This window comes from Nocardioides sp. CER19, from assembly GCF_029846275.1.
GTDB lineage: Bacteria > Actinomycetota > Actinomycetes > Propionibacteriales > Nocardioidaceae > Nocardioides.
The window spans coordinates 451,651-566,993 of the sequence record NZ_JARVWS010000003.1 but is presented as its reverse complement, the minus strand read 5'-3'; the positions used below and the strand labels follow the sequence as shown (position 1 = coordinate 566,993).

97 protein-coding genes, 1 tRNA gene, 1 other RNA gene and 4 riboswitches are annotated in these 115,343 nt (G+C 72.5%); of the genes, 53 read left to right on the top strand and 46 right to left on the bottom strand.

All coding sequences use genetic code 11. The annotated features are described in order from the left end of the window. Positions 1–298 precede the first annotated feature (298 nt). Positions 299–997, bottom strand: a complete 699-nt coding sequence (locus QDS12_RS18180; RefSeq protein WP_279881595.1) for a TetR family transcriptional regulator — start codon at positions 995–997, stop codon at positions 299–301. A 133-nt stretch (positions 998–1,130) separates the two neighbouring features. Between QDS12_RS18180 and QDS12_RS18175 the strand changes: the two genes are divergently transcribed. Together QDS12_RS18175 and QDS12_RS18170 are read left to right on the top strand one after the other, a co-directional pair. Then, on the top strand, positions 1,131–3,440 hold the full coding sequence (locus tag QDS12_RS18175; RefSeq protein WP_279881592.1) for a DUF2156 domain-containing protein: 2,310 nt from the start codon (positions 1,131–1,133) through the stop codon (positions 3,438–3,440). A gap of 10 nt (positions 3,441–3,450) precedes the next feature. Beyond that, positions 3,451–4,764 carry a cation:proton antiporter gene (locus tag QDS12_RS18170; RefSeq protein ID WP_279881589.1) on the top strand — a complete coding sequence of 438 codons (1,314 nt, stop codon included), beginning with the start codon at positions 3,451–3,453 and terminating at the stop codon, positions 4,762–4,764. Between the two features lie 633 nt (positions 4,765–5,397). Here QDS12_RS18170 and rnpB read toward each other — a convergent pair. Continuing rightward, positions 5,398–5,785, bottom strand: an RNA gene (gene rnpB / locus QDS12_RS18165) — RNase P RNA component class A. Between the two features lie 117 nt (positions 5,786–5,902). On the opposite strand from rnpB, the gene QDS12_RS18160 reads away from it, so the two are divergent. Continuing rightward, positions 5,903–6,331 carry a tetratricopeptide repeat protein gene (locus QDS12_RS18160; protein ID WP_279881586.1) on the top strand — a complete coding sequence of 143 codons (429 nt, stop codon included), beginning with the start codon at positions 5,903–5,905 and terminating at the stop codon, positions 6,329–6,331. 9 nt (positions 6,332–6,340) lie between these two features. Next, positions 6,341–6,538, top strand: a complete 198-nt coding sequence (locus QDS12_RS18155; protein WP_279881583.1) for a hypothetical protein — start codon at positions 6,341–6,343, stop codon at positions 6,536–6,538. On the opposite strand, the gene QDS12_RS18150 is transcribed toward QDS12_RS18155, so the two are convergent. From QDS12_RS18150 to panB, 7 genes are all read right to left on the bottom strand, one after another. Continuing rightward, a complete protein-coding gene (locus QDS12_RS18150) occupies positions 6,539–7,672 on the bottom strand; it encodes a PQQ-dependent sugar dehydrogenase (protein WP_279881580.1) in 1,134 nt (377 codons plus the stop codon). Between the two features lie 367 nt (positions 7,673–8,039). After that, positions 8,040–8,657: a response regulator transcription factor gene (locus QDS12_RS18145; protein WP_279881577.1), complete on the bottom strand. Its 618-nt coding sequence runs from the start codon at positions 8,655–8,657 to the stop codon at positions 8,040–8,042. Next, entirely contained in the window at positions 8,654–9,748 is a 1,095-nt protein-coding gene (locus QDS12_RS18140; protein ID WP_279881575.1) for a histidine kinase, read from the bottom strand. Before QDS12_RS18140 ends, QDS12_RS18145 begins: the two co-directional genes overlap by 4 nt. A 14-nt stretch (positions 9,749–9,762) precedes the next feature. Then, positions 9,763–10,548 (bottom strand): ABC transporter permease, encoded by a 786-nt coding sequence (locus QDS12_RS18135; protein ID WP_279881573.1) that lies wholly within the window; start codon positions 10,546–10,548, stop codon positions 9,763–9,765. Further along, on the bottom strand, positions 10,545–11,432 hold the full coding sequence (locus tag QDS12_RS18130) for an ABC transporter ATP-binding protein (RefSeq protein ID WP_279881572.1): 888 nt from the start codon (positions 11,430–11,432) through the stop codon (positions 10,545–10,547). Before QDS12_RS18130 ends, QDS12_RS18135 begins: the two co-directional genes overlap by 4 nt. Before the next feature lie 74 nt (positions 11,433–11,506). Further along, a complete protein-coding gene (locus QDS12_RS18125) occupies positions 11,507–12,631 on the bottom strand; it encodes a PQQ-dependent sugar dehydrogenase (protein ID WP_279881569.1) in 1,125 nt (374 codons plus the stop codon). Positions 12,632–13,043: 412 nt separating this feature from the next. Beyond that, positions 13,044–13,919: a 3-methyl-2-oxobutanoate hydroxymethyltransferase gene (gene panB, locus QDS12_RS18120; RefSeq protein ID WP_279882205.1), complete on the bottom strand. Its 876-nt coding sequence runs from the start codon at positions 13,917–13,919 to the stop codon at positions 13,044–13,046. Positions 13,920–14,146: 227 nt separating this feature from the next. Here panB and QDS12_RS18115 point away from each other — a divergent pair, with 227 nt between their 5' ends. Together QDS12_RS18115 and QDS12_RS18110 are read left to right on the top strand one after the other, a co-directional pair. Beyond that, positions 14,147–14,632, top strand: coding sequence for a GNAT family N-acetyltransferase (locus QDS12_RS18115; RefSeq protein ID WP_279881567.1), 486 nt, complete (start codon positions 14,147–14,149; stop codon positions 14,630–14,632). Positions 14,633–14,641: 9 nt separating this feature from the next. Then, complete coding sequence (locus tag QDS12_RS18110) at positions 14,642–16,687, top strand: NAD(+) synthase (protein WP_279881564.1); 2,046 nt, start codon at positions 14,642–14,644, stop codon at positions 16,685–16,687. 4 nt (positions 16,688–16,691) lie between these two features. On the opposite strand, the gene QDS12_RS18105 is transcribed toward QDS12_RS18110, so the two are convergent. Next, positions 16,692–17,144 (bottom strand): anthrone oxygenase family protein, encoded by a 453-nt coding sequence (locus tag QDS12_RS18105; protein WP_279881561.1) that lies wholly within the window; start codon positions 17,142–17,144, stop codon positions 16,692–16,694. Between QDS12_RS18105 and QDS12_RS18100 the strand changes: the two genes are divergently transcribed. After that, positions 17,143–18,162 carry a cupin domain-containing protein gene (locus tag QDS12_RS18100; RefSeq protein WP_279881559.1) on the top strand — a complete coding sequence of 340 codons (1,020 nt, stop codon included), beginning with the start codon at positions 17,143–17,145 and terminating at the stop codon, positions 18,160–18,162. The genes QDS12_RS18105 and QDS12_RS18100 overlap by 2 nt on opposite strands. A gap of 69 nt (positions 18,163–18,231) precedes the next feature. Here QDS12_RS18100 and manD read toward each other — a convergent pair whose 3' ends face one another. Further along, complete coding sequence (gene manD, locus QDS12_RS18095; RefSeq protein WP_279881557.1) at positions 18,232–19,452, bottom strand: D-mannonate dehydratase ManD; 1,221 nt, start codon at positions 19,450–19,452, stop codon at positions 18,232–18,234. Beyond that, a complete protein-coding gene (locus QDS12_RS18090) occupies positions 19,449–20,822 on the bottom strand; it encodes a mannitol dehydrogenase family protein (RefSeq protein WP_279881555.1) in 1,374 nt (457 codons plus the stop codon). The genes manD and QDS12_RS18090 overlap by 4 nt, the downstream gene beginning before the upstream one ends. 338 nt (positions 20,823–21,160) lie before the next feature. Between QDS12_RS18090 and QDS12_RS18085 the strand changes: the two genes are divergently transcribed. The 4 genes from QDS12_RS18085 to QDS12_RS18070 are packed head-to-tail and all read left to right on the top strand — an operon-like array spanning position 21,161 to position 26,908. Beyond that, positions 21,161–21,799, top strand: coding sequence for a SatD family protein (locus tag QDS12_RS18085; RefSeq protein ID WP_279881552.1), 639 nt, complete (start codon positions 21,161–21,163; stop codon positions 21,797–21,799). Beyond that, positions 21,796–22,536, top strand: a complete 741-nt coding sequence (locus tag QDS12_RS18080) for a hypothetical protein (protein ID WP_279881550.1) — start codon at positions 21,796–21,798, stop codon at positions 22,534–22,536. Before QDS12_RS18085 ends, QDS12_RS18080 begins: the two co-directional genes overlap by 4 nt. Positions 22,537–22,589: 53 nt before the next feature. Beyond that, positions 22,590–23,927: a glutamine synthetase family protein gene (locus QDS12_RS18075; protein ID WP_279881547.1), complete on the top strand. Its 1,338-nt coding sequence runs from the start codon at positions 22,590–22,592 to the stop codon at positions 23,925–23,927. A gap of 5 nt (positions 23,928–23,932) precedes the next feature. Then, entirely contained in the window at positions 23,933–26,908 is a 2,976-nt protein-coding gene (locus tag QDS12_RS18070; RefSeq protein ID WP_279881544.1) for a bifunctional [glutamine synthetase] adenylyltransferase/[glutamine synthetase]-adenylyl-L-tyrosine phosphorylase, read from the top strand. 245 nt (positions 26,909–27,153) lie between these two features. Here the strand turns inward: QDS12_RS18070 and QDS12_RS18065 are convergent, their stop codons facing one another. Then, positions 27,154–28,188 (bottom strand): LacI family DNA-binding transcriptional regulator, encoded by a 1,035-nt coding sequence (locus QDS12_RS18065; protein ID WP_279881541.1) that lies wholly within the window; start codon positions 28,186–28,188, stop codon positions 27,154–27,156. 149 nt (positions 28,189–28,337) lie between these two features. Here QDS12_RS18065 and QDS12_RS18060 point away from each other — a divergent pair, with 149 nt between their 5' ends. From QDS12_RS18060 to QDS12_RS18030, 7 genes are all read left to right on the top strand, one after another. Continuing rightward, positions 28,338–29,639 (top strand): extracellular solute-binding protein, encoded by a 1,302-nt coding sequence (locus QDS12_RS18060; RefSeq protein ID WP_279881538.1) that lies wholly within the window; start codon positions 28,338–28,340, stop codon positions 29,637–29,639. A gap of 148 nt (positions 29,640–29,787) precedes the next feature. Then, positions 29,788–30,675, top strand: coding sequence for a sugar ABC transporter permease (locus QDS12_RS18055; RefSeq protein WP_279881534.1), 888 nt, complete (start codon positions 29,788–29,790; stop codon positions 30,673–30,675). Further along, on the top strand, positions 30,672–31,535 hold the full coding sequence (locus tag QDS12_RS18050) for a carbohydrate ABC transporter permease (protein ID WP_279881531.1): 864 nt from the start codon (positions 30,672–30,674) through the stop codon (positions 31,533–31,535). The genes QDS12_RS18055 and QDS12_RS18050 overlap by 4 nt, the downstream gene beginning before the upstream one ends. Positions 31,536–31,563: 28 nt before the next feature. Next, the gene (locus QDS12_RS18045; protein WP_279881529.1) at positions 31,564–33,984 is read left to right on the top strand and encodes a glycoside hydrolase family 3 N-terminal domain-containing protein; all 2,421 of its coding nucleotides are present in this window, start codon (positions 31,564–31,566) and stop codon (positions 33,982–33,984) included. A 115-nt stretch (positions 33,985–34,099) separates the two neighbouring features. Next, a complete protein-coding gene (locus tag QDS12_RS18040; RefSeq protein ID WP_279881527.1) occupies positions 34,100–35,593 on the top strand; it encodes a DUF3375 domain-containing protein in 1,494 nt (497 codons plus the stop codon). Further along, positions 35,590–36,318 carry a DUF4194 domain-containing protein gene (locus QDS12_RS18035; RefSeq protein ID WP_279881524.1) on the top strand — a complete coding sequence of 243 codons (729 nt, stop codon included), beginning with the start codon at positions 35,590–35,592 and terminating at the stop codon, positions 36,316–36,318. The genes QDS12_RS18040 and QDS12_RS18035 overlap by 4 nt, the downstream gene beginning before the upstream one ends. After that, positions 36,315–39,791, top strand: coding sequence for an SbcC/MukB-like Walker B domain-containing protein (locus QDS12_RS18030; RefSeq protein WP_279881521.1), 3,477 nt, complete (start codon positions 36,315–36,317; stop codon positions 39,789–39,791). Before QDS12_RS18035 ends, QDS12_RS18030 begins: the two co-directional genes overlap by 4 nt. Positions 39,792–39,884: 93 nt before the next feature. Here QDS12_RS18030 and QDS12_RS18025 read toward each other — a convergent pair whose 3' ends face one another. The 4 genes from QDS12_RS18025 to QDS12_RS18010 all read right to left on the bottom strand — a co-directional run bounded on the left by QDS12_RS18025 (position 39,885) and on the right by QDS12_RS18010 (position 43,476). Continuing rightward, complete coding sequence (locus QDS12_RS18025; RefSeq protein ID WP_279881518.1) at positions 39,885–40,127, bottom strand: DUF6458 family protein; 243 nt, start codon at positions 40,125–40,127, stop codon at positions 39,885–39,887. A gap of 160 nt (positions 40,128–40,287) precedes the next feature. After that, positions 40,288–42,033 (bottom strand): selenocysteine-specific translation elongation factor, encoded by a 1,746-nt coding sequence (selB, locus tag QDS12_RS18020; RefSeq protein WP_279881515.1) that lies wholly within the window; start codon positions 42,031–42,033, stop codon positions 40,288–40,290. Continuing rightward, positions 42,033–43,349 (bottom strand): L-seryl-tRNA(Sec) selenium transferase, encoded by a 1,317-nt coding sequence (selA, locus tag QDS12_RS18015; RefSeq protein ID WP_279881512.1) that lies wholly within the window; start codon positions 43,347–43,349, stop codon positions 42,033–42,035. Before selA ends, selB begins: the two co-directional genes overlap by 1 nt. 32 nt (positions 43,350–43,381) lie before the next feature. Then, positions 43,382–43,476: transfer RNA gene (locus QDS12_RS18010), tRNA-Sec, on the bottom strand. Between the two features lie 58 nt (positions 43,477–43,534). Here QDS12_RS18010 and fdh point away from each other — a divergent pair. Genes fdh through nrfD form a run of 3 tightly spaced genes read left to right on the top strand, consistent with a single transcriptional unit; the run spans position 43,535 to position 48,632 of the window. Next, positions 43,535–46,795, top strand: coding sequence for a formate dehydrogenase (gene fdh, locus QDS12_RS18005; protein WP_279882203.1), 3,261 nt, complete (start codon positions 43,535–43,537; stop codon positions 46,793–46,795). Positions 46,796–46,803: 8 nt separating this feature from the next. After that, complete coding sequence (locus tag QDS12_RS18000; protein ID WP_279881509.1) at positions 46,804–47,694, top strand: 4Fe-4S dicluster domain-containing protein; 891 nt, start codon at positions 46,804–46,806, stop codon at positions 47,692–47,694. After that, complete coding sequence (gene nrfD / locus QDS12_RS17995; protein WP_279881506.1) at positions 47,691–48,632, top strand: NrfD/PsrC family molybdoenzyme membrane anchor subunit; 942 nt, start codon at positions 47,691–47,693, stop codon at positions 48,630–48,632. The genes QDS12_RS18000 and nrfD overlap by 4 nt, the downstream gene beginning before the upstream one ends. Here the strand turns inward: nrfD and QDS12_RS17990 are convergent. Next, complete coding sequence (locus QDS12_RS17990; protein ID WP_279881503.1) at positions 48,617–49,225, bottom strand: NAD(P)H-dependent oxidoreductase; 609 nt, start codon at positions 49,223–49,225, stop codon at positions 48,617–48,619. The genes nrfD and QDS12_RS17990 overlap by 16 nt on opposite strands. 40 nt (positions 49,226–49,265) lie before the next feature. On the opposite strand from QDS12_RS17990, the gene selD reads away from it, so the two are divergent. The 4 genes from selD (at position 49,266) to QDS12_RS17970 (ending at position 54,048) form a co-directional block, all read left to right on the top strand. Further along, complete coding sequence (gene selD / locus QDS12_RS17985) at positions 49,266–50,267, top strand: selenide, water dikinase SelD (protein WP_279881500.1); 1,002 nt, start codon at positions 49,266–49,268, stop codon at positions 50,265–50,267. Positions 50,268–50,332: 65 nt separating this feature from the next. Further along, entirely contained in the window at positions 50,333–50,617 is a 285-nt protein-coding gene (locus QDS12_RS17980; RefSeq protein WP_279881498.1) for a hypothetical protein, read from the top strand. A gap of 1 nt (position 50,618) precedes the next feature. Next, positions 50,619–52,103, top strand: coding sequence for an MFS transporter (locus tag QDS12_RS17975; RefSeq protein ID WP_279881496.1), 1,485 nt, complete (start codon positions 50,619–50,621; stop codon positions 52,101–52,103). Between the two features lie 31 nt (positions 52,104–52,134). Further along, positions 52,135–54,048: a KUP/HAK/KT family potassium transporter gene (locus QDS12_RS17970; protein WP_279881494.1), complete on the top strand. Its 1,914-nt coding sequence runs from the start codon at positions 52,135–52,137 to the stop codon at positions 54,046–54,048. Between the two features lie 62 nt (positions 54,049–54,110). Here QDS12_RS17970 and QDS12_RS17965 read toward each other — a convergent pair whose 3' ends face one another. The 3 genes from QDS12_RS17965 to QDS12_RS17955 are packed head-to-tail and all read right to left on the bottom strand — an operon-like array spanning position 54,111 to position 56,724. Then, the gene (locus tag QDS12_RS17965; protein ID WP_279881492.1) at positions 54,111–54,893 is read right to left on the bottom strand and encodes a hypothetical protein; all 783 of its coding nucleotides are present in this window, start codon (positions 54,891–54,893) and stop codon (positions 54,111–54,113) included. Positions 54,894–54,895: 2 nt separating this feature from the next. Then, positions 54,896–55,765 carry an ABC transporter permease gene (locus tag QDS12_RS17960; protein ID WP_279881490.1) on the bottom strand — a complete coding sequence of 290 codons (870 nt, stop codon included), beginning with the start codon at positions 55,763–55,765 and terminating at the stop codon, positions 54,896–54,898. Then, positions 55,762–56,724, bottom strand: a complete 963-nt coding sequence (locus QDS12_RS17955) for an ABC transporter ATP-binding protein (protein ID WP_279881488.1) — start codon at positions 56,722–56,724, stop codon at positions 55,762–55,764. Before QDS12_RS17955 ends, QDS12_RS17960 begins: the two co-directional genes overlap by 4 nt. Positions 56,725–57,000: 276 nt before the next feature. Here QDS12_RS17955 and QDS12_RS17950 point away from each other — a divergent pair, with 276 nt between their 5' ends. Then, complete coding sequence (locus QDS12_RS17950; protein ID WP_279881486.1) at positions 57,001–59,049, top strand: spermidine synthase; 2,049 nt, start codon at positions 57,001–57,003, stop codon at positions 59,047–59,049. Here the strand turns inward: QDS12_RS17950 and QDS12_RS17945 are convergent. From QDS12_RS17945 to QDS12_RS17935, 3 genes are read right to left on the bottom strand one after another with little or no spacing between them, the layout of a single operon-like run. Next, a complete protein-coding gene (locus QDS12_RS17945; RefSeq protein ID WP_279881485.1) occupies positions 59,029–60,414 on the bottom strand; it encodes a HAMP domain-containing sensor histidine kinase in 1,386 nt (461 codons plus the stop codon). The two genes, QDS12_RS17950 and QDS12_RS17945, sit on opposite strands and share 21 nt — an antisense overlap. Then, positions 60,411–61,097 (bottom strand): response regulator transcription factor, encoded by a 687-nt coding sequence (locus QDS12_RS17940; protein WP_279881483.1) that lies wholly within the window; start codon positions 61,095–61,097, stop codon positions 60,411–60,413. Before QDS12_RS17940 ends, QDS12_RS17945 begins: the two co-directional genes overlap by 4 nt. Next, positions 61,094–61,666: a hypothetical protein gene (locus QDS12_RS17935; protein ID WP_279881481.1), complete on the bottom strand. Its 573-nt coding sequence runs from the start codon at positions 61,664–61,666 to the stop codon at positions 61,094–61,096. Before QDS12_RS17935 ends, QDS12_RS17940 begins: the two co-directional genes overlap by 4 nt. Before the next feature lie 79 nt (positions 61,667–61,745). Between QDS12_RS17935 and QDS12_RS17930 the strand changes: the two genes are divergently transcribed. Then, positions 61,746–62,225, top strand: coding sequence for a hypothetical protein (locus QDS12_RS17930; protein ID WP_279881479.1), 480 nt, complete (start codon positions 61,746–61,748; stop codon positions 62,223–62,225). 44 nt (positions 62,226–62,269) lie between these two features. Beyond that, the gene (locus QDS12_RS17925) at positions 62,270–62,677 is read left to right on the top strand and encodes a ChaB family protein (protein ID WP_279881476.1); all 408 of its coding nucleotides are present in this window, start codon (positions 62,270–62,272) and stop codon (positions 62,675–62,677) included. Here QDS12_RS17925 and QDS12_RS17920 read toward each other — a convergent pair. Further along, on the bottom strand, positions 62,662–63,858 hold the full coding sequence (locus QDS12_RS17920) for an MFS transporter (protein WP_279881474.1): 1,197 nt from the start codon (positions 63,856–63,858) through the stop codon (positions 62,662–62,664). The two genes, QDS12_RS17925 and QDS12_RS17920, sit on opposite strands and share 16 nt — an antisense overlap. 12 nt (positions 63,859–63,870) lie before the next feature. After that, positions 63,871–64,677, bottom strand: coding sequence for an RDD family protein (locus QDS12_RS17915; RefSeq protein ID WP_279881473.1), 807 nt, complete (start codon positions 64,675–64,677; stop codon positions 63,871–63,873). Positions 64,678–64,737: 60 nt separating this feature from the next. Then, a riboswitch (cobalamin riboswitch) is annotated at positions 64,738–64,938 on the top strand. A gap of 54 nt (positions 64,939–64,992) precedes the next feature. Here QDS12_RS17915 and QDS12_RS17910 point away from each other — a divergent pair. From QDS12_RS17910 to QDS12_RS17885, 6 genes are read left to right on the top strand one after another with little or no spacing between them, the layout of a single operon-like run. Next, entirely contained in the window at positions 64,993–65,844 is an 852-nt protein-coding gene (locus tag QDS12_RS17910) for a nitrite reductase (protein ID WP_279881472.1), read from the top strand. Then, the gene (locus tag QDS12_RS17905) at positions 65,841–66,506 is read left to right on the top strand and encodes a precorrin-8X methylmutase (protein WP_279881470.1); all 666 of its coding nucleotides are present in this window, start codon (positions 65,841–65,843) and stop codon (positions 66,504–66,506) included. The genes QDS12_RS17910 and QDS12_RS17905 overlap by 4 nt, the downstream gene beginning before the upstream one ends. Further along, entirely contained in the window at positions 66,503–68,146 is a 1,644-nt protein-coding gene (locus QDS12_RS17900; RefSeq protein ID WP_279881469.1) for a precorrin-2 C(20)-methyltransferase, read from the top strand. The genes QDS12_RS17905 and QDS12_RS17900 overlap by 4 nt, the downstream gene beginning before the upstream one ends. Next, positions 68,143–68,892: an SAM-dependent methyltransferase gene (locus QDS12_RS17895; RefSeq protein WP_279881468.1), complete on the top strand. Its 750-nt coding sequence runs from the start codon at positions 68,143–68,145 to the stop codon at positions 68,890–68,892. Before QDS12_RS17900 ends, QDS12_RS17895 begins: the two co-directional genes overlap by 4 nt. Positions 68,893–68,901: 9 nt before the next feature. Beyond that, positions 68,902–69,084, top strand: a complete 183-nt coding sequence (locus QDS12_RS17890) for a hypothetical protein (RefSeq protein ID WP_279881467.1) — start codon at positions 68,902–68,904, stop codon at positions 69,082–69,084. A gap of 55 nt (positions 69,085–69,139) precedes the next feature. Further along, entirely contained in the window at positions 69,140–69,541 is a 402-nt protein-coding gene (locus QDS12_RS17885) for a nuclear transport factor 2 family protein (RefSeq protein ID WP_279881466.1), read from the top strand. 49 nt (positions 69,542–69,590) lie between these two features. Here the strand turns inward: QDS12_RS17885 and cbiE are convergent, their stop codons facing one another. Continuing rightward, positions 69,591–70,790: a precorrin-6y C5,15-methyltransferase (decarboxylating) subunit CbiE gene (gene cbiE, locus QDS12_RS17880; protein WP_279881465.1), complete on the bottom strand. Its 1,200-nt coding sequence runs from the start codon at positions 70,788–70,790 to the stop codon at positions 69,591–69,593. Between the two features lie 54 nt (positions 70,791–70,844). After that, positions 70,845–70,984: riboswitch (cobalamin riboswitch) on the top strand. Positions 70,985–71,008: 24 nt separating this feature from the next. On the opposite strand from cbiE, the gene QDS12_RS17875 reads away from it, so the two are divergent. From QDS12_RS17875 to QDS12_RS17835, 9 genes are all read left to right on the top strand, one after another. Beyond that, positions 71,009–73,153 (top strand): VWA domain-containing protein, encoded by a 2,145-nt coding sequence (locus QDS12_RS17875; RefSeq protein ID WP_279881464.1) that lies wholly within the window; start codon positions 71,009–71,011, stop codon positions 73,151–73,153. Further along, positions 73,153–73,767, top strand: coding sequence for a cob(I)yrinic acid a,c-diamide adenosyltransferase (gene cobO / locus QDS12_RS17870; RefSeq protein ID WP_279881463.1), 615 nt, complete (start codon positions 73,153–73,155; stop codon positions 73,765–73,767). The genes QDS12_RS17875 and cobO overlap by 1 nt, the downstream gene beginning before the upstream one ends. Next, positions 73,761–76,205, top strand: coding sequence for a cobyrinate a,c-diamide synthase (locus tag QDS12_RS17865; protein ID WP_279881462.1), 2,445 nt, complete (start codon positions 73,761–73,763; stop codon positions 76,203–76,205). The genes cobO and QDS12_RS17865 overlap by 7 nt, the downstream gene beginning before the upstream one ends. Before the next feature lie 12 nt (positions 76,206–76,217). Further along, on the top strand, positions 76,218–77,252 hold the full coding sequence (gene cobT / locus QDS12_RS17860; protein ID WP_279881461.1) for a nicotinate-nucleotide--dimethylbenzimidazole phosphoribosyltransferase: 1,035 nt from the start codon (positions 76,218–76,220) through the stop codon (positions 77,250–77,252). Next, positions 77,252–78,019, top strand: a complete 768-nt coding sequence (locus QDS12_RS17855) for an adenosylcobinamide-GDP ribazoletransferase (protein ID WP_279881460.1) — start codon at positions 77,252–77,254, stop codon at positions 78,017–78,019. Before cobT ends, QDS12_RS17855 begins: the two co-directional genes overlap by 1 nt. Continuing rightward, positions 78,016–78,963, top strand: a complete 948-nt coding sequence (locus tag QDS12_RS17850) for a cobalamin biosynthesis protein (RefSeq protein WP_279881459.1) — start codon at positions 78,016–78,018, stop codon at positions 78,961–78,963. Before QDS12_RS17855 ends, QDS12_RS17850 begins: the two co-directional genes overlap by 4 nt. Continuing rightward, positions 78,960–79,670, top strand: a complete 711-nt coding sequence (locus QDS12_RS17845) for a (2Fe-2S) ferredoxin domain-containing protein (RefSeq protein ID WP_279881458.1) — start codon at positions 78,960–78,962, stop codon at positions 79,668–79,670. The genes QDS12_RS17850 and QDS12_RS17845 overlap by 4 nt, the downstream gene beginning before the upstream one ends. Continuing rightward, a riboswitch (adenosylcobalamin (AdoCbl) riboswitch) is annotated at positions 79,668–79,815 on the top strand. (Overlaps the previous gene by 3 nt.) A 2-nt stretch (positions 79,816–79,817) precedes the next feature. Then, a complete protein-coding gene (locus QDS12_RS17840) occupies positions 79,818–80,033 on the top strand; it encodes a CbtB-domain containing protein (protein WP_279881457.1) in 216 nt (71 codons plus the stop codon). A gap of 4 nt (positions 80,034–80,037) precedes the next feature. Next, on the top strand, positions 80,038–80,820 hold the full coding sequence (locus tag QDS12_RS17835) for a CbtA family protein (RefSeq protein WP_279881456.1): 783 nt from the start codon (positions 80,038–80,040) through the stop codon (positions 80,818–80,820). Here the strand turns inward: QDS12_RS17835 and QDS12_RS17830 are convergent. The 4 genes from QDS12_RS17830 to cobN all read right to left on the bottom strand — a co-directional run bounded on the left by QDS12_RS17830 (position 80,770) and on the right by cobN (position 87,667). Continuing rightward, positions 80,770–81,561, bottom strand: coding sequence for a cobalt-precorrin-6A reductase (locus QDS12_RS17830; RefSeq protein WP_279881455.1), 792 nt, complete (start codon positions 81,559–81,561; stop codon positions 80,770–80,772). The two genes, QDS12_RS17835 and QDS12_RS17830, sit on opposite strands and share 51 nt — an antisense overlap. Then, entirely contained in the window at positions 81,558–82,988 is a 1,431-nt protein-coding gene (locus QDS12_RS17825) for a cobyric acid synthase (protein ID WP_279881454.1), read from the bottom strand. Before QDS12_RS17825 ends, QDS12_RS17830 begins: the two co-directional genes overlap by 4 nt. Positions 82,989–83,109: 121 nt before the next feature. Further along, a complete protein-coding gene (gene cobF / locus QDS12_RS17820) occupies positions 83,110–83,895 on the bottom strand; it encodes a precorrin-6A synthase (deacetylating) (RefSeq protein ID WP_279881453.1) in 786 nt (261 codons plus the stop codon). Continuing rightward, complete coding sequence (gene cobN / locus QDS12_RS17815) at positions 83,888–87,667, bottom strand: cobaltochelatase subunit CobN (protein WP_279881452.1); 3,780 nt, start codon at positions 87,665–87,667, stop codon at positions 83,888–83,890. Before cobN ends, cobF begins: the two co-directional genes overlap by 8 nt. A 37-nt stretch (positions 87,668–87,704) precedes the next feature. Then, positions 87,705–87,823, bottom strand: a riboswitch (cobalamin riboswitch). A gap of 57 nt (positions 87,824–87,880) precedes the next feature. Between cobN and QDS12_RS17810 the strand changes: the two genes are divergently transcribed. From QDS12_RS17810 to QDS12_RS17785, 6 genes are read left to right on the top strand one after another with little or no spacing between them, the layout of a single operon-like run. Continuing rightward, on the top strand, positions 87,881–88,342 hold the full coding sequence (locus tag QDS12_RS17810; protein ID WP_279881451.1) for a MarR family winged helix-turn-helix transcriptional regulator: 462 nt from the start codon (positions 87,881–87,883) through the stop codon (positions 88,340–88,342). Positions 88,343–88,398: 56 nt separating this feature from the next. Next, a complete protein-coding gene (locus tag QDS12_RS17805; protein WP_279881450.1) occupies positions 88,399–88,521 on the top strand; it encodes a hypothetical protein in 123 nt (40 codons plus the stop codon). 1 nt (position 88,522) lies between these two features. Then, positions 88,523–89,539 carry an SDR family oxidoreductase gene (locus tag QDS12_RS17800; protein WP_279881449.1) on the top strand — a complete coding sequence of 339 codons (1,017 nt, stop codon included), beginning with the start codon at positions 88,523–88,525 and terminating at the stop codon, positions 89,537–89,539. Further along, entirely contained in the window at positions 89,536–92,478 is a 2,943-nt protein-coding gene (locus QDS12_RS17795; RefSeq protein ID WP_279881448.1) for an FAD-binding and (Fe-S)-binding domain-containing protein, read from the top strand. The genes QDS12_RS17800 and QDS12_RS17795 overlap by 4 nt, the downstream gene beginning before the upstream one ends. Positions 92,479–92,504: 26 nt before the next feature. Continuing rightward, positions 92,505–94,298, top strand: a complete 1,794-nt coding sequence (locus QDS12_RS17790) for a thiamine pyrophosphate-requiring protein (RefSeq protein WP_279881447.1) — start codon at positions 92,505–92,507, stop codon at positions 94,296–94,298. Between the two features lie 6 nt (positions 94,299–94,304). Further along, positions 94,305–95,396: an enolase C-terminal domain-like protein gene (locus QDS12_RS17785; protein WP_279881445.1), complete on the top strand. Its 1,092-nt coding sequence runs from the start codon at positions 94,305–94,307 to the stop codon at positions 95,394–95,396. A gap of 129 nt (positions 95,397–95,525) precedes the next feature. On the opposite strand, the gene QDS12_RS17780 is transcribed toward QDS12_RS17785, so the two are convergent. Continuing rightward, positions 95,526–96,107 carry a YggT family protein gene (locus tag QDS12_RS17780; protein ID WP_279881444.1) on the bottom strand — a complete coding sequence of 194 codons (582 nt, stop codon included), beginning with the start codon at positions 96,105–96,107 and terminating at the stop codon, positions 95,526–95,528. A 53-nt stretch (positions 96,108–96,160) separates the two neighbouring features. Then, positions 96,161–96,742 carry a potassium channel family protein gene (locus QDS12_RS17775; RefSeq protein ID WP_279881442.1) on the bottom strand — a complete coding sequence of 194 codons (582 nt, stop codon included), beginning with the start codon at positions 96,740–96,742 and terminating at the stop codon, positions 96,161–96,163. Between the two features lie 90 nt (positions 96,743–96,832). On the opposite strand from QDS12_RS17775, the gene QDS12_RS17770 reads away from it, so the two are divergent. After that, complete coding sequence (locus tag QDS12_RS17770; protein ID WP_279881440.1) at positions 96,833–97,726, top strand: YhjD/YihY/BrkB family envelope integrity protein; 894 nt, start codon at positions 96,833–96,835, stop codon at positions 97,724–97,726. On the opposite strand, the gene QDS12_RS17765 is transcribed toward QDS12_RS17770, so the two are convergent. The 7 genes from QDS12_RS17765 to QDS12_RS17735 form a co-directional block, all read right to left on the bottom strand. Then, positions 97,611–98,954 carry a hypothetical protein gene (locus QDS12_RS17765; protein WP_279881438.1) on the bottom strand — a complete coding sequence of 448 codons (1,344 nt, stop codon included), beginning with the start codon at positions 98,952–98,954 and terminating at the stop codon, positions 97,611–97,613. The two genes, QDS12_RS17770 and QDS12_RS17765, sit on opposite strands and share 116 nt — an antisense overlap. 15 nt (positions 98,955–98,969) lie before the next feature. Next, on the bottom strand, positions 98,970–99,620 hold the full coding sequence (locus QDS12_RS17760) for a DUF308 domain-containing protein (RefSeq protein WP_279881436.1): 651 nt from the start codon (positions 99,618–99,620) through the stop codon (positions 98,970–98,972). 82 nt (positions 99,621–99,702) lie between these two features. Then, positions 99,703–102,405, bottom strand: a complete 2,703-nt coding sequence (locus QDS12_RS17755) for a LuxR C-terminal-related transcriptional regulator (protein ID WP_279881433.1) — start codon at positions 102,403–102,405, stop codon at positions 99,703–99,705. A 159-nt stretch (positions 102,406–102,564) separates the two neighbouring features. Beyond that, a complete protein-coding gene (locus QDS12_RS17750; protein ID WP_279881430.1) occupies positions 102,565–102,978 on the bottom strand; it encodes a hypothetical protein in 414 nt (137 codons plus the stop codon). A gap of 47 nt (positions 102,979–103,025) precedes the next feature. Further along, complete coding sequence (locus QDS12_RS17745) at positions 103,026–103,586, bottom strand: DUF1269 domain-containing protein (protein ID WP_279881428.1); 561 nt, start codon at positions 103,584–103,586, stop codon at positions 103,026–103,028. 7 nt (positions 103,587–103,593) lie between these two features. Beyond that, positions 103,594–104,088 (bottom strand): DUF1269 domain-containing protein, encoded by a 495-nt coding sequence (locus tag QDS12_RS17740; RefSeq protein ID WP_279881426.1) that lies wholly within the window; start codon positions 104,086–104,088, stop codon positions 103,594–103,596. Positions 104,089–104,198: 110 nt separating this feature from the next. Further along, entirely contained in the window at positions 104,199–104,771 is a 573-nt protein-coding gene (locus QDS12_RS17735; RefSeq protein WP_279881424.1) for a hypothetical protein, read from the bottom strand. Between the two features lie 281 nt (positions 104,772–105,052). Here QDS12_RS17735 and QDS12_RS17730 point away from each other — a divergent pair, with 281 nt between their 5' ends. Continuing rightward, on the top strand, positions 105,053–105,256 hold the full coding sequence (locus QDS12_RS17730; protein WP_279881422.1) for a hypothetical protein: 204 nt from the start codon (positions 105,053–105,055) through the stop codon (positions 105,254–105,256). Here the strand turns inward: QDS12_RS17730 and QDS12_RS17725 are convergent. Further along, positions 105,237–106,334, bottom strand: a complete 1,098-nt coding sequence (locus tag QDS12_RS17725) for an AI-2E family transporter (protein WP_279881419.1) — start codon at positions 106,332–106,334, stop codon at positions 105,237–105,239. The two genes, QDS12_RS17730 and QDS12_RS17725, sit on opposite strands and share 20 nt — an antisense overlap. Before the next feature lie 124 nt (positions 106,335–106,458). Here QDS12_RS17725 and cls point away from each other — a divergent pair, with 124 nt between their 5' ends. After that, positions 106,459–107,940 carry a cardiolipin synthase gene (cls, locus tag QDS12_RS17720; RefSeq protein WP_279881417.1) on the top strand — a complete coding sequence of 494 codons (1,482 nt, stop codon included), beginning with the start codon at positions 106,459–106,461 and terminating at the stop codon, positions 107,938–107,940. A 16-nt stretch (positions 107,941–107,956) separates the two neighbouring features. On the opposite strand, the gene QDS12_RS17715 is transcribed toward cls, so the two are convergent. The 5 genes from QDS12_RS17715 to QDS12_RS17695 form a co-directional block, all read right to left on the bottom strand. Continuing rightward, positions 107,957–109,336 carry a dipeptidase gene (locus QDS12_RS17715; RefSeq protein WP_279881413.1) on the bottom strand — a complete coding sequence of 460 codons (1,380 nt, stop codon included), beginning with the start codon at positions 109,334–109,336 and terminating at the stop codon, positions 107,957–107,959. A gap of 4 nt (positions 109,337–109,340) precedes the next feature. Beyond that, entirely contained in the window at positions 109,341–109,790 is a 450-nt protein-coding gene (locus QDS12_RS17710; protein ID WP_279881411.1) for a hypothetical protein, read from the bottom strand. Continuing rightward, positions 109,787–111,244, bottom strand: coding sequence for an APC family permease (locus QDS12_RS17705; protein WP_279882200.1), 1,458 nt, complete (start codon positions 111,242–111,244; stop codon positions 109,787–109,789). The genes QDS12_RS17710 and QDS12_RS17705 overlap by 4 nt, the downstream gene beginning before the upstream one ends. Positions 111,245–111,320: 76 nt before the next feature. Beyond that, on the bottom strand, positions 111,321–112,457 hold the full coding sequence (locus QDS12_RS17700; protein WP_279881409.1) for an aminopeptidase P family protein: 1,137 nt from the start codon (positions 112,455–112,457) through the stop codon (positions 111,321–111,323). After that, a complete protein-coding gene (locus tag QDS12_RS17695) occupies positions 112,454–113,986 on the bottom strand; it encodes an MFS transporter (protein WP_279881407.1) in 1,533 nt (510 codons plus the stop codon). Before QDS12_RS17695 ends, QDS12_RS17700 begins: the two co-directional genes overlap by 4 nt. A 102-nt stretch (positions 113,987–114,088) precedes the next feature. Between QDS12_RS17695 and QDS12_RS17690 the strand changes: the two genes are divergently transcribed. Further along, on the top strand, positions 114,089–115,312 hold the full coding sequence (locus QDS12_RS17690; protein WP_279881405.1) for a threonine/serine exporter family protein: 1,224 nt from the start codon (positions 114,089–114,091) through the stop codon (positions 115,310–115,312). Positions 115,313–115,343 lie beyond the last annotated feature (31 nt).

Here is a 115,343-nt window from a genome sequence, read left to right as displayed (position 1 = left end):
GCCGAGGCAACGGCGAACACGCCGTAGCCGCCGATTAGCAGCCGCTTGCGTCCCCACCTGTCGAGGAGGGCACTTACGGACACCAACACACCGGTTAGGACAAGGGAGTCGCTGTCAACGATCCAAAGCACCTAGTTCGCCGCGGGGTGGAGGCTCTAGGCCGAGCCGGGAATGGCGGTGTCGAGGATCGTTGAGTCCGTCGCGAGCCCCAGCAAGCTGAGCGGAGCAACCTCGCCGGCCATCCCACCTTCGGTGACGGGGCATGGCACCCACGACGGCGCGACGTCTTCTACGGCCGTCATCGGCTGTCCTTGTCGCGCTGCCCGTTCGGCTCAGTTTCGTGGCGCTTGTGGGGCCCATCGGCCGTAGTCGTAATGCGTTCCGGTTCGAGCAAGGCGCGTAGAGAAGTGATCACCGTTTCCACCGGCGGCGGGCCGTCGTTCAGAGCGGTGTGCCAAGCTGCGCCGCCGATGAAGATCGCGACACGTTCTGTTGCGGCAGCACCTAGGTGGGGCGTTAGCGCCGCTGCGAGTCCGCTGAACCATGCGTCGGTCAGTGGTCGGACCTGGGGGTCGACGACTGACGCTGCTGAAAGCATCGCGTCCGCGCGCACCCATTGCGCATCGCTGAGGTACTCGTGGAGTCCGCGGCCGAGCGCCTCGATCCCATCGTCGAGCTGAGCGGCCGCATTCATGACCCCGACCACTTCATCGACGTAGAGCTGAACCTCATCGGCCAGTCGTTCCAGAGCGGCAGCTCGCAGTGCATCCAAGGTCGCGAAGTATTGGGTCGTCGACCCCAGTGGCACACCAGCACGCGCTGCGACCTGCCGGTGCGTGAGCGACGCCGCGCCCACCTCTGCGACGATCTCAGCGGCCGCGTCAACGATCTCTCGGCGCCGCCGCGTGGGGTCGCGTCGGCGCCTGCCGACAACTCCCGTTCCATAAGGTTCGTGGTCGCTCAATGTCTGATCTCTTCCTCGTTTCCGCTGGCTCACGCCCTGTTAACGTACATTTGTACATGTACAGATGTACAGAAAGACGTGTTCACGGTAGTCGTTTCTCGTGGCGACAACTGCACCCGGCGAACATTCGTCCTCTGTTGATGTGATCATGAGGGAGGGGCCGGCCATGCAGTCGCCCTTGAGTACGAACTGTGGGCCGGGTGGTACCGAGCACCTGGCACTGTCGGAGAAGGGTTCTGCGCAAGAAGCCGGGCCTGCGACTGTTCCTGATGCGGAGCGCAAGTCGTGGCATCGAGTGCGGGCGGCTTTCGTCCGTGCGCCGTTCACGGCGACCGTCGTCGCAATCGTGGTCTTGGCCGGAGCGGTCACCGGAGCGTTGTGGTCGCCGGTGCAAGACGATGACTGGTTCCGGACCCTGGAATTCGGACCGTCCGCGCTGTTCGAGAACCACAGATGGTGGACACTTCTGACAGGCCCCGTCTTTGCACTTGCGCCGTGGCAGTACCCCCTCATGCTCGGGTTCTTCACAGTGCTTGTGGGGCCGGTCGAGTGGTTGCTCGGCAGCCGTGTGGCTCTGTGGGGCGTTGTCGTCGGTCAAGCGGTCGGCGCCATTGGCGGCGGACTGTTGGTTCTCGGACTTGCGCATACACCCTCGGAGTGGGCTCGAGTGACGGCGCAGCAGCTGGATGTCGGGTTCAGCGCCGGAGCGCTGGGCGCGCTGATGGTGGCAACAGCGGCTTTGCGGCCGCCATGGCGCGGTCGGCTGCGGCTGGCGGTCTTGGGCTGCGTGCTGACCTCGCTGGTCTTCCTCGGCTTCCTGCACGATGCTGAACGGCTCATGGCGACCTTGGCGGGATGGTGGGTGGGTCCAAGACTGGTTGCTCGCCCGGAGGGGCGTTCCGATCGCCCAGCATCGATCCGTGGGCGGGGTCCAATGACGAGGCGCGTTCGATTAGTGGCGGCCGGCCTGTACTTCTGGGGTGCTTTACTGACGCTCGTGGGCCAGTTTGTCGCGCACGCAGGCCCATTCGGGTCCATTGGTGGCGATCCCGGACCGTGGTGGCGCGTCGCGCCGCTAGTCGTGCTCGACGTTGCCATCGGACTCGGCCTGCTCAGGGGGCGGCGTACCTGGTGGCGCCTGGCATCAATCGTGACCCTCGCCAGTTGGCTTGGCCTGCTAGCTGCTGTGCTTGCGAGCGGCCGTGCGAGAAATCCCGATCATATGTTGGCGCTCCTTCTGGTCATCGAGAGCGCCAGTCTCCTGCTGCTTGCCTGCGGCCGTAGCGCCTTCAGCAATCTGAGCCCGCGCACTCGTCACCCCTTGGGTCCAGGGCACATCGGGGCCGGTCCTACCGAACTTGATCGTCGACGTGCGCGAGCCCTCCTCACTGATCTCGGGTCTGCCAACCGGTTGTCCTGGATGACGACCTGGCCGAGCCACCGGTTGTGGTTCACACCAGCCCCAAAGAGCGGAAAAAGTGACGGGGTGAACGAGATCGGAGGCGGCGGTGCGGTCGCCTACCGGCTGCGTTTGGGTGTCGCGCTCGGTCTGTGCGACCCGATAGCGCCGCACGATCGGCTCCACGCCGTGGCTGATGAATTCGTCGAGGCCGCCAGAGATGCCGGCAAGCTGCCCTGCTTCTTCAGCGCGAGCAACCAGCTCGCCGCCTGGGCGCGGGACCGCGGATGGCTCGCCATCCAGGTCGCGGAAGAAGCCGTCATCGATCTGCCGGGGCTCGAGTTCCGTGGGAAGCATTGGCAGGACGTCCGGTCGGCGTTCAACCAAGCTCGCCGCCGAGGCATCGACGTCCGCTGGTGGCGCCTCGTTGAGGCGCCTGAGGACATTGCCGCACAGATCGACGCCATCTGTGAGCGATGGGTGCAGGACAAAGCACTGCCCGAGATGGGATTCACCCTCGGAAGCATCGTCGAGGCCCGCGACACTGAGGTATGGGTGGCCGTGGCCGTCGACGCTAAACGACGAGTCCATGGTGTCACGAGTTGGATGCCCATCAGCGACAGCGGTGGCCGAATCACCGGCTGGACGCTCGACCTCATGCGACGGCGCGGCGACAGCTTCCGATATACGATGGAACTTCTCATCGCCGCGAGCTGCCTACGCTTCCGAGATGAAGGCGCGGGGATCGTTTCGCTGTCCGGCGCCCCTCTTGCACGCACCGACGACGCCCGCGGCACCGACGGCGACCGACGCGAGATCGAAGCGGTCCTTCGATTTCTCGCGGAACGACTGGAGCCGTATTACGGCTTCCGGTCGCTTCAGTCATTCAAAGCGAAGTTCCAGCCCAGGTTCGAGCCTCTATACCTCCTCGTCTCGGACGAAGCGGCGCTTCCCCTCGCCGGTCTGGCCATCCTCCGCAGCTACCTCGAGGCCGCCACCGCCAAGGACCTGCTGACCCTCACCCGGCGGCGTGCTCCGGACGGCCCGGTTCCGCCCGGGGACCCGTCGAGGAAGTAGGGGTCACGGCGTGAGCAACACTGACACAGTGCTGGCAAGTCTCATCGTCCTCGGCCTCTTCACGATGGCGTGGTCGCTGTGCGCAACTCCGCTCGCACGGCTACACCTGCGCGTACCCGTCGTCATGACATTGGCGGGCTTCGCCGTTGGACTATTCACGCACGGGCGACTCGCCGACGCACTCAACAGCAACCTCACTACCCGAGTCGCCGAGATCGCGCTCGCCACGCTCCTATTCGTCGACGCTACCGAGGTCAAACGCGGTCAACTGCTCGGCAACAGTGCGTGGTGGGCCGCACGGCTCCTCGTTGTCGCCCTGCCGCTCAGCCTCGCGGCAGCGCTCGGGATAGGCCTTCTCCTGCTCCCTGATCTGCCCTGGGCCGCACTTCTCGTTCTAGCCTGCGCCGTCGTACCTATCGACTTCGCCGCCTCCGAGTCGCTTCTGCGTGACCGGCGCCTACCCCGCCGGGTGCGGGATGCGCTTAACGTTGAGGGTGGCTACAACGACGGCATCGTGTCACCCATCTTCGCGTATGCGCTCCTCATCGTGGGCACAACCGAGACGTCTCACCGTGGTGGGAACTTCAGCACCGCACTCGGCGCAGTTCTCGTGGCGGTCATCGTCGGAACCGTTCTCGGCGCCGCGACCGGCTGGCTCCTCGCGGGCGCCGCACAGCGCAGATGGACTTCGGCCAGATCCGCCGGCGTCGCCGTAGCCGTCCTCCCGGTCCTCACCTACGCCATCGCCATCGGCTGCGCGGGCAACGGATTCGTCGCCGCCTTCGTTTGCGGTGTGACCTTCCGCCACGTGCGCCTGCTGGCCCTGCGGGCTGCTCCCGACGGCGGATCTGGGACCGACAACAGAATTCGCGAAACCTCGTCGGACCATGAACTGCTCGACGATGTGGTCGTACTGCTCTCGATAGCGATGTGGTTCGTGTTCGGCAACGTTGCCGTGCTCGTGCTCACCAGCGGCTACATCGACACGGCCGTCGTCGTCTACAGCCTCGCTGTTCTGAGCGTCGTTCGGGCTCTGCCCGTCATGCTTGCACTCCTCGGGTCCGACTCCCAACCGAAAGATCGGACACTCGTCGCCTTGCTGGGGCCCCGCGGAACGACATCGATCGTGTTTGGGCTGCTCGCGTTCAACCAGCTCGCGGACCCCGGCTTCGCCTACGAAGTGTTAGGCGTGACGACCCTTGTCATCCTCGGCAGTGTGCTCCTGCACGGGCTTCTTGCACCCAGTCTCATCAACCGATATGCGAATTCGATCACGAGCTCGCGTCAAGTGAAGCGCAGCACGCCGAGGTCTGGAGCACAGTAGGCAATGCCTTACCCGCGTCGACGCGCGTGTCACCACCGGAACGCGTGCTCGTGTTGACCATTGGGGTGCGCGCCGGGGACTGTTCAGCCGTCCCAGTCGGGGCGGCGTGGACGGCCCGCGCGTTGACGCGAGCAGAAGGTGCCCGGCATGCCAAGCAAGAGCCTCGTCTGACAGGCAGCTACCTCGATGGAAGGCACGCTCAACCAAGTACGCAAGCCTAAGCCGTCCCCACTTCGGAAGCACGAACCACCCGGACTCGGGTCCAGATGCGGCATCGAGGACACGATGAGCGGGCTCGGGTTTGGGGATCCGCCCGGTCGGGCGGAGCGCCGAGGAGAGTCCAGATCGGCCAACGCCGAATCACCTTGCAAATATCGGTCCAGAGCGAAGGCGGATCGTCGCGGCCTGATGGTTCGTTTGTGCCTCCTGCAGTGGGCCTTGCTCCCTACGGCGTTCGACGCCTTCCCAATGGCGCCCCAGAGCCGGGTTCCGCGACGGTCTCCGATCCTGCCTGAGCGGTGGCGGACGCCGGTCCTCGACGGTCGTCAACGACCGCAGTCGAGCTTCTCCTGCGGACCGTGTGCGGACTAAACTGCCTGGAAAACGGTAAACCTGCAGGTCACAGGCTGGTGCGTGACGGGCTGGCCTGTAAGCCGGGTTCTGTCCTCCGAAGAGGGGCGACCATCCATCTCGGACCGCCGTTGCCGACGGCCTCCAGCGGTCTACCCGGATGCTCGGGCGGGCCGCCCTCGGGCACATCCTGTCTGACCTTGCTCCAGGTGGGGTTTACCTAGCCGCCCCAGTCACCTGGGGCGCTGGTGGTCTCTTACACCACCGTTTCACCCTTACCGCTTCGCTGGTCTCGACAAGCTCGACCAACGGAGTGGCGGTCTGATTTCTGTGGCACTGTCCCGCGGGTTTCCCCGGGTGGGCGTTACCCACCACCTTGCCCTGTGGAGCCCGGACTTTCCTCGACGCCTCCCTTTCGTGTGGAAGGCGACGCGGTCGCCCGGCCAGCCCGTCACGCGGGAGCAAGAGTACGGCACGCCGACCCTGGAGTGCGTCGGCCACCTGGGGGTGTGCGAGACACTCGAGGGTGTGGCGGGAATGCCCGCAAGATGAGAAAGGTTCTCATGTCGTGACCAACAACGACTTCCAGCTCTCCGCCCCGGCGATCGTCTTCCCCGGCATGCAGCAGCCGGAGTCGGCGTACCGCGTCGCCTATGACCTGCTCGCCCGTCGCGCGCCCAAGGAGGCGCTCGAGATCATCGAGCCGGCCCTGGCCGACGAGCCCGCGAACACCGGGCTGCGCTGCCTCCGTGCCTGGGCCTACATGCTGCGCGCCCAGCTTCAGAAGGCCGAGGACGAGCTGCGCGACCTCGTCGAGGAGACCCCCGACGACGTCTGGTCGCGGCACGCCCTGGGCCGGGTGCTCGAGCGGCAGAGCCGCCTCGAGGAGGCGCTCCCGCACCTCAAGATGGCCGCGGTGATGAGCGGCGACATCGAGCACGAGCTCGCCATGCTGCGTGTCGAGCGGCTGCTGATGACGAAGGCCGAGAACGGGTAACTTCAACCCATGACTGAGGGCGGCTACTGGTTCTGCCTCAAGCACCACACGGTCGAAGGACCGGAGGGGTGCCCCAACAAGGACCGGCTGGGTCCGTACGACACCCCGGCCGAGGCCGAGCAAGCACTCGGCAAGGTCGAGGAGCGCAACGAGGCCTGGGAGCACGACCCGGCCTGGAACGACGACGCCGACGAGGGCGACGGCTGATCAGCGCGGCCGCACCCTGAGGACGACGTCCCGGCCGCCGCCGTTGTCGGTGGTGACCAGGAGGGAACCGTCCGGGGCGACGACCGCTGTGCGGAGGCGGCCGCGACCCCGGACGGCGTGCAGCTCGCGCAGCAGGTGACCTGCCGCGTCGAAGTGCAGGAGCACCAGCTCGTGGTGCTTGAGAGCGGCCACGGCCATCCAGCCGTCGAGTCGGCCCCAGCCGGACGACGGCAGGAATGTCCCGCCGCTGGTCGCGTCGGTCGGGTTGCCCGAGCGCCAGCGCGCACTCTGCTGCACGCCCGGCAGCGAGTGGTCGGTCATCGGGACCTGCTCGTTGTAGCCCGGTACCGGGTTGTAGCCGTAGTCCCCGCCCCTGACCAGCAGGTTGACCTCGTCGTCGCGGAACGTGCCCTGCTCCACCGACCAGATCGTGCCGTCGGCGCGCTGTGCCAGGCCCTGGACGTTGCGGTGGCCGTAGGTGAAGACGTAGCGGGTGCGCGGGTTCGAGCTCCGGATGAACGGGTTCGTCGGCCACGGTGCGCCGGTGAAGCGGTTGAGGCGGAGGGTCTTGCCGCCGAGCGAGCCGAGGTTCTCGGGCGCCGTACCGATCTTGGCGTCGCCCGTGCCGACGTGCATCGACCCGTCGCGGGCGATGAGCAGGCGGCAACCGCCGTGCTGGCCGTTGGTGGACGGCAGGCCGGAGACGAGGGTCCGCAGCTGAGTGGCCCGGCGGTAGCCGAGGCCCATCCGCCACGCGATCACCCGCACGTCGTGGCCGCCGCCGCGCCGGCGCCAGCCCTGGCAGGTGTAGAAACGACGGTTGCTCCGGAACGCCGGGTCGACCTGCAGCCCCATGAGGCCGCTCTCGATGCCGACCCAGATCCGCCGGTTCGCGAACCGCACGCGGTGCTGGTGGCCCGCCCGCCACACGGTCAGCGCGCGCCGGTTGCGCTGCGTGATGAGGAGCCGACCGCCCGGGAGGGCGCGTACGTCCCACGGATGGTCGAGGCCGCGCACGAGCGGGTGGACCCGCAGCCGCGGCTGCGCGGCTGCCGCCGGGTCGTGGGTCGGGACGGCGAGCGCCACGGCGAGCAGGGCGAGGAGGGCGACGGTGCGGAGGACCCGAGGCAGCATGGATCACGGTACCTCCGGGTGGTCCAGATCACATCCCACTAGAGCATCAGCAGCAACAACCCGGGTTACCTCACTATTAGCCCCGCCGACTTACGCAGACGGCGGGGCTTTGGCTTTCCCCCAGGAATTTGTCGATTCATGGGTATGTCTGCGCGGAGACTGGGTACTCGGCGTCAGCCCCGCCGACTCACGCAGACGGCGGGGCCTGGCGTTCCGGCACTTCGCGGTCGGGACGTACGGAATGGGGCTGGTGACCGAAGTGTCACGGTGACCCTTTGCGGTGTGGGTGACACATCCGAACGGTCACCCGACTCGCGAACGGTCACCGTGACACTTTGGCGGACGGCGACGCAGCGGCCGCCCACCCTCAGAGCCAGCCGTTGCCCTCGGCGGTGAGGACCGCCTCGGCACGCGTCGCCGCGCCGGTCTTGCCGATGGCGGCGGACAGGTGGTTGCGGACGGTGCCCTCGGACAGGAACAGCCGCTTCGCGATCGTCGCCACCGTCGACCCGTCCCGCGCGGCGCGCAGCACCTCGGTCTCCCGTGGCGTCAGCGGCGACTCGCCGGCGACCAGGCTGTCGGTCGCGAGCTGCGGGTCGACGACGCGCAGGCCCCGGTGCACCTTGCGCACGGCGTCCGCCAGCTCGGCCGCCGGGGTGTCCTTGACGACGAAGCCGTAGGCGCCCGCCTGCAGCGCGCGGCGCAGGAAGCCGGGCCGTCCGAACGTGGTCACGATGAGCACCCGGGTGCGCGGCGCCTTGGCGCGCACGAGCGCCGTGGCGGCGATGCCGTCCATGCCCGGCATCTCGACGTCGAGCAGCGCGACGTCGGGCCGGTGCTCGAGCACGGCGGGCAGCACCTCGTCGCCCGAGCCGACCTCGGCGACGACCTCCAGGTCGGGCTCGAGGCTGAGCAGCGCGGCCAACGCGCCCCGGACCAGCGCCTGGTCGTCGGCGAGCAGGAGCCGGATCGTCGGGGCGCTCATGCGCACACCTGCAGGCTGAAGCCCGGCTCGAGCGCCCGGGTCACGACGGTCGCGCCGACCGCGGCCGACCGCTCCCGCAGGCCGGTGAGCCCGGAGCCGTCGACCGAGGACCCCGGCCCGCGGCCGTCGTCCCGGATCTCGGCGCTGCTCGGGGTCAGCACGATCTCGCAGGACCGCGCGCCGGAGTGCCGGATGACGTTGGTGACGCCCTCGCGCACCGTCCAGGCGAACAGCTCGCGCAGGTCGGTCGGTACGTCGTCCGTGCTCTGCGGCAGCCGGGCCTCGATCTCGGCGGCGCGCAGTGCCTCCCGCGCCCGGGCCAGCTCGCCGGGCAGGGTCAGCTCGCGGTAGCCGCTCACCGCCCGACGTACGTCGGCCAGGGCGTCGCGTGAGAGCCGCTCGAGGTCGGCCAGCTCCGCGCGGGCGCGGTCGGGATCGGCGTCGAGGAGCCGCTGCGCCAGCTCCGCCTTGACGGTGATGACCGTGAGGGAGTGGCCGAGGATGTCGTGCAGGTCGCGGGCGAACCGGTTGCGCTCGCTGTCGACGGCGAGCCGGGCGTTCTCCTGCTCGGCGCCGATGAGGGCGGCGTTGCGGCGCACCACGGTGCGCATCCCGAAGATCGCGAGGGAGGCGGCGGAGATCCCGAACGCCAGGCTGATCTGGTTGCCCCAGCCGGCCGCCGCGCTGAGACCGAGCGAGCCCAACACCAGCACCGCGATGACGGCGAGCGCGAGGCGTACCGACAGGACCATCACCGACGCCACGGCGATGTAGACCGTGCAGGCCAGCCCCCGCTCGCCCAGGCAGGCGACCATCGCGGCGCCGAGGAGGACGAGGGCCGCGAGGTAGGGGGCGGTGAACGACAGCGGCGGGTCCAGCGCGCTGACGGTGCGGTTGGCGCGCATCCGCGCCCACAGCGTCATGTAGGCGCCGGCGAACGCGACGGTCGCGACGATCCCGAGGAGACCCCAGGCCTTGTCGCGGTTCTCCCAGCCGTATGCGAGCGGGTCGAGCAGGAAGAACAGCCAGATGCCCGCGAACAGCGGGCCCAGCCGCCCGATCTGGGTCGGTTGGGCCCGCTGCTCGCTCACGGGGGAAAGGCTAGTCACACCCGGGCCGTGTCCTTGCTCATCCGCCAGGCGGCCCCGGCCACGAAGATCCCGAACCAGGCGATCGCGTTCACGACCGCGAACCAGGGCAGGTCGTGGGTGAGGGGCGCACGGGCGACCTCGGCGACGCCGTACATCGGCGTCCAGTAGGCGACCTGGCGCACCACCTCGGCGAACTGGTCCAGCGGCCAGAACACACCGCCGAGGAAGGACAGCAGCGCCAGGCCGGGGCCGAGGATCTGCATGGCGTTCTCGCTCGGCACCAGGTAGCCGATGAAGACCCCGAGCGCCGCGAACGTCAGCATGCACACGAGGGTGACGAAGGCGGCGCCGACCCGCACGCCGACCGGCATCTCGCCCTTGCCCTGGAGCAGGCCGACGACGTTGACGGCGGCGATCGCGAGGCCGCCCATGCAGAGCGCGACGATGGCCTTGGTCATGATGTAGGCGACCGGGTGCAGCGGCGTGAGGCGCAGCTGGCGCGACCAGCCGAGGGCGCGCTCGACGGCGACCATCGAGCCGGTGGCGGCCGCGGTGAGGGCGGCGCCGTAGAGCGCCATCGAGATGATGAGGTACGCCGCCACGTTGCCCGACCCGACCCGGTCGTCCCACCCGGCCTGGTTGCCGACCGTCAGGAGCAGCGCCGCGGGCAGGATCAGGGTGAACACGATCGTCCGGCGGTTGCGCAGCATGCGGAACAGCTCGATCCGCAGCAGGGTCAGGCTGAAGCCGCCCATCCGCGGAACGCGGCGGCTGGTGACGTCGACGGTGGTGGTGCTCATGCGTCTGCTCCCGTCAGGCTGAGGAAGGCCTCTTCGAGGTTCTTGGAGGTGATCTCGAGGTCACGGGCCGGCGTCTGCGTCAGCAGGAACCGCGCGACCTCGTCGGAGTCCTTGGCGTGGACCAGCACCTGGTCCCCGCGTACGTCGACCTGGTCGACGCCCGGCAGGGCCGCCAGCGCGGCCGAGTCGGCGTCGCGCCAGGTCGCCCGGACGGTCCGGCCCTCGGCGAGCGCACGGATCTCGGCGCCGGTGCCGTCGGCGACGATCCGGCCGTGGCTGATGAGCACGATCCGGTCGGCGTACTGGTCGGCCTCTTCGAGGTAGTGCGTCGCGAACAGGACCGTGCGGCCCTTCTCGGCGTCCTTGCGGATCGCGGACCAGAACGCGCGCCTGCCCTCGACGTCCATGCCGGTGGTCGGCTCGTCGAGCAGCAGCAGCGCCGGGTCGGGCAAGAGCGCCATCGCGAACCGCAGCCGCTGCTGCTCGCCGCCGGAGCACTTGCCGACCTTGCGGTCGGAGATCGCGGTGATGCCGGCGTTGGCCAGCGCCTCGTCGACGGGCATGGTGTCGGCGAACAGGCTGGCGGTGTACTCGACGGTCTCGCGGACGGTGAGGTCCTTGAGGAGGCCGCCCGTCTGCATCACGGCCGACACGAGACCGTGCGCGATCGCCTGGCGCGGCGCCATGCCGAGGACGTCGACGCTGCCGCCGGTCGGCTGCGACAGGCCGAGGACCATGTCGATGGTGGTCGTCTTGCCCGCGCCGTTGGGGCCGAGGAATGCCACGACCTCACCCTGGGCGAGCTCGAGGTCGATGCCGCGGACCGCGTGCACGGGCCCGAAGTCTTTCGTCACGCCGCTGAGGCGCACGGCAGGAATGCTCATGGGACGAGCATCGTGCCTCGATGGATCAGACGCTTAGCGCGTCGGTCACGACACGCGGATGACATCTGTCAGGGTCAGCGCGGGTGGACCCGCAGGATCACGTCGCGGCCGTCGCCGTTGTCGGTCGTCACGAACAGGTCGCCGTTGGGAGCGACGACGGCGGTCCGCAGCCGCCCGTGGCCGGTCAGCTCGGTGCGCTCCGCGAGCAGCCTTCCGGAGAGGGAGAAGTGGAGCATGATCAGCTTCTGGTTCTTCAGGGCCGCGACGGCGAGCCAGCCTCGGAAGCCCTTCCACTTCCGGCTGTTGGGGACGAACGTCCCGCCGCTGGTCGCGTCGGTGGTCGGACCCGACGACCAGCGGGCGTCGATCTGCGTGCCGGGGAGCGACTGGTCGGTCATCGGGACCGACTCGTTGTAGCCCGGGACCGGGTTGTAGCCGTAGTCGCCGCCGGCGACCAGTCGGTTGACCTCGTCGTCGCGGGAGGTGCCCTGCTCGATCGACCAGAGCGTGCCGTCGCGGCGCTGGGCGAGGCCCTGCACGTTGCGATGGCCGTAGGTGTAGACGAGCCGGGTCTTCGCGTTGCTGCTGCTGCGGAACGGGTTGTGCCGCCACGGCCGGCCCGTGAACCGGTTGACCCGCAGCGTCTTGCCCCCGAGCGAGCCGAGGTTGCGCGGGTTCGTCCCCGTCGCCGCGTCGCCCGTCCCGATGAGCAGCGAGCCGTCGCGCGTGATCAGCAGCCGGCAGCCGCCGTGCCGCCCGCTCGTGGACGGCAGCCCGGCCACGAGGGTGCGGACCGGTACGGCCTCGCGCAGGTGCTTGGTCAGCCGCCAGGCGATCACGCGGACGTCGTGCGAGGCCGACGTGCCCCAGCCCTGGCAGGTGTAGATGCGGTGGTTGCTCCTCCAGCGCGGGTCGACCTCCAGGCCCATCAGGCCGGTCTCACCGCTCACCCAGAGGTGCGAGCCGACCAGCGGGATCGTGCGCCGGTGGCCGTGGCGGATGACGCTCAGCCGCGCCCGGGACCGCTCGGTGACGAGCAGCCGGCCATGGGGGAGGGCGGCGACGTCCCACGGATGGTCGAGGCTCCCGGCCACGACGCTGACCGACAGGCGGGGGAGCGCGGCCCCCGCCGGTGGTTCGGCGGCCGTGAGCATGCCGGCGACGAGAAGGGTGACGAGCAATCCGAGTCGGACCCGCATGGGTCGACGGTACGCCCTCGGCGAGCACGGAACCGGCTCCACTTCACGCACAGCCGGCCCGCGGGGATTAGCCCTCCACAACCGGCCGCTGGGGTTCGTCGCGGTGGTCAGGCGCTCGACGCACTCGAAATGCGCCGGCGTCCGATCTCCTCATCATCGGCACGCGCACTCTCCAGGAGTACGACGGCGCCAGCCACGACGTGGCGCTCGGACGGCCCCACGATGCGGGCCGGATCGAGGTGTGGCACGACCTGTCCGGGCGTCCCTGTTCACCGACGCCGGGACGACGGTCCTCCGGTCGCGCATCGGCCTCCCGGGCGAGGAGGTCGCCTGAAAGGCCTGAAAGACGGAGCCTTCGGCCAGCCTGATCGCTCAGGACGTGGCCGAAGGCTCCATCTTTCTCGACGTCCGGTCAGAAGGTGTGCTCGGGCGCGGGGAAGGAGCCGTCCTTCACCTCGGCCACAAAGCTGCGGGCCCCGTCGAGGATGGCCGAGCCGAGGTCGGCGTACAGCTTCACGAACCGCGGAACGCGGCCGGTGTTGAGCCCGAACGCGTCCTGCCAGACCAGCACCTGGCCGTCGGTCTCGTTGCCGGCGCCGATGCCGATCGTCGGGATGGTGAGCTCCTTGGTGACGCGCGCGGCGACCTCGCCCGGCACCATCTCGAGTACGACGGCGAAGGCGCCGGCCTCCTGGACGGCCCGCGCGTCCTGGAGCAGTCGCTCCGCCGCGTCGCCGCGACCCTGGACCCGGTAGCCGCCGAGCGTGTGCTCCGACTGCGGCGTGAAGCCGATGTGGGCGCAGACCGGGATGCCGCCCTGGGTGAGCTTCTGGATCTGGGGTGCCATCTCGACGCCGCCTTCGAGCTTCACCGCGGCGACCTCGGCCTCCTTCATGAGGCGGGCGGCGGAGAGGTAGGCCTGCTCGGGCGACGCCTGGTAGGTGCCGAACGGCAGGTCGCCGATCACCAGCGCCCGCTTGGCGCCGCGGGTGACGCCGCGAGCCATGACGATCATCTCGTCCAAGGTGACCGGCACGGTCGTCGAGTAGCCCATGACGGTGTTGCCGCTCGAGTCGCCGACCAGCAGGGTGTCGACCCCGGCCTCGTCGAAGAGGTGGGCGGTCATCACGTCGTAGGACGTCAGCATCGTGAACTTCTCGCCCGCCTCCTTCCACGCACGCAGATGGTGGGTGCGGACCTTCTTGACCGCCGGGGCGCTTCCGCTGGTCGAGCCTGTCGAGACCCCGGCGCCGTAGGGCGCGGCCTCTTCGGGAGTACTGCTCATCATCGAGCCTTTCGTGACATCTCGCGGCTCCCTGATGGAGTCCACGGACCGCCATCCACGCTAGTCCGACGACCGGCCAGCGCGCGCTGTGTCGATCGTCACGGCATGCGCCGTTCGAGCGCGTGGTAGCCGACCCCGAGAGCCGCCGCCAGGACGGGCCACGCCGCGAGCGGCGGCCGGAGCGGGATCCGGGAGGTCTCACGGCCGCGCGCGGCCCTAAGGTCGGTGCCATGGAGGTGCGAGTGGCGATCGCCGACGACGTCGATGCGGTGATCAGGGTGGGCACGGAAGCGTGGTGGGCGACGTACGCGCCGCTGGCCGGCGACGACTACGTCCGCTCCGGGATCGAGCGCTGGTGGAGCCGCGAGGCGATCGCCCGCGGCATCGAGACCGGACGGACGCTGGTCGCCGAGACGGACGCCGGGGTGATCGGCATGGCGTCGTGGTCCCTGCTCGAGGACGACGATGCGGTCATGCTCTGGAAGCTCTACGTGCTGCCCGAGGCGCAGGGGAGCGGCGCGGGCCGGGGGCTCGTCCACGCGGTGGTGGTCGCGGCCGGCGACAGGCCGGTCCGGCTGACCCACGTCGTCGGCAACGCGGGGGCGCACGGGTTCTACGAGCGGCTCGGGTTCCGCGAGACCGGGCGCAAGCCGAGCCCGATCCGCGGCGGGCCCGAGGAGATGTGCATGGAGCGGCCGGCCACGACGGCTCCCTAGACTCCGAGCGTGGACTTCTACTCCGCCTACGCCCACGGCTTCGCCCGCGTCGCCGCCGTCACGATGCCGATCGCGGTGGCCGACCCGGCGACCAACGCCCGGACCGTGATCGAGCAGGCGCGAGCCTGCCACGAGGAGGGCGTCGCGGTCGCGGTGTTCCCGGAGCTGTGCCTGTCGGGTTACGCGATCGACGACCTGTTCCTCCAGGACACGCTGCTCGCCGGCATCGAGGCGGCGATCAGCGAGATCGTGGTCGCGTCTGAGGCGCTGCGGCCCGTGATCGTCGTCGGCGCACCGCTCGTCTACGGCAACCGGGTGCTCAACACCGCCGTCGTCATCAACGGCGGGGAGGTGCTCGGGGTCGTGCCGAAGTCGAACCTGCCCACCTATCGGGAGTTCTACGAGCGGCGCTGGTTCGGCCCGGGTGACGACATCGACGACGTCGTCACGCTCGACGGTGTCGACGTGCCGATCAGCCCGCGGCTGCTGTTCAAGGCCAGCGACGTCCGCGACCTCGTCGTGCACGTGGAGGTCTGCGAGGACATGTGGGTGCCGGTGCCGCCGAGCGCCGAGGCGGCCCTGGCCGGCGCCACCGTCCTGTGCAATCTCAGCGCGAGCCCGGTCACCGTGGGCCGCAGCGAGAGCCGCCGCCAGCTGGTGCAGAGCAGCAGCCTGCGCTGCGTGGCCGCCTACGTCTACACCGCCGCTGGCCCGGGGGAGTCCACCACCGACCTGTCGTGGGACGGCCAGACGATGGTCTACGAGATCGGCGACCTGCTGGGGGAGTCCGAGCGGTTCCCGGACGGCGCCCGGCGGACGGTGGTCGACGTGGACCTCGGCCGTATCCGGGCCGAGCGGCTGCGGCAGGGCACGTTCGACGACAACCGCCGTGCGGTCGACGTCGACGACGAGTTCCACGTGGTCGACTTCGTGCTCGACCCGCCCGAGGGTGACCTGGGGCTGCGCCGCAAGGTCGACCGGTTCCCGTTCGTCCCGGACGACGCCGACCGGCTCGCGCTGGACTGCTACGAGGCCTACAACATCCAGGTCTCCGGGCTGGAGCAGCGGCTACGGGCCATCGGCGGCCCCGACTACTGGCCGAAGATCGTCATCGGCGTGAGCGGCGGCCTCGACTCCACCCACGCGCTCATCGTCGCGGCCAACGCGATGGACCGGCTCGGCCGGCCGCGCAGCGACATCCTGGCCTTCACCCTGCCCGGCTTCGCCACCTCCGACGAGACGAAGGGCAACGCCGTCGCGTTGATGGAGGCGCTCGGGACGACGTACGAGACGATCGACATCACGCCGTCGGCGCGGCAGATGCTGCACGACCTCGACCACCCGTTCGCGGGGGGCGAGCCGGTCTACGACGTGACGTTCGAGAACGTCCAGGCCGGGCTGCGGACGGACTACCTGTTCCGCGCCGCCAACCAGCGCAGCGGGATCGTGCTGGGCACCGGCGACCTGTCCGAGCTCGCGCTCGGCTGGTGCACGTACGGCGTCGGTGACCAGATGTCGCACTACAACGTCAACTCGGGTGTCCCGAAGACCCTCATCCAGCACCTGATCCGGTGGGTGATCTCGACCGAGCAGTTCGACGAGCGCACCGACAAGGTGCTGCAGACGATCCTCGACCAGGAGATCAGCCCCGAGCTGGTGCCGGTGGAGGCGGGACAGAAGCCGCAGAGCACCGAGGCCGTCGTCGGCCCCTACGCGCTGCAGGACTTCAACCTGTTCCACCTCGTCCGGGAGGGCGCCCGGCCGAGCAAGATCGCCTTCCTGGCCTGGCACGCCTGGAGCGACGCGGCGGCGGGCGAGTGGCCGCCCGGCTATCCGGCTGCCAACCACGTCTCCTACGACCTCGGCGAGATCAGGTCGTGGCTGGAGGTCTTCATCAAGCGGTTCTTCGCCAACCAGTTCAAGCGGTCGGCACTGCCGAACGGGCCCAAGGTCAGCAACGGCGGCACGATGAGCCCGCGCGGCGACTGGCGGATGCCGTCCGACGCCTCGCCGGCGGCGTGGCTACACGACCTCGAGCAGGTGCCCTTCTTCTGACCGGTCACGCGGCGCGCAGCGCCGCCCAGGCCAGGGCGGCGAGCGCGCCGGTCGACGTCACCGTGCGGGCGACGTTCCACCGCACCCAGGTGGACTCGAACGCCTCGCGCGCCGCGGCGGGGTGCGCGGCGGCCTGGTCGAGCGCGTCGTTGAGCGGCACGTTGGCCGCGCCGGTGATGACGACGGTCAGGACGGCGAGACCCAGGCCGGCCGCCAGCCAGGGGCGGTTGGGTCCCGTGGCCACCGCGGCCGCAGCGAGGAGCGGAGTGCCGACGAACGTCGCCATGAAGACCGGGTTCACGATCGCCTGGTTCATGTGGGTGAGGGCGCTGACGAACGTCTTGTCGTCGGTGCGGGCCATGCCGGGCATGACGCCGCACGCCCACACGTAGTAGGTGCCCGCCTGCAGGCCGGCGGCGACGGTGGCGAGGAGCGGGACGAGGGTGCGAATGGTCATGACCCCAGTCCAGTCGGAGCCGGCGTACGGCGACATCGCCACGCGCCGCGCCGACATACGCGATCGTCTACGCTCGGCAGCCGTGGACGGTCTGTCGGCGGTGCTCGAGGGTCCGCGGGCGCGCGGTGCGTTCCTGGTGCGCTGCCTGATGGGGGCGCCGTTCGCGCTCCGGATCGCCGACGAGGTCCCGCTGAGCCTGACGGCTGTCGTGAGCGGCAGGCCCTGGGCCGTGCCGGACGGTGCGCCGCCGGTGGCGCTCGCTCCCGGCGATGTCGTCGTCGCGCTCGGAGTGCCGCACTGGACGATCGCCGACGCCGCCTCGACCCCGGTGACGGCGACGATCATGCCCGGGCAGCAGTGCGTCGCGCCGGACGGGCGGCGGCTCACCGAGGAGTACGACCTCGGCGTCCGCAGCTGGGGCAACGACCCGGCCGGCGAGACCGTGCTGCTCAGCGGGTCCTACCTGCTGGAGGGTGAGGTCAGCCGCCGGCTGCTGCGGTCCCTGCCACCCCTGTTCGTCGTCAACGAGGCGGAGCTCGGCTCGCCCCTCATCGGGCTGCTCGACGCCGAGATCGTGCGCGCCGAGCCGGGCCAGGACGCCGTCCTCGACCGACTGCTCGACCTGCTCCTCATCGCCGTGCTGCGGGCCTGGTTCTCGCGGCCGGACGCGCGGCCGCCGGGGTGGTACGTCGCCCTCGGCGACGAGGTCGCCGGTCCTGCCCTGCGGCTGATGCAGGAGCGCCCGGAGGAGTCGTGGACCGTCGAGGACCTCGCCGCCGCCGCGCACGTCTCCCGCGCGGCGTTCGCCCGGCGCTTCGCCGCGCTCGTCGGCGAGCCGCCGCTGACCTTCCTCACCCGCTGGCGACTCGCGCTGGCCGCCGACCTGCTCGCCGATCCGGGGATCACCCTGGAGGCCGTGGCGCGGCAGGTCGGCTACGGCACGCCGTTCGCGCTGAGCACCGCGTTCAAGCGGGAGTACGGCGTCAGCCCGCGCGAGTTCCGGAGCCGCGCCGGCTGACCCGCCCGCGCCCGGCCCGACGTCGTACGACCTGGTCGCCGCGGCGACCGAACCGCAGGACGTCCGGGTCTACCAGTGGAACATCGTGCCGTCGCGCAGCCGGTTCACCGGCAGCGAGGCCGGCTGGTAGGGGTACTGCGCCGCCTTCTCCAGGTCGATGTCGACGCCGAGGCCCGGCGCCTCGCCGACGTGGAGCATCCCGTCCTCGAAGCGATAGGAGTGCGGGAAGACCTCGTCGGTCTCGGGGGTGTGCGGCATGTACTCCTGCAGCCCGAAGTTCGGGATCGCGGTGTCGACGTGGAGCGCAGCGGCGAGGCAGACCGGGGACAGGTCGGTCGCGCCGTGGGAGCCGCTGCGGACGTCGTAGAGCGCGGCCAGGTCGAAGATGCGGCGCAGGTGGGTGATGCCGCCGGCGTGCACGACGGTCGTGCGGATGTAGTCGATCAGCCGCTCGCGGATGAGCAGCTCGCAGTCATAGATCGAGCTGAACACCTCGCCGGTCGCGATCGGCGTGGTGGTGTGCGCGCGCAGGTGGCGATAGCCGTCCTGCATCTCGGCCGGGACCGGGTCCTCCATCCAGGTGAGGTGGTAGGGCTCGAGCTCCTTGCCCAGTCGGGCCGCCTCGTTGGGGGTGAGCCGGTGGTGGACGTCGTGGAGGAGCCGGGGGAGCGGGCCGAGCTCACGGCGTACGGCGGCGAAGAGCTGCGGCACGTGGTCGAGGTAGGCCTCGGTGTCCCAGACGTTCTCCGTCGGGATCGCCGAGTCGGCCGGCTCGTAGGCGTGCGCGGCAGCGGTGGCCACCCCGCCGATGCCGTACGTCGAGTCCAGGCCCGGGATCGCCGACTGGACCCGGACCGCCCGGTAGCCGCGCTCGAGGTAGCCGGCCGCATCGGCGACCGCCTCCTCGACCGTCGCACCTGAGGCGTGGCCGTAGACCGTGACAGCGTCGCGGGAGCGACCGCCGAGCAGCTGGTAGACGGGCAGGCCGGCGACCTTGCCCTTGATGTCCCACAGCGCCGTGTCGACGCCGGCGATCGACGTCATCGTCACCGGGCCGCGGCGCCAGTAGGCACCCCGGTAGAGGTAGTGCCAGGTGTCGTCGACGCGCAGCGGGTCGCGCCCGATGAGGAGCGGCGCGAGGTGCTCGCGCAGGTAGGAGACGACGGCGAGCTCCCGGCCGTTGAGCGTCGCGTCGCCCACGCCGGTCAGGCCCTGGTCGGTGGTGATCCGCACGGTGACGAAGTTGCGTCCGGGGCACGTGACGATGACGTCGACGTCGGTGATCTTCATCGGCTGAGCTCCTTCGTGTGCTCGAGGACGGCCGCGACGAGGTCGGGGTCGTCCGGGAGGGTCGGGTCGAGGGCAGCGAGCACCCGCGGCACCGCGTCCGGGAGCGGCCCGGTGGCGCAGGCCCGCAGCTCCTCGGCGCGCGGGTCCGTGAGGGGTGCGCCGTGGCCGCGCAGGTGCGCGACCCAGCCGCCGAGGGCCCGGGTGCCGGCGCAGCCGGGGCGGCCGGCGGCGCGTTCGGCGCGCAGCACCGGCAGGACGCGGACGGGCAGCTTCTGGGAGCCGTCGGCGGCGATCTGCGCGAGCAGGTGCCGGATGGCCGGGTTGGCGAACCGCTCCCGGAGGGCGGCGCGGTAGTCGGCCGTCGGCAGGGCGAGGTGGCGGGCGGCCTCGTCCCACCACTCCTCGACCCAGCCGCGGCAGCGACGGTCGGCGACCGCGTCGGCGACCGTCTTGTGCCCGACGGCGCCGGCGGCGTAGGCCAGCAGGGAGTGGGCGCCGTTGAGCAGCCACAGCTTGCGGGTCTCGTAGGGCGTCACGTCGTCGACGAACCGCGCCCCCGCCGCCTCCCAGGCGGGTCGGCCACCGGGGAAGTCGCCCGCGAGCGTCCACTCCGTGAACGGCTCGGTGACCACGGGACACGGGTCGTCGACACCGGTGAGACGGCGTACGACCTCGACGTCGTCGGCGGTCGTCCGCGGCGTGATCCGGTCGACCTCGGTGTCGACGAACGACACCTGCCGCTCGATCCACTCGGGCAGCTGCGGGTCCAGGTCACGGGCGACCTCGGCGGCCAGCTCGGCCACGACCCGGCCGACCGCGGCGCCGTTGCGGCGGAGGTTGTCGCACGGGACGACCGCGAGCGGGCCGCCGTCGGCGTCCGCGCGGGCGGCCAGGGCCGCGACGAGGCGGCCGGGGACGCTCCGGCAGGCCGCGGGATCACGACGGCGCAGCGCGGCGAGGTCGGCCGCGACCTCCGGGGCATCGACGGCGAGGCCGCCGTCGGCGCTGCGGTGGTACGCCGCCTCCGTGACGGTGAGCGTCAGCAGCCGGACGACCGGGTCGGCCATGGTCGCGAGCCAGGTCGGGACGTCGCCGCCGGCATGGACCCGGCTGAGACACCCGATCGTGGACGCCTCGTCGCCGTCGGCACTGCGGCGCAGCAGCGTGTAGAGCCCGTCCTGGGCGGCGAGCTGCTCGGCCAGGCCGGCGCGGCGGCCGGTGAACGCCGCGATGCCCCACGCGTCCGCGTCCGGGGCGAGGTCGGTGTAGGCGGCCTGGTGCGCGCGGAAGAACGCGCCCAGCCCCAGGTGGGCGGCGGCCACCGGGGCGGCCGGCCGGCCCGCTGCGGCGCGCGAGAGGCGTCCGGTCACGGCCGGAACGCCCGCCGCGGCTGGTCGTCCACCAGGCCGACCGCCGTGTCGCGGGTCTCGGCCACGAAGCCCGACGCGCCGCGCCGACGTGATTCGGCAGCCGGTGGTGGGGAGCTTTCGTTCACGCATCTCCTCGTCGTCGGGCGGTCTGCCGCCCACCCCGCCGCCCCCGTGCGGCGTGCGTCACGCGACCGTAGGCCGGGCGGCGACCGATGGCAACCGATGGCAACCGATGGCAACCGTCTGCCAGGCGTCGGGGCGCGAGGGCGCACGGACTCGGCGCCCATCGCAATGAAGGCTGTTGCTCCATTTGACGAATATGAAGCTATTATCTTCATATGTCGGTAATTCAGGTGTCGCTCATCGGCGACCTGATCGGGTCGCGCACCGCCGGTGAGCGGACCGCCCTGCACGCACGCCTCACCGCGGCGCTCGACCGCGTCAACGCCGAGGTGCGCGCCGCCGTGCCGCTGCGGATCACCGTCGGCGACGAGTACCAAGGCGTCTACGCGGACCTCGGCTCCGCCTTGCGTGCGACCCTCCGGCTGCGGCTCGCGCTGCTGCCGGAGGTCGACGCGCGCCACGGGGTCGGGCGCGGCACCATCACCGTCCTCCGGGAGGAGCCGCGGGTCGAGGACGGTCCGGCCTGGTGGGCCGCACGGGAGGCGATCGAGACGGTCGAGTCGACCGAGCGGAGGGCGGCGCTGCGCGGGCTGCGGACGGCGTACGTGCCCAGTGAGGGGACCGGGGGACCCGACCCCGACGGCGTCAACGCGGCGCTGGTGCTGCGTGACCAGCTGCTCCACGAGGCAGGTCCCGAGTCCCTGTCGGTGCTGTCGGGGATGCTCGCCGGCATGAGCCAGAAGGAGATCGCCGCCGAGCTCGGGGTGACCGCGTCCGCCGTGTCGCAGCGCGTACGCCGCGACGGGCTGGCGGCCCTGGTCAGGGCCGACGAGCTGCTGGGCCGGCTGGCGTGAGCTGGCTCGCGCTGCTCCTCGTCGGGCTGGGCATCGCCGACCTGGGCCATTCCGTGCGACCGGTGCGCTGGGTGCCCGAGTGCGTCGGTGCCGGCGTCGTGGTCACGCTCGGACTGCTCGGCGGCCTCACCTCGCGTGCCGACGTGGTCGCCTGGATCGTCATCGCCCTCGTGGTGATCGGCTGGGGTCGGGTCGTCCGCGAGGGGTTCGGGCTCGGCCGCCCGGAGTGGCCGCTCGCGCTGGTCGGCGGCGCGGTGCTCGCGGCCATCCTGGTCTCACCGCTCGCCGGTCACGTCGACGGGCCGTTCGCCGACTGGCTCGGCGAGCTGCCCTGGGCCCGCGCCGCGGCGGCGAACCCCGACACGGCGCTGCTGGTCCTCGGCGGGCTGCTGGTCCAGCTCTCGACCGGCAACGTCGTCGTACGGCTCGTGCTGGCGGCGACCGACACGGTCAACCCGGCCCGCCCCGACCGGGACGCGAGCGCACGCCTCAAGGGCGGGCGGCTGCTGGGGCCGATGGAGCGACTCGTCATCTTCGGTCTCGGCCTGAGCGGCTACGTCACCGCGGCGAGCCTCGTCATCGCGGCGAAGGCCCTGATCCGGTGGCCCGAGCTGCAGTCGTTCCGCGACGCCGGCGGGTCCGAGGGGCCGACGATCGACGAGGTGACCGAGTACTTCCTGGTCGGCAGCTTCGTCTCGTGGCTGGTCAGTCTCGGGACGCTGGTGATGGTGGCGTGACCACGCCGCCGGCCGGGACCCGACAGGCCCGCGGAGGCCACTAGGGTGACGCCATGGGCAAGCAAGAGGACTTCGTGCTGCGGGCGCTCGAGGAGCGCGACGTCAGGTTCGTCCGACTCTGGTTCACCGACGTGCTCGGCTTCCTCAAGTCGGTCGCGGTGGCCCCGGCCGAGCTCGACGCGGCGTTCGCCGAGGGCATCGGCTTCGACGGCTCGGCGATCGAGGGCTTCGCGCGGGTCTACGAGTCCGACATGCTGGCCAAGCCGGACCCCTCGACGTTCCAGATCCTGCCGTGGCGCGACCAGGGGCCGGCCACCGCGCGCATGTTCTGCGACATCGTGATGCCCGACGGCAGCCCGTCGTACGCCGACCCGCGCTTCGTCCTGAAGCGGACCCTGTCGAAGGCGGCCGAGAAGGGCTTCACCTTCTACACGCACCCCGAGATCGAGTTCTACCTGTTCAAGGACGCCCCGCAGAAGGGCAGGCCGCCGGTGCCGGTGGACCGCAGCGGCTACTTCGACCACACGGCGCAGTCGATGGGATCGGACTTCCGCCGCGAGGCGATCACGATGCTCGAGCAGATGGGCATCAGCGTCGAGTTCAGCCACCACGAGGGCGGGCCGGGCCAGCAGGAGATCGACCTGCGCTACGCGGACGCGTTGTCGACCGCCGACAACATCATGACCTTCCGCACCGTCATCCGTGAGGTGGCGCTCAGCCAAGGCATCTGGGCCTCGTTCATGCCCAAGCCCTACACCGAGCACCCGGGCTCCGGCATGCACACCCACGTCAGCCTGTTCGAGGGCGATGCCAACGCGTTCTACGAGGCGGGCGCCGAGTACGGGCTGTCGAAGATCGGCCGTCAGTTCATCGCCGGCGTGCTGCACCACGCGCCCGAGATCAGCGTCGTCACCAACCAGTGGGTCAACTCCTACAAGCGGCTGATCACCGGCAGCGAGGCGCCCACCCACGTCTCGTGGGGCCACAACAACCGCTCCGCGATGGTGCGCGTACCGATGTACAAGCCGCTCAAGGGCCAGTCGACCCGAGTGGAGGTCCGCACCATCGACGCGGCCGCGAACCCCTACCTCGCCTTCGCCGCCGTCCTCGCCGCCGGGATGAAGGGCATCGAGGAGAGCTACGACGTGCCGCGCGAGGCCGAGGACGACGTCTGGTCGCTCACGGACCGCGAGCGGCGTGCGCTCGGCCTCGATCCGCTGCCGGCCAGCCTCGACGAGGCCATCGCCCTCGCGGAGCGCTCCGAGCTGCTCGCCGAGACGCTCGGGGAGCACGTCTTCGACTTCTTCCTGCGCAACAAGCGGGCGGAGTGGCAGCAGTACCGCGGCGTCGTCTCGGCGTTCGAGCGCGACCGGATGCTCCCGGTCCTCTGAGTCGCATGCGTCGAGCGACCGGGAAGGGACACCTGCTCCGGCTCGGCTTCACCGATCCGGACGCGGCCGAGGCGTCGCTGGAGGCGTTGGGGTCGTCCGCCGAGCCGATCCTCGCGATGCTCGGACTGGTCGCCGACCCCGACCTGGCGCTCGCGGCGCTGGCTCGCGTCCTCGCGGCGGCGGAGGACGCCGACGACCTGCTCGACACCCTCGCGGAGGACGAGGGCTCGGCGATGCGGCTGCTCAGCGTCCTCGGCGCGAGCGAGGCGCTCGGCCAGCACCTGGTGCGGCATCCGGGGCACTGGCGCGAGCTCACCGATCCGCTGCTCGGATCGACCCGCGCGCCGGCGTACGCGATGAGGGAGGACCTGCTGCGCGCGGTCGGCGCGGAGCCGCACGACCCGCGGCCGGTCGCGACCCTCGAGCACCGGGCGGCGCTGGACGCGCTGCGGGTCGAGTACCGCCGGATCCTGCTGCGCCTCGCCGCGCGCGACCTCGCCCACGGCCTCACCGTCGAGGACACCGCCGCCGAGCTCTCCGACCTGGCCGTCGGGACGCTCGACGCGGCGCTCGCGGTCGCGCGCGCCGCCGTGCCGAACGCCGAGGCGGCCCGGCTCGCCGTCCTCGCGATGGGCAAGTGCGGCGGCCACGAGCTCAACTACGTCTCCGACGTCGACGTCATCTTCGTCCACGAGCCTGCCGAGGGCGTCGACGAGCAGACCGCGCTGAAGGTCGCGACCCAGCTCGGGAGCCAGCTCATCGGCGTCTGCGGGGAGCTGACGTCCGAGGGACGGATCTGGGCGGTCGACGCGGCGCTCCGGCCGGAGGGCAAGGCCGGCCAGCTCAGCCGCACGCTGGCCGCGATGGGTGCCTACTACGAGCGGTGGGCGAGCACCTGGGAGTTCCAGGCGCTGCTCAAGGCCCGCCCTGCGGCCGGCGACCTGGAGCTCGGGCAGGCGTTCGTCGACCGGGTGCAGCCGCTCATCTGGCGCGCCGCCGAGCGGGAGGGGTTCGTCGCCGAGACCCAGGCGATGCGGCGCCGGGTGGTCGCGCACCTACCGCTCAAGGACGCCGACCGCGAGCTCAAGCTGGGCGAGGGCGGCCTGCGCGACGTCGAGTTCGCCGTCCAGCTCCTCCAGCTCGTCCACGGGCGGTCCGACGAGCGACTGCGCTCCCCGTCGACGCTGAGCGCCCTGGCGGCCCTCACCGAGGGCGGCTACGTCGGTCGCGAGGACGGCGAGACGCTCCACACGGCGTACGCCTTCCTGCGCCGGCTCGAGCACCACATCCAGCTCCACCGCCTCCGCCGCACCCACGTCGTGCCCGACGACGAGGCGTCGCTGCGCCGGCTGGGCCGGGGACTGGGGTTCCTGAAGGAGCCGGTGAAGTCGCTGCTCGACGAGTGGCAGCAGCAGCGCCTGGAGGTACGCCGGCTGCACGAGAAGCTCTTCTACCGGCCGCTGCTCAGCGCCGTCGCCCGCATCCCCGGCGACTTCGGCCGGCTCTCGCCGGAGGAGGCCGGGCGGCGGCTCGCCGCGCTCGGGTACGACGACCCGGTGGCCGCGCTGCGCCACCTGGAGGCGCTCACCCAGGGCGTGCGGCGGGCCTCGGACATCCAGCGCGCGCTGCTGCCGGTGATGCTGCAGTGGTTCGCCGAGGGGCCGGATCCCGACGCCGGCCTGTTCGGCTTCCGACGGATCAGCGACGCGCTCGGGGAGACCCACTGGTACCTCCGCACCCTGCGCGACGAGGGCATGGTCGCCGAGCGTCTGGCCCGGGTCCTGTCGACCTCGCGCTACGCGACGACGCTGCTCGAGCGCGAGCCCGAGGGCGTCCGGATCCTCGGCGACGACCTGGCGCCGCGGGCGACCCAGCCGGTCGTCGAGGAGATGCTCGCCGCGGGCGGTCGCCGCGACGACGCCGAGCAGGCCGTGCGGGCCATCCGTGGCGTACGACGGCGCGAGCTGTTCCGCATCGCCGCCGGCGACGTCGTCGGGCTCAGCGACGTGGCCGTGGTGAGCGAGGGCCTCAGCCGGCTCACGGACGCCACCCTGCAGGCGACCCTCCAGGTGGTCGGTGAGGCGGTGCGCGCCGAGCGCGGCCTCGACGAGGCGCCGACGGCGATCGCGGTCGTCGCGATGGGCCGTTACGGCGGGTTCGAGCTGTCCTACGCCTCCGACGCCGACGTGCTCTTCGTGCATCGGCCGGCCGACGGGGTCGACCCGCAGGTGGCGGCGTCGTACGCACTCGCCGTGGCGACCGAGCTGCGCCGGCTGCTGGCGCTCGCCGGCGGCGACCCGGCTCTCGTCGTCGACGCCGACCTGCGGCCAGAGGGTCGGTCCGGACCGCTGGTGCGCACGCTGGACGCATACGCCGCCTACTACGGCAAGTGGCACGCCGTGTGGGAGAAGCAGGCGCTGCTGCGGGCCGACGCCGTGGTCGGCGACGAGGAATTGCGGGCCGCGTTCACCCAGCTGATCGACCCGGTCCGCTACCCCGAGGGTGGCGTCAGCGAGGACGACGTCCACGAGATCCGGCGGATCAAGAGCCGCGTCGACTCCGAGCGGCTGCCGCGAGGCGCGGACCCGGCCACGCACCTCAAGCTCGGTCGTGGGGGACTGGCCGACATCGAGTGGACGGTGCAGCTCCTGCAGCTGCGACACGCCCACGAGGCGCCTGGCCTGCGCACCAGCCGGACCCTGGACGCCCTGGCCGCGGCCCGCCACGCCGCCCTGGTCACCGACGGGGACGCCGACGTCCTGCGCGAGGCCTGGCGGATGGCCAGCCGGATCCGCAACGCCGTCACGCTGGTCCGCGGCCGCGCCTCCGACCAGCTCCCCACCGCCGCGCGCGAGCGGCGTGCGGTCGCCGCGATCCTCGGCTACCCGGCCGGGGCGACGGACGAGCTCGTCAACGACTACCTCCGCGCGACGCGGCTGGCGCGCGGCGTCGTCGAGCGGGTGTTCTGGGGCTCTGCCTGACCCGCTGTGCTTCCGGTGCGGTCCGTCGTGGTGCGGACCGGGAGGGCGGGGACGAGGTGGACGGGTCGTCGGCAGTGCGCTGCTGCGGGCGGTTGACGCCAGCAGCCGTCGGCCGGTCCGGGTCGCTCACCTGGGGTGGAAGTGGAGACTTCCGGCGTCGGTCTCGCGGCTCCGGTGGCAGAAGTCTCGACCTTCCAACCCAGCGAGCCCGTGGGCGAAGGGAGCGACTACTCGGAGATCGGCTGTCAGCCAGCCGGCGGAGCGGTGCTGGCGCGGACGATCAGCTCGGTGGGCATCCGCACGTGCCGCTCGATCGACTGGCCCGTGAGCATGGCGAGCAGGACGCGGAGGGCGGTGACGCCCATGTCGTGGAGCGGCTGGGCGACGGTCGACAGCGGGGGAGTGCTGCTGGCGGCGTCGGGGACGTTGTCGTAGCCGATCACGGAGAGGTCCTCGGGCACCCGTAGGCCGAGCTCGTTGGCGATCTGGAGGACCTTGATCGCCGAGAGGTCGTTCGCGGCGAAGACCGCCGTCGGGCGCTGACCGGCCGGCAGGCTGAGCAGCTCGCGAGCGGGCGCGTCGGCGAGGTCGGGGTGGTAGCCACCGACCTTCATGAGAGACGGGTCGGGCGTGAGACCGGCGGCGAAGAACGCCGTACGGAAGCCCTCCTCGCGCAGCTGGGCGGAGCGCAGGTCGGGGCGGCCGCCGAGGAAGGCGACCCGGCGGTGACCGAGCGCGAGCAGGTGGTCGGCGGCCATGCGGGCGCCGTGGATGTTGTCGGAGTCGACGGTCGCCGGGCCGTCCGGACCGGTGTGCGGGTCGACCGCGACCACCGGGATGCCGGCCTGGTCGGTGATGACCATGGACGGCGTGACGACGATGGCGCCGTCGATGAGCGTGCGGGCGAGCCGGGAGAGCGAGCGCCGCTCCCAGCCGGTGCGGCTGTGCACGTCGGTGCTGCCCGCATGGGCGAGCAGCTCGTAGCCGGTGCCGGCCAGGCCCGCGGAGATCCCCTTGAGGAGCTCGGCCGAGTAAGGTTCGAACTCGGCGACGAGTACGCCGATGACCCCGGTGCGCTTGCGCCGCAGGCTGCTCGCGACCAGCGAGGACTCGTAGCCGAGGTCGTCGATGACGGCCAGGACCCGCTCGCTGGTGGCCTCGGCCACGCCATAGCGCCCATTGATGACCTTGGAGACCGTGGCCACGGACACCCCCGCCTCGCGCGCGACGTCGACGATGGTCGCGCGGGCGGTCTTGCGTGGCTGGTCTGCTGTGGTCACGGCGCAGACGTTAGCCCATCAGGCCGCATGTGACGACGATTACGAAATCGTTATCGACAACGATTGACATGGCTATCTCGGTCTGGGAGTCTCGGCGCTCGACGCGTGCTGAGCGTCACAACCCGTCCGAAACAGAAAAAGGGGTCCCCATGGCGAGGAAGACACGAGGCGCAGCGGTGCTGGCCGCTCTGTGTGCCGGCGTGCTGCTCACCACCGCCGCTTGTGGCGGCAGCGACTCGAGCGACAAGAGCTCGAGCGGCGGCAAGACCACGATCACGTGGTGGCACAACTCGAACAACGACCCGGGCAAGAGCTACTACGAGAAGGTCGCGGCCGACTTCGAGAAGACTCACCCGAACGTCGACATCAAGATCAGCGCGATGCAGCACGAGGACATGCTGACCAAGCTCGACGCTGCCTTCCAGAGCGGTGACGCTCCGGACATCTACATGGAGCGCGGTGGCGGCGAGCTCGCCGACCACGTCGAGGCCGGCCTCACCAAGGACCTCTCGAAGGACGCCGCCGACGTCATCTCCAAGCTCGGCGGCAACGTCGCCGGCTGGCAGGTCGACGGCAAGACCTACGCCCTGCCGTTCTCCATGGGCGTCGTCGGCTTCTGGTACAACAAGTCGCTCTTCGCCAAGGCCGGCATCACCGGCACGCCGAAGACGCTCGACGAGTGGTTCTCCGACATCGACAAGCTGAAGGCCGCGGGCATCACCCCGGTCTCCGTCGGCGCCGGCGACAAGTGGCCCGCCGCGCACTACTGGTACTACACCGCGCTGCGCCAGTGCTCGCAGGACGTGCTCCAGAAGGCCGTCCGGAGCCTGGACTTCTCGGACCAGTGCTTCGTCAAGGCCGGTGACACCCTCAAGGACATCATCGCCAAGAAGCCGTTCAACGCCGGCTTCCTCTCCACGCCCGCCCAGAGCGGTCCGACCTCGGCCTCCGGCCTCCTGGCCACCGGCAAGGTCGCCATGGAGCTCGCGGGCCACTGGGAGCCCGGCGTCATGCAGGGCCTCACGGCCGACAAGAAGGGCCTCGGCGAGGACACGGGCTGGTTCCCGTTCCCGTCGGTCGACGGTGGCGCGGGTGACCCCGCCGCCCAGCTCGGTGGTGGCGACGCGTGGGGCGTCTCGGAGAAGGCCCCCGCCGTGGCGGTCGACTTCGTGAAGTACCTGCTCTCGGACGAGGTCCAGACCGGCTTCGCCCAGAACGACATGGGTCTGCCGACCAACCCGGCCGCGACCAGCGCCGTCAAGGACCCGGCCCTCGCCCAGCTGCTGCAGGTGCGTGACTCGTCCCCGTTCATCCAGCTGTACTTCGACACCGCCTTCGGCACGTCGATCGGCAACGCGATGAACGACTCGATCGCCCTGCTGTTCGCGGGCAAGGCCTCTTCGCAGGACGTCGTCGACGCCACGCAGAAGGCCGCTGACCAGGAGAAGTGAAGCTGAAGTGACGGAAACCGCTCCCGCGGTGTCCGGACACGACGCCCAGGTTGCCCGGCGTGCGAGCGCACGCCGGGCAACCGGTCGTCCGACGCGGCCCGGAGGCCGCTCGGACGCCTGGCGCAAGCGTCTGGAGATCGCTCTGTTCGTGACGCCCGCACTGGCCCTCATGGCCGTGTTCGTGGCGTGGCCGGTCTTCACGGCCGTCCGGTTCTCGCTGTACAAGTGGAAGGGCTTCGGCCCCCTCAGCAACTTCGTGGGCCTGGACAACTACAAGCTCGTCCTCCAGGACGATGCGTTCACGTCCGCGATCGTCCACAACCTGATCATCGTGGGCGGCTCGATCGCGGTGCAGCTCCCGCTGGGCCTCGGCATCGCGCTCCTGCTCAACCGCAAGATGTGGGGCCAGGGCGTCCTGCGCACGATCATCTTCGTGCCGTACGTCCTGGCCGAGGTCATCGCCGGTGTCGTGTGGTTCCAGCTGCTGCAGCCGCAGTACGGCACGGTCGACGCCCTCCTCGGCAAGGTCGGCCTGCACGGTCCGGAGCAGGGCTTCCTGGGCACGCCCGAGTACGCCCTCTGGACGGTCCTCGCCGTGCTGACCTGGAAGTACCTCGGCCTCGCCGTGATCCTCTTCCTCGCCGGCCTGCAGAGCGTCCCCGAGGAGCTCTACGAGTCGGCGCAGCTCGACGGTGCCTCCTGGTGGCAGGTGCAGCGCAAGATCACCATCCCGCTGCTCGGCCCCACCATCCGCACCTGGTGCTTCCTGTCGATGATCGGCTCGCTCCAGCTCTTCGACATGGTCTGGATCCTCACCGGCGGCGGCCCCGCCAACGCCACGACCACCATGGCGACGTACCTCGTCGAGCAGGGCACCAAGAGCCACAACTACGGCATCGCCGGCGCGGCGTCGGTGATCCTCTTCGTCATCGCGTTCGTCATGGCGATCACCTACCAGTTCTTCGTCCTCCGTCGCGACACGCTGGACGACTCCCGCAAGGCGTCTCGGAAGTCACGGAAGGAGGCGGTCCGATGAGCGACGCAGTCGCACGGCGGCCCAAGCGCGGCCGCGGCCACACCTTCGGTGGTGGCAGCCCGCTGGTCTACCTGATCGCGCTGATCGTCGTCGCGATCACGGTCGGCCCGGTGCTGTACGGCGCCCTCGGCGGGTTCCGCACCAACGCCCAGATCGCCGACAAGCCCTCGGCGCTGCCGGACCCGTGGGTCTTCAGCAACTACAAGGGTGTGCTCACGAACTCCTCGTTCTGGCACTACGCGCTCAACTCGACGGCGATCGCGGCCATCACGACGGTGGTGACGGTGATCTTCGGCGTGATGGCGGCGTACCCGCTGGCGCGCTACCAGTTCAAGGGCAGGGAGCCGATGTTCATGGTGTTCGTGCTCGGCCTGCTCTTCCCGGCGGCCGTCGCGATCATCCCGCTCTTCATCATCGTGACCCGCAACCTCAGCATGGGGAACACGTGGTGGGGCGTCGCGCTCCCGCAGGCGGCGTTCGCGCTGCCGATGACCGTGGTGATCCTCCGCCCGTTCCTGATGGCGCTGCCCAAGGAGCTGGAGGAGGCCGCGATGATCGACGGCACCTCGCGGATCGGCCTCTTCTGGCGGATCCTGCTGCCGCTGTCGGCTCCGGGCCTGATCACCGTCGGCGTGCTCGCCTTCGTCGGGTCGTGGAACGCCTACCTGCTGCCGCTCCTGCTGCTGCAGGGCGACATGCGGACCCTGCCGCTCGGCGTGGCCGACTTCTCGACCGAGCACTCGGCCGACACGGCCGGCGTGCTGGCGTTCACCACGCTCTCGATGATCCCCGCCCTGATCCTCTTCCTCGCACTCCAGCGCCGCATCGTCAGCGGCCTGCAGGGCGCGGTCAAGGGCTGACCCCCCACCTGAGAAGAAAGCCGCAACAGTGACCGGATCCCTTCGCGCCCAACCGCTCGTCTCGGAGCGGGTGCGCGACCTCCACGCCAGGATGACGTTGGAGGAGAAGCTCGCGCAGATCGTGGGCTACTGGCTCGACCACGGTGGCGAGGTCGTCGCGCCGATGGCCGGCGAGATGAACAACGCCCGCTCGGGCAAGCTGTCCGAGATCACCGAGCACGGCATCGGCCACTACACCCGTGTCTACGGCACCCGGCCGGTCGACCCGGCCGACCGGGCGTCGTGGCTGTGGGAGGAGCAGCGCCGGCTCGTCGCGGAGACGCAGCTGGGCATCCCGGCGCTGGTCCACGAGGAGTGCCTGACCGGCCTGGCTGCCTGGAAGGCGGCGACGTTCCCGACGCCGCTGGCCTGGGGCGCCTCGTTCGACCCCGCGCTGGTCGAGGAGATGGCCGCCCAGATCGGCGCCGACATGAACGCTCTCGGCATCCACCAGGGCCTCGCGCCGGTGCTCGACGTCATCCGCGACCCCCGCTGGGGACGCACGGAGGAGGCGATCGGAGAGGACCCCTACCTGGTCGGCACCATCGGCACGTCGTACGTCAAGGGTCTCCAGTCGGCAGGCGTGCACGCGACGCTGAAGCACTTCGTCGCCTACTCCGGCTCGCGCGCGGGCCGCAACCATGCACCGGTGTCCGCGGGGCCGCGGGAGATCGCCGACGTGTTCCTGCCACCCTTCGAGATGGCGGTGCTCGACGGCGGCGTGAAGTCGGTCATGGCCGCCTACAACGACGTCGACGGCGTGCCGCTGCACGGCTCGACGGAGTACCTCACCGAGCTGCTGCGAGACACGTGGGGCTTCGACGGCGTCGTCGTCGCCGACTACTTCGGCGTCGCGTTCCTCACTGTCATGCACGCGGTGGCGGCCGACCGAGGTCGCGCCGCGGCGCTGGCCCTCGAGGCCGGCGTCGACGTGGAGCTGCCGAGCGGTGACGCCTACCTCGAACCGCTGGCGGAGCTGATCCGGTCCGGCGAGGTCGACGAGGCGCTCGTCGACCGGGCCGTGCTCCGTGCGCTGGCGCAGAAGGAGGAGCTCGGCCTGCTCGACGCCGACTTCGCGGACCGGCTGGGCGCCCCGCCTGCCGTCATCGACCTCGACACGCCGCGGCACCGCGAGCTGGCCCGCCGGCTCGCCGCCGAGTCGGTCGTGCTGCTGTCGAACGACGGCGTGCTGCCGCTCCGCAGCGGTGCCGGGGCGCCGGCACGCGTGGCCGTCATCGGCCCCAACGCCGACCGCTCCGAGGCGCTCATGGGCTGCTACTCGTTCGCCAACCACGTGCTCGCGCACCAGCCGGACGTCCCGCTCGGCTTCGAGGTGCCGACGATCGCCGAGGCGCTGCGCGAGCAGCTGCCCGAGGCGACGCTGACCGTCGTCCCCGGCTGCGAGGTCGAGGGCGAGGACCGCACCGGCTTCCCGGCCGCGGTCGAGGCGGCCGGTGCGGCGGACGTCGCCGTGCTCGTCATGGGTGACCAGGCCGGCCTGTTCGGCCGTGGCACGGTCGGCGAGGGCAACGACGCCGAGTCGCTCGAGTTGCCGGGCGTCCAGCGCGAGCTGGTCGAGGCGGTCGTCGCGACGGGTACGCCGGTCGTGCTGGTGCTCGTCACCGGCCGTCCCTACGCCATCGGCTGGGCGCTGGACGGGGTCACGACGGACTCGACCAGCGAGAAGCCCGCGGCCGTGCTCCAGGCGTTCTTCCCCGGCGAGGAGGGCGGTCCGGCGATCGCCGACGTGCTCACCGGCGCGGTGAACCCGTCGGGCCGGCTCCCGGTGAGCCTGCCCCGGACGTCCGGTGCGCAGCCGTACTCCTACCTCCAGCCGCTGCTCGGCGGCCCGTCGGAGGTCACGTCGACCGACCCGACCCCGGTCCGGCCGTTCGGCTTCGGCCTGTCGTACACGTCGTTCGCCTACAGCGAGCTGTCGGCCGACGAGTCGGTGGCGACGGACGGGACCTTCCAGGTCAGCGTGCGGGTCAGCAACATCGGCCGGGTCGCCGGCACCGACGTCGTCCAGCTCTACGGCCGCGACCTGCTCGGCTCGGTCGTCCGGCCCGTCTCGCAGCTGCTCGGCTACGAGCGGGTGACGCTGGGTCCCGGCGAGTCGGCGGTCGTCCGGTTCGCCGTGCCCGCCACGCGGCTGGCGTTCTCCGACCGGTCGCTGACCCGGGTGGTCGAGCCGGGCGACGTCGAGGTCTGGGTCGCGGCCTCCGCCGGCGAGAAGGTCGCCACCGCCGTCGCCGAGGGCATCGCGGAGAGCGCGGCCGCTGCGTCGGCCGCGGCCGCGCCGGTGGTCGGCCACCGGGTCGACCGCGCGCTCGTGCGGTTCACGGGCGACGTACACCGTGTGACGACGGCCGACCCGCGCCGGGTGACCGCCGAGGTCGTCGCCGGCTGACAAGACTCCCCGGGGGCGGGCGGTCCCGAGTCCGCCCGCCCCCGGGGACACCAATTCCGGCCTCGTCGGAGCCCTCTGGAATGCTTGCGCCTCGCACCGACCTGGGGGGAGATGGATGAGCGAGATCGCGGGCGAGCTGGCGCGCGTCAAGGCCGCCTTCGCCCAGCCCACGCTGACGCTGCTCCACCAGCGGCAGGCGCCCGTCGTCATCACGATCTTCCGGGCCGCCTTCGGCCGCAACAACAGGCCCATCCCGACCGCGCGGCTGCACACCCAGGTCGAGGAGCACCTCGCCGAGATGAGGCTGGCCGGCGAGTCGGAGGTGCCGACCGGCAACGGCAAGGAGCTCTGCCAGCGCTGGATGCGCGGGCAGTGGCTGGTGCGCTCGCTCGACGAGACCGACCAGGAGGTCTACTCCCTGACCTCCTACGCCCAGCAGGCGCTCGAGCTCGTGAAGACGCTGTCGCGGGACCGCGCCACGCTGAGCGAGCACCGGATCGCCACCATCCTCGGCACGGTCCGCAGGTTCAACTCGGAGGCCAACCCTGACCGCTCCGCCCGGGTGACCATCCTCAACACCGAGATCGCCCGGCTGCAGGCTGAGCGCGACCGTCTGGTGGACGGCGCTGAGATGGTCAGCGCGACCGAGGACTACATGCTCGAGGGCTTCACCGAGCTGCTCTCCCTGATCTCCGCCCTGCCGAGCGACTTCGCGCGCGTCGACGAGCGGTTCGGGCAGATCCGCGCCGAGATCCTCGCGGCCTTCCGCGCCGAGGACCGGCCTGCGGGCCAGGTGATCGACGAGTACCTCGCCCGCGCCGACGCCCTGATGACCGCCACCCAGGAGGGGCGCGCGTTCGAGGGTGCCTTCGCGCTGCTGCGCGACGACGCGCTCGTCACCCAGCTGCGCGAGGACCTGAACGCGCTGCTCGAGCACCCGCTGTCCGGCTGGCTCCTCGGCGACGCCGACCGGGCCGAGCTGCGCGGCACGGTGAAGCTCGTCCGCGACGGGCTCGACCGCGTCCTCGCGCAGCGGTCCCGCGTGACGGCGACGCTCAAGGAGTACATCGTCTCGCACGACGCCGCCCGTGACCGCGAGCTCGAGCAGACGCTGCGCCAGGTCGAGTCCGAGCTGATGACCTGGATGGCGACCACCGGCCCGCGCGCCACCCACGACGTCCCGCTGCTGCCCGCGCGGGCCTCCGTCGAGCACCTGCGCGAGCGGTTCTACGACCCGGCGGACGACGTACTGCCCGAGCGGATCGCGCTGGCCTCGGCCGAGGACGCGCCGTCGCTCTCGCTGTCGTCGCTGATGGCCCAGGGCGGCCCCCAGCTCCCCTCGCTGCGCGAGCGGCTCGAGGCGGCGCTCGCCAGCACCAACCCGGCGGCGTCCCTCGGCGCGCTCTTCGACACCCTCGAGCCCGCGCTGCGGCGCCCTGTCGAGATCTTCGGCCTGCTCCACCTCGCCGCCGACCGGGGCTGGGACACCGAGGACCGGACCGAGTCCTACGCCGCCCTGCGGTCCGACGGCACGCGCCGCACGTTCGACGTCCCGCGGCTGCCGCTGCCCGACCCCGACCTTGGCCACGACCTGGAGAAGAGCCGATGACCCTCGATGACGACTGGGCCCCGGAGGTCGCGCCCGCGGAGGCGATGGGCGAGTTCGAGGCCGAGCTCGCCGACGCGTCCTCGGTGTCGCTGTGGGAGGGCGACGAGGGCGGGTTGGAGTACCGCCAGCGCCGAGCCCTCGTCACGTTGCTCAAGCAGCGGTTCATCAGCGCGCGCACGCACCCGCGCGACTGGCAGGTGCTCGTCGAGCACGAGCGCGTGCTGCGGTCGCGGCTCAACGACCTCTTCCTCGACCTGCAGATCGACCCGGTCCGCGAGGTGGCCTGGAAGCGGCAGGCCGTCTCCGAGACCGGGAGCCGCTTCCCGACGATGCTCTACGACGCGGCCTGGAGCCGCGAGGAGACGCTCGTCCTCGTCCACCTCCGCGACCGGCTGCGGGCGGGCGCGGCGGCGGGGGAGTCGCGGGTGTTCGTCGACCGCGAGGACCTGGTCGAGTACGTCGCCAGCTTCCGTCCCGCCCACGCGACAGACGAGGCGGGCGACGAGAAGCGCGCCCGCAACGCGGTGACGAGCCTGGCCAAGGCCGGGCTGCTCATCACCGGCACCAGCGAGGACCGGTTCGAGATCAGCGAGGCCGTCGAGCCACTGCTGCCGCTCGAGCTGCTCCAGGAGCTGCTCGAGGCGCTGCAGCGGGCCAACGGCACCGAGGCGCCCGAGCCCGAGGACGCCGACCTGTTCGACGAGCCCGAGGAGGAGCAGGAGTGAGCACCGACGCGCTCGAGGCCGGGGACGAGCTCGAGGAGTTCGACGAGGGTACGGTCAGCAACGGGCTCTTCGACGAGCAGGTCGTCGCCACGCCGGCGGACGACACCGTGCAGTGGCGCGCCGAGCTGCTGCAGCTGGTCAACTGGGGCGGCTTCGGTGGCCTGACCCGGATCCCCCTGCACGGCGACGCGACGATGATCTCCGGCGCGTCCGGCGTCGGGAAGTCGACCATCCTCGACGCCTACACGGCGCTGATGATGCCGTCGGACACGAAGTTCAACGGCGCCTCCAACGACGCGGTCGCGGGCCGAGCCCGAGGCGTCGGCCAGCGTAACCTCCTCTCCTACCTGCGGGGTGCCGTCGACGTCGTCGACGACCCGCGGACCGGCCGGCCGGTCGAGAAGCTGCTGCGCGGCAAGGGCGCCGACACCTGGGGTGCGGTCGCCATGACGTTCGTCAGCGACCAGGATCGCCGCTTCACCGCGCTGCGGACCTACTACGTCCCGCGCCGGGCGGCCCGCTCGGCCGACGTACAGATGCAGCTCGTCACGCACGAGGGCGCCCTCGCGCTGGAGACGCTCGAGGTCGCGGTCCCCGAGCGATTCCACGCCAACACGCTCAAGAAGCTCTTCCCCGGCGTCCGCGTGCACCGCACGTACGCCGAGTTCGCGGCCGTCCTCCATGCCCGGCTCGGGATCGGCGCCAACGGCGACGGGTCGAAGGCGCTGCGGCTGCTCGCGCGGATCCAGGCGGGCAACCAGGTGCGCAGCGTCGACGAGCTCTACAAGGACATGGTGCTCGAGCGACCGGCGACCTACGCCGCCGCCGACCGCGCGATCGAGCACTTCGACGACCTCGACTCGGCCTACTCGGCCATGCGGACCGAGGAGCAGAAGCTCGAGGTGCTCGCGCCGATCGCCGGGCTGCACGAGCGCAAGGTCGCGGCCACGCGGCGCGCGGCCGAGCTCGACTCCTACGGCGTCACGGGGTCCGGCGACACCCCGTTGCGGCTGTGGCTGCTCCGCACCCACCTGCGGCTGCTGGAGACGGCGGTCGAGGAGAACCGCGCGGCACGGGCCGCGACGGCCGAGGCGCTGGCCTCCGGCTCGAGCACCGAGGCGGCGCTGCAGAGCGACCTGGAGGCGGCCAAGGAGGCACACCGCGCGGCCGGCGGCTCGACGCTGCAGGCGCTGGCGTCGTCGCTGGAGCAGGAGCAGGTCGTCCGTGCGGACCGCGCCGGGCGCCGTGCGGCGCTGCAGGAGCGGCTGCTGCCGTTGCTCGAGGTCACGGGCACCGACGCCGAGCGGGTCGAGGGGGCTCTGGACTCTGCCGACGCCTTCCACGCGCTGCAGGCCGAGGCACGGCGCTGGCTCGACGGTCACGAGGCCGAGCAGGACCGGCTGACGGGGCTGCGTGACGCGGCGGTCGGCCGGCGCGTCCCGCTGCTGCAGCGCAAGGACGAGCTGACCCGTGAGCGGGCCTCCCTCGAGAGCCGGGCCGGCCGGGTGCCGGTCGTGCTGCACGAGCTGCGGGCCGAGGTGGCGAGGGCGAGCGGACTGTCCGCCGAGGAGCTGCCGTTCGTCGCGGAGCTCATCGACGTCGCGCCCGAGGAGGCGCGCTGGCGCACCGCGATCGAGACCGTGCTCGGCGGCTCGGCGCGCGTCATGCTCGTCCCGCTCGACCGGCTGGAGGAGTTCTCCCAGGCCATCGACGGGCTGCGGCTGCGCGGCCGGCTCACCTTCGAGGGCGCCGAGCTGGACCTGCCCGACACCGGACCGGCCGACCCCGAGCGGATCGCCGGCAAGCTGCTCTTCAAGGACTCGCCGTTCTCCGGCTGGGTCCAGCAGCACGTGTCCGAGCCGGCGCGTGACGCGCTCTGCGTCGAGACGGCCGACGGGCTCGCCGGGCCGGGCCTACGGGTGACGCTCGCCGGCCAGACCCGCAACGGGCGGCGCGGCTCGCACGGCCGCAACGACGCCCGCAGCATCATCGGCTTCTCCAACGAGGAGGCGATCGCCGAGGTCGACGCGGAGCTGACCGGCCTCGAGCGGCAGCTCGAGGAGCTGGACGCCGAGGTCACCGAGCTCGGGCGACAGGTGAGCGTGCTGGGTCAGCGCCGGGCGGCGTACGACGCCGTGGCGGTCGCGCGCTTCGACGACCTCGACGTCGCGGGCAGCGACGAGCGCATCGCCGACATCGAGCGCCGCCGCGCGGAGCTCCTCCAGGCGGACGACCAGCTGAACGTGCTCGAGCGCCAGATCCTCGACCTCGAGGCCAGGCTCGACTCCGCCCGCAAGCTGCGCTTCGGGCTGGAGCAGGAGCAGAAGCGGCGCAGCGACGAGCACGGCGAGCTGGTCGACTCCGAGGACATGGTCAAGGACCGGCTCGAGGCGATGGAGCGCGCCGGCGGGGTCGAGCTCAGCGAGGAGCAGGCCGCCAGCCTGACGGCGGAGTTCGCGGCCGCGGCGGCACCTGCCGACCCCGACCACGTGGACCGCTTCACCGAGAACTCCCAGCGACTCGCCGAGCGGCTGCGGCTGGCCGTGGCCGACGCGGAGGCCGAGACCAAGCGGGTCGACGAGGACCTCGCCGCGATCTTCCGGACCTACAAGCTCCAGTGGGACTCGCCGAACCTGGGTGCCACGGTCGACTCCTACCCCGACTACGCGCGCATCCTCGAGGAGATCCGCGCGACCGGCCTCGCCGAGCGTCGCTCGGAGTGGCGCCGCCGGCTCACGGAGTGGAGCGGCCAGGACCTCGTGCCGCTGGTCGGCGCGATGGCCGCGTCGGTCGAGGAGATCGAGGACCGGCTGGAGCCGATCAACGCGATCCTGCGGCGGCTCGAGTTCGGCGCCGCCGGCGACCGCCTCCGGATCCGGCTGCGGCGGCTCGCGCCCGCGCACGTGCAGGCGTTCATGAAGGACCTCCGTGCGCTGTCGTCAGGCTCGACCGCCGAGCTCGGGGAGGCCGATCTGGAGAGGCGGTTCGTCGACCTGAGCCGGTTCATGCAGCAGCTGCGCCGGCCCGAGCACACCGTCGACGGCACCAGCGACCGCGACCGGCTGCTCGACGTACGACGGCACGTGGAGATCAGCGCGGAGCGCTACGACCACCTGTCCGGCGAGCTGCGGGCGACGTACCGCACGCTGGGGGAGAAGAGCGGCGGTGAGTCGCAGGAGCTGGTCGCCTTCATCGTCGGGTCGGCGCTGCGCTTCCGTCTCGGGGACGAGATGCGGTCACGCCCGCGCTTCGCGCCGGTCTTCCTCGACGAGGGCTTCGTCAAGGCGGACTCAGAGTTCGCAGGGCGCGCGGTGCGGGCGTGGAAGGGCCTCGGCTTCCAGCTGATCATCGGCGTACCGCTGGACAAGGTGACCGGCCTCGAGCCGCACATGGACGAGCTGCTCGCGATCACCAAGAACGCGAGCACCCATCAGGCCCGGATCACTCCGATCACCGAGGCGAGCCGGGGTTGACCTCGGACCTGAGCGGGGGCTGAACGGCGCGACGCCGCCGACCCGAGCGGGGAGATCCCGCTCGACGCGGCGGCGTCGGTCGTACTCGCCTGATCAGAAGCCGCTCGAGCGGCGCTCCTCCTGGGTCTGCGTACCGTCTGCATGCGTGCGCGTGGCGACGGTGCGGGTGCCGCGGGCGCGGTTCCACGTGATCGCCGTCAGCACGATGACCAGCGCACCGACGATCGCGAGGATCCAGCCGACCATCTGGAGGTCGACACCCTGCACGCTGGCGTTGACCGCGAGGGCGAGGATCAGCCCCACGGCAAGCAGGAACGCTCCAAGTCCGTAACCCATCAGATGACTCCTTCGTGTCCGCGTCGCTGGTGGGCGACGCCCCCCGGTGCCCGACGGGATCGCGAGCCAAACCAGGTGATGTCGGCGGGTCTGGGCGGTGAGTGGTCGACGGTGCGTGGGTTGGGGACGGTGATGGCTCACCGCCGCAGGACGCGAGCGATCACGACCCAGCCGCCGGCCCCCTGACCGACCGAGTGTCGTCAGGCAGTCGCACGGTCCGCCCGGCGGCGTCGAGGTGAGCGAGCAGCGGCAGCACCACTCGCCGGCTCGTGCCGAGCGCCTGGCGCGCCGCGCTGGTGGTGAACGGCTGTGGCAGCCCGGCCAGGAGCGCCGTCGCGCGGGCCGGGGCGTCGGGGAGCAGCACCACGCCCGGGGCGAGGCGGAGCACGTGCCCGTCGCGATGGAGTACGGCGACCGCGCCGGCGTCGAGCCCGAGCGCAGTGAGCTCCTCGGCGGTCGGCGCGGCGAACGGCGCCGCGGACAGCTGCGCCCGGAGCCCCTCGAGCGCCGCGACGAGACCCGGGGGAAGGGACGCATCACCCGAGCGGATGCGGCCGCCCTCCGTGCGCAGCGGCTCCTCGACGAGCGCGTCGACCAGCGCCGGGTCGGGAAGCCCCAGCTCGTGGGCGGCCGCGGCGGGGGTCACGCCGTTGACGCCGGCCGCCTCGACCAGGGCGACCAGCGCGGCCCGCAGCTCGCGGGCGCGGGACGGCGCCAGCAGCCAGTCGCCGGCAGCGACCGTCCCCGGCGGCAACGGGCCCGGCGACGCGCCGATCCGCCGCAGCAGACCGCTCCGCACCAGCCCGCGCGTCGCGAGCTCGGCGGCCGTCGTACCGTCATGCCCCGCGAGCACCTCCGCCCGAGCGGCGGCCGCGCCGCGGCGCTGCAGCGCCGGGGGCTGCGGGTCCAGCACGGTGACACCCCAGAGCGTCCGGCTGCCGGGGTCGCGCAGGATGGCCCGGTCGCCGATCCGCAGGGGGAGCGCCCCGTCGAGCGTCAGCCGGTAGTAGTCCTTGCCGAGCGGCCGCGCGTGCACGGCGGCCAGCGTGGAGCCGAGGTGGAGCACCGGACGTTCCGGGACGCGCCCCTCGCCGCGCAGCGCCACGTCGACCGCCGTCGCGGGCAGGAACGCGTCGGGCGTGAGCAGGGCAGTGCCCCGGACGATGCCCTCAGGCGCGCGTCCGCCGAGGTCCAGGGCGACGCGGGCGACGCCGCTCATCCGCTGCCGGGCCCGTCCGAGGGCCTCGAGCCCGCGCACGCGCGCCTCCGCACCGCCGAGCAGCACGAGCGTGTCGCCGACGGCGACGGTGCCGGCCGGCAGGGTGCCCGTGACCACGGTGCCCGAGCCGCGGATGTGGAACCGCCGGTCCACCCACAGCCTGACATCCGCGGACGGGTCGGGCTCGGGCACGTGTGCGAGTACGTCGGCCAACGTCTGGCGCAGCTCGTCCAGCCCGGCACCCGTGCGGCCGCTGACCACGACGGCCGGCGCTCCGGCGAGCCCGGTGCCGTCGACCTCCGCCCGTGCCCGCGCGAGTGCTGGGGCGGGGTCGGCCAGGTCCGCCCGGGTGACGACGACGACCCCGTGCCGCACCCCGAGGGCGTCGAGGGCCGCGAGGTGCTCGGCGGCCTGCGGCATCCAGGGGTCGTCGGCGGCCACGACGAGCAGGGCGACCGGCACCGGTCCGACGCCGGCGAGGGTCGTGGCCAGGAAGCGCTGGTGTCCGGGCACGTCGACGAAGGCCACCTCGCCCACCCCGGCGAGCTCGGTCCAGGCGTAGCCCAGCTCGATGGACAGCCCGCGCCGCCGCTCCTCCTCGAGCCGGTCGGGGTCGGTGCCGGTGAGCGCGCGGACGAGCGTCGACTTCCCGTGGTCGACGTGGCCGGCGGTCGCGACGACGTGCATCAGCCGGCGCGCTCCGCGGTCGCCACCCGGCGTACGACCTCGGCGAGCTCGTCATCGGCCTCGGCCGGGACGGCGAGCAGGTCGAGCATCAGCCGCCCGTCGGCGACCCGTCCGACCACGGGCGGCTCGCCGGATCGCAGCGGCTCGGCGAGGTCGGCCGGCAGCGCCACCGCGGCGCTCGGCAGCGGCAGTCCGGGCGCGCCGCCCCCGCCGACCCGGCCCTCGGACTCGACGGCGGTCGCGAGGTCGGGCCCGATGGCCAGCGCGAGCCGGCGGGCTCGGGCGAGCAGCTCCTCGGGCCGGCCGGCCAGCGCGACGGCGACCGGGGGAGGCGGCCCGGTCAGCGTGGCCTCCAGCGCCGCGAGCGTGAGCTTGTCGACCCGGAGCGCCCGCGCCAGCGGGTGCCGGCGCAGCCGCTCCACCAGCTCCGCGGAGCCGAGCAGCAGCCCGGCCTGCGGACCGCCGAGCAGCTTGTCGCCGGACGCAGTCACCAGGGTCGCCCCGTCGCGGAGGACGGTGGTGGCGTCGGGCTCGTCGGGCAGCCGCGGGTGGGGAGCGAGCAGACCCGAGCCGATGTCGACGACCAGCGGGACGCCGTGCTCACGGCACAGGGCCGACAGTGCGTCGACCGGGACGCTGGAGGTGAAGCCCTCGACCCGGAAGTTGGAGGGATGGACCTTGAGCACGAACGCCGTCTCGTCGTCCAGCGCCGCCTCGTAGTCGGCGAGGTGCACCCGGTTGGTCGACCCGACCTCGCGGAGCGACGCACCGGTCGACTCGAGCAGCTCCGGGATGCGGAAGCCGTCGCCGATCTCGACCAGCTCCCCGCGGGCGATCACGATCCGCCGGCCCGTCGCCAGCGCGCAGGCCGCGAGAGCCAGGGCGGCGGCGCCGTTGTTGACGACGTGCACCCCGCCCGCGTCTGGCACCCGGGCGGCCAGCGCCGCGAGTGCCGCGGCGCCGCGGCGTCCCCGCCGGCCCGTCGCGAGGTCGAGCTCGACGTCGGTCGCCCCGGCCGCGACCGTGACCGCCTCGACGGCGGCCGGCGACAGGGGAGCGCGGCCGAGGTTGGTGTGCACGACGACCCCGGTCGCGTTGACCACCCGCCGCAGCGACGTCGCCGACGCCGGCAGCACTGCGAGCACGTGCGCGACGACGTCCTCGGGAGCGACCGCACCCGACCGGCAGGCCTCCAAGGTCGCGGCCACCGCAGTCTTCACCCGAACCCGCCCGAGCCGCGCCGCGGCCGCCGCCACAGCCGGGTCGGCGAGCACGGCGTCGGTGCGCGGCGTACGCCGGCGCGGGTCCTCGGTCACTGCGGGACTCCTTCCACGCCGGACGGAAGCTTTGGCGGAGGCGGACGGGAATCGAACCCGCCTGACCGGGATGCCCGGCCACAACGGTTTTGAGGACCGCGCCCATCACCAGACGAGGTACGCCTCCGCGTGCAATCTAGCGGGCCGCACGAGGGGCCTGTTTTGGCCCCACCGACGGTGGTTACATAGCCGGTGTGACTGACTTCCTGGGCTGGCCTCTGCTGCGTCAGGTCACCGGGCGCGACAAGCTGGGCCGAGGCGCTGCGGCGATGTCGCGCCGCAGCGACACCCTCGAGCCGCGGACCGTCGAGGCCGACAAGGTCGTCGACTCGGTCTGCCCCTACTGTGCCGTCGGCTGCGCCCAGAAGGTCTTCGTCAAGGACGGCAAGGTCACCCAGATCGAGGGCAACCCGGCCAGCCCGATCTCGCGCGGCCGGCTCTGCCCGAAGGGCAGCGCCAGCAAGCAGCTGGTCACCAGCCCGACCCGCGTGACGAAGGTCCGCTACCGGCGGCCGTACGCCACCGAGTGGGAGGACCTCGACCTGGAGACGGCCGTCGACATGATCGCCGACCGGGTCATCAAGACCCGCCGGCAGTTCTGGCAGGAGGAGACGGACGGCAAGCGCACCCGGCGGACGTTGGGCATCGCCAGCCTCGGAGGAGCGACCCTCGACAACGAGGAGAACTACCTCATGAAGAAGCTCTACACGGCGATGGGCGCGATCCAGATCGAGAACCAGGCCCGTATTTGACACTCCTCCACGGTTCCCGGTCTGGGGACCTCGTTCGGCCGTGGTGGGGCGACCACCTTCCTGCAGGACCTGAGCAACGCTGACTGCATCCTCATCGAGGGCTCGAACATGGCCGAGGCCCACCCGGTGGGCTTCCAGTGGGTCGTCGAGGCGAAGCGGCGAGGGGCGACGATCATCCACGTCGACCCGCGGTTCACCCGCACGTCGGCGCTGGCAGACGTCCACGTGCCGATCCGGGCCGGCTCCGACATCGCGTTCCTCGGCGGTCTCGTCAACCACGTCCTGAGCAACGACGCGGACTTCCGCGAGTACGTCGTCGCCTACACGAACGCCGCCAACATCGTCGACTCCGACTTCCAGGACACCGAGGACCTCGACGGGCTCTTCTCCGGCTACGACCCGGAGTCGGGCCACTACGACCCGACGACGTGGCGCTACGAGCCGCCCGAGGACCCGACCTCCGACGAGCAGGAGCTCCAGCAGGAGCTCGAGCACGAGGAGCACGAGGGCGGCAGTGACGGTCACGCGCAGGCGCACCTGGCCGCACAGTCGGAGGCGCGGGGCTCCGGCGGCGCCGCCGTGCCGTGGAAGGGGCGCCGCGACGAGACGCTGCAGCACCCGCGCTGCGTCTACCAGATCCTGAAACGGCACTTCTCCCGCTACACCCCGGAGATGGTCCAGGAGGTCTGCGGCATCTCGCCGGAGCAGCTGAGGCAGGTCGCGGAGTCGCTGGTCGCCAACAGCGGTCGGGAGCGGACGGCGGCGTTCTGCTACGCGGTCGGCTGGACCCAGCACACGACCGGGGCGCAGATGATCCGCACCGCCTCGATCCTGCAGCTGTTGCTGGGCAACATCGGCCGCCCGGGCGGCGGGATCATGGCTCTCCGCGGGCACGCGTCGATCCAGGGGTCGACCGACATCCCGACGCTCTTCAACATCCTGCCGGGCTACCTCCCGATGCGGCACGCCGACCAGCACCAGTCGCTCGACCAGTGGCTGGCGGACGACGAGGGCAAGGCGGGCTTCTGGGGCGAGTCGCGGTCCTACGCCGTCAGCCTGCTCAAGTCCTACTGGGGCGACGCGGCGACGCCCGACAACGACTTCTGCTTCGACTACCTGCCGCGGGTCACCGGCGACCACTCGTCGTACACGACCGTGAAGGCGCAGATCGAGGGCCGGTGCAAGGGCTACTTCCTGGTGGGGGAGAACCCCGCGGTCGGGTCGGCGAACGGCAAGATGCAGCGGCTCGGCCTGGCCAACCTCGACTGGCTGGTCGTGCGTGACCTGCAGATGATCGAGTCGGCGACGTTCTGGAAGGACGGCCCCGAGATCGAGACCGGCGAGCTGGTCACCGAGGAGATCGGCACCGAGGTGTTCTTCCTTCCGGCCGCGTCCCACGTGGAGAAGGCGGGGTCGTTCACCCAGACCCAGCGGATGCTGCAGTGGCGCGACAAGGCGGTCGAGCCCCCGGGTGACGCCCGGAGCGAGCTGCAGTTCTACTTCCAGCTCGGCAAGCGGATCCGCCAGAAGCTGGCCGGGTCGACCGACGAGATGGACCGGCCGCTGCTCGACCTGACGTGGGACTACCCGGCGGACGAGCTCGGCGACCCCGAGCCGGAGACGGTGCTGCGCGAGATCAACGGCACCGGTCCCGACGGCGCGGCCCTGTCGGCGTACACCGAGCTGAAGGCGGACGGCTCCACCGCGTGCGGCTGCTGGATCTACTGCGGCGTCTACGCCGACGAGACCAACATGGCCCGCCGCCGCAAGCCGCACTGGGAGCAGAACCAGGTCGCCCCGGAGTGGGGCTGGGTGTGGCCGGCCAACCGGCGCATCCTCTACAACCGCGCCTCGGCGGCGCCGGACGGCAGCCCGTGGAGCGAGCGGAAGCGCTACATCTGGTGGGACGCCGACGAGGGGAAGTGGACGGGCGACGACGTGCCCGACTTCATCCCCGACCGGTCGCCCGACTACGTCCCGGAGGACGGCGCGAAGGGGCCTGCGGCGATCAGGGGGACCGACCCGTTCATCATGCAGACGGACGGGAAGGGCTGGCTCTTCGCGACGGTCGGTCTCGCGGACGGGCCGATGCCGACCCACTACGAGCCGCCCGAGTCGCCGCTGCCCAACCCGCTCTACCAGCAGCAGAACAACCCCACCAGGCGCTCGCTCGCCACCGCCTCCAACCCGCTCAACCCGAGCTACACGGAGGTCTTCCCCTACGTCTTCACGACCTACCGGCTCACCGAGCACCACACGGCCGGCGGGATGAGCCGGACGCTGCCCTACCTCACCGAGCTCCAGCCGGAGCCGTTCTGCGAGGTGTCCCCGCGGCTGGCCGCGGAGCGAGGCCTGGAGCACCTCGGCTGGGCGACGATCGTGACGTCGCGGACGGCGATCGAGGCGCGTGTGCTGGTCACCGACCGCGTGCGGTCGCTGCGGCTGGGGGACCGGACCATCGAGCAGATCGGGCTGCCCTACCACTGGGGCCCCAACGGGCTCGTCCCCGGCGACTCACCGAACGACCTGGTCAACGTGACCATGGACCCGAACGTCTACATCCAGGACAAGGTGGGCACCTGTGACATCCGGCCGGGTCGACGCCCTCGGGGCAGCGCGTTGACGGCGTACGTCGAGGAGTACCGCCGCCGGGCCGGCGTCGAGGAGACCACGACCGAAGGGACGCAGGGATGAGTACGCCCGTGGAGTCGAGTCTGTGGGGGCGGCTGGACGACCCGGCCGCGGATGCCGGCTATGCCGACCACCCCAAGCGGAAGGGCTTCTTCACCGACACCTCCGTCTGCATCGGCTGCAAAGCCTGCGAGGTGGCGTGCAAGGAGTGGAACCAGGTCCCCGACGACGGCTTCCTGCTCACCGGCATGTCCTACGACAACAGCCAGCAGCTCGGCGCGAGCACGTGGCGGCACGTGGCGTTCGTGGAGAAGCCGATCGACGTCCCGGCGCCGGTCGACCTGGGGATGCCCACGATCGGCTCGGAGGACCAGGGTGCGGTCTCGGGTGATGCGGGCGTGCGCTGGCTGATGTCCTCGGACGTCTGCAAGCACTGCACCCACGCCGCGTGCCTCGACGTCTGCCCGACCGGAGCGCTGTTCCGCACCGAGTTCGGGACGGTCGTGGTGCAGCCCGACGTGTGCAACGGCTGCGGCTACTGCGTGCCGGCCTGCCCGTACGGCGTCATCGACCTGCGCAAGGAGGACGGCCGCGCGTTCAAGTGCACCCTCTGCTACGACCGGCTCAAGGACGACCAGACCCCGGCATGCGCCCAGGCGTGCCCGACGGAGTCGATCCAGTTCGGGGACCTCGACGAGCTGCACGAGCGTGCCGACCGGCGGCTGGCGGAGCTGCACGAGAAGGGCGTCGACGTCGCGCGGCTCTACGGCCGCGACCCCGAGGACGGCGTCGGCGGGGACGGCGCCTTCTTCCTCCTGCTCGACGAGCCCGAGGTCTACGGGCTGCCGCCCGACCCGGTCGTCACGACGAGGGACATCGGCTCGATCTGGAAGCACGTCGGCGCAGCGGCGGGTGCGCTCGTCGCGGTCGGCGTCGCGTCGTTCCTGGGGAGGCGGCGATGAGCTTCCGAGAGCGGGCCATGGTGCCGGAGCCGGAGTTCGAGTCCTACTACGGCCGGCCGATCCTCAAGCAGCCCACGTGGAAGACCCCCGACGTCCCGCTCTACCTGTTCCTCGGCGGCCTCGCCGGCGCCTCGGCCGTGCTCGCGGAGGGTGCGGCGCTCACCGGCCGGCCGGCACTGGAGAAGGTCGCGCGGCTGGCGGCCGCCGGCGGTGCGGCAGGGGGCACGGTCGCGCTCGTGCACGACCTCGGTCGCCCCGAGCGGTTCCTCAACATGCTGCGCGTGATCAAGCCGACCTCGCCGTTGTCGGTCGGGTCGTTCATCCTGGCGCCGTTCGGCGCTCTCGCCGGTGCGGCGGCCGCCTCGCAGGTCACCGGCGTGCTGCCGCGGCTCGGCCGGCTCGCCGGTGCGGGCGCCGCGGCGTTGGGTCCGCCCCTGGCCACCTACACGGCGGCGCTGGTCGCCAACACCGCGGTGCCCGCCTGGCACGAGGCGCACCGGGAGCTGCCGTTCGTCTTCGCCGGCTCCGGGGCGCAGGCCGCCGGCGGGCTGGCGATGATGCTGGTCCCGACCGACCAGGCCGGTCCGGCGCGGCGGATGGCGCTCGGCGGCGCCGCGGTCGAGATCCTCGCCGCCGAGGGCATCCTGAAGAAGGGTCTCGTCGCCGAGCCCTACGACCAGGGTCGGCCGGGGAAGCTGATGAAGGTCGCCCGCTTCGCCACGGCGGCCGCCGCGGCCGCCACGGTGGTCGGGGGCCGGTCACGGGTCCTGTCGGCCCTCGCCGGGGCGACGTACCTGACAGCCTCGCTGGCCACCCGATTCGGGGTCTTCGAGGCCGGGCTGGAGTCCGCGCGGGACCCGAAGTACGTCGTCGTGCCGCAGAAGGAGCGGCTCGCCCGCAAGCAGACCGGCGGGGCGGCGGCTCACACGGCGGGGTAGCCCGACTCCTTCAGCACGCGCGCGAGGTGCGCCGTGTTGGCGGCCACGGTCTTCGTCATCGACGTCGTCTGCTCGGGCGCCGGCGTCACGTCCTGGTAGTCGGTGCTGCCGAGCGCCTCGCCGACCCAGTAGGTGACGCCGCTGGCCGGCAGGCTGAAACCGACCTCGTTGAGCGCCTGCTGGCACTCGGCGGCGACGTGGTGAGCGCCGTCCTCGTTGCCGACGACGGCGATGGCCGCGACCTTGCCGTAGGTGAGCATCCGGCCCTCGTCGTCGGTCTCGGAGAGCTCCGCGTCGAGCCGTTCGAGCACCATCTTGCAGACCGACGACGGCTGGCCCAGCCAGATCGGCGCGGCGATGACCAGGATGTCGCTGGCGAGCATCTTCTCCCGTAGCTGCGGCCACTCGTCGCCGTCGCCCTCGTCGGTGCTCACCCCGAACCTAACCTGGTGGTCGACGACCCTGACCACCTCGCCGGTGACACCGTGCTGCTCCAGCTCGCGGAGCACCTGCGTGCCCAGCAGGGACGAGCTCGAGTCGGCCGGCGACGGCTTGAGCGTGCAGACGAGGACGAGGGCGCGGAGATCGGTCATGGGTCCTGGTGCCCCTGGGAGCCGGTGGCATGCTGACGTCGTGACCACCGCGCCGCCGTCGCCTGTGCCGTTGAGGCTCACCCAGTACGCCGCGGGTGGCGGCTGCGCCTGCAAGGTGCCGCCCGGCGAGCTCGAACGGGTGCTGTCCGGTCTCACACCGGCGCCGTCCGGCGACCTGGTCGTCGGTGCCGACAACGGTGACGACGCGGCCGTGGTCCGGATCGACGGAGGTCGCGCGGTGGTGCTGACCACCGACTTCTTCACGCCCGTCGTCGACGACCCCTACGACTGGGGTCGGATCGCCGCGGCCAACGCGCTGAGCGACGTCTACGCCATGGGCGGCGACCCGCTGGTCGCGGTCAACCTGCTCTCCTGGCCGCGCGACCGGATCCCCTTCGAGCTCGCCGCCGAGGTGCTCCGCGGGGGCGCTGACATCGCCGCCGCTGCCGCCTGCCACCTGGCCGGCGGGCACAGCATCGACGACCCGGAGCCGAAGTACGGCCTGGCCGTCACCGGCACCGCTGACCCGGCCCGGCTGCTGCGCAACGACGCCGGCGTCGCCGGGGTGCCGCTGACGCTGACCAAGCCGCTCGGCCTGGGCGTCCTCAACAACCGGCACAAGGCGACGGGGGAGGTGTTCCCCGAGGCGATCGAGACCATGACCACGCTCAACCGCGACGCCTCCCGGGCGGCGCTCGCCGCGGGCGCGGTCTGCGCGACCGACGTCACCGGCTTCGGGTTGCTCGGGCACCTCTACAAGCTCGCCCGCGCCAGCGGGGTGTCGGCGGTGGTCGACGCCGCGGCGGTGCCCTACCTCGAGGCCGCTCGGTCGTCGTACGCCGAGGGCTTCGTGCCCGGCGGCAGCCGCCGCAACCTCGACTGGGTGCGGCCCTACGTCGCCTCCTCCGTGTCCGACGACGAGCTGTTGCTGCTCGCCGACGCGCAGACCTCCGGCGGGCTGCTGGTCGCCGGCGAGGTGCCCGGATACCCGGTGATCGGCGAGCTCGTCCCGCGCGGGGAAGCGGCCTTGCTCGTCCGCTGACCTCATGGTTGCGGCCTCCGCGGGGAACCGGGACGTCACGAAAACGACGACCACCGGGAGGAAGCATGAAGGGCAAGCTGGCGGTGCTCGCCGGAGTCGGTGTGGGCTACGTGCTCGGCACCCGTGCGGGACGCGAACGCTACGAGCAGATCCGGGACAGCGCGCAGCGGCTGTGGCAGGACCCGCGCGTGGCCGAGAAGCGGCAGCAGGCCGCGCACGTCGCCTACGACCAGGCCACGGCGGCGAAGGACGCCGTCACGGAGAAGGTGTCCGAGCGGATGCACCACGACAACGGGCCGCACAGCGTCTCGGCCAACGACCTGCCGGACGCGCCCAGCAACCCGGTCTGAGGTGACGCGGCTGCGTGGCCGCTACCCGTTCGCGGTCGGGATCGCCCTGCTCGGTCTCGGCCCGAACGTGGTGCTCTCGACCGCGCTGCTGCCGGTCCGCCAGTCGCTCGCGGACGGGCTCGGCGCCGGCACGTCGACGATCGGCCTGGCGACCGGGCTCGGCAGCGCCGGCTACGCCATCGGCGCGGTGGTGGCCGCCCAGCTCGCGCTCAAGCTGGTGCAGCGCCGCATCTTCCTCGTCGCGGAGACCGTGTTCGCGCTGGCCTCGCTGACGGCGACGCTCGCTCCGAGCATCGCCCTCCTGTTCCCGGCCCTGGTGCTGCAGGGACTCTCGGCGGGCGCGATGCTGATCAGCTCGTTGCCTCCGCTGATCACCCGGTTCGGGGCCGGTCGCGTCGCGGTCAGCGCCGGGATCGTCAACGTCGGCATCTTCGGTGCCAGCACGCTCGGGCCCATCCTCGGCGGCCTGGCCGCCGGCGGGAACGGCTGGCGGTGGCTGTTCGCCGGGGCGACAGCGCTGGCATTGGTCGGCCTGCTCGTCGCGGCGCTCGGCTACGACCTCTGGGAGCCGGCCGAGCCCGACGCTCGCGCGGACGTGCCGGCACTGGCGCTGGTGGTGCTGTCGGTCGGCGCGGGCTTCGTCGCCGCGTCCCTGGTGACCGGACACGGCCTCCTCGCCTGGCAGGTGCTCGGGCCGGCCGCCGTCGCCCTGCTGGCGTTCGTCGCCCTCATCGTGTGGGAGATGCGGCGTCCCGACCCGCTCATCCCGCTGTCCTCCCTCACCACCCAGCTGCCCGTCACGGGCATCCTCGTCGCGATGGTCGGTGGCGCGGTGGTCGTCACGGCGACCGACCTGCTGCAGGCCCGGCTCACGCAGATCGAGCACACCTCGCCCGCCGACGCGGCCGCGACCTTCTGGCCGATGCCGATCGGTGCGCTGGTCGGCGCGGCGGTGTTCTGGGCTCTGTTCCGCACCAGGTTCGTGCCCGTGCTCATCGACGTGGGCCTGGCCGCGCTCGCTCTCGGCTGCGTGCTGGCGACCGGCGCCACGACGTGGGCGGCGTGCCTGCTGCTGGGCTTCGGTGCCGCCGCGACGGTCTCGCCCGGACTGTTCCTCACCGGCTTCGGCCTGCGCTCCGACCAGCTGGGCCGCGGCTTCGCGCTGGTCCAGCTGCTGCGCTCCATGGCGACGTACGCCGTCGCGCCGGTGGTCCTCGCCCTCGTGCTGCGCTCGTCCGCTCCGGTGGACGCCGCGCGGGTCGGCATGCTCGCGATGGCCGGGGTGGCCGCGGCCGCGCTGGTCGCGGCGATCGCCGTGCCGGCGCTCTCCGGCGCCCGGCTGCGCGCCCCCGACATCGAGGCCTGGCTGGAGGGTGACAAGGGGCTGCCCTCGCCGGCCACCGTCACCCACCTCCGCCCCCACGTCGAGGACGAGGAGGCGGAGCCGCTCGTGCCCGAGCGGCTCCGGCGGCGGCGTACCCGATGACGCCCTCGGCGCACCCCCTAGGGTCAAGCCCGTGACCAGCTCCGAAACTCGCACGAAAGACGTCGTCAGGCTCGCCGCCGTGGTCGGCGCGCTGGGGGTGGTGTTCGGGGACATCGGCACCAGCCCGATCTACACCCTGCAGACGGTGTTCAACCCCGACGACCCGCACCCGGTGCCGGTCAGCACCGACAACCTCTACGGCGTCCTGTCGCTCATCTTCTGGTCGGTGACGCTGGTCATCACGGTCACCTACGTCGGACTCGTCCTGCGCGTCGACAACCACGGCGAGGGCGGGATCATGGCCCTGATCACGCTGATCCGGCAGTGGGCGACGCGGTCGAAGACCCGGCTGCTGGTGGTCCTCGCCGCCCTGGGCATCTTCGGTGCGTCGCTGTTCCTGGGCGACAGCATGATCACGCCGGCCATCTCGGTGCTCTCGGCGGTCGAGGGTCTCAAGACGGTCGATGCCGGCCTCGCCGAGCTGGTCGTCCCGATCACCGCGGTGATCATCGTCGCGCTGTTCCTGGTGCAGCGCTTCGGCACCACCGCCGTCGGACGCGCGTTCGGGCCGGTGATGATCCTCTGGTTCACGACGATCGGGGGCCTCGGCCTGTGGGGCATCGCGCGCGAGCCGGGCATCCTGCGCGCGCTCTCGCCGACCTACGCCGTCGGCTTCCTGCTCGGCCACTTCCACCTGGCCTTCTTCGCGCTGGCCGCGGTCGTGCTGTCGGTGACCGGCGCCGAGGCGCTCTACGCCGACATGGGGCACTTCGGTCGCAAGCCGATCTCGGTCGCATGGCTGTTCCTGGTCTATCCCGCCTGCACGCTCAACTACTTCGGGCAGGGCGCGCTGATCCTGCACGACACCTCGAACCTGTCGGCGCCGTTCTTCCTGCTCGCCCCGGACTGGGCCCGGATCCTGCTGGTCCTGCTGGCGACCGCGGCGACGGTGATCGCCGCCCAGTCGGTCATCACGGGCGCGTTCTCGGTCGCCTCCCAGGCCGGTCAGCTCGGCTACCTGCCGCGACTGCGGATCCTGCACACCTCCCGCGAGACCCACGGCCAGGTCTACGTGCCGTTCATGAACTGGCTGCTGCTGGCCGCGGTGCTGACGCTGGTCTTCGCGTTCCGCTCATCGGCGGCGCTCGCCTACGCGTACGGCATGGCGGTCACCGGCACGATCACGATCGTCACGATCCTGTTCGGCTACATCGCCTACCGCACGTGGCGGATGCCGAAGGTCCTGCTCTTCGCGATCATCGCGGTGCTGCTCGCGCTCGACCTGCTCTTCTTCGCAGCCAACATGACCAAGCTCGTCCACGGCGCCTGGCTGCCGATCGTGATCGCGCTGAGCGCCTTCCTGATCATGACGACCTGGCAGCGCGGGCGGGAGCTGGTCACCGCCCGACGACAGGCCATGGAGGGCACGCTCACCGACTTCGTCAGCGAGCTGGCGGACGGGTCCGAGCGCGCCGCCGTCGTCGAGGGCACGGCGATCTTCCTCAACCGAGGGATCGAGACCCCCCTGGCCTTCCGCGCCAACGTGGAGCACAACCACGTGCGCCACCAGCACGTGCTCGTCGTCGAGGTCGTCACGGAGTCGATCCCGCGGGTCGCGCCGAAGAAGCGGGCGGAGGTCAACGGGCTCGGGGATCCGCGAGACGGGATCACTCACGTGACGCTGCGATTCGGCTACACCGAGTCGCCGGACGTCCCCGCGTCACTGGCGGCGCTCACCTCGAAGCAGACGGAAGGGAAGATCGACCTCGACACGGCGACGTACTTCCTGTCCAAGATCGAGCTGGTGGCCGGCAGGAGCAAGGACATGCGCAGGTGGCGCAAGCGGCTGTTCCTCGCGACCGCGCACATCACGGCCGACGCCGCCGACCACTTCTCGCTGCCCCGGGACCGCACCGTCATCATGGGCTCCCACGTCGAGGTGTGAGCGCAGCCGTACGCCGGGCTCGTCGCGGGTGACGTCGACGAGCCCGGCGTACGGACGTGTGCTCAGCCCTGGAGCGGGATCGTCGAGGGCTTCGGCGGCACCACGCCGGTCTTGGACGTGAACGTGAACGTCACGTCCGTGGCGCCCGCCGGGAGGGCCGTCGGCAGCGTCAGCGTCGCCGTCTGCTCCTCCTTGACGGCGTACGTCGTCGAGCCGAGCGGCACGTCGCCGGCGGTGGCGCTCACCGTGCCGGTGCATCCGCCGTGGCCGGTGCCGCAGCTGATCTGCACCGCCGCCTTGTGGTCGGCGGTGGGCTGGACCGTGGTGCTCGTGACCGTGAGCAGCGACGGGAACACGACGCCGGTCGGGGTGTTGTCGCCCTGCGGGTCGAAGCAGCCGTCGAACTCGTAGGCCGGGTTGTTGACCGTGCGCCCCTTCTTGTCGGTGATCGTCTGGAAGCCGACCAGCTTGCTCGGGGCGCCGGCGGTGTAGCAGCCGTTGCTGTGGACCTGCAGCTCGAACTTGCCGTAGCCCTCGGGCGGCATCGGGACCTCAGGATCGGTCCAGCTCATCAGGCAGTTCCAGTCGCTGCCCGCACCGACGTCGGGGGAGGCGGCGCCGCCCTTGTCGCACATGGTCTTCGCGTGCAACGAGGCCGGGGTGAGGCCGGTGCGGCCCTGCAGCGCGGCACGCTGCACGTAGAGGTTCGCGAAGGTCGCCGGCAGCGAGCGCTCGATCCGAGCCTTGGTGATGGAGCTGGGGCCGCTGTCGAGGGCGAACGCCGCCGCCCCGACGGCCACCACCGCGACGATCGCGAGGAAGACGGAGATGAGAGTACGACGCATGTTCAGCCTCCCGTGATGTCGCGTCGGCGGAGGGTCAGGTAGGCGATCGCGAGGGTGACCACGCACCAGCCGGCGCTCGTCACGGCGCCCTCGAGGATCGGTTGGGTGAAGCGGGGCGCCGTGAGGAGCCCGTGCCAGGCCTCGAATCCGGTGCTGAGCAGGAACGGCCGGATCGGCTCGACGCCGCCGAGGGCGCCGACGAGCTGCATCACCATGCCGATGACGGCGGGTGCGGCGATGCCGGCGGCCGGGTTGCGCGACCAGACCGAGATCAGGATGGCCAGGCAGGTGAAGGCGAGCATGCCGGGCAGCATCGACGCCCACGACGCCGTGACGAGCGCCAGCGCGTGGCTGGGCGCGATCTGCTGGCCGGAGAGCCCGGTGAGCGGCTGCCGGCCCACGATGAGCACGCTGCTCGCGATCGTCGATGCGGCGAGGACCGCCAGGGTGACGACGGCGAACAGTGCGGCGGTGAGGGTCTTGGCCCAGAAGATGCGGCCGCGGCTGGTCGAGCGGGTCAGCACCGTCTTCCAGGTGCCGTGCTGGTCCTCGCTGGCGAAGATGTCGCCCGCGACGATCGAGGTGAGGAGCGGGAGCGCCCACTGGGCCGCGAACCCGAGGATCAGCAACGCGAGGGCGAAGCCGTTCTCGGTCGCGAACCGGCCGAACAGCGAGTCCTTCGGCGGACGCGACTGGCCGTGGATCACGAACACCACGGGGATCGGCCCGACGAGGGCGGCCAGTAGCACCGCCTTCGCGCGCCACTGGTGCGCCAGCTTGCGCAGCTCCCAGCGGAGCACCGCGCCAGTGCCGACGCGGCGCGGCTGGACGTGCGGGCGCCGGCCGGCGAACGTCTCGATCGTGGCGGTCATCCGGCAGCCTCCATCTCGTCGAGGTCCTGGGGCTCCATCCGCCCGGTCTCGTCGTCGGTGAGCATGAAGAACAGGGCCTCCAGCGGGGTCTGGGTCGGGGTCAGGGCGCGCAGCTCGATGCCGGCCGCGACCAGCGCCGCGACGTACGCCGAGACGGCCTGCTGCGGGCCGGTGACGGTGAGCCCGCCCTCCGCGTCGTCGATCTCGACGCGCACCCCGTGGTTCTCCGCGAGCCGGACGGCGGCCGTGTCGTTGCTGGTGCGGAGCGCGTGTCCCGGGTCCGGAGCCATCGCGCGGAGCTCGGCGATGGTGCCGTGGAAGGCGACCGAGCCGCGCCGCATGATCGTGACGTTGTCGCAGATCTCCTCGACCTCGTCCATGTGGTGGGAGCTCAGGAGCACGGTCAGACCGCTCGCGGCGAGCCGCTTCACCAGCGCCCGCATGTCGCGGATGCCGGCCGGGTCGAGGCCGTTGGCGGGCTCGTCGAGGACGAGCAGCCGCGGGTCGCGGAGCAGGCTGGCGGCGACGCCGAGGCGCTGCTTCATGCCGTAGGAGTAGCCGCCCACCTTCCGGTCGGCGCGATCGCTGAGGTCGACCATCGCCAGGACCTCGTCGATGCGCCCGGGGGTGGTGCCGCCGTCGAGGAGGGCGAGGCCCTCGAGGTTCTGGCGGCCGGTCAGGTAGGGATAGAACCGCGGGCTCTCGATGAAACCGGCGACACCGGCCAGGGCGCCGACTCCGGCGTCCTGCCAGGTGTTCCCGAAGATCCGGATCGTGCCGGAGTCGGGTCGGATCAGGCCGAAGAGCATGCGCAGGAAGGTCGTCTTCCCCGCGCCGTTCGGCCCGAGCACGCCGTACACCTCGCCCGGGGCGACCCGGATGGTGATGTCGTCGACGGCGCGGAGCGACCCGTAGGTCTTGGTCACTCCCTGGGCGTCGACGGCTAGTGCTTCAGTCATGGCGGGGACCGTAGGGAGCCGTTGATGAAGGCGACGTGAAGTGCGAGGTGCCGACGGCGGGTCGCGGTCAGGCCGATCGCCCGCGGGAGCGGTGGGACCGCTCGTCACGAAGGTTCCAGACGACGCCGGCTCCCAGCAGCGGTGACAGGTTCCGAGTCCGGCGTCTAGTGTGCGATCGCGGGACGGAACCCGTCCGACCCGCATGGTCCCGGTGACTGCGGGCAACTACTCCGAGTAGTGGCCGAGACTGCCGGCAACCGGCCGCAGGGGTATGCCATGGGCCTCAACACCGCCACTCCGTCCGCGCGTGCGACCTTCTGGCCCGAGCGCGTCGACCGCACGGTTCCCCGTCTGGTCCTGGGCAGCGCGCTCATGCTCTTCCTCGAGCTGGCGCTGATCCGGTGGCTCGGCGCCAACATCGTGCATCTGTCCTACTTCACGAACTTCGTGCTGCTCGGCTCATTCCTCGGGGTCGGGGTCGGGTTCCTGATATCGCGGCGCAGCTGGTCGGTGCTGCCGTGGACGCCCGTGCTGCTCGCCACCCTCGTCGTGGTGGTGCGGCTCGTGCCGGTCTCGGTCGACCGCAGCAACGCCGACGTCATCTTCTTCACCTCGCTCCACACCACCGGCCCGCCGGCGTGGCTGGTCCTGCCGATCGTCTTCCTGCTGAGCGCGGCGGTCCTGGCCGGACCCGGCGAGGCCGTCGGGCGCTGCTTCGGCCGGCTGCACTCGCTGAACGCCTACCGCTGGGACCTGGTCGGCTCGCTCATCGGGATCACGCTCTTCGCGGTGCTCTCGTTCGCGTGGGCGCCGTCGTACGTGTGGGGGACCATCGTCGCGGTGGCCTTCGTCGTGCTGATCGACGGCAAGGCGCGGATCCTCGCGGCCCTGGCGGGCGTCGTGATGATCGCCGCGCTGGTCATCGAGTCGACCGCGCCCAACGTCTCGTGGTCGCCGTACTACAAGATCACGACGCAGAAGGTGCACAACGACCAGTACGGGACGCGCACCTACATCTCCGTCAACGGCGTGCCGCACCAGTCGATGTCGTCGGCGCGCTGGAAGCTGACGCGCGCCTCGCAGATCTACGGGGCGCCGTACGCACGCCGCGGCGACGCGCCGCTGCGCAACGTCCTGGTCGTCGGCGCGGGCTCGGGCAGCGACGTCGCGATCGCGCTCTCGAAGGGCGCCCAGCACGTCGACGCCGTGGACATCGATCCGCGCATCGTGCAGATCGGCGTCCAGGGGAACCCGGACCGGGCCTACCAGGACCCGCGCGTCACCCGGCACATCAACGACGGGCGCGCGTTCCTGGAGGGGACCGACCAGAAGTACGACCTGATCCTGTTCGCCCTGCCGGACTCGCTGTCCCTGGTCAGCGGCGGCTCGCAGATCCGACTGGAGTCGTTCCTCTTCACCAAGGAGGCGCTCACCCTGGCCCGCGACCACCTGAGCGACGACGGCGTGTTCTCGATGTACAACTACTACCGCCAGCCGTGGCTGATCGACCGGCTCGGCGGCACGGCCAAGGAGGCGTTCGGCCATGCGCCGTGCATCGACCTCTTCGGGGGTGCCACCGGCGTCATCAGCGCGGCGCGGAACGCCGCCAACCAGCGGTGCGGGTCGGACAACCACGAGCTGGCCGCTTCCTACGTGACGCCGGCGCGTGACGACCGGCCGTTCCTCTACTACCGCGGCGGCATGATCCCGATGCTCTACATCTGGGCGCTGGGCGGGATCATCGTGGTCTCGCTGATCGCGGTGCGGCTGCTCGGCGGCCCGTTCCGCTCGATGCGGCCCTACGCCGACCTGTTCTTCATGGGCGCGGCGTTCCTCCTGCTCGAGACGAAGAACATCGCCACGTTCGCGCTGCTCTTCGGGACGACCTGGCTCGTCAACGCGCTGGTGTTCGGCGGCGTGCTGCTGGTCGTCCTCGCGGCGGTCGAGACGACCCGCCATCTGAGAACGCCGCCGCTCCCGGTCGTCTACGCGCTCATCGCGGTGGCGTTGGCGATCGCCTACGTCGTCAAGCCCGAGTGGCTGCTCGGCTTCCCGTTCTGGCCGCGGTTGATCCTCGCCACCGTGCTCGCGTTCCTGCCGATCTACCTGGCCAACATCGCCTTCGCCAAGCGCTTCGCGGAGTCGGCGGACTCCCAGTCGGCGTTCGCCGTCAACCTGATCGGCGCGATGATCGGCGGCTGCCTGGAGTACGGCGCCCTGCTCACCGGCTACCGCAACCTGCTGGTCGTCGTCGGGCTGCTCTACCTCGCGGCGTTCCTGCTCAAGCCGAAGGCGGTGGCGCCGTCAGTGCTCACGGCGCGGTAGGAGCACCGAGACCGTCATCTCGGGTCCGTGCTCGCACTCGACGGGCACGGCCGCACCGTGGGTCGTGTGGTGGCCGTCGTGGCAGAGCCGGAGCTGGCCGCCGGCGCCGGTGACGAGCTCCTCGACGAGGCTGAGCCCGAGCCCGGAGCCCGGCCGGCTGCGGGCCTCGTCGGAGCGCATGAAGCGGCTCGGCGCCGAGGCGAGCAGCGCAGGGGACATGCCGGGGCCGGCGTCGGCGACCGCGAGGACGACGTGGGAGCCGGCCGTGCGCACGTCGACGCGGACCGGCGGGGTGCCGTGGGTGAAGGCGTTGTCGACGAGGTTGGTGACGATGCGCTCGACCGCCCGCTCCGAGAGACCGACCGGCGCCGGCCCGTCGGACGTGACGGACAGGTCGCGCTCGGGGTGCGCCTCCAGGTCCCGCCGGACGACGCCGGCCGCCACGGCCGTCGCGTCGCTCGAGCCGGCCACCGTCGGCGTCCCGAGCTCCAGGAGCTGCTCGGCGAGCTCCCCGAGGCGGGCGACGTCGACGGCGAGCTCGTCGAGGACGCGTTCGTGCTCGTCCACGCTCCGGGCCCGCCGCCGGGCCAGCTGGATGCGCGAACGCAGGAGCGTGAGCGGCGTACGCAGCTCGTGACTGGCGTCGTTGACGAACCGCCGCTCGCGCGACATCGACTCCTCCAGCGCGCCGAGCATCTCGTTGAGGGTGTGGCCGAGGCGGGTGACCTCGTCGTCGCGCGACTCGGGGACGTCGAGTCGCAGGTCACCCGCGCCGGCGGCGATCTCCGCGGCCCGGCTGCGGTAACGCTCGACCGGGCGCAGCGCTCCGCGGGCGAGCAGGTCACCGACGACGGCCGCCACCGCCAGCGAGGCGATCCCCGCCAGTGCGAGCTGGGCCACCAGCTCGCGCAGCGCCTCGTCGCGCCGGTCGCGGCGCACGGCGACGAGCAGGAGGCGGCCGTCGGCGAGCCGCGTCACGCGGACGCGGTAGGTCGCGTGGTCGGTCGGGAGGAGACTGCCGACGTCGTAGGTGCGGTGGCCGCTGGTCGGCAGCCGTCGTTCGCTCAGCAGCTGCCGGTCGGGAGCCGGCCCGCCGGCGGCCAGCACCTCACCGACGGGGGAGAGGACCTGCCAGCCCGCGCCGGTCGCATCGGCCGCGGGCGAGTTCACCTCGCCGCCGCCGGCGACGAGCGGGGCGATCGCGTCCGTGGCGTTCTCGAGGTCGTTGTCCAGGCCCCGGTCGAGGGCGTACTGCACGCGCCAGTAGACGAACGCGCCCGCCGCGGTCAGCAGCACCAGCATCGCGACGAGGAAGCCCGCGACGAGGCGCCTGCGAAGGGGGAGCCGGCGGAGCCGGTCGGTCATGCGTCGGTCTCCATGCGGTAGCCGGCGCCGCGCACGGTGGTGATGGTGTTCGTGCCGAACGGCTTGTCGATCTTGGCGCGGATCGTCGCGAGGTGGACGTCGATGACGTTGCTGCGCAGGTCGGTCTCGCCGTCCCAGACCTCGTCGAGGATCGTGAACCGCGACACGACCCTGCCCGCGTTGGAGGCCAGCAGGAAGAGGATGTCGAACTCGCGGGTCGACAGGTCGATCTCGGTGCCGGCGCGCGTGACGCGTCGGGCCCCGCCGTCGACGACCAGCTCGCCGACCTGGACGACGTCGGTCTCGTCGTAGGACGAGCGGCGGTGCAGTGCCCGTAGCCGGGCGAGCAGCTCGTCGATGTCGAACGGCTTGGGCAGGTAGTCGTCGGCACCGGCGTCGAGACCGCTGATCCGGTCCCTCACGTCGCCGCGGGCGGTGAGCATGAGCACCGGCGTCGTCAGCCCCACGTCGCGCAGCTTCCGGCACACGGTCACACCCTCGAGGCCGGGCAGCATCCAGTCCAGGAGCAGGGCGTCGTAGGAGCCGTCCAGCGCCGAGGCGTACGCCGACCGGCCGTCGTGGACGACCTCCACCCTCCAGCCGGCCTCGTCCAGCGCCTGCTCGAGCAGGGCCGCGAGCCTGACGTCGTCCTCGGCGACGAGGACGCTCGGTGCGCCGCTCACTCGCTCAGCAGCCGGATCAGCTCCGCCTTGGTGCGGCGGGAGTACCCGGAGACGCCCTGCTCGCGGGCGGCGACCCGGAGCGCGGTCACCGTCCAGCTCGCGTCGGGCCGGTCGCCGCCGGAGGGCGCCGCGGCCCGGTGCGCGCCCGTGTCCTCGGCGGCCTCGCCGAGCGCCTGCTCGATGGTGCCGAGCTCGGCGGCCGGGGCCTGCTCGATGCCGGTGAGCACCGCGATGTCGCCGACCACCGCGACAGGGATCGGATCGGCGGACCCGAGCGAGGACCCCGACGGGGGCCCCGACGTACGCCCCGACGCCGGCGCGGGCCGCGGGGCGGCGATCGGGGTCGGGGCCGGCGCCTCGGCGATGGCTCCGACGGGGGCGGCTGCCGAGCGAGCGGCCCCGAGGCGCCTGCGCAGCTTCTTCAGCTGGCGGGTGCTCTTCTCGGCTTCGGCCTCCAGCCGCTTCGCCTCGGCCTTCCAGCGTCGGGCCTTCGACTCGGCCTTCTCCAGCTTGGCCGCGAGGCGCTCGAGTGCACGGTCGGCCTTCTTCAACGACTTCTTCTTGCCCACGACGTCCAGTCTCCTCTCGGGACGGTCGATCAGACCACACTGCCGGTAGCCCACGGGAGGGTCCCGGCACACTGGGAGGGTGAAGTCGCTACGCACGCTCCGGGTCGTGGTGGGCGGCGTACCTGGCTCGTTCCGTGCGGCCCGCGACGCGGCGGGCGTGCGGGTGGCGGTCGGGGTCCTCGCGGCGTCGGGCTGGGCGCTGCTCGTCGCGCTCGCTCGCAGCCGCGGCCGGCCGCGGCTGCGCAACGCCCTCCGGCACTTCACCTGGTCGGCGTGGCTGACCGCGCGCTACGGCACCGCGCTGGCCGACGCCGTGACCAGCGAGCACGAGCTGCACTCGCTCGACCCGCTCGACAGCGAGGCGGACCAGCGCAACAACCAGGCGGGACGGCGCTACGGGCGGGTGCACCGCGACCGGGTGCTCGAGCGTCCCGGCCCGTGGGCGATCTGGGAGCTGGCCGAGATCGGTCGGCGCCGGTGGTACGCCGGCCGGCTGTGGTCGGTCCGGGACGGCGCCGTCGTCGCGGGCGGGCGGCCGCAGGGCCGGCGTACGTCCTGAGGCGACGGGTACCGGTTCGCCACCTGGACGGAAGGAGCCCACTCATGCCCGGCAAGCAGGAGCTGCCCTCGACCCTCGAGCGCTCGTCGAAGAAGGCCCAGCGGACGTGGATCAAGGCCCACGACTCTGCCGTCGAGGAGTACGGCGAGGGCGAGCGCGCGCACCGCACGGCCTTCAGCGCCCTCAAGCACGCCTTCGAGAAGGTCGGCGACCACTGGGAGCCGAAGAACGAGAAGGGCCCGTCGGACGAGCAGGACGCCAAGACGGGCAGGTCGGCCCGCCGCAGCGGCGGGAAGACCGCCGAGGGCGTCGACGCGAACGCCTCGAAGACGCACCTCATGGACCTCGCCCGCAAGCTCGACATCTCCGGTCGCTCGTCGATGAAGAAGCACGAGCTCGTCGACGCCATCATGAAGGCGAACCGGAGGAAGTCGGCTCAGGCGCGCGACTGAGCCTCGTCGCCGACCTCGGCCAGGACCAGTCGGCGCGGAGCCGCCGGCAGCGCACAGGCGGCCGCGACCAGCGCGCCCACGCCGATCGCGAGCGTGATGCCCCACGTGTCGCGCCACTGGACGGCGAAGCCGCTCAGCAGTGTGCCGGTCGCCGCCCCGATGGCGAAGGCGCTGATGACCCACGCGTTGGCCTCGTTGGCATGGTGCCCGCGCACCGCCAGCGGGGTCTGCGCGAACACCTGCGTCAGGAGCGGCGGCAGCGTCAGCCCTGAGAGGACGGCCGCCACCAGCCACGCACCGGCCGGCAGGGCCCAGGCGCCGAGCGGCAGGTAGAGCACCGCGAGCGCCAGGGCGAGCGGCCGGAGCGCCCGCGCCGGCGTCGCTGCCAGCGGGAACCGTGCGACCAGGAGGGCGCCGGTCAGGGCGCCGGTCGCGTTGAGGGCGACCGCCCACGGGCCGAGGCCGGGGTGGTCGTGCGAGTCGGCGTACGCCGTGGCGAGGACGGCCAGTGACCCGACCGGGACGGCCGCACCGACGATCGCGACGAGGATGCGCCGGAACCCGCCCGACGAGAGCGGGCTGCCGTGCCGCTCGCCCTGCACGCGGGAGGGTCGGCCGCTCGACCGCAGTCGAGGGTGCACGGCGAACATCAGGCCGCCGACCAGGCCGATCGCCGCCATCAGCACGACGTTGCCGTCGGCGCCGAGGACGACGATGCCGAGGGCCGTCACCAGGGGCCCGAGGATGAAGCCGACCTCCTGGACCGCCGCGTCGACGCCGTACGCCGACCGCAGCTCGGCCCCGTCGGAGAACATCGATGCCCACAGACTGCGTAGCGTCGGCTCGATCGGGGGCGTGGCGAGGCCCGCGACGGCGACGGCGGCGACGGCCGGCGCGGCGTGGTCGACGAGGACGGCCGTCGCGACGAAGGCGAGCGTCGCGACGACCGTGCCCGCGATCACCACGAGGCGACGTCGGCCGGTGCGGTCGACGGCCCGGGCCAGCACCGGCTGTCCCACCATCCCGGCCACGATGTAGGCGGACGAGAGCACCGATGCGAACGCATAGCTGCCGCCGCCGTCGACCACGAGCCGCACCAGCGCGAGCGCGCTCATCGCGGTCGGCAGCCGCCCGACGAACGACGTCCCCAGCAGGTAGCCGACGCCCTCGCGCTGCAGCACCGACCGCATCGGTCAGCGCACCCGGACCACGTTGGTGCGGGCGGCCTTGTCGTGGAGCGCCTGGCGCTTCGGGTCCCAGAGCGGCCAGAGGTAGTTGAGCAGCTGGAAGAGGTTGCCGCCCAGCGCCAGGAGGACGAGCAGGACCACTGACCCGGACCCGAGGCCGAGGAGGATCAGCAGGTTGACGAGGGCGACCTGGACCCCGACCCGGATGGCGATCGCGGTCCACGGCAGGGTTCCCGGCCGCTCGCGCAGCCGCACCCGGAGTCCCGCGGCGAGCATGCCGAGCGTCGCGCCCTTCCAGCGCAGCAGCACCCCGAAGTAGAGGACGCCGACCACGAGCGCGGGCACGAGCAGGCTGACCGCGTGGTCGTGCATCGTGTCGAGGAAGCCGTGGAAGTAGTCGCCGATGGCGCCCGTGTCGTCCGGGTTGGCGTCGAGGCGGCGCTGCATCTCCTCGCTCAGGTCGCGGACGTCGCGCTGCAGGTCGGCCTGCGCCGGGAGCGACACGAGATTGCCGGCGATGCCGACCACGACGCCGTCGAGCAGGTAGGCGAGCGCCCGCCGCCACCAGCCGGCGAGCGGCTCACCGTCGGGCGTGGTCGGGCCGGGCGCGGCGGCGTACGGCTGGACGAACGGCTGGACGAACGGCTGGGTGGACGTCTGGCCGAACGGCTGGCCGAACGGCTGGCCGGGCGGGTAGGCCGGGGTGAGGTGCTCCGTCCACGCCGTGCCGTCCCACCACCGCAGCAGCGGCGGCTGCCCGGGTGTCGGCCCTGCGGGGTCGGGGTGCCAGCCGGGCGGCGAGGTCTGCGTCACGGCCGGAAGTTAACAGGACGCGGCGCTCGATGTCCGGCGAGTTGGTGCCCGGCATGGTCGCGATAGTGTGGCCGCGCCAGTCGTGCTCCACCTCGTGGAGTCAGGGAACCCGGTGCGAATCCGGGACTGACGCGCAGCGGTGAGGGTGACGGCCGGAGCACGCCATGCACGCATGGCAGCCACTGGAGCACCTGCTCCGGGAAGGCGCTCCGCGCCGGATGATCCCGAGTCCGAAGACCTGCTGGCCCTAGCGGCGACCGCCGCCAGGTCACACGCGGGCCCCGCGGACGGGCCCCTGACCAGAACAGGTGCCTCATGCCAGGTCCCGTAGCCGCCCGGACCCGACGAGACCGCTGCCCGGGCGCGCTGCGCCCGTGGGCCGCCGACGACGGGCTGCTGGTCCGGCTCCGCCTGATCGGCGGCCGGGTGCGCTCCTCGTCGCTGCGCGCGCTCGCGGACGTCGCCGAGGAGTACGGCGACGGCCGGATCCGGCTCACGGGCCGGGCCAACCTCCAGGTCCGCGGCCTGCCCGGCACGTCCGCCGCGCTGGACCCCGACGTGCTCGCGGCGCTCGAGAGGACCGGCCTGCTGCCCACCCGTACGCACGAGCTGGTCCGCAACGTGCTGGTCTCGCCGCAGACCGGGCTGGCCGGCGGCCGCGCCGACCTGCGACCGGTCGCGGCGGAGCTCGACCGGCTGCTCTGCGCCGACGCCGCGCTGGCCGGGCTGCCCGGCCGCTTCCTCTTCGTCCTCGACGACGGTCGCGGAGACCTCGTCGACCGCACGGGCGACCTCGGGATCGTGGCCCTCGACTCCGGGACCGCCCAGCTCCGGGTCGGGGACGGCTGGGGTCCGGTCGTCGCGCTCCGGGACGCACCGGCCACGCTGGCCGGTCTGGCCGCGTCGTTCGCCGCCCGGCGGGGGAGCGGGCCGGCGGCGCCGTGGCACGTCGTCGAGCTGTCGGCGCCGCTCGCCGATCCGGTCCCGCCCGATCCACACCTCCCGCATCCCGTCGGAGCGCCGCCGTTCGGCGACGTGCCCGGCGGCCGGCACGTCGCCGCTGCCGGCGGGCTGGACCGGGTGGCGGTCGACGAGCTCGTGGCCGACGTACCGGAGGTCGTGGTCACGCCGTGGCGCGGCGTCCTCGTCCCGGAGCGACAGCGGTGAGCGGGCCGAGGCGGCCGCCGCGCCGCTACGAGTACGTCGACAGCGGACCCGCCATCTACGTCGACTCGTTCGCCACGATCCGGCGCGAGGCCGACCTGTCGGCCGTGCCGGTCGACGCCGAGCGGCTCGCCGTCCGGATGATCCACGGCAGCGGCCAGGTGGACCTGGCTGCGGACCTCGTCGTCCATCCCGGGCTGGTGGGCGCGGCGCGGGCGGCGCTCGAGGCCGGCGCCCCGATCCTCTGCGACGCCACGATGGTCGCGACGGGTGTCACCCGCAGCCGACTGCCGCGCGCCAACGACGTGCTCTGCCTCCTCCACGACCCGCGGGTGCCCGAGCTCGCCTCGGAGTGGGGGACGACCCGGACCGCCGCCGCGGTCTCGCTCTGGGAGCCGTGGCTCGAGGGGGCCGTCGTGGCCATCGGCAACGCCCCGACCGCGCTGTTCCACCTGCTCGAGATGGTGCTGGACGGAGGACCGCGCCCGGCGGCGGTCGTCGGCTGCCCGGTCGGGTTCATCGGGGCGGCCGAGTCGAAGCAGGCGCTCGTCGACCTCGCATCCGACCACGGCATCGACATCCCCTACGTGACCGTGCGCGGCCGTCGCGGCGGCTCCGCCATGACGTCGTCGGCCCTCAACGCACTCGCCCAGGAGCAGGAATGAGCACGACCACGACCGGACGCTTCCACGGCGTCGGCGTCGGCCCCGGCGACCCCGAGCTGATCACGCTCAAGGCCGCCCGTCTCATCGGCAGCGCCGACGTGATCGCCTTCCACGCCGGTGTCGGCAAGGAGTCCAACGCGCGGCGGATCGCCGCCGGTCTCTTCCCGGACGGCGTCATCGAGGAGCAGCTGACCTACCCGGTCACGACCGGCAGCACCGCCCATCCCGGCGGCTACGCCGGGGCGCTGGCGGAGTTCTACGAGGAGTCGGCCGGCCGCCTGGCCGCGCACCTCGACGCGGGGCGTGACGTCGTCCTGCTGTCCGAGGGCGACCCGCTGTTCTACGGGTCCTACATGTACATGCACGACCGGCTCTCCGAGCGCTACCCGACCGAGATCGTCGCCGGCGTGCCGGCGTTCGCCGCCGCGACGGCAGCGGCGGCGAGCCCGCTCGTCCGGCAGACCGACGTACTCACCGTGCTGCCTGGAACCCTGCCCGAGCCGGAGCTCGCCCGGCGGCTGGCCGGTACGGACGCGGCGATCATCATGAAGCTCGGCCGGACCTTCCCAGCCGTGCGCCGGGCGCTCGAGGCGGCCGGCCGCCTCGACCATGCGCTCTACGTCGAGCGGGCCTCGATGCCCGAGCAGCGCTGGCTGCCGGTCGCCGAGGTCGATGCCGACTCGGTCCCGTACTTCTCGCTCGTCGTCGTCACCGGCGACTCGCTCAACGGGCCGCGGTCGCGTGGTCTCGATACGCCCTCGCCTAGCGGCTCGGGCTACTCGACCAGCGATGCCAGTTCCGGTGGTCGCGTAGCGAGCGCCAGCGACGCCAGTTCCGGTGGTCGAGTAGCGAGCGCCAGCGACGCCGGTTCCGGTGGTCGAGTAGCGAGCGCCAGCGAGCGTATCGAGACCCCAGCCGAGCTGCTGGTCCTCGGCCTCGGGCCCGGGCCCGACCGCTGGATCACCCCGGAGGTCTCCGCGGCGCTGGGAGAGGTGAGCCACGTGGTCGGCTACGGGCCGTACGTCGACCGGGTTCCGCAGCGCGCGGGGCTGACCCGTCATGCGTCGGGCAACACCGTCGAGGTCGACCGTGCCCGACATGCCCTGGACCTGGCGCTGGCGGGGGAGCGGGTGGCGGTGGTCTCGGGCGGTGATGCCGGGGTCTTCGGGATGGCGGCCGCGGTGTTCGAGGCGGCCGAGGACCCGGTGTACGACGGCGTGGCGATCCGTGTCCTCCCCGGCGTGAGCGCCGTGCAGGCGGTGGCCGCGCGCGCCGGCGCGCCGATCGGGGCCGACTTCGCCGTCGTGTCGCTCTCGGACCGGCTCAAGCCGTGGCCGGTGGTCGAGCGGCGGCTGCGAGCGATCGCCGAGGCCGACCTGGTGCTGGCGATCTACAACCCGGCGTCGAGGTCGCGCACCGCGCAGATCTCCACCGCTCGCGACGTGCTGCTCGAGCACCGCAAGCCCGACACGGTGGTCGTCGTCGGCCGCGACGTCGGCCGCGCCGAGGAGTCGCTGACCGTGACCACCCTGGGGGAGCTCGACCCGGCGGCGATCGACATGAAGTGCCTGCTCATCGTGGGTGCGGAGAGCACCCGGGTGAGCACGGCGGGCGTGTGGACGCCGAGGTTCGTGCGGTGAGCGTCCACTTCGTCGGGGCCGGGCCGGGCGCGGCCGACCTGCTCACGGTCCGGGCCACGCGGCTGATCGGCGCGGCGGACGTCGTGCTCTACCCGGGCACCTACCTCGATCCCGACGTCCTCGCGCACGTGGGCCCTGGCGCCCGGCTGCTCGACACCCAGCACCTCGACCTCGACCGGATCACCTCGTGCCTGGTCGAGGCCCACCGCGCCGGGCACGAGGTCGTGCGGCTGGTCTCCGGCGACCCGTCCGTCTACTCGGCGCTGGCCGAGCAGACCCGCCGGCTGGACGTGGCCGGCGTGCCCTGGGACGTGACACCGGGCGTGCCGGCGTACGCCGCGGCGGCCGCGCTCGTCGGACGGGAGCTGACCGTCCCCCTCGTGGCGCAGTCGGTCGTGCTGACCCGGACCCGGGCGCGCTCGACGGCGATGCCGGAGACCGAGTCGCTGGCCGCGTTCGCCGCCACCCGGGCCACGCTCGTGCTGCACCTGGCGATCACCCGCGTGCGCGCGCTGATGGCGGAGATCGGGCCGGACTACGGCGCCGACTGCCCCGTCGTCGTCGTCCACCGGGCCAGCCAGCCGGGCGAGCAGGTCCTGCGCGGGACCGTGGCCACGATCGCCGACGCGGTCGAGGCGGCGGGGCTGCGCCAGGCCGCCGTCGTCCTCGTGGGGCACGCCCTGGGGTCGCGCGAGGGCGGCGAGTCGTTCCTCTACGACCCGGCGCGCGATCGCGGGCCCGCCTAGATTGGCGACATGAGCGCGGCGCACAACGTGGTCCTGCGGGGTGGGGTGGCCGACGGCGTGACCCTCTACTGGGGCGACGTCGGTTCGCCGATCGAGTGGGAGGACGTCGGCGGCGGCGCGACCACCTACGTCTTCGCGGACGGGCAGGAGACCGTCGGAGACGTGAGCCTGTTCGTCTACCGCCTCGCGTAGTCCTCGCGCAGGAAACCCCCGAGCCTTCCGGCGGCGGGATCGGTAGGTTGCTCCCGTGGACCACGACAGCGCGCAGGTGTGGCTGGACGCCTACGTCGAGGCCTGGCGCACCTACGACCCGCAACGCATCCGCGCCCTCTTCGCCGAGGACGTCGCCTACCGCTACCACTCCTACGACGAGCCGGTCGTCGGCGCGGACGCGGTCGTCGCCTCGTGGCTCGGTGACTCCGACGCCCAGGGCGTCTCGTCGCGCGACGCCCCGGGCACCTACGACGGCAGCTATGCGCCCGTCGCCGTCGACGGGGACACGGTGGTCGCCCGCGGCTCGAGCACCTACTGGCGCGAGCCGGGCGGCCCGATCGACCGGGTCTACGACAACTGCTTCCTGATGCGCTTCGACGACGCCGGCCGCTGCCGGGAGTTCACCGAGTTCTACGTCCGTCGGCCCAGCGACTGAGCGGCCGTCGGTGCTGCCGCCACCGTTCACGGCGTGACGCGACTGCGGATCAGCGCCAGAGGGCCCACTGGGTGACGGCCCGAGCCGGTGTCCAGCCGGTGAAGGAGCCGATCGGCGCGGCGGTCTCGACCGCCAGTCGGGTCAGCTCGCCGCCGTGCTCGCGGTAGGCGTCGGCGAGCAGCCGCTCGGTCTCGAGCGTGACGCCGTGGACGACGATCCGGCCGCCGGGCCGGAGGGCGGTCAGGCAGGCCTCGAGCACTCCGGGGACGGTCGCGCCGCCACCCACGAAGACGGCGTCGGGCGCACGGAGGCCGGCCAGCGCGTCGGGTGCGCGGCCGGTCACGACCGTGAGGCCAGGGACGCCGAGGTTCGCCGCGTTGCGGCCGATCCGCTGGGCCCTGTCCGCGTCGCCCTCGACGGCTGTGGTGGTGCAGGTCGGGTGGGCGCGCATCCACTCGATACCGACCGATCCGGCGCCGGCACCGACGTCCCAGAGGTGCTCGCCGGGGGCCGGCGCGAGGCGGGCGAGCGCCGAGGCGCGCACGTCGCGCTTCGTGAGCTGGCCATCGCTCTCGAACGCGTCATCGGGCAGGCCGGCGACCCACCCGCCGCGGTGCGGTCCGACGCAGGTCACGGCGACGACGTTGAGCGGCGGGAAGTCGTCGTCGCGGCCCGTCAGGATGTGCGCCTTGTCGAACGCCGCCGAGCTCGCGGTCGGACCGCCGAGGTCGCCGAGGACGGTGAGCTCGCTGTCGCCGTACCCGGTCTCGAGGAGAAGCTCGGCGATCTGGCGTGGGGTGTGCTCGTCGGACGAGAGCACGAGGATCCGCCGCCCGGGGGCGAGCTCGCGGCGGACCAGCGAGAGGTCGCGGCCGACGACGCTGACGACCGCGCACGACTCGGCCGACCACCCCATGCCGGCGCGGGCGAGGGCGACCGAGGACACCGCCGGGATCACCTGGACGGCGTCGCGGCCGAGCAGCTCCGTGAGCGTCGTACCGATGCCCGAGACGAACGGGTCGCCGGACGCGAGCGCGACGACGGCGCGCGTACCCACCGAGGCGAGCAGGTCGGGAAGGCCCTCGCGGAGCGGCGACGGCCAGCGCTCCCGACGCTGTCCGGGGACGTCGGGGAGCAGGTCGAGATGACGGCGTCCACCGAGCACGACCGGTGCGGCCTCGACCCAGGCGCGAGCCGTCGGCGAGAGCCCGTCCCAACCGTCGGCGCCGATGCCCACCACGATGATCACGTCGGAGGACGCTACAGTGACCGCTCAGGCACGAGGTGCCCCAACGGCCCGGCCATCGGAAACGGTGGGAACGGCCGGCGGGGAGAATCTGGGAAGCCGGTGAGACTCCGGCACAGGCCCGCTGCGGTGAATCGGGCCCCTCGAACGAGGGGACCCGACAAGTCCGAAGACCGGCCTCGCGCCCGTCCATTCCATGGCGAAGCGAGCGGGAGCCTCAGATGCCACTGCACTACCCCTTTTCCGCTGTCCTCGGCTGCGAGCCCGAGGCGCTGGACGACATGGGCCTCGCCCTCGTCCTCACGACCATCGCCCCGGAGATCGGCGGCGTCCTGATCCGCGGTGAGAAGGGGACGGCGAAGTCGACGACCGTCCGCGCGCTGGCGGGGGTGCTGCCGCCGATCGAGGTGTACGCCGCCGACCGGTTCTCGATCGACCCGGCCGACCCGTCGGCGTCCTCGCCCGACGGCCCGTTCGCCGGCGACGCCGAGGTGCACGCCCGGCCTGTGCGGCTCGTCGAGCTGCCGGTCGGCGCCACTGAGGACCGGGTCCTCGGCTCGCTGCACCTGGAGCGGGCGCTGTCGCAGGGCACGGTGGAGTACGAGCCCGGGCTCCTGGCGCGGGCCCACCGGGGGGTGCTGTACGTCGACGAGGTCAACCTGCTCCACGACCACCTCGTCGACCTGCTGCTCGACGCCGCGGCCATGGGCCGGGTCAGCGTCGAGCGGGACGGCGTCTCGGTCGAGCACGCGGCGCGGTTCGTGCTCATCGGCACGATGAACCCCGAGGAGGGCGAGCTGCGGCCGCAGCTGCTCGACCGGTTCGGGCTGACGGTCGAGGTCGCCGCGCCGCGCGACCCCGCCTCGCGGGTCGAGGTGGTCCGGCGACGGATGGCGTTCGACGCGGATCCGGCGGCGTTCGTCGCGCGTCATCGGGCCTCGGACGCCCTGCTGACGGCGCGGATCGAGGACGCCCGGTCGCGGGTCGGCAAGGTGCGGCTGGGCGATGCGGCGCTGCTCAAGATCGCCGAGATCTGCGCGGCGCTGGAGGTCGACGGCCTGCGCGCCGACATCGTGACCGCGCGCGCCGCCGTCGCCCACGCCGCTTGGTGCGGCCGGGACGAGGTGACCCGTGCCGACATCCGCCGGGCGGCGCTCCTCGCGCTGCCGCACCGCCGCCGGCGCAACCCCTTCGACGCCCCAGGGATCGACGAGGAGCTGCTCGACCGGCTGCTGGGTGAGGACGAGCTGCCGCCGGAGCCGCCGGAGGGTCCGGGGGATACGGGCGATGCCGGCGGTCCCGGGGATCCGGAGGGCTCCGGGAGCGGTGAGTCATCAACCGATCGGGGTCCCGAGCCGGTTGATGGGTCACCGCTGGACGGACCGGCCCCCGGCAGCGGTGAGCAGTCGACCGATCCGGCTCAGGAAGCAGTCGATGACTCACCGCTGGACGGACCGGCCCCCGGCAGCGGTGAGCAGTCGACCGATCCGGGTCAGGACACAGTTGATGGCTCACCGCCCGGCGCCACCGCTCCGGGCCGGGCGACCACCGTCGGCGCCACCGCCCCCTACCGACCACGGCTGTTGAAGGTCGACGGGCTCGGCGACGGCGAGTCCGGCCGGCGCAGCCGGGCGATCGCGTCCACCGGGCGGCGCGTCGGAGCCCGGCGGCCCGACGGGCCGACCGGTTCGCTCCACCTGGTCGAGACGCTGCTGGCCGCGGCGGGGAAGCAGGGCGCCCGGGGCCGCGCGCCGGGAGGACGCGTCGAGCTGCGCGGGGAGGACCTCCGGGTCGCCGTACGCGAGGGGCGGGAGGCCAACCTCGTGCTCTTCTGCGTCGACGCGTCCGGCTCGATGGCGGCGCGCAAGCGGATGGCGCAGGTCAAGACCGCGATCCTGTCGCTGCTGCTGGACGCCTACCGGCGCCGCGACAAGGTCGGGCTGATCACCTTCCGCGGGCAGGGCGCCGAGCTGGTGCTGCCGCCGACCCGGTCGGTCGACATCGCCGCCGCCCGGCTCGACGAGGTCCCCGCCGGCGGTCGTACGCCGCTCGCCGAGGGCCTTCTCGAAGCGGCGACCGTGCTCACCCGCGAGCGGCTGCGGGACCCGCGGCTGCGCCCGCTCCTCGTCGTCGTCACCGACGGGCGCGCCACCGGTGGGAAGGACGCCGTCGCACGCTCCCTGCTGGCGGCCGACCACGTGGCCGGGCTCGGCATCACGACGGTCGTCGTCGACAGCGAGAGCGGGCCGCTCCGGCTCCGGCTGGCACTGCGGCTGGCCGAGCGCCTGGGCGCCGAGCACCTCCCGGTCGCCGACGTCAGTGCCGAGGCGCTGACGAGCACGGTCCGCACGAGGGGAGCCGCCTGATGCCGCAGGGTCAGCCGATCGCCGTACCCGACGACGGCCTCACCACCCGCCAGCGCCGCAACCGGCCCGTCCTCGCCGTGCACACCGGCGACGGCAAGGGGAAGTCGACCGCCGCGTTCGGCCTCGCCCTCCGCGGCTGGAACCAGGGCTGGCGGATCGGCGTGTTCCAGTTCGTGAAGTCGGCCAAGTGGCGCATCGGCGAGCAGACCGTGCTCGAGAGGCTCGGACGCCTCCACGAGGAGACCGGCGAGGGTGGCCCGGTCGAGTGGCACAAGATGGGCTCCGGCTGGTCGTGGTCGCGCAAGCAGGGCGAGGAAGGGGACCACCAGACCGCAGCCGTCGAGGGCTGGCAGGAGATCAAGCGCCGCCTCGCCGCCGCGACGTACGACCTGCTGGTCCTCGACGAGTTCACCTACCCCATGACGTGGGGGTGGGTCGACGTCGACGACGTGGTCACGACGCTGGGCAACCGGCCCGGGCACCAGCACGTCGTCATCACCGGCCGGGGCGCCGACCCGCGGCTGGTCGAGGCCGCCGACCTCGTCACCGAGATGACCAAGGTCAAGCACCCGATGGACGCCGGTCAGAAGGGCCAGCGAGGCATCGAATGGTGAGCCTGCCCCGCCTGGTGGTCGCCGCCCCGTCCACGGGGCAGGGCAAGACCACGATCGCCACCGGGCTGATGGCGGCGCTGCGCTCGGCCGGGCCCCACAGCGCCGGGCGCCCCGGCACAGGGCTCAGCGTCAGCGGGCACAAGGTCGGGCCCGACTACATCGACCCCGGCTACCACGCGCTCGCGACCGGACGCCCCGGTCGCAACCTCGACCCGCACCTCGTCGGCGAGGACCTGGTCGTCCCGCTGCTCCTGCACGGCGCGGCCGGCGCCGACGTCGCCGTCGTGGAGGGTGTGATGGGCCTGTACGACGGCCGGCTCGGCGCCGACGGCTTCGCCTCGACCGCGCACGTCGCCACCCTCACGAGCTCGCCGGTGGTCCTCGTCCTCGACGTCGCGAAGCTGTCCCGGACCGCGGGTGCCATCGTGGCCGGGATGGCTGCCTACGACCCCGCCGTCACCGTCGCGGGCGTCGTCCTCAACCGGGCCGGCTCCGACCGCAACACCACCGAGATCAGGCGCTCGATCGAGCGTCTCGGCATCCCCGTCCTCGGTGCGCTCCCGACCGACGCGCGGCTCGCCGCGCCCTCGCGCCACCTCGGGCTGGTGCCGGCGGCCGAGCGGGACGTCTCGGTCGCGATGATCGGACACCTCGGCGAGCAGGTGGCCCGCCACTTCGACCTCGACGCGCTCCTCGCCGTCGCCCGCACCGCGCCCGACCTCGACGCCGTTCCCTGGGACCCGGCCGCGGTCGTGTCGCCGCCGGGCGGCGCGCGACCGGTCGTCGCGGTCGCCGGCGGGCGGGCCTTCACGTTCCGCTACGCCGAGACCGAGGAGCTGCTCCGCGCCGCCGGCTGCGAGGTCGTCGCCTTCGACCCGCTCACCGACGCGGCGCTGCCGCCGGGCACGAGCGGCATCTACCTCGGCGGCGGCTTCCCCGAGGTGTACGCCGGCGAGCTGGCCGCCAACCGCGCGCTGCTGCGCGACCTCCGGAACGCCGTCAGGTCAGGCGTGCCGACGGTGGCCGAGTGCGCGGGGCTGCTCTACCTCGCCGAGTCGCTCGACGGCGCGGCGATGGCCGACGTCGTCCCCGCCACGGCCGCGATGTCCGAGCGGCTCACCCTGCGCTACCCGACCGCCGTCGCCGCCTCCGACTCGCTGCTCGCCCGGGCCGGGGAGCAGGTCACCGGCCACGAGTTCCACCGCACCCGGACCTCGCCGGAGAGCGGCGCCGGGGCAGCCTGGACGATCGACGGCGCGCCGACCGGGTTCGTCGGCGACACCTGGCACGCGTCGTACCTCCACGTCCACTGGGCCGGCCACCCGCACCTCGCCCAGCGCTTCGCCGGCGCGGTCCACCGCGCCACGCCGCACGCGAGGACGTCCGACGAGGCGGCCGCCCCGGCGACCGTCCTGCCGGACGTCCTGCCCGAGCCGCTCCGTCACCACGGCGACACGGAGGTCGGGGCCGGCCTCGCCGACTTCGCGGTCAACGTCTACAGCGGCGATCGGCCGGCCTGGCTCGACCGCGCCCTGCACCGGGCCGTCGACGCCTCCGCGTCCTACCCCGACGTCGTGCCCGCCCGCGACGCGGTCGCTCACCACCACGGTCGCGACACCGACGAGGTCCTCGTCACGGCCGGCGCGGCCGAGGCCTTCTCCCTCGTCGCCCGACTGCGCGAGTGGGCCGAGCCGGCCGTCGTGCACCCGCAGTTCACCGAGCCGCACGCGGCGCTCGAGGCCGCGGGGCACGAGGTGACGGTGGTGCTGTGCCGCCCCGAGGACGGCTTCGCGCTCGACCCGGCCGCGGTGCCCGACGCCGCGGATCTCGTCGTCGTCGGCAACCCGACCAACCCGACCGGCGTCCTGCATCCCGCCGCCGCCGTCCGCCGCCTGCTCAGGCCGGGCCGGTTGGTCGTCGTCGACGAGGCGTTCATGGACGCGGTCCCGGGCGAGGCCGAGTCGCTCGTCGCGGAGCCGCTCGACGGGCTGCTGGTGATCCGCAGCCTCACCAAGCACTGGGCGATCCCCGGGATCCGCGCTGGGTACGTCGTCGGCGACCGCCACGCCGTCACCCGGCTCGCCGACCTCCAGACCCCGTGGGCGGTCTCCACCCCGGCGATCGCCGCCACCGTCGCCTGCACGTCCGACGAGGCCGCCGCCGAGGCCCGCGACCGAGCCGTCGTTATCGCGGGTTGGCGCGACCGCCTCGAGCAGGCGCTCCGTGAGCGCGGCATCGAGCACGTCCCGTCGGCCGCACCGTTCGTGCTCGCCCGCCTCGGCGCCGGCGCCCGGGAGGCGTTGCGCAGCCGCGGGGTCGCCGTACGACGGGCCGACACGTTCCCTGGCCTCGACCGCTCCTGGGCGCGCATCGCCGTCCGCCCGCCGCACCTGACCGCCCGACTCCTCACCGCCCTCGACCAGCTCCCGCGAGCCTGAACAGGAACCCTGATGCCCTACGTCTCCGCCCCTTCCGACATCGCCCGCGGCCACGCCGCCAAGCGGCTCGCCGCCCTGGCCACGCCACCCGGCGCGCTCGGCCGGCTCGGTGAGACCGCCGTCTGGCTGGCCGCGTGCCAGGGCCAGGTGCCACCTGCGCCGCTCGACCGCGTGCGGCTGGTGATCTTCGCCGGCGACCACGGGGTGGCTGCCCACGGTGTCTCGGCGTTCCCGCCCGCGATCACGGGCGCGATGGTGCGCACCTTCCTCGCCGGCAAGGCCGGCGTCAGCGCCCTGGCGCGGACCCACGGGGTCGCCGTACGCGTGCTGGACCTCGGCGTCGACGAGGACTTCGACGACCTCGACGAGTCGACCCGGTCCGCGCTCACGGCCCACAAGGTGCGACGGGGGAGCGGCGCCATCCACCTCGAGGACGCGCTGACCGCCGAGCAGACCCGCGCCGCGCTCGACGCCGGCGCGGCCGTCGCCCGCGAGGAGATCCAGGCGGGCGCGCAGCTGCTCATCAGCGGCGACATGGGCATCGGCAACACCACCCCGGCCTCGGCGCTGGTGGCCGCCGGTCTCGGCCTCCCCGCATCCGAGGTCGTCGGCCGCGGGACCGGCATCGGCGACGAGGCGCTCGTCGGCAAGACAGCCGTCGTCGACGCGGCGCTGGCCCGCGCCGGAGCGCGTACGGCGGACCCGGTCGAGACCCTCACCGCGCTCGGCAGCGCGGACCTGGCCGCCACGACCGGCTACCTGCTCGCCGCCGCGCAGGAGGGCGTCCCGGTGCTTCTCGACGGCCTGATGAGCGTGGCCTGCGCGCTCACCGCCGACCGGGTCGAGCCTGGCGCCGCCGCGTGGTTCGCCGCAGGCCACCGCTCGACCGAGCCGGCTCAGTCCCTGGCCCTGGCCAAGATGGGGCTGGAGCCGCTGCTCGACCTCGGACTGCGTCTCGGTGAGGGGTCCGGCGCCGTGGCCGCCGTCCCGGTCCTGCGCAGCGCCGGCAGCCTGCTGCGCGACGTCGCGCTGCTCTCCGAGCTCTGATGCTGCCCGACGCCTGGCGGCTCGCCGTGGGTACGCTGACCGCGCTGCGGGTGAGCCCGCCGACGACCGTCGACCAGCGGCGGGCAGCCGCGGCGATGGTGCTCGCGCCGGTCGCCGTGCTCCCGCTCGGGCTGGCCGTGCTCCTGGTGGCGGTCGCCGGCTCCGCGCTGGACCTGCCGCCGCTCGTGGTCGCGCTCCTCGCGCTGGGGGCCGTGGCGCTCGGCAACCGGGGGTTCCACCTCGACGGGCTCTCCGACGTGGCCGACGGGCTGGCAGCTTCGTACGACCGGGAGCGCTCGCTCGCCGTCATGAAGACCGGGACCTCGGGTCCGGCCGGCACGGTCGCCGTGGTCCTCGTGCTCGGCCTCCAGGCGGCCGGGCTGGCGGCCGTGCTCGCTCGCGTGGACGGCTGGTGGGCCGGGGCGCTGGCAGGGCTGGCCGTCTGCCTCTCGAGGGCGGCCCTGGCCGTCTGCTGCGCGCGGGGCGTCCGCCCGGCGCGTCCCGACGGCCTCGGCCGTACCTACACGCAGACCGTGTCCCCTGCCGTCGTCGCCGCGGTCTGGCTGGTCGTCGCGGCGGCGCTGGCACTGGTGGGGCGCTGGGCCGGGCTCGGCTGGTGGCGCGGCGTCCTGGGGGCGGCCCTCGCGCTGCTCGTCGTCGGTGTCGTCGTGGCCCGGGCGGTCAGCCGCTTCGGCGGCGTGACCGGCGACGTCTTCGGGGCCTCCGTCGAGGCCGCGCTGGCCACGATGCTGGTGGCGCTGTCATGAGCGGGCGGGCCGTCGGGCTGCTGCTCGGGTACGCCGCCGACCGACTGCTCGGCGACCCCGTGCGCCACCACCCGGTCGCCGGCTTCGGCGCCGTCGCGGACGCCGTCGAGCACCGGCTCTACGCCGACTCGCGGGCGTGGGGCGCCCTCCACACCGCCGCGCTCGTCGGTGGAGCGGTCGCCCTCGGGGCGGCCGCCGAGCGCTCGGCGACCCGGCCGGTCGCTCGCGCGGTCCTCACGGCCGTCGTCACCTGGACCGTCCTCGGCGGACGCTCGCTGGAGCGCGAGGCGGCCGCCGTCCACGGCCAGGTGGTGGTCGAGGACCTGCCCGCGGCCCGGCGTCGGCTGATGCACCTGGTCGGCCGCGACACCAGCGCGCTGGACGAGTCGCAGATCGCGCGGGCCGTGGTCGAGTCGGTCGCCGAGAACACCTCCGACGCGGTCGTCGCCCCCTTGGTGTGGGGCGCCGTCGCCGGGGTGCCGGGGCTCCTCGGCTACCGCGCCGCGAACACGCTCGACGCGATGATCGGCCACCGCAGCGCGCGCTACGAGCGCTTCGGCTGGGCGGCCGCGCGCCTGGACGACGTCCTCAACCTGCCCGGCTCCCGGCTGTCGGGGCTCCTCACTCTCTCGGCCGACCCGCGGCGCGCGCGAGACGCCTGGCGGGCGTGGCGCCGCGACGCCGCCCGGCACCCCAGCCCCAACGCGGGCGTGGTCGAGGCCGCCTTCGCCGGCGCGCTCGGCATCCGGCTCGGCGGGACCAACACCTACTACGGCACGCGGGTCGAGCACCGCGCGGTGATGGGGGACGGCCGTGCGCCGGCGGCGCGCGACATCGTGCGAGCGGTCGCGCTCGCGCGGCGCGTCGGCCTGGGCGCGGCCGGTGTCGCCGCCGTCGCGTCCCTGGTCCCGCTGAGACGGTCGCGACGGGGCCGGCGCTCGTGACCGGGCCGGTGCTGGTCGGGATGTCGGTGGCCGACGTCGACCGTCGCGACGAGCTCGTCCGCGGGGCTGCCGACCTGGGCGGCACGGTCGCCTTCCTGCAGATGGCGGACCCGGCGCTCGCCGCCGAGCTCACCCGCCTCGCCGACGCGGGTGCCCGCGCCATCACGCTCGTCGGTGTCAGCCTCGGGCCGCTCGCACCCGCGCACTCCTGGCTGCGTCGGATCGCGGCCCACTGGTGGCGCGAGCGGGCGGGGGAGCGCCCCGAGATCCGGGTCGCGACGCGGCTCGCCGACAGGGTCGACGCGGTGGTCGACGTACTCACCGAGACGCGGGCGCTCACCGGCACCGAGCCCGGGCTCACCTCGGCCGCCTGGGAAGAAGTCAGCGCACACCGGCACCAGGTGCTGGTCTGTCGCGGCCCGAGATGTACGGCGAAGGGATCGGTCGACAGCCTGCGCGCGATGGTCCTCGCGCTGATGGAGCACCGCCTCGGCGACGACGACGTCCTCCTCGTGCACACCGGCTGCCAGTTCCCGTGCAACCAGGCGCCCGTGGTGAGCGTCCAGCCCGACGACGTCTGGTACGGCCGCGTCGACCCTCCGACCGCGGCGGCGATCGTCGCGGACCATCTCGTGGCCGGCCGACCGGTCGAAGGTCACAGGCTGGCGCGCCGCGCGTCGATGGCGACCGGGGCCGAGGTCCGCTAACGTGTGTGGGCACGCCGGATGTGAGGAAGCCAGTGAGAATCTGGCACGGTCACGCCACTGTGAGAGCCCGTCTGGGTTCGAAGTCAGATCTTCCGCCGCCGTGTTGTCCGCCCGTAGAGGAACGTTGCATTCCCGAAGGAGCATCACGTGAGCGTCACGTCTGCCACCCCTGTTTCCACCCCCTCCCTGCCCACCGTCCCGCTCCGTGAGCTCGCCCCGTGGGCAGTGCTCTTCGGCCTCCTCGCGGCCCTGGTGGTCTTCTTCGTGAGCGCCGACCAGGGCGCGATCTCGATCCCGTCCGGCACGGCGATCCACGAGTGGGTCCACGACGGTCGTCACCTGCTCGGCTACCCCTGCCACTGAGCGCATGACCGCACGCGTTTTCCTGGTGCGTGGCCTCCTGGCCGGGCTTCTGGCCGGACTCGCCACGTTCTTCGTCGCCCATGCCGTCGGCGAGCCCTCCGTCGCGGCCGCCATCGCGCTCGAGGGGTCCCACTCCGAGGACGGCCACAACCACGGCCACAGCCCCGCCGACGGCCACTCACACGCGGAGGACGGCACCGTCGTCTCCCGCCACGACCAGCGCACCTGGGGACTGCTGACCGGCACCGTCGCGGTCGGCACCGCGCTCGGCGGCGTGGTCGCCCTGGTGGCGGCCGCTGTCGCCGGCCGGATGCGTCGCCTCACGCTCGGCCAGTCGACGGCGCTGGTGAGCGCGATCGGCTTCGTGTCGTTCGCGCTCGTGCCGTTCCTCAAGTACCCGTCGACACCGCCCGCCGTCGGGAACGCCGACACGATCGGCAGCCGGACCGGCGCCTACTTCGCCTTCCTGCTCGTCTCGGTCGTGGTCGCCGTCGCGGTCACCGTGCTGGCGGTCAGGCTCGCGCCGAGGATCGGCACCTACGGCGCCGTGGTCGGCGGTGCCCTGGCCTACGTCGCCCTCATGGTGGTCGCGGGGCGGCTCTTCCCGACGGTCAACGAGATCGGCGACTTCCCGGCGGACACGCTCTGGTACTTCCGCCGCGCCTCCCTGATCATCCTCGCCACGATGTGGGCGGCGATCGGCGTGGTTCTCACCGGGCTGCTGCTCCGGCTGCAGTCACGGGAGCGGGTCGTCATCGCCCGACGGGAGCTGGCCGCGTCGCTCTGAGCCGTGTCCGTCGGTGCCGGCGAGCGAGCGGACCCAGGCCACCGCGTCGTCCACGTGGTGCACCGTCGGGACGCCGGCCGGACCGGGCGGACGTCGTACGACGACCACGGGGACGCCCCGCTCGGCGGCGGCCTGCAGCTTCGGCCGCGTGTAGCCGCCGCCCGAGTCCTTCGTGACGACGACGTCGCTGCCGTGCCGGGTCATGAGCGCGCGTTCGACGGCGAGCGTGTAGGGGCCGCGGCTGGTGACCAGCTCCCACGCCGCGGGCAGATCCAGCGACGGGACGTCGACGACGCGCGCCAGGACCGAGCGGTGGGCGAGGGCGGGCACGAAGCGCGCCAGCTCCTGGCGGCCGACGGTCAGGAACGGCCGGGTCCCGAGCGAGGCGGCGAGCGACGCGGCCTCCTCGTGGTCGTCCACGTAGCGCCACGCGGGGTCCGGGTCCCAGCCCGGCCGCTCGAGGCGGAGCAGGGGTACGTCGTCGACAGTGCAGGCGGTCGCGGCGTTCGTCGTCATGCCGAGCGCGAACGGGTGCGTCGCGTCGACGACCGCGTCGTAGTCGGCCAGTGCCGCCCGCAACCCGGGGACGCCGCCGAAGCCACCGATGCGGACCTCGCCCACCGGGAGCCGCGGGCGGGCCACCCGCCCGGCGAGCGACGACGTCACGTCGACGCCGTCGGCGACCAGGCGATCGGCGAGCTCACGCGCCTCGCTGGTCCCGCCCAGGAGCAGCAGCCTCACGATCTGCCTCCCGGCGCCAGCACCGGCAGGTCGGTGGGCGCACCGGAGCGGGCGAGCGTCAGCAGCGCGTCGACGTCCAGGTGCTCCTCGACCAGGTCGCCGAGCCGGTCCAGTCGCGCCGCGCGGGCGGCCGGGAACGACACGGTCGACCCGACGCCGAGGGTCTCGGCGAGGTAGGCCGCGCGGAAGGCATCGTCCTCGAGCCGGCCGTGCACCATCGTGCCGGTCACCAGGCCCCGCGCGGTGTCTCCGGACACCCGCCCGTGGTGGATCTCGTAGCCGGCCGGCTCGTGCAGCCGCAGCGTCTTCTCCTCGTGGAACGTCGTGACCAGGTCGAGGAGGCCGAGTCCCTCGACCCCGACGCCGGGCGTGCCCTCGACCCCCTCAGGGTCCGCGATGGTGCGGCCGAGCATCTGGCAGCCGCCGCAGATCCCGAGGACGGGACGGCCGCGGGCGGCGTGGTCGCGGATCGCGACGTCGAGGCCGCGCGAGCGCAGCCAGGCCAGGTCGGCGATGGTCGAGCGGGTGCCCGGCAGCACGACGAGGTCGGCGTCGGCCAGGTCGCGCGGGTCGGAGACGAAGACGACGTCGAGCTCGGGTTCGAGGCCGAGCGCGTCGACGTCGGTGAAGTTGCTGATCCGGGGGAGCCGGACGACCGCGACCCGCCGTGACGCGGAGCCGGGTGAGCGGCGGCCGTCCAGGTCGAGCGCGTCCTCGGAGTCCAGCCACAGGCCGGCGTCCCAGGGCAGCACGCCGAACACCCGCCGCCCGGTCAGCCCCTCGAGCGCGTCGAGGCCCGGGGAGAGCAGGGACCGGTCCCCGCGGAACTTGTTGACCACGAACCCTGCGACCAGCGCCTGGTCGGCCGCCTCGAGCAGCGCCACCGTCCCGAACATCGCGGCGAACACCCCGCCCCGGTCGATGTCGCCGACGACCACGGTCGGCAGCCCGGCGTGCCGAGCCAGCCCCATGTTCACGTAGTCGCCCGCGCGCAGGTTGATCTCCGCCGGGCTCCCGGCACCTTCGGCCACGATCACGTCGAAGCGCGCCGCCAGGTCGTCGTACGCCGTGTGCGCGGCCGTGGCGAGGTGGCGCCGGCCCGTCTCCCAGTCGGCGGAGGAGACGTCGCCGGCGGGATGGCCCATCAGCACGACGTGGCTGCGGCGGTCGGAGCCGGGCTTGAGCAGCACCGGGTTCATGGCCGGCTCGGGTGCGACGCCGGCCGCGAGCGCCTGCACCCACTGCGCACGCCCGATCTCGGCGTAGGTCCCGTCGGAGGCGGCGCAGACCATCGAGTTGTTGGACATGTTCTGCGCCTTGTAGGGCGCCACCTTCACGCCGCGACGCGCGAACGCACGGCACAGCCCGGTCGTGACCACTGACTTGCCGGCGTCCGACGTCGTGCCGGCGACGAGGAGGCCGGTCATGGGCGCTCCCCGAGTCGGAGTCCCCGGTCAACCGGGTACTCCGGAACTCCCGGGGTGTCACGACACCCCGGGAGTTCCGCACTTCCCTGGGTAGCGCCTCGGAATGTCGACATTCGCGCCCTCACGACGGACGCCTCACGAGGTAGAGGTCCATCAGCCAGCCCGCCGCCGCCTTCGCCCGCTCGCGGGCCGCCTCGATGGCCGGCAGCACGTCGCCGACCCGGCCGGCGACCAGCTCCTCGCCGACGCCGCCGAGGTTCGCGCCCCACCAGATGTCCCAGTCCTCGCAGCCGGCCAGGTCGAGGTGGCGGTTGAGCATCACCACGACGTTGTCCAGTCCGGCCGCGATCTCCTCCTGCAGCCGCCGCCCGGTCGTCACGTGCACCGGCCGGCCGACGTCGTTGAGCACGAGCCGGTGCCGCGCGGCGAGCAGCTGAGGCGCGCTGATGCCCGGCAGGACGTCCCACTCGAGGTCGACAACGCCCCGCGACGCGATCGCCGAGACGATCCGGATCGACGAGTCGTAGAGCGAGGCGTCGCCCCACACGAGCATCGCGGCCGTGCCGCCGCGCTCCGCGAGCACCGCCTCGTACGCCGCCACGCGGGCGTCGTGCCAGTCGCCGACCGCCCGCCGGTAGTCGCCCATGGCGTCCACGTCGGCGCGGTCCCGGCGCGGGTCCGGGACCGCCACCACCGGCACGCCGGCGTCGGCGGCGATCCGGCGGCGTACCGCGAGGAGCTGGTCGTCCTCCGCCTTCTCCGCCGCGAGCACGTAGTCGGCGTCGCGCAGCGCCTCCGCCACCTCGCGGGTCACGTGCTGCGGACCCATGCCGATGCCGAGGATCCGAACGCGGGGTCTCGAGGCTCGCTGCGCTCGCACCTCGACCACCGCGGAACGCTCAGCCATCGACTCGGTCCTCCAGGTCGCCCTCGAGCTCGAGGTAGACCTCCTGCATGGCGGCCATCACCGCCGGGTCGGGCTCGGCCCAGAGGCCGCGGTCCGCGGCCTCGTGCAGCCGCTCGACGATCCCGCGCAGCGCCCACGGGTTGGAGCGGCGCATGAACTCCTGGTTGGCCTCGTCCAGGACGTACTCCGTCGCGAGCTTCTCGTACATCCAGTCGTGCACGACGCCGGCGGTCGCGTCGAAGCCGAAGAGGTAGTCGACCGTCGCGGCCAGCTCGAAGGCGCCCTTGTAGCCGTGCCGCTGCATCGCCGCGATCCAGCGGGGGTTGACCACGCGGGCCCGGAACACGCGGGCGGTCTCCTCCGACAGCGTCCGGGTCCGGATCGCGTCAGGGGACGTCGAGTCGCCGACGTAGGCCTTCGGGTCGGCGCCCGTGAGCGCGCGGACGGTGGCGACCATGCCGCCGTGGTACTGGAAGTAGTCGTCGGAGTCGGCGATGTCGTGCTCGGCGGAGTCGACGTTCTTGGCCGCCACCTTGATGCGCCGGTAGTTGGCGCGCATGTCGTCGGCCGCTGGCGCGCCGTCGAGGTCGCGGCCGTAGGCGAAGCCGCCCCAGGCGGTGTAGACCTCGGCCAGGTCGTCGTCGTCACGCCACGAGCCGGCCTCGATGACCTGCAGGATCCCGGCGCCGTAGGACCCGGGCTTGGACCCGAAGATCCGTGTCGTGGCGCGGCGCAGGTCACCGTGCGAGGCGAGGTCGGCCCGGGCGTGCGCCCGCACGAAGTTCTGCTCCAGCGGCTCGTCGAGCTCGGCGACCATGCGCACCGCGTCGTCGAGCATCGCGACGACATGAGGGAAGGCGTCGCGGAAGAACCCGGAGATGCGCACCGTGACGTCGATGCGCGGGCGCCCCAGCTCCTCCAGCGGTACGACGACCAGCCGGCCGACCCGCCGCGACGCCTCGTCCCACTCGGGCCGCACGCCGAGCAGCGCGAGCACCTCGGCCACGTCGTCGCCGGAGGTGCGCATCGCGGAGGTTCCCCAGACGGACAGGCCGACCGACGCCGGGTAGCCGCCGGTCTCCTCGACGTAGCGCTGCAGCAGCGAGTCCGCCATCGCCACGCCGGTCTGCCACGCCAGCCGACTGGGGACGGCACGGGGGTCGACCGTGTAGAAGTTGCGCCCGGTCGGCAGGACGTTGACGAGGCCGCGCAGCGGCGATCCGGACGGGCCGGCGGGCACGAAGCCGCCGTCCAGCGCGTGCAGGACCGCGTCGAGCTCGTCGGTCGTGCGCGCCAGCCGGGGGACGACCTGCTCGGCCGCGAACGCCAGGACCCGACATACCTCGGGGTCGTCGTGCAGCGTCTCGACGACGGCCCGGTCCCAGTCCGCCTTCTCCATGGCCTCGACCAGGTCGCGGGCCTGCGCCTCGAGGAGGTCGGTCTCGACACGCTCGCTGGCGCTCGCTGCTCGACCAACGGGACTGGTGTCGGATCCTTCGGTGGTCGAGGAGCCCGAGCCCCTGGGCGAGGGCGCGTCGAGACCTGCGAGCGCCGCCCGCAACCCCGGTACCGCGTTCCCGACGCCACCCCACACCTGCGCCGCGCGCAGGATCGAGAGCACCAGGTTGACCCGGGCCTCGCCGGTCGGTGCAGCGCCCAGGACGTGCAGGCCGTCCCGGATCTGGGCGTCCTTGATCTCGCAGAGCCACCCGTCGACGTGCAGCAGGAAGTCGTCGAACTCCTCGTCGTCCGGTCGGTCCTCCAGCCCCAGGTCGCGGTGCATCTCGGCGGCGTGCATCAGCTGCCAGATCTCGCCGCGGACCGCCGGGAGCTTGGCCGGGTCCATCGCCGCGACGTTGGCGTGCTCGTCGAGGAGCTGCTCGAGCCGGGCGATGTCGCCGTACGACTCGGCGCGCGCCATCGGTGGGACCAGGTGGTCGACGATCGTGGCGTGCGCCCGGCGCTTGGCCTGCGCACCCTCGCCGGGGTCGTTGACGAGGAACGGGTAGATCAGCGGCAGGTCGCCGAGCGCCGCATCCGGCCCGCAGGAGGCGGAGAGGGCGGCGTTCTTGCCCGGCAGCCACTCCATCGAGCCGTGCTTGCCCAGGTGGACCACGGCGTCCGCGCGGAAGCCGTGCTCCAGCCAGCGGTACGCCGCCAGGTAGTGATGGCTCGGCGGGAGGTCAGGATCGTGGTAGATCGCCACGGGGTTCTCGCCGAACCCGCGCGGGGGCTGGATGAGGATCACGACGTTGCCCGCCCGCAGCGTCGCCAGGACCAGCGCCCCGTCGTCGTCGACGTACAGGCCGCCCGGCGACTCGCCCCACGCCTCGACCATCGCATCGCGCAGGTCGGCGGGCAGGTCGGCGGTCCACGCGTCGTAGTCGGCCCTGCTGATCCGGACGTGCGCGTCGGAGAGCTGCGCCGACGTCAGCCACTCCTCGTCCTGCCCGCCCGCGGCGATGAGCGCGTGGATGAGCGCGTCGCCGGCCTCGGTCTCGTTGGTCTCGATACGCTCGCTGGCGCTCGCTGCTCGACCGTCGGAGTGTTCGCTGGTCGAGTAGCCCGAGCCGCTAGGCGAGGGCGTATCGAGACCATCGAGGATCCGCGTGACGACGTTGTCGCCGCCCAGGTCGTAGCCCTCGTCCCGCAGCCGGCGCAGCAGGCGGATCGCGGAGACCGGGGTGTCGAGGCCGACGGCGTTGCCGATCCGGGCGTGCTTGGTGGGGTAGGCGGACAGCACCAGCGCTAGCCGCTTGTCGTGGGAGGGGATGCGCCGCAGGCGCGCGTGGTTGACCGCGATCCCCGCCACCCGCGCGGCGCGCTCGGGGTCCGCGACGTAGCGTGGCAGGCCGTCGGCGTCGATCTCCTTGAACGAGAACGGCGCGGTGATGAGGCGCCCGTCGAACTCCGGGATCGCGATCTGGCTGGCCGAGTCCAGCGGCGTCACGCCGTCGTCGGAGGCCTCCCACTCCGCCCGGCTGCTGGTCAGGCACAGGCCCTGGAGGACGGGGATGTCGAGGGCGGCCATCCGCTCCACGTCCCAGGCCTCGTCGTCGCCGCCGGCGCTGGCGCCCGCCGGCACGCTGCCGCCGGCCGCGAGGACGGTCACGACCAGCGCGTCGAGGGTGCCGAGGGCCTCGTACAGCTCGTCGGGCGCGGAGCGGAGCGAGCCCGCGAAGACCGGCACGCCGACCGCCCGTCCGGTCGCGTCGATCGCGTCGGCGAGGGCGTGGGCGAAGGCGTTGTTGCCGCTGGCCTCGTGGGCGCGGTAGTAGAGCACGCCGATCCGGGGGCGGGTCTCGACACGCTCGCTGGCGCTCGCTGCTCGACCAACGACCGGTTGGCGCTCGGAGAAGCCCCAGGCCGGGATGGCCGCCGGCGGCTCGAAGCCCTCGCCCGTCAGCAGGACGGTGTCGGAGAGGAACGCGTGCAGCTGGGTGAGGTTGCCGGGACCGCCCTCGGCCAGGTAGCGGTGGGCCTGCGCCGCGACGCCGATCGGCACCGTCGAGAGCTCCATCAGCTCCGCGCTGGGCTGTTGCTCGCCGCCGAGGACGACGAGGGGAGTACCGGCCTCGCGGACGGCGTCGAGGCCCGGCCACAGGTCGTGTGGCGACCCGAGCAGCCGTACGACGACCAGGTCGGCGCCGTCGGCCAGCGACCCGAGCTCGGGGTCGGTCGCGCGGGCCGGGTTGGCCCAGACGTAGTCGGCACCGCTGGCGCGTGCCGAGAGCAGGTCGGTGTCGGACGTGGACAGCAGCACGATGCGCACGGCGCAGGGTCCTCCTTCGGGGTTCTCGCCCCGTCGAACGGTCGGATGGACCCGTGGCCAGTGTCTGGCTGCGCCGACTCCGAGGAGCCGACGTCACAGTGGCGGAACCGCCCCGGAGTCGCACCGGGTTCCTGCGCCACGAGCAGGTGGCAGCCTACGGCAGGTCCGGGACGCGAGATGATGGTGGGACATCCCGCTCCTGAGGAGGCGACCGTGACCGACGACCCGGAGCTCGTCGACGCGTTCATCCGTGCCAGCCGCGCGCTGGTCGGCGTCGCCGTACGCTCGATCGCGGCGGCACCGGTCGCGCTCACCGCGCCCCAGCACCGCGCGCTCGTCCTGGTCGCGTCGGGACGTGCCGACAGCGTCAGCATGCTGCAGGAGCACCTCGGCATCAACCAGTCGAACGTCAGCCGCCTGGTCGTGCGTCTCGAGCGACTGGGCCTGGTCGAGCGCCGGCGGTCCAGCGCCGACGCGCGCACCGTCGTCATCAGCGTGACGCCGCTGGGGCGGGACGCGCTGGACGCGGTCAACCGACGGCGGCGGGCCGAGATCTCCGGCGTCCTGGCCGCGATGGACGCCCGGGACCGCGTCGACGCGGTCCGCGTGATGCGCGCCTTCGACGCCGCGGCCCGCGAGACCGACGACGGGGGATGGCCGGTCGACGGCGCCTGACGCACAGTCCATGCGCCTGGGCATGGGTCGGTGGTGACGCGGGGTACCGAACCCCCATGGTCGCCTCGGCGTCGTCCCGCCCGCACACCCTCAGCGAGTACGCACTGCTCATGGAGACCGCCCCCCAGCTCCGCCGCGCCGGCGTCGGCGCGGAGGGCGTCGACGCAGAGGAGAGGTGAGATGGCACAGGACCGTCAGCGCGTGGTCGTGGTGACCGGCGCATCGGGAGGGATCGGACGGGCGACCGCCCGCGCGTTCGCGGAGCGGGGCGACGCCGTCGCGCTGCTGGCCCGCGGCGAGGAGGGCCTCGACGGAGCCGCCGCCGACGTGCGGAAGGCGGGCGCCCGAGCCCTGCCGATCAGCGTCGACATGGCCGACCACGAGGCCGTCGAGTCGGCGGCCGAGCAGGTCGAGGCCGAGCTCGGCCCGATCGACGTGTGGGTCAACGTCGCGTTCAGCTCCGTCTTCGCCCGCTTCATGGACGTGAAGGCGGAGGAGTACGAGCGCACGACCCGCGTCACCTACCTCGGCTACGTCAACGGCACCCGGTCGGCGCTGACCCGCATGCTGCCCCGTGACCGTGGCGTCGTGGTCCAGGTCGGGTCAGCGCTGGCCTATCGCGGCATCCCGCTCCAGTCGGCCTACTGCGGCGCCAAGCACGCGGTCCAGGGCTTCCACGAGTCGGTGCGCACCGAGCTGCTGCACGACCGCAGCAACGTCCACGTCACCATGGTCCAGATGCCGGCGGTCAACACGCCGCAGTTCCAGTGGGTGCTGTCGCGGCTGCCGCGGCGCGCCCAGCCGGTGCCGCCGATCTACCAGCCCGAGGTCGCCGCCGACGCCGTGCTCTACGCCGCCGACCATCCGCGCCGCCGGGAGTACTGGGTCGGCGGGTCGACAGCGCTCACGCTCATCGCCAATGCCGTCGCCCCGGGCCTCCTCGACCGCTACCTGGCTCGCACCGGCCTCGAGTCCCAGCAGACCGACCAGCGCCAGCCGGCCGACCAGCCGGCGAACCTGTGGGAGCCCGCTGACGGCACGGACGGGCACGACTACGGCGCGCACGGGACGTTCGACGACCGATCCAAGCACCGCTCCCTGCAGCTGTGGGCCTCCCAGCACCACGCCACCGTCGGCGCCGCGCTGGCGGGAGCCGCGGCAGGAGCGGCCATCGCCCTCGGGAGGAGCCGGAGATGACGGCGGTCGCCGAGGGCACCGGCCTGCTCGAGCGGCTGCGCGACCGGGTCGACGGGGAGGTCCTGTTCGACGCGGGGACCCGGGCGGCGTACTCCACCGACGCCTCGAACTTCCGCCAGGTGCCGCTCGGCGTGGTCACGCCACGCACCGTCGAGGCGGCGGCCGAGGCGGTGGCCGTCTGCCGCGAGCTCGGCGTGCCGGTCGTCTCCCGGGGCGGCGGAACCAGCCTGGCCGGCCAGGGCACCAACGCGGCCGTCGTGCTCGACTTCTCGCAGCACTGCAACCGGCTGCTCTCGGTCGATGCCGAGCACCGCCGCTGCGTGGTCGAGCCGGGCATCGTGCTCGACGACCTCAACCGTCAGCTCGAGCCGACCGGGCTGCGCTTCGGCCCGGAGCCGGCGACCCACCCGAACTGCACCCTCGGCGGGATGATCGGCAACAACTCCTGCGGCGCCACGGCGCAGCGCACCGGCAAGGTCGTCGACAACATCGCCTCGCTCGACGTACTGCTCCACGACGGCACCAGGTTCACCTGCGGGCCGACGAGCGACGAGGAGTGCGCCGAGATCGCGGCCGGGAACGACCGCCGCGCGGAGCTCTACCGCGCCCTCCGCGACCTGCGCGACGAGAACCTCGCGCTGATCCGCACGCGCTACCCGAAGATCCCGCGGCGGGTCTCGGGCTACAACCTCGACTCGCTGCTGCCCGAGCACGGCTTCGACGTGGCAGGGCTCCTCGTCGGCAGCGAGTCGACGCTCGTCACCGTCCTCCGGGCCGAGCTGAAGCTCGTGCCGCGCGTCAAGGAGCGCACGCTCGTCGTGCTCGGCTTCCCCGACATCGCGAAGGCGGCCGACGCGGTGCCGGCGATCGTCGAGCACGGACCGATCGCGCTCGAGGGCGTCGACCACTACCTGATCCACGACGAGCAGATGAAGGGGATGAACAAGCAGGGGGTGCACGAGCTGCCGAAGGGCAGCGGCTTCCTCATGGTGCAGTTCGGCGGCGACACCAGCGCGGAGGCCGACGCCCACGCCCACGACATGCTCCACGCGCTGGGGGAGACCGAGCACGACCCCGACGTCGTCTTCTACGACGACCCCGCCCGCGAGGACGAGCTCTGGCAGGTCCGGGAAGCGGGCCTCGGCGCGACCGCGCACGTGCCGCACAAGCGCGACACCTTCGAGGGCTGGGAGGACTCGGCGGTGCCGCCGGAGCGGCTCGGCGACTACCTGCGCGACCTGCGCAGCCTCTACGACGAGTTCGGGTACGCCGACGACACCGGCCCCGCCCTCTACGGCCACTTCGGCCAGGGTTGCGTGCACACCCGTATCCCCTTCGACCTCTACAGCACCGAGGGCGTCGCGAGCTACCGCCGCTTCCTCGAGCGCGCCGCCGACCTCGTCGTCTCCTACGGTGGGTCGCTCTCGGGGGAGCACGGCGACGGTCAGACGCGCGGCGAGCTCCTCCCCAAGATGTTCGGGCAGGACGTCGTCGCGCTGTTCGGCGAGGTGAAGCGCGTCTTCGACCCGCACGACCTCATGAACCCCGGCAAGGTCGTGCACCCCTCGCCGTTGGACGCCCACCTCCGCCTCGGCGGACTCTGGTCGCCGCAGCAGCACCAGCAGCTCCACTTCGCCTTCCCGCAGGACGGCGGGTCGTTCAGCGAGGCGGCCAACCGCTGCGTCGGCGTCGGCAAGTGCCGCAAGCTGGTCAATGAGGGCGGCACCGTGATGTGCCCGTCCTACCAGGTCACCCGGGAGGAGCGACACTCCACGCGCGGCCGGTCCCGGCTGCTGTTCGAGATGCTCGACGGGCACGGCGACGGCCCGATCAAGGACGGCTGGCGCTCTGAGGAGGTGCTCGACGCACTCGACCTGTGCCTGGCCTGCAAGGGCTGCAAGAGCGACTGCCCGGCGAATGTCGACATGGCCACCTACAAGGCCGAGTTCCTCGCCCACCACTACCGGCACCGGCTGCGCCCCCGCGCCGACTACGCGATGGGCTTCCTGCCCGATCTGGCGCGCGCGGTCGAGCGGTTCGGGCTGGCCCGCACGGTGAACGCCCTGACCAGCATCCCGTGGGTACGCCGGGCGGCGACCCGTGCCGCCGGCCTCGAGGACCGGCACGTGCCGACGTTCGCGACGCAGACGCTCCAGCAGTGGTGGGCCGAGCGCTCGGCCGGAGGCGGACCGCGGCCCGCGGTGTCTCGCGGCAGCGTCCTGCTCTGGCCCGACACCTTCACCAACCGCTTCCATCCCGAGGTCGGCCGAGCCGCCGTCGCGGTCATCGAGGACGCCGGCTGGACCGTGACCATGCCCAGCGAGCCGCTGTGCTGCGGGCTGACCTGGATCTCGACCGGTCAGCTCACCACCGCCAAGAAGCGGCTGCGCCGGACGGTGGCCGCGCTGGCGCCGCACGTGCGCGCCGGCGGCCTCGTCGTCGGTCTCGAGCCGAGCTGCACGACCGTGTTCAGGTCCGACGCCGCCGAGCTGCTGTCGGAGAACCAGGACGTCCACCGGCTGCGCGACCACACCGTCACGCTCGCCGAGCTGCTCACCCAGCACTCCCCGGGCTGGGAGCCGCCACGGCTCGACGGCACGCACGGGCTCGCGCAGGTGCACTGCCACCAGCACGCCGTCCTCAGGTGGGACGCCGACGCCGACCTGCTGTCCCAGGCCGGCGCCGACATCGAGCACCTGGACTCCGGCTGCTGCGGGCTGGCCGGCAACTTCGGCTTCACCGCCGGCCACGGCGGGGTCAGCCAGGCGCTGGCCGAGCAGACGCTCGTCCCGCGGCTGCGCGAGGCACCGGCCGAGACCGTCGTACTCGCCGACGGCTTCTCGTGCCGCACCCAGATCGACGAGTTCGACCCGAGTGGCCACCACGGCCTCCACCTCGCCCAGCTGCTGGCCCAGGGGCTGGGGCACGACGACCACTGACACCCGATCACGAAGGAGCCTCCCCGATGAGCACGAAAGTCGCCGACCATCTGCTCACCCGTCTGCGCGAGTGGGGCGTCGACCAGGTCTTCGGCTATCCCGGCGACGGGATCAACGGCCTGCTCGGGGCGTTCTCCCGCGCCGACGACGAGCCTCGGTTCATCCAGGCGCGGCACGAGGAGATGGCCGCCTTCGAGGCGGTGGGCTACGCCAAGTTCAGCGGCAAGCCGGCCGTCTGCATGGCGACCTCGGGCCCCGGCGCGATCCACCTGCTCAACGGCCTCTACGACGCCAAGCTCGACCACGTGCCGGTCGTGGCGATCGTCGGCCAGACCAACCGGACGGCGATGGGTGGCAGCTATCAGCAGGAGGTCGACCTGCTGAGCCTCTTCAAGGACGTGGCCAGCGACTACGTGCAGATGGTGACCGTCCCCGAGCAGCTGCCCAACGTCATCGACCGCGCGCTGCGGATCGCGATGGCGCGGCAGGCTCCGACGGCCGTGATCATCCCCAACGACGTCCAGGAGCTGGACTACGCCGCCCCGACGCACGCCTTCAAGATGGTGCCCTCCAGCCTGGGCGTCAGCTGGCCGTCCGTCGACCCCGACGACGCAGCCGTCCGGGCCGCCGCCGAGATCCTCAACGCGGGCAAGAAGGTCGCCCTCCTCATCGGGCAGGGGGCGCGCGGCGCGGCCGACGAGGTCGCGCTGGTCGCCGACCTGCTCGGCGCGGGAGTCGCCAAGGCGCTGCTGGGCAAGGACGTGCTCTCCGACGAGCTGCCGTTCGTGACCGGCTCGATCGGTCTCCTGGGGACCCGGCCGAGCTTCGAGATGATGCGCGACTGCGACACCCTGCTCACCGTGGGGTCGAACTTCCCCTACACCCAGTTCATGCCGGAGCTGGGGCAGGCCCGTGCGGTCCAGATCGACATCGACGGCGCCATGATCGGGCTGCGCTACCCCTACGAGGTCAACCTCGTCGGCGACGCCGCCCGCACGCTCAAGGCCCTCATCCCGCTGCTCCAGCGCAAGGAGGACCGCGGCTGGCGGGAGACGATCGAGGGCAACGTGGCGCGCTGGTGGGACGTGATGGAGTCCGAGGCGCAGGTCGAGGCGAAGCCGATCAACCCGATGCTGCTCTTCCACGAGTTCTCGCGCGTGGCGCCGGAGGACGCCATGATCGCCGCCGACAGCGGCTCGGCGGCCAACTGGTACGCCCGCCAGGTCAGGATGCGCGGGCGGATGCGGGGCACGCTCTCCGGCACGCTCGCGACGATGGGGCCCGGCGTGCCCTACGCCATCGGCGCGAAGTTCGCCCACCCGGACCGGCCGGCGATCGCGTTCGAGGGCGACGGCGCGATGCAGATGAACGGCCTCGCCGAGCTGCTCACCGTCGCCCGCTACTGGAAGGACTGGACCGACCCCCGACTCGTCGTGGCCGTCCTGCACAACAACGACCTCAACCAGGTCACCTGGGAGCTGCGCGCGATGGGCGGCACGCCCGACTTCGTCGAGTCGCAGGCACTCCCGGAGACGTCGTACGCCGGCTTCGCCGCCTCGATCGGGCTCGGGGCGCTGACGGTCACCGACCCGGCGGAGCTGCCGGCGGCGTGGGCGGAGGCGCTGTCGGCCGACCGGCCCTACGTGCTCGACGTGCACTGCGACCCGGACGTGCCGCCGATCCCGCCGCACGCGGACTTCGCGCAGATGAAGAGCATGGCCGCCGCGCTCATGAAGGGCGACACGTCCCGGTGGGGCGTCATCAAGGAGGGTCTGAAGACGAAGGCGCAGGAGCTGTTCCCGCAACGCGACGATGACTGATCGACGATGACTGATCCGAGGGTCGCCTCGGTGGCGGCGACCGCCTACACCGTGCCGACCGACCAGCCGGAGGCCGACGGCACGATCGCGTGGGACCACACGACCGTGGTGGTCGTCGAGGCGCGGGCAGAGGACGCCGTCGGCACCGGCTGGACGTTCGCGCCCGCGTCGGGGGCGCACGTCGTCGCCGACGTCCTGGCGCCCGTCGTCGAGGGCCGTTCCGCACTGGCGCCGGCGACGGCCCAGGCCGCGATGGTCAGGGCCGTGCGCAACGCCGGCCGGGTCGGCCTGGTCGGGACGGCGATCTCGGCGGTGGACATCGCGCTGTGGGACCTCGGCGCGCGGCTGCAGGACATCCCGCTGACCCGCTGGTGGGGCGTCGAGCCGCGGCCGGTCCCGGTCTACGGGAGCGGTGGCTTCACGACGTACTCCGACGGCGACCTGCGCGCCCAGCTCGCCGGCTGGGTCGACCAGGGCATCCCGCGGGTGAAGATCAAGATCGGCGAGTCGTGGGGCAGCTGCGAGCGACGCGACCTGGAGCGCACCGCCCTCGCGCGGCGGGTCGTCGGGCACGACGTGGAGCTCTACGTCGACGCCAACGGCGGCTACACCGCCGGCCAGGCGGTCCGGATGGGCCGTCGGTTCGACGACCTCGGTGTCAGGTGGTTCGAGGAGCCGGTCAGCTCCGACGACCTGGCCGGGCTGGCCACCGTACGGGCCGGCGTGACGGCCGACGTGACCGCGGGGGAGTACGGCTACGACCTCGCCACCCTCGCGCGGCTCGCCCCGGTGGTCGACTGCCTCCAGGTCGACGTGACGCGGTGCGGCGGCTACACGGAGTGGTTCCGCGTCGCCGCCGTGGCCGCTGCCCACGGTCTCGACGTCTCGGCCCACTGTGCGCCCTACCTCACCGCCCCGGTCGCCGCCGCCACCCCGCGCCTGCGACACCTCGAGTGGTTCCACGACCACGTCCGCATCGCGCGCGAGCTCGTCGAGGGGTACGCCGACCCGGTCGACGGCGCCCTGCTCCCGCTCGACGGGCCCGGCCACGGGCTGCGGCTGCGGCGGGAGGCCGCCGAGCGCTACCGGGTGGCGTGAGGTCGCGGGTCGGGTGGGGCGGCTCGCTGCAGGTTCATCGAGGTATGCAGCCGAATGCGCACCTCCCGCGCGGAGTTCCGCCCGGGAAGCGTCCACTCGGCTGCATACCTCGATGAACAGTCAGCAGCGCTAACCCCGCACCGGCGGAGCGGAGGGCGGGGCCGAAGGCGGCGGGTACGTCGGCCCGGGAGCCGGTCCCGGGGGCGAGGCGGTGGTGTGAGCGGTCGACGGTGCACTCGACGGTGCACTCGAAGCCGCACCCGGCCCCATGCCCGTGGCCGGCTGCCACGGGGAGGGCTCGGCGCCGTACTGCCGACCCTGCTCGGAGGTCCGGATCAGCCCGGTCAGCCACTCGATGACGGCGTGCACCGCCCAGGCCGCGAAGGCGTAGACGATCATCGCGAAGAGCACCGAGGTGTCGAGGACCGCGCGGACGTCGTCGTTCGCGCTCACGTTGAGGTGGATCGGCGTGAACATCCCGCGGAAGGGCTCCATGGCACGGTCCAGGGAGCGGTAGACCCAGGCCACGAACGACGCGTCGGGGTTGGCGCCGAACAGCAGCAGCACGAAGCCGAGCGTGAGGACCACCTCGGTGACGACGACGTAGGCGTAGACCACCCAGACCAGGGTCCGCAGGCCGAGGAGCAGCAGACGCCGCTGCGGATGTGCCGGTCGCGCCGGCCTCGGCGCTGCGACGGGTGGGACGGTCACGACACGACACCATCAGGGGAGACGGCGGTGCGACCTCCCCCGAAGCGGGTGGCTCAGGGCGTTCTCCGATGTTCGGGACGACCCAGGTCCTGGCCTCGCGACTCGCGCCGCGTCTCCCGGCGCACCTCCCGACGCTCCTCGCGCCGCTCGACCCGGCTGGCGGCGGCCTCGCGCATGCGCCGGGTGATCAGCCCGGCGGCGCCGGCGATGACGACGACGTTGTAGACCATCTGGATCAGCACGAGGACACGGGCCGTCTGGCCGACGGCGTGCACGTCGCCGTACCCGACCGTGAGCAGCGTCGACATCGTGAAGTAGAGCGCGTCGACCCGCGTCCCGAGCTCGGCGACCTGGCCGGGGTCGCGCTGCTCCAGGACGTAGAAGGCCAGCGAGAAGCCCAGCACGCCGACGACGAGCGCGAGCAGGAGTGCGTCGATACGGCGCTCGGGGTGCGCCAGCTGTGCCCGGATCTGCCAGACGACGACAGCCGTGAGCACGAGCAACATCAGGGCGGACAGCAGGAGGCGCACCACGTCGGTGCGCTGCGGGGCGGCGGTGACGGGGACGACGAAGTAGAGGCCGACGACGAGCGCGAACGCCGTCGTCATGCCCACCACCCGTCGCCACTCGGACATCGCCTCGATCCTGTCCCTGTCGGGTCGTCGGCCAGTTCACCCTCTCCGGGTGACAGGGAGACCCGCCGGTCGGCGCGACGCTGGCGGTCGATGGACCTCGTCGCCCTCCGCCGCCGGCTCACGGACACGGTCGAACGGATCCCGATCCTCGGCCGCCTGCTGAGCGAGTTCGTGCGCATCGAGTTCATCGACCGCTGCATGCTCATCGCGGCACAGGCGCTCCTCGCGCTCGTCCCGATGCTCATCGTGCTGGCCGCCTTCTTCCCCCGGCTCACCGCAGGCGCGCTCGACCAGCTGACCGCCGCGGCCGGCCTCGGCAAGACAGGGTCGGACAACGTGAGCGGCCAGCTCGACAGCGCCCAGGTACGCGCTCAGACGGGTGTCGTCGGCATCGTGGTCACGCTGTTCTCAGCGACGAGCTTCGCGCGTGCGCTGGAGCGGATGCTCGAGCGCGTCTGGGACCAGCCGCACATCGGCGGCCTCGCCGGGACGCGTCGGTGCTTCCTGTGGCTGATCGGCTGGCTGGTCGGTCTCCAGCTCCTGGCCGCGGCGCGGGCCCTGCTGGGCGGCGGCTTCGTGGCCGACGTCCTCGGCATCGGGGTGCACGCGGTCGCGATGTGTGCGATCTGGTGGCTCACCGCGTGGCTGCTGCTGTTCGGCCGCGTCGGCTGGTGGCAGCTGGCCCTCGGAGCCGTGCTGGCCGGCGCGCTGACCGTCCTCTACAGCCACGCCGCCGCGCTGCTGATGCCGCCGTACGTCGCCGCGAGCACGCGTCAGTTCGGCACGCTCGGCCTGATCCTGGCCGTGTCCACGTGGCTGATCGGACTCGCCGCCGTGGTCGTCGGCAGCGCGCTCGTCGGGCGCGTGGTCACTGAGGACCCGTCGGTGCGGAGGCTGATGGGGACGCTTCGGGAGCGGCTGGCCGGGCGAGCAGCTCGACCAGCAGGAGGATCACCGCGGCGACGGCCAGCAGGACGAGCGTGAACGCGCCGGTCGGGTGGTCCCGCATCACGTAGACCAGCAGCGCCCCGCCGAGCACCACGCCACGGATCGCGTTGCGGTAGGAGTCGAGCGCGACGCCGAGGCGGCCGGTGTCGAGGCCGGCGCGGGCGGTTCCGCCGCGGACGACCTCGATCATGCCCGACGTGCCCCGGCGGACCGTGACCGCCGTACGGCTGGGACCGCTCACCCAGGCGATGAACGCGACCGCCAGCGAGAGCACGAGGATCGCGCGCAGGTTGAGCCGGATGAACCATGCCAGCTGGTCGTAGATGGCTCCGGCCGCATCAGCAGGCAGCTGGTCCGCCGGCACGGCGTCGAGATAGACGGACCGGAACGCGTTGAGCGCGACGCCCAGCAGCAGCATCGAGGCCGCCAGCGTGATCGCGCCCGCCACGAGGGTGCGCCGCCGGGACCGGCCGACGAGGACCGCGCCGATCAGGCAGACCAGCGCGAGGATCGGCAGCAGCGTGTTCACCGCGCTGAGGAGACGGAAGCCGGTCTGTGCCTTCTCGAGGTCGGCGGACTGGAACACGGTGAACTGGGCCTGCACGTCGGGCAGCTTCTCGACGAGGGTGAAGCCGCGGTCCACGAGTCTGGTCTTGACCGTCTCGATGATCGTCGCGAGGTTGATGCTCACGACGCCGTTGCTGACGTCGACGGTGTCGCTGCCCTTGCCGGTCAGCACGGCGACCATCTGGGTGTGCGCTTCCCGGTTGGCCTGCTCCCACGCCTGGCTGAAGGCGTCCGACTGCACGATCGCCGTGACCTGCCGGGAGATGAAGTCCTGGATGGCATTGGCCAGCGGCCCGCTCAGGGCCTGGAGGCTGGTCGCCGCGAGCGGCGGCAGGCCGCGCTGGGAGAGGGCCCCGACCGCCTGGTCGGTGACCTGGCGTACGTCGAGCCGGGAGACGATCTCGGTGGTGATCCGGTCGGCCACCGCGCGCTGCACGGCGGGATCGTGGGCCAGCGGCGCCACGGTGGAGACGTAGCGATCCGTGTCCGACACCTCGTCGTGGGCCCACCGGGCGACGACCGCCAGCGGAGCGAGGATCGCCATCGCCACGATGAGGAGCGTGGCGATGAAGGTCCGCCAGGCGCCGGTCCGACGAGCGCCCGACTGAGGCTCGAGCTCGGCGAGCTCGGCGCGCAGCTGGTCCGCCCGCTGCCGACGGTCGGCCGGGGTCTCGGCCGGAGGCTCGGTCGTAGCCATCGGCTGATCGCCTCCTCAGAGTGCCGGTGCGGGCGGAGGAGAGGCGGAGGTCGTCCCGGTGCTCTCGCGAGAGCGCCGCGCGCGCAGTCGGAGGGCCGCCACCACCCCCAGCAGCCCTGTGAGGATCAGCCACACGGAGGTGACGAACACGAGGACGCCGAGTGACAGGTGAGGGTCCACGAGCAGGAAGCCGCCCGCGAGGACACTGATGCCGCCGGAGAAGAGGTCCCACGCCCGCCGTTCCGGGACCGGCGCGACGACCGCTCGCACGAGGTCGATCACGCCCGACACCAGCCACCAGACGCCGAGGATCAAGGTGATCGCGAGGAGGGTCTGGAGCGGGTCGCGCAGGCAGAGGAGCCCCACGATGAGGGCGATCGCCCCGGTCAGGCCGAGGACCAGGCGCAACGAGGTATCCAGGCCCGACGAGGCGAGGGCGCCGATGATGCGGACCACTCCGGAGACCAGGAACTGCACGCCGATCAGGACCGCGACCACGGTGAGCGTCTCGTCGGGCCACACCGCCAGGGTGATGCCGAGCCCGAGGCTGACCAGGCCGTAGGCCATGACGAGGCCCCAGTGGTCGGCCAGCACGCTGATCGCTGTCGGTAGGCCGGTCGGTCGCCCTTCGGGACCGTCGAAGCCGGCGTACTGCTCGTCGGACATGGCCACCTCCGGACGTGAGTCCTGACCAAGCCATCGTGTTGCGAGGCCCCCGGCCCGTCCTCGCCCGAATCGGGTGGGCGCCTCAGAAGAGGTTGAGGTTGCGTGCGACGGCGAGCGCCTGGCTGCGCCGCGACGCGCCGAGCTTGCTGTAGAGGCTCGACACGTGCGTCTTGACGGTGTTCTCCGAGAGGAAGAGCGTGCTCGCGATGTCGGCGTACGTCGCGCCGCGAGCGAGCTCGCCGAGCACCTCCCGCTCGCGCGGACTGAGCAGGGGTGGCACGACGACCGCGGTGGTGACGCTGCGCTCGCGCGGCGAGGGCGTGCGCGAGGCGTAGACCGCGCTGAGGTCGGGCCGGCGCGCGCCGGCGGCCGCCAGATCCTGGACCCAGGACGACCGCGTGCTCGAGGCGAGCCGCGGGAGCAGCGTGGCCATCGGCGTGCCCTGGCGGGTCCAGCCGAGGAAAGGCACCGAGTTGCGGCGTACCTCGGTCGCCGTCGCCGCGTCCGCGAGGAGCGCGAACGCCCGCGCGTGTTCGCCCAGGGCGTCGAGGAGCTGGGCGCCGCAGGCGAGCGCGAGCGCCCGCACCGGCGGCTGCGAGTACGCCGCATCAGCGGCCGCGGCGTCGAACGCGGCGACGGCGCGGCGCCGGTCGCCGGCCAGGTCGGCGGCCAGGCCGGCGACGAGCTCGGCCTCGCCCCGAGCGCCGAGCGCGGCGAGCGACTTCTGCAGGACGGGGAGCCCCCACTGGTCGCCGGACACGGCGGCCAGGAACGCCCGCTCGATGAGGAGCACGACGCGGAGGTGGTCCGGGAGCCTCGACTCGTGCAGCATCGCCGTCTCCGACGGCATCGTGAGGATGCGCTCGGCCTCGGCGACCGAACCGCGCTGCAGCGCGATCCGCGCATCGCGGATCCAGAGCCAGAACTTCGTGGTGAGGTCAGCGCTGTGGACGCGGCTGCTCGCGGGTGGATCCGGCACGGCGATGGGGTCGTCCGGCCACGGAACGTCGACGTGCGTGCTGAGGAAGAGCGTGAGCATCGCGCGCGACGGCGCGAACCGCGTGTGCCAGACGTCGGGCTCGTCCAGGCGACCGAGCGCGTCGACGGCCATGGCGGAAGCAGCGCTCTCCCTGCCGCTCATGTAGATGGTCTGGGCGAGGTGCGTCATCGCCCAGGCCTCCATCGCACCGAGGCCCTCGCTCTTGCTCAGGCTGATGGCCAGCGTGAGGTCAGCCTCCGCCTCCGTCAGGTCGCCGAGCCAGGCGCAGGTGACGCCGACCTCGTTGATGAGGACCGCGAGCTCGCGGGCGTGTGCGCCGCTGGGACTGCTCCGAGCGAGCCAGAGCCGGACGATCCGCTTGGCATACCCGAGCGCCGGGTAGAGCGGCTCCAGCCCGAGCCGCGCTCGCCAGAGCCGGACGCAGGCGATCTCGACGTCGGCGTCGTCCTCGTCGCGCCCGAGCACACGCGTCGCCCAGTGGAGGGCGCCCTCCATGTCGTCGGCCAGCCAGCGGGCGAGGGCGACCTGGAACCAGGTGTCCGGTCGCTCGTCGATCACGTCGGGACGGGCGCGGACGAAGCGCTCGACCTCAGCGATGCCCCCTTGGCCGACGACCAGGCGCACGCCGTGGCTGGCGAGGAGGTCGGCGGCGTCGTCGGCGGCGTTGACGTAGAGCAGGCGGTCGAAGGCGGCGCGGCTCTGCCCCTGCACGAGGTCGAGATGGACGGCCCGTCTGACGGTCGCCTGGGCCTGGACGACGTCCACGCCTCCGGCGTGGACGCGTCGGCGGACCACCTCCGCGAGCAGCGGGTGGATGCGATAGCTGGCGTCGGCGTCTGACTCCTGGTCCGCGTCCGCTCGCTCGCCGCGCGGCTCTGGCACCCGCCCGGGGGAGACCCGCGCGACGAGGAGGCCGGTGGCCTCCAGCTCGGCGAACAGGTCGGCGGCCTCCGGCTCCCGCGCGAGGTGGGCGGCGGTGGCCGCGCTGACGACGTCCTCGCCGGCGACGGAGAGCAGGAGGTGGCGCTGACGCGGGGTCATCGACACGAACACCTCGCTCGCGACGTGGTCCGGGACGGACGTCGCGCCGTCGCCGAGGTGGCGCGCGGCGGCCAGCCGGTCGGGCGCCGTACCGACGGCGCGGGACGCGAGCACGACCGCGGCGGGCCAGCCCTGCGCGCGCCCGGCGACGGCGCGGACCACCTCGGGATCGTCGGTCTGGGCGTGCTCGACGATGAGCGGCAGGCACTCCTCGTCGCTCATGTGCAGCAGCTCGCCCCGGAGGACCGTGAGCTGACCGAGCAGCTCGGGGACCATCCGGCTCAGGGGGAGGTCCCACCTGCTGGCGAGCAGCAGTCGCAGCGACTCGGGCCTGGCCGACAGGAGGTCGTCGACGAGGCGGAGCGCCCCCGGCGGAAGCGCGTTGGCGTCGTCGACGACCAGGAGGCAGCCGGTGGACCCGGTCGCGCTGTTCACGCGGTCCGCGGCCGCCTCGATGGCCGACTCGAGGCGGTCGGCGCTCCAGGTCGCGTCGCCCTGGATCCAGGTCGCGTCCGCGGCCTGCGTCGCGGGGGTGTACTCCAGCCAGCCGCGGATGCCGAGCGTCTTCCCGGCGCCGACCGGGGCGACGAGGAGAGTCACCGGGGCTGTGGTCGCGCGGTCGAGGGCGGCCCAGAGCCGGGGCCTCGGCACATAGGTGCGAGGGAGGCGCGGCGCGCCGATGACCTCACGACGCGGCTCGTAGGCCTCGCGTGCCTCGTCTCGGGGGTTCGCTGGTCTACCCATGGGTCCCCTCCCGAACACCCGGGAGCAGGGGCTGACTCGCCCCTCCGGCAGCCGCCGGGCCGAGCGTTCCATGGCGCAGCGCCTCGAGTAACGCTGCTCGGTACGGCGATCCCCATCCGCGCCGTGCTCTCACTTTAGGGCCTTCGGGCGTTCGCTGCGCTAGTCCTCGGACAGCTGCGTGCACAGCGCCCAGAGGGTCGCGATCCAGAACGCGATGACGACCACGCTCCAGATCGGGTAGTAGGGGATGAAGGCGAAGTTGCTGAGGATGGCCAGGAACGCGATGAAGATGCCGACCAGCCGACCCCAGGTCTGGCCGGCGAGGATCCCGGCCCCGGCGACGAGCGCGATGATCCCGATCACCAGGTGGATCCAGCCCCAGGTCGAGACGTCGAGCTTGAACTGGTAGTCCTGCCCGGTGATGAAGACGTCGTCCTTGGCGATGGCGGCGATGCCTTGGAGGATCTGGAAGACGGCGACGGTCGCCATCAGGACGCCCGCGAAGGTGCTCACGCCGATGGCGACGAGCTCACGGGTCGGGGGGTCGTACCCGGATCGGGAGGTGCTGGCCATGGTGCCTCCTGCGGTCGGCCGCGTGTTTTCCTGACGCTCACCGGACGCTAGGACGGGGGAGGATCGTCCGCGTCACCCGGAAAGGGCGACGTCTGTTCTCCGACGTCACCGAGCAGGTCGACCAGCGCGGCGGGGGCGTCGTCGGCGAGATCGGCGAGGAGCAGCGTGACGTCGCCACGGGCCCGGCCGCGCTCGACGAACGGGCGGACGATGTCCAGGTCCGCGTCACTGGAGAGCACGATGAGCGCCGACGTGCCTGGGTGCAGTCGCTGCGTGATCTGCTCGAGGAAGTCGCGCTCGATGCCGGTGCCCCGCAGGCGCTGCGCGAGCGCTCCGACCCCGGCTCCGGCTGCTGCGCCGAGGACCGGCGAGAGGAAGAGCGCGCCGACCAGCGCTCCGAGCACCGAGCCCTTCGACGCGGCTGACGTGGTCGCGTGACGCAGGTGCCCGATGCGCGGCTCGTGTGCGCCCGGGACCCATGTGACCGTGAGCGCGTCGTGGACGGTGATCGCGTTCTGCTGCTGGAGGTCCTTGAGCCGCACCTCAGCCGCCGCGGCGCCCATCGCGGAGTCGTAGAGCCACACCGTCAGCGTGGACGGCCCGGGCATCTCGCGCTCATTCCTCGGTGAAGACCTCGCGCAGCGCCGACTCCTGCTCGGTGCTGAGGTTGGTGAAGATCAGCTCCGCGTGCTGTCCGGCGAAGGCGTCACGAGCCTTGTCGAGTACGGCGTCCGACGTCATCAGGAACAGCGCCGACGTGCCGGGCGTGACCTGGTCGCGGATCTTGTTGATGAAGCCGTCGTCGATGCCCACGTCGCTGAGGGCGCCGGTCAAGGCGCCCGTGGCGGCACCGACGGCCGCGCCGAGCAAGGGCACGAAGAAGAGCAGGCCGAACAGCATGCCCCAGAAGGTCCCGCCGAGGGCGGCCGCTCCGGTGGTCGAAGTCAGCTGGCGGGTCTTGGGCTTCTTCCGGTCCGCCGGCCACGAGACGGTCGCCGCGTCGTGCAGCGTGACCACTCCCTCGCGAGCCAGCTGCTGGACCACCGACTCCGCCTCGTCGGCCGCCGTCGGGGACTCGAACTTCCACACCGACAGGGTCGCTTGCGCCATGTTGAGCCTCCTGAGTCGTTCGATGGGTCGTGCTTCCCACTCCACCGCGCAGGGCTCGCGGGGTGCTCACCCGAACCCGGTGAACGCCGGCGCGGACGTCGCCCGCTCCATCACCCCGGGTGGCCGGCCGATGCCCGTCGCACGCGTCCGCTGGTCTGCACGCGGTGTCCGACGATGCTGAGCACGACCCAGAGGACGGCGAAGAGGATGCCGCCGAGCGCCGTCTCGGGACGCCAGAGCACGTCGGTGCTGCTGGTTCCGAGCCTGCCGACGGCGGAGAGCAGGAGTGCCGCACCGGCGACGGCGGTTCCCCACCGCAGGAACGCCTTCTCGTAGTGCTGGGCGAGGAAGCCGGCGACCACGGCGACGGCGGGGACGAAGACCAACGCCAACAGCCAGTGGTGCTCTCCGTTGTCGGCGATCACGAAGAGCTTGGCGCCGATCACCGACCCGACGCAGGCCCCCGCGACGAAGAAGAGGAAGCGCGAGACCAGGAACGAGACGACGAGGGCGCCGACCGCGCCGGCCCCGGCGACGAGCACCATCGTCGCGGCGGAGGCATCGAACGCCTCGGCGAGCAGCCAGCCGAGCCCGCCGCCGGCGATCAGCACGGCGAGGCGAACGGAGAGGGCGCCGAGGAAGCACAGGATGAAGCCCAGGACGGCGAGGACTGCTGCTGACACGGGGGCCTCCTGGCGGTGCGGGCGGAATGCCACGACCGGACACTCCGACGGTCGCCGAGCCGCGCCGTCCCGACCTCGCCCGATTCCGGTGACGCGGGAGCAGGTCCGGCGGACCTACCTTCACGTCATCCGCTTGCGCGCGGCGCGGGCGATCGCCACGTGAGTGAGTGTGCGGACGGGGTGGGGTGGAGCATGGGCTGGGTCACGGTCTCGGCGACCGGGGGGCGTCCTCCGAAGGCGCGCGGTGTGACCAGTCTCGACCAAGGGATCGGGGTGCTCTGATGGCGAGGATGCTGATCCGCGTCGACGCGGATCTCTCCGACGAGCTGCTCAGCGCCTTCCCCTACCTGACGAGCCGCCGCCATCGGGCCTCGACCACCCTGACGGGGAACATCATCGACCAGGAGCAGCTCCAGGGCGTCCTGAACCTGCTGAGTGCCCTCGGGATCGACGTCGTCGAGGTGCTCACGATTCCGGACGACTGACGGTCTGCGGCGTCGGCTCGGGCGGCTCCTCGCCCCGGTTGGCGATCACCGGTGTGAGCCATCGGATCGCCGGGTCCGCGTCGACGAGGAGGGCGCGCACCAGCAGGCTGAGCGGCACCGCCAGGATCGCACCGACCGGCCCGATGATCCACGACCAGAAGACCAGGGACAGGAAGGTCAGGGTCGTCGACAGCCCGACCGAGTCGCCCACGACCTTGGGCTGGATCCCTGACTGGATGATGAGGTTGAGGACGCAGTAGACGGCGATGACGGCCAGCATGAGGCCGGCGCCCGAGTCGAGCAGTGCCAGCACCGCGGGCGGCACCAGCCCGATGACGAAGCCGATGTTGGGGATGTAGTTCGTGAGGAAGGCCAGGAGGCCCCACAGCAGCGGCAGCGGGACGCCGAGCAGGTACAGCGCGATGGTGTCCAGCACCGCCACGATCGCGCCGAAGACGGTCGAGACGAGGAGGTAGCGGCGTGTCCCGACGGCGAACCCCGAGAGCGCCTCGACCAGCCGGGGGCGCGTCGCCGCCGCCTCCCGCAGCCGGTCCGGGAAGGCGCCGCCGTCGAGCGTGACGAACAGGCACAGCGTCAGCAGGAAGAACAGGCTCGAGGCCAGGCCGGCGATCCCCGAGAGCACGCCCGCGACGAGGTCGGCCAGCTGCGAGAGGTCGAAGGACGAGCCGATCTTGTGGACGGCGTCGGCGTCGACGCCGAGGTCGTGCAGCCGGGAGGTCACGTTGTTGACGAGCTCGTCGGCGTCGTCGGCGTAGGTCGGGATGAGCGCGCCGAAGCGCGCGATCGCCACCACGATGCTGAGCGCCAGGCCGACGATGATGAGGTAGACGAGGGCCACGCAGATCGTGGTCGCCAGCCAGTCGGGCAGCCGTCGGGCGAGTCGCTGGCGGACCGGGTGGACCACGATGGTGAGCACCAGCGCCAGGAACGTCGGGCCGAGGATGCCGCGCGCCGCGTGGATGCCGCCCACGGTGACCACGGCCGCGGCCGTGCCCAGCAGGACGGTGAGGATGCGGGGGAGCCCTCCGCTGCGGAGGGTGGACCGTGCGACGGACACGGCTCATCGTCGCCGATAGGAGTACGTCGATGGGCTCACCCTGTTCGGGTGACGCGAGCCGCCGACCGCGTTCCTAGCGTCCGAGGCGACGACCGGCGACGGCTGGTCAGGAGGCGGGTGCGCCGTGCCGGACTGGCTGACCTGGTTGCTCGCCGTCGCGGGGATCGCGCTGGTGGTCGTCGAGGTGACGGTGTGCGTGCTGGCGCTCGGCGTCATCCCCGGCGGGCGCAAGCCCTCGACCGGGATGGCCTGGCTGATCCTCATCCTGGCGCTGCCCTATGTCGGCATCCTCGCGTTCGCGTTCTTCGGCAGCACCAGCGTCGGCCGGAAGCGGCGCGAGTGGCAGCGGCGGGTCAACGAGGAGGTGGCCGCCGAGGCGCGGGCCCGGGGCGACGCCGCGATGATCGCGCCGAGCAGCGACCTGGTCGGGGCGGCGCGGCTCAACGAGACGCTCGGTGCGCTGCCGATGTCCGACGGCAACCGGGTGGCCGTCCTGCCCGAGTACGCCGACACCCTGGCGGCGATGTGCGCCGAGGTCGAGCGCGCCCGGTCGTTCGTGCACGTGGAGTTCTACATCACGGCCTGGGACGCGATGACGTCGTCGTTCTTCGACGCGCTGGTCGCCGCCGCCGGGCGCGGCGTGAAGGTGCGGCTCCTCTTCGACCACCTCGGGTCGCGCGGCATCCCCGTCTACAAGGAGCTGCTCGCTCGACTGGAGGGCACCGGGATCGCGTGGGCGCCGATGCTGCCGATCAGCCTGCGCCGCGGCCAGGTCAGGCGGCCCGACCTCCGCAACCACCGCAAGATCCTCGTCGTCGACGGGCAGGTGGCCTTCACCGGTTCCCAGAACCTCATCGAGCCCGGCTACAACAAGCCGAAGAACCACAAGGCCGGCCGCGAGTGGGTCGAGGTCATGGTGCGCCTGGAGGGTCCGGTCGTGCGGGACCTCGCCGTCGTCTTCGCCACGGACTGGTTCTCCGAGACCGGCGAGAACGTGCGGGACACCCTGCTCCTCTCGAAGCCGGAGGGCCCGCCGTCGGGGGGCTCGGTCGACGGGGTGGCCTGCCAGGTCGTCGGGAGCGGACCCGGGTTCGTCAGCGAGAACAACCTGCGGCTGTTCAACACGCTCATCTACGACGCCCGCCGGCGGCTCTCGATCGTCAGCCCCTACTTCGTCCCGGACGAGTCCCTGCTCTACGCCGTCACGACGGCCGCCCAGCGTGGCGTCGACGTCGAGCTCTTCGTCAACGAGGGGGCCGACCAGTTCATGGTCTTCCACGCCCAGCGGTCCTACTACAGCGCGCTGCTCGACGCCGGCGTGCGGATCAGGCTCTACCCGTCGCCGTACGTGCTGCACGCCAAGTTCTTCACGGTCGACGACGAGGTCGCCGTCGTCGGGTCGTCGAACATGGACTACCGGTCGTTCGCGCTCAACTACGAGGTGATGCTCCTGCTCCGCAGCCGCGAGGTGGTCGACGGCCTCGACGAGGTGCTGGCCCGCTACCGGGCGGTCTCGACCGACCTCACCGCGGAGCGCTGGGCGCAGCGCGGTTGGGGAGCGGCGTACGTCGACAACGTGATGCGGCTGACGGCGGCGCTGCAGTGACCGGGGGACCGCGTCGTCACGGGGAGGTCGCTGGGTCGGCGGCGACGGCGGCGGTGCCGGCGTTCGCGTAGGACCGCAGGAACAGGGCCTCGGCGACGGCCAGTCGCTCGATCTCGGTCGGGTCGACGCTCTCGTTCGGCGCGTGGATCAGGCACTGCGGCTCCTCGACGCCCATCAGGATCAGCTCGGCATCGGGGTAGGTGTCGGCGAAGACGTTGCACAGCGGGATCGACCCTCCCTGCCCGAGCAGCACCATGTCCCGGCCGTACGCCTCCCTCATGGCCGCACGCATCGCGTCGTAGGCCGGCCCGGAGGTGTCGGCACGGAACGGGCTCCCGGTCGCCTCGGTCTCCACGCTCACGGCCACCCCCCAGGGCGCGGCTGCCGCGAGGTGGCTGCGCAGCGCGGACTCGGCCTCGGCAGCCTCGGTGCCGGGCGGGATGCGGAGGTTGAGACGCGCGCTGGCGCGCGGCACGATCGCCGCGCTCGAGCCCACCACCGGTGGACAGTCGATGCCCAGGACGGTGAGCGCCGGACGCGCCCAGAGCATGTCGGAGACCGTGCCGGTCCCGAGCAGGCTCTCGCCCTCACCGAGGCCCGCGTCCCGCCGGAACGCGTCGGGGTCGTACGGCGCCCCGCTCCACGTCTGGTCGTGCGGGAGTCCGTGGACGGTGGTCTCGCCGTGCTCGTCCCGCAGGCTCGTCAGCATCGAGAGCAGCGCCGCGAGCGCGTCCGGGGCCGGTCCGCCGAACATGCCCGAGTGCAGCTCGCCCGGCAGCGCGTCGACGTGCACGACGACGTTGACCATCCCGCGCAGGCTCACCGTCGCGGCCGGCGCCCCGACGGCGGCGTTGCCGGTGTCGCAGACGAGGATCGTGTCCGCGCGCAGCAGGTCGGCGTTCTTGGGCACGAAGTCCTCGAGCCCGCCGGTGCCCTGCTCCTCCGAGCCCTCGACGACGAGCTTGAGGTTGACCGGGATGTCGTCGCCGAGGGCCCGGAGGGCCGTGAGGTGCATGAGGATGTTGCCCTTGCAGTCGGCCGTGCCGCGGCCGAACCACCGGCCGTCCACCTCGGTGAGGGTGAACGGCGGCGTGCGCCACGCCTCGGCGTCGAGCGGAGGCTGCACGTCGTAGTGCGCGTAGAGCAGGATCGTCGGCGCGTCCGGGCGCGAGCACGGCCGCGACCCGACCACCGCCTTGCTGCCGTCGGCGGTCTCGTGGAGCGCCGTGTCGGCGAAGCCGAGCTCGCGGAAGGCCGCCGAGACCCAGTCGGCCGCCCGCGCGCACTCCTCGGCGGGGAACTGGCGTGGGTCGGCCACTGACGGGATCGCGACCAGCTCGGCGAGCTCCTGCCGCATCCGTGGCATCTGCTCCGCCACTCTCTCCTCGATGCCCACGCGATCAGCTCCTCACGACGTCGCGGGTCTTGAGGTCGTCGACGAGCTTCCGTACCGCGTCGAGCTCGTCCGGACAGTAGACGCTGATGACGGCCAGCTGGCCGCGCAGCAGCCGGCTGTCGGTGATCACCGGACGCAGCCCGGGCCCGGAGGCCCCGTTGGTGATCATCGAGAACAGGGTGGCCTTGCTCAGGGCGTGGGCGGGGTCGTGGCACACGGCACCGCCGTCGTCGCCGAGGACCCGGGCGACCTGGTCCTGCGACGGCAGCCGTTGCACCCCCTTCTGCTGGAGCAGCGAGATGAGCTGGCCGGCCTTGTCCTGGGCGGCCTGGTTCTCCTTGGCACCCCGGTAGGCGAACAGCCCGATCACGATGAGGACCAGGACCAGCCCTCCGGCGATCCAGTAGGCCACCGCGTTGTGGCGGTGGAACATCCCGATGCCGTCGTCACTCATGACTGGTTCACCTCCGCCGCCGGAGCCTGCTTCCAGGACGGCTTGCGCAGCCGGTAGAAGAGGAACGGGATCAGCAGCCCGAGCCCGAGGGCGCCGCCGCCCACGATGAGGACGTAGAGCCAGGTGCTGCCCCCACCGAACTGCGACGAGGGGACGAACCCGATCAGGAGCGCGGCGAGCGAGGCGACGAAGCCGATCACGCACAGGCCGACGAGCCACGGCGCCTTGAACCCGCGTGGATGGTCGGGGTCGTTGCGTCGGAGCCGGACCGCCGCGACGAACATCAGCAGGTACATGATCAGGTAGACCTGCGTCGTGATCACCGAGAAGATCCAGTAGGCGCTCGAGACGTCGGGGATCAGCGCGTAGCCGAGTGCGATCACCGTGGTGACGATGCCCTGGGCGACCAGGATGTTCTGCTGCACGCCGTGCTTGTTGAGGGCCTGCAGGAAGGGCGGCAGGTAGCCCTCCTCGCGGGAGATCATGAGCAGACCCTTCGAGGGGCCCGCGAGCCAGGTCAGCATCCCGCCCAGCGAGGCGGCCACCAGCATGATGCCGAAGATCGGCGTCAGCCACTGGGTGTTGAACTCGGCGAACACCGCGTCGAACGCCTGCATCACGCCGGCGGTCAGCGACAGCTGGTCGCCCGGCACGATCCAGCTGATCGCGAGCGCCGGGAGGATGAAGATCAGGAGGACCATCCCCATGGCCAGGAACATCGCCTTGGGGAACTCCTTGCCGGGGTTGCGCAGCGAGCCCACGTGGACGGCGTTCATCTCCATGCCGGAGTAGGACAGGAAGTTGTTGACGATCAGCACGAGGCTCGAGAGCCCGGCCCAAGCGGGCAACAGGTGGCTGGAGTCCATCGGCGCCGCCGAGGTGTTGCCCTGCCCGAGGAACACGACGCCGAGCACGACGAGGACGACACCCGGGATCAGGGTGCCGATGATCAGCCCCATGCTGGCGAGGCCGGCGACGCCCGACGTACCGCGCGCGGAGACCCAGACGCCCGTCCAGTAGACGACGACGATGACGAGGGCTGTCCACACCCCGCTCGTGGCCAGGGCTGGGTTGATGACGTAGGCGAGCGTGCTCGCGACGAAGCCCAGCAGGCTGGGGTAGTAGAAGATCGTCATCGCGAACTGGCACCACACCGCCAGGAAGCCCATGGGCTTGGAGATCCCCTGGGACACCCAGTTGTAGACGCCGCCGTCGTAGCCGGACGCGAGCTCGGCGGACACCAGGGAGGTCGGCAGCAGGAAGACGATCGCGGGGAGGAGGTAGAGGAAGACGCAGGCGAGCCCGTAGACGGCCATCGTCGGCGCGGCCCGCAGGCTCGCCACCGAGCTGGTCGTCATCATCGCCAGGGCGACCCAGGAGATCCAGTGGGTGGCGGCGGCTGCCTTGGCCTTCGGGACGACGGGCGCGCTGGCGCCGTCGGCGGGCAGGTCCATCGCGCTCACGGGGTCACCCGCCCTACGCGGTCACTACCGGTGTGCTGTCGCATCTCGGACCTCCTCGGAAGGGTTGTCACTCCACGAGCCGGAGGCCGTGGTCGGTGTTGTTGAGGCGGCGACCGCCGTCGGCGGTGGCGGCCACGATGTCCTCGATGCGCACGCCGAAGCGGCCGGCGAGGTAGATCCCGGGCTCGACCGAGAAGCACATGCCCGGCACGAGGGGCTGCTCCTCGCCCTCGATCATGTACGGCGGCTCGTGGGTCGTGACCCCGATGCCGTGCCCCGTGCGGTGGATGAACCGGTCGCCGTAGCCCGCCTCGGTGATGAGGCGCCGCGCCGCCCGGTCGACCTCCTGGCACGCGACACCCGGGCGGACCGCGTCGACGCCCGCCTGCTGGGCGGCACGCACGACGTCGTGGACCTCGCGGATCTCCGCGGTGGGCTCGCCGACGCACACGGTGCGGCTGGTGTCGGAGCCGTAGCCGAACATGAGGCCGCCGAAGTCGAGCACCACGCAGTCGCCCTCCTCGATGACCCGCTCGCCGGCCTCGTGGTGCGGGTTGGCCCCGTTGGGGCCGGATCCGACGACGGTGAAGTCGACCTGCTCGTGGCCGTGGGCTCGCAGCAGGTCGGCCAGGTCGGCGGCCACCTCCGACTCGCGGCGCCCGCCGAACGGAACGCCCAGGATCTCCTCATAGGTGGCGTCGGCGGCCGCACCGGCGGCGGCCAGCCGCGCCAGCTCGTTGTCGTCCTTCACCGCCCGCAGCATCGGCAGCCGTTGGGTCAACGACTGGTAGCGCGTGGCGGGGAGGGCTGCCTGGAGGCCGAGCAGGTGCATCGCCCAGGCGTTGTCCGAGACGCCGTAGCTGCCGTCCGGGCGGAGCAGCGCCTGCGCCACGTCGTAGGGGTCCACGCCGTCCGGCCAGTCGGCGACCGTCGTGGCCGGCGTGCCCTCCGCCGCCTCGGCGTCGGGCCGCTCCAGCGTCGGGACCAGCAGCGTCGGCTCGCGGTCGGTGGTGAGGAGAAGCATCGTCAGGCGCTCGGTGATCGCGGTCGGCTGGTAGCCGGTGAGCCAGACCAGGTCAGGCCCCGGGGTCACGAGGACGCCGTCGAGCCCGGCGGTGCGGCCCTCGTCGACGACCCGCGCCATTCGCGCGGCGTAGTCGGCCGTGGTGAACGGCACCGCGGCGGGGTGCTCGCCGGTGCTCACGGGATCTCTCCGGCGCGGTCGACGGGTGCAGCGCGACCGGGCGTCGCCGACGCTGCGGCGGTGGTGGGGAGGGTGTGCAGGTGGGCGGCGGCCGCAGCGGCCGAGTCGCCGATCGTGCCGCGCGGCGTGCGGTGCCGGACGATGACGAGGATCGCAAGGAGCAGGCCGAGCGCGCTGAACACCGCCATCGCCCACGACGCGGCCCCCAGGCCGGACGCGAGGGCGTTCGCCTGGGACGCACCGTCGTCGACGTGGTTGGCCGTCACCGTCCCGTAGATCGTCGCCGCGAGCGCGGTCGCGACGGCCGCGCCGACGTACCTGGCCATGTTGGAGACGCCCGACGCCTCACCGACCTGCTGTGCAGGCACGGACGCGGTGGCCGCCGCCGACGACGGCCCGTTGGACAGCCCCATCCCGACGGCGATCGCCAGCAGGGGCAGCAGGAACGCGAGGTACTTCCACGAGGAGTCGACGACGCCGATCGCGACGAAGCCCACGGTCGTGAGTGCGAACCCCGCTCCGATGGTCTGCCGCCCGCCCCAGCGGTGGGCGAGCTTGGGCACGAGGGGAGCGACCACCACCAGGCCGACGGTCGCCGGCAGGGTGGCGAGGCCGGCCTGGAGCGGCGAGAAGCCGAGCGTGGCGGGCTCCTGGAAGTAGAGGCTCAGCAGGTACATGAGCCCGTTGATGGTGCCCGCCCCGATCAGGATCGCGATGGTCGAGCCGACCAGCACCCGGTTGCGCAGCAGGCCCAGGTCGAGCAGCGGGGCGGCCACCCGGCGCTCGGCCTGCACGAAGCCGAAGGCAGCGACCACCGAGATGGCGAAGCAGCCGAGGGTCGGCGCGGAGATCCAGCCCCAGTCGCCGCTCTTGGTCATGCCGAGGATCAGCGGCATCAGGGTGAGCGCGATCAGCACGCTGCCGAGGTAGTCGATGGACCGGGGCGCCTCGGGATCTCGCGACTCCGCCACCTTGACGTAGGTGAGGAGCATGCACAGGACGGCGATGCCGGCATCGATCCAGAACAGGCCCTGCCACCCGGTCAGGTCGACGAGGACACCGCCGACCAGGGGTCCGGCGGCGGCACCGACGGCGGCCGCAGCCCCCCACAGGGAGACGGCACGCAGGTTGGCGTCGCCCGTCGTCGCGACCGAGAGCAGGCTGAGGCCGCAGGCGAGGATCGTGGCCCCGGCGGCGCCCTGGATGACCCGGCCGGCGATCACCATGCCACCGGACTGGGCCAGCGCGATCAGGACGCACGAGACGACGAAGAGGGTCAGCCCCAGCTGGAAGATCCGCTTGCGGCCGAACACGTCGCCCAGCGATCCGGACGTGATGATGACGGCCGCGCCGACCAGCGAGTAACCGGTGACGGCCCACTGCAGGGTGTTCACCGACATGCCGGTGTCGTCGCTGATCGCCGGCAGCAGGATGCTCACGGCTGAGGTGTTCGCGTTGACGACCAGCGTCGAGAGGCAGGTCGCCGCCAGCACACCGCCGGCCCGATCGGCGGCGGTGGCCGTGCTCATCCGAGGCCTCCCACGCGTCCGAAAGTAAGGCCGGCCGAGAGGCGGTCCCTTCACCCGAATCGGGCGACATGGACGAGGCTCCTGGGCCGCCAGCCTGGGCCCGTGGCAGACGGCTTCGACGTGGCGGTGCGGGTCGCCCGGCTCGCGTTGGCCTCGAGCGCCGAGGGCGTCGAGAGGCTGGAGCGCTTCGTCCGGCGCGCGGCCGCGCCCTACGGCACGGAGATCGTGCTCGTCGTCCTTCCGGAGCAGGTGGTGCTCCAGGAGGAGTGCCCCGGCCGCGCGCGCTCGGCCGTCGTCCGGGCCGCACCCGGTGTCTTCCGGCTCGACCAGGTCGCCGCGCTGAAGCGTGCGCTCGCCCGCATCGAGGACGGGATGCCGGCCGCCGACGCGTGTGCGCTGCTCGACGGGGTCGAGGCACAGCGGCCGCGGTGGCCCTGGTGGGTGCGTGCGCTCGGCGTCGCGATGTTCGCGGCGGGGTTCGCCCCGAGCGTCGTGGCGTCCTGGCAGGAGGTGGGCGCGGCCAGCCTCCTCGGGCTCCTGATGGGCCTGCTGGTGGTCGGTGCCGGCGGTACCCGCGCGGAGGGCCTCGTGCCGTTCATCGGGGCGTTCGCGGTGACGGTCCTCGGCCTCACCGTGCTGTCCGATCTGTCGGCCACGACGGGGGTGACCCTGCTCGTGATCCCCGCTCTGTTCATCACCGTGCCCGGCGACACGCTGTCGGCGGCCGCCGGGGAGCTGCTCACCGGCAACCTGACGGCCGGTGCGGTCCGGCTCGTGCTCGCCTTGTTCGTCCTCGGGCTCATCGTGGTCGGGATCGTCGCCGGGGCCGGCGTGACGGGTCACGTGGACGCGCTGAGCGAGACACTTCCGGAGCCCGCGCTTCCCTACGTCGTCCTGCTGGCCGGCTGGGTGGTCTTCGCCGGCGGCCTGGTGCTCGCCTTCAACGCCGAGCCGCTCGTGTTCGTCTGGCTCGTGCCGAGCGTGATCGCGACCTACGTGCTCCAGGACGGTGCCACCCGGCTCGGTGGGTCGGTCGTCGGGACCCTGGTCGCCGGCGCAGTCCTGGGCGCGTTCGCCAACCTGGTCGACCGGGTCGACGCCGCCCCGCCCCGTCTGATCCTGGTGCTCGGCGGCTTCTTCGTGCTGACGGTCGGCGGGCTCGGCGTACGAGGGGTGACGGCGATGTTCGGGGGTGACGTCGTCTCGGGCATCCAGAACCTGGCCGACTTCGGCCTCCAGGTCCCTACGGTCGCGCTGGCCCTGGCTCTCGGCGTCCTCGTCACCGACTGGTGGCGGCCGACGGGGGCCGCTCGCCCGCACCAGTGAACGGGGGAGCCGGGGGCCCTGTGCCGCACCC

Bases quoted from the DNA above. Each gene is read 5' to 3' on its own strand.
- QDS12_RS18175 (WP_279881592.1), top strand. From the start codon at position 1,131: ATGCAGTCGCCCTTGAGTACGAACTGTGGGCCGGGTGGTACCGAGCAC.
- QDS12_RS18155 (WP_279881583.1), top strand. From the start codon at position 6,341: ATGACTGAGGGCGGCTACTGGTTCTGCCTCAAGCACCACACGGTCGAA.
- QDS12_RS18150 (WP_279881580.1), bottom strand. From the start codon at position 7,672: ATGCTGCCTCGGGTCCTCCGCACCGTCGCCCTCCTCGCCCTGCTCGCC.
- QDS12_RS18145 (WP_279881577.1), bottom strand. From the start codon at position 8,657: ATGAGCGCCCCGACGATCCGGCTCCTGCTCGCCGACGACCAGGCGCTG.
- QDS12_RS18135 (WP_279881573.1), bottom strand. From the start codon at position 10,548: ATGAGCACCACCACCGTCGACGTCACCAGCCGCCGCGTTCCGCGGATG.
- QDS12_RS18130 (WP_279881572.1), bottom strand. From the start codon at position 11,432: ATGAGCATTCCTGCCGTGCGCCTCAGCGGCGTGACGAAAGACTTCGGG.
- QDS12_RS18125 (WP_279881569.1), bottom strand. From the start codon at position 12,631: ATGCGGGTCCGACTCGGATTGCTCGTCACCCTTCTCGTCGCCGGCATG.
- panB (WP_279882205.1), bottom strand. From the start codon at position 13,919: ATGATGAGCAGTACTCCCGAAGAGGCCGCGCCCTACGGCGCCGGGGTC.
- QDS12_RS18115 (WP_279881567.1), top strand. From the start codon at position 14,147: ATGGAGGTGCGAGTGGCGATCGCCGACGACGTCGATGCGGTGATCAGG.
- QDS12_RS18100 (WP_279881559.1), top strand. From the start codon at position 17,143: ATGACCCCAGTCCAGTCGGAGCCGGCGTACGGCGACATCGCCACGCGC.
- QDS12_RS18105 (WP_279881561.1), bottom strand. From the start codon at position 17,144: ATGACCATTCGCACCCTCGTCCCGCTCCTCGCCACCGTCGCCGCCGGC.
- manD (WP_279881557.1), bottom strand. From the start codon at position 19,452: ATGAAGATCACCGACGTCGACGTCATCGTCACGTGCCCCGGACGCAAC.
- QDS12_RS18085 (WP_279881552.1), top strand. From the start codon at position 21,161: ATGTCGGTAATTCAGGTGTCGCTCATCGGCGACCTGATCGGGTCGCGC.
- QDS12_RS18075 (WP_279881547.1), top strand. From the start codon at position 22,590: ATGGGCAAGCAAGAGGACTTCGTGCTGCGGGCGCTCGAGGAGCGCGAC.
- QDS12_RS18070 (WP_279881544.1), top strand. From the start codon at position 23,933: ATGCGTCGAGCGACCGGGAAGGGACACCTGCTCCGGCTCGGCTTCACC.
- QDS12_RS18060 (WP_279881538.1), top strand. From the start codon at position 28,338: ATGGCGAGGAAGACACGAGGCGCAGCGGTGCTGGCCGCTCTGTGTGCC.
- QDS12_RS18050 (WP_279881531.1), top strand. From the start codon at position 30,672: ATGAGCGACGCAGTCGCACGGCGGCCCAAGCGCGGCCGCGGCCACACC.
- QDS12_RS18040 (WP_279881527.1), top strand. From the start codon at position 34,100: ATGAGCGAGATCGCGGGCGAGCTGGCGCGCGTCAAGGCCGCCTTCGCC.
- QDS12_RS18035 (WP_279881524.1), top strand. From the start codon at position 35,590: ATGACCCTCGATGACGACTGGGCCCCGGAGGTCGCGCCCGCGGAGGCG.
- QDS12_RS18025 (WP_279881518.1), bottom strand. From the start codon at position 40,127: ATGGGTTACGGACTTGGAGCGTTCCTGCTTGCCGTGGGGCTGATCCTC.
- selB (WP_279881515.1), bottom strand. From the start codon at position 42,033: ATGCACGTCGTCGCGACCGCCGGCCACGTCGACCACGGGAAGTCGACG.
- nrfD (WP_279881506.1), top strand. From the start codon at position 47,691: ATGAGCTTCCGAGAGCGGGCCATGGTGCCGGAGCCGGAGTTCGAGTCC.
- QDS12_RS17990 (WP_279881503.1), bottom strand. From the start codon at position 49,225: ATGACCGATCTCCGCGCCCTCGTCCTCGTCTGCACGCTCAAGCCGTCG.
- QDS12_RS17980 (WP_279881498.1), top strand. From the start codon at position 50,333: ATGAAGGGCAAGCTGGCGGTGCTCGCCGGAGTCGGTGTGGGCTACGTG.
- QDS12_RS17965 (WP_279881492.1), bottom strand. From the start codon at position 54,893: ATGCGTCGTACTCTCATCTCCGTCTTCCTCGCGATCGTCGCGGTGGTG.
- QDS12_RS17960 (WP_279881490.1), bottom strand. From the start codon at position 55,765: ATGACCGCCACGATCGAGACGTTCGCCGGCCGGCGCCCGCACGTCCAG.
- QDS12_RS17955 (WP_279881488.1), bottom strand. From the start codon at position 56,724: ATGACTGAAGCACTAGCCGTCGACGCCCAGGGAGTGACCAAGACCTAC.
- QDS12_RS17950 (WP_279881486.1), top strand. From the start codon at position 57,001: ATGGGCCTCAACACCGCCACTCCGTCCGCGCGTGCGACCTTCTGGCCC.
- QDS12_RS17945 (WP_279881485.1), bottom strand. From the start codon at position 60,414: ATGACCGACCGGCTCCGCCGGCTCCCCCTTCGCAGGCGCCTCGTCGCG.
- QDS12_RS17925 (WP_279881476.1), top strand. From the start codon at position 62,270: ATGCCCGGCAAGCAGGAGCTGCCCTCGACCCTCGAGCGCTCGTCGAAG.
- QDS12_RS17910 (WP_279881472.1), top strand. From the start codon at position 64,993: ATGCCAGGTCCCGTAGCCGCCCGGACCCGACGAGACCGCTGCCCGGGC.
- QDS12_RS17900 (WP_279881469.1), top strand. From the start codon at position 66,503: ATGAGCACGACCACGACCGGACGCTTCCACGGCGTCGGCGTCGGCCCC.
- QDS12_RS17890 (WP_279881467.1), top strand. From the start codon at position 68,902: ATGAGCGCGGCGCACAACGTGGTCCTGCGGGGTGGGGTGGCCGACGGC.
- QDS12_RS17875 (WP_279881464.1), top strand. From the start codon at position 71,009: ATGCCACTGCACTACCCCTTTTCCGCTGTCCTCGGCTGCGAGCCCGAG.
- cobO (WP_279881463.1), top strand. From the start codon at position 73,153: ATGCCGCAGGGTCAGCCGATCGCCGTACCCGACGACGGCCTCACCACC.
- QDS12_RS17865 (WP_279881462.1), top strand. From the start codon at position 73,761: ATGGTGAGCCTGCCCCGCCTGGTGGTCGCCGCCCCGTCCACGGGGCAG.
- cobT (WP_279881461.1), top strand. From the start codon at position 76,218: ATGCCCTACGTCTCCGCCCCTTCCGACATCGCCCGCGGCCACGCCGCC.
- QDS12_RS17855 (WP_279881460.1), top strand. From the start codon at position 77,252: ATGCTGCCCGACGCCTGGCGGCTCGCCGTGGGTACGCTGACCGCGCTG.
- QDS12_RS17850 (WP_279881459.1), top strand. From the start codon at position 78,016: ATGAGCGGGCGGGCCGTCGGGCTGCTGCTCGGGTACGCCGCCGACCGA.
- QDS12_RS17835 (WP_279881456.1), top strand. From the start codon at position 80,038: ATGACCGCACGCGTTTTCCTGGTGCGTGGCCTCCTGGCCGGGCTTCTG.
- QDS12_RS17825 (WP_279881454.1), bottom strand. From the start codon at position 82,988: ATGACCGGCCTCCTCGTCGCCGGCACGACGTCGGACGCCGGCAAGTCA.
- cobF (WP_279881453.1), bottom strand. From the start codon at position 83,895: ATGGCTGAGCGTTCCGCGGTGGTCGAGGTGCGAGCGCAGCGAGCCTCG.
- QDS12_RS17805 (WP_279881450.1), top strand. From the start codon at position 88,399: ATGGTCGCCTCGGCGTCGTCCCGCCCGCACACCCTCAGCGAGTACGCA.
- QDS12_RS17800 (WP_279881449.1), top strand. From the start codon at position 88,523: ATGGCACAGGACCGTCAGCGCGTGGTCGTGGTGACCGGCGCATCGGGA.
- QDS12_RS17795 (WP_279881448.1), top strand. From the start codon at position 89,536: ATGACGGCGGTCGCCGAGGGCACCGGCCTGCTCGAGCGGCTGCGCGAC.
- QDS12_RS17790 (WP_279881447.1), top strand. From the start codon at position 92,505: ATGAGCACGAAAGTCGCCGACCATCTGCTCACCCGTCTGCGCGAGTGG.
- QDS12_RS17785 (WP_279881445.1), top strand. From the start codon at position 94,305: ATGACTGATCCGAGGGTCGCCTCGGTGGCGGCGACCGCCTACACCGTG.
- QDS12_RS17775 (WP_279881442.1), bottom strand. From the start codon at position 96,742: ATGTCCGAGTGGCGACGGGTGGTGGGCATGACGACGGCGTTCGCGCTC.
- QDS12_RS17770 (WP_279881440.1), top strand. From the start codon at position 96,833: ATGGACCTCGTCGCCCTCCGCCGCCGGCTCACGGACACGGTCGAACGG.
- QDS12_RS17765 (WP_279881438.1), bottom strand. From the start codon at position 98,954: ATGGCTACGACCGAGCCTCCGGCCGAGACCCCGGCCGACCGTCGGCAG.
- QDS12_RS17760 (WP_279881436.1), bottom strand. From the start codon at position 99,620: ATGTCCGACGAGCAGTACGCCGGCTTCGACGGTCCCGAAGGGCGACCG.
- QDS12_RS17755 (WP_279881433.1), bottom strand. From the start codon at position 102,405: ATGGGTAGACCAGCGAACCCCCGAGACGAGGCACGCGAGGCCTACGAG.
- QDS12_RS17750 (WP_279881430.1), bottom strand. From the start codon at position 102,978: ATGGCCAGCACCTCCCGATCCGGGTACGACCCCCCGACCCGTGAGCTC.
- QDS12_RS17745 (WP_279881428.1), bottom strand. From the start codon at position 103,586: ATGCCCGGGCCGTCCACGCTGACGGTGTGGCTCTACGACTCCGCGATG.
- QDS12_RS17740 (WP_279881426.1), bottom strand. From the start codon at position 104,088: ATGGCGCAAGCGACCCTGTCGGTGTGGAAGTTCGAGTCCCCGACGGCG.
- QDS12_RS17730 (WP_279881422.1), top strand. From the start codon at position 105,053: ATGGCGAGGATGCTGATCCGCGTCGACGCGGATCTCTCCGACGAGCTG.
- QDS12_RS17710 (WP_279881411.1), bottom strand. From the start codon at position 109,790: ATGAGTGACGACGGCATCGGGATGTTCCACCGCCACAACGCGGTGGCC.
- QDS12_RS17705 (WP_279882200.1), bottom strand. From the start codon at position 111,244: ATGGACCTGCCCGCCGACGGCGCCAGCGCGCCCGTCGTCCCGAAGGCC.
- QDS12_RS17695 (WP_279881407.1), bottom strand. From the start codon at position 113,986: ATGAGCACGGCCACCGCCGCCGATCGGGCCGGCGGTGTGCTGGCGGCG.